The 112,579-nt window shown below is 68.0% G+C and carries 114 protein-coding genes (2 of these 114 cut by a window edge); 41 read left to right on the plus strand and 73 right to left on the minus strand.

Annotation, left to right across the window (positions count from 1 at the left end; translation table 11 throughout):
• A protein-coding gene (locus ACJEIK_RS18355; protein ID WP_133427175.1) for an HNH endonuclease signature motif containing protein crosses the window boundary here: on the minus strand, nt 1-574 show its beginning. It extends 827 nt beyond the left edge of the window; the window shows 574 of its 1,401 coding nt (coding positions 1-574); the start codon lies at nt 572-574; the stop codon falls past the left edge of the window.
• Between the two features lie 283 nt (nt 575-857).
• Between ACJEIK_RS18355 and ACJEIK_RS18360 the strand changes: the two genes are divergently transcribed.
• The 5 genes from ACJEIK_RS18360 (at nt 858) to ACJEIK_RS18380 (ending at nt 7,464) form a co-directional block, all read left to right on the plus strand.
• On the plus strand, nt 858-1,754 hold the full coding sequence (locus tag ACJEIK_RS18360) for a helix-turn-helix domain-containing protein (RefSeq protein WP_061005700.1): 897 nt from the start codon (nt 858-860) through the stop codon (nt 1,752-1,754).
• Between the two features lie 160 nt (nt 1,755-1,914).
• Nucleotides 1,915-4,371, plus strand: coding sequence for an Ig-like domain-containing protein (locus ACJEIK_RS18365; protein WP_135356569.1), 2,457 nt, complete (start codon nt 1,915-1,917; stop codon nt 4,369-4,371).
• Nucleotides 4,368-5,579: a cytochrome P450 gene (locus ACJEIK_RS18370; RefSeq protein WP_061005696.1), complete on the plus strand. Its 1,212-nt coding sequence runs from the start codon at nt 4,368-4,370 to the stop codon at nt 5,577-5,579. Before ACJEIK_RS18365 ends, ACJEIK_RS18370 begins: the two co-directional genes overlap by 4 nt.
• Nucleotides 5,576-5,767: a ferredoxin gene (locus ACJEIK_RS18375; protein WP_061005693.1), complete on the plus strand. Its 192-nt coding sequence runs from the start codon at nt 5,576-5,578 to the stop codon at nt 5,765-5,767. The genes ACJEIK_RS18370 and ACJEIK_RS18375 overlap by 4 nt, the downstream gene beginning before the upstream one ends.
• Before the next feature lie 80 nt (nt 5,768-5,847).
• Nucleotides 5,848-7,464, plus strand: a complete 1,617-nt coding sequence (locus tag ACJEIK_RS18380) for a 4-coumarate--CoA ligase family protein (protein WP_135356570.1) — start codon at nt 5,848-5,850, stop codon at nt 7,462-7,464.
• Here ACJEIK_RS18380 and ACJEIK_RS18385 read toward each other — a convergent pair.
• The 8 genes from ACJEIK_RS18385 to ACJEIK_RS18420 form a co-directional block, all read right to left on the minus strand.
• A complete protein-coding gene (locus tag ACJEIK_RS18385) occupies nt 7,461-8,129 on the minus strand; it encodes a hypothetical protein (RefSeq protein WP_135356571.1) in 669 nt (222 codons plus the stop codon). The genes ACJEIK_RS18380 and ACJEIK_RS18385 overlap by 4 nt on opposite strands.
• 113 nt (nt 8,130-8,242) lie before the next feature.
• Nucleotides 8,243-9,253: a methionine synthase gene (locus ACJEIK_RS18390; protein ID WP_133427172.1), complete on the minus strand. Its 1,011-nt coding sequence runs from the start codon at nt 9,251-9,253 to the stop codon at nt 8,243-8,245.
• A gap of 10 nt (nt 9,254-9,263) precedes the next feature.
• Nucleotides 9,264-9,608, minus strand: coding sequence for an ArsR/SmtB family transcription factor (locus tag ACJEIK_RS18395; protein WP_133427171.1), 345 nt, complete (start codon nt 9,606-9,608; stop codon nt 9,264-9,266).
• The gene (locus tag ACJEIK_RS18400; RefSeq protein ID WP_135356572.1) at nt 9,605-10,093 is read right to left on the minus strand and encodes an SRPBCC family protein; all 489 of its coding nucleotides are present in this window, start codon (nt 10,091-10,093) and stop codon (nt 9,605-9,607) included. Before ACJEIK_RS18400 ends, ACJEIK_RS18395 begins: the two co-directional genes overlap by 4 nt.
• Nucleotides 10,094-10,169: 76 nt before the next feature.
• Nucleotides 10,170-11,237 (minus strand): tRNA 2-thiouridine(34) synthase MnmA, encoded by a 1,068-nt coding sequence (gene mnmA / locus ACJEIK_RS18405; RefSeq protein ID WP_135356573.1) that lies wholly within the window; start codon nt 11,235-11,237, stop codon nt 10,170-10,172.
• Between the two features lie 2 nt (nt 11,238-11,239).
• Nucleotides 11,240-12,427, minus strand: coding sequence for a cysteine desulfurase family protein (locus tag ACJEIK_RS18410; protein WP_061009615.1), 1,188 nt, complete (start codon nt 12,425-12,427; stop codon nt 11,240-11,242).
• Between the two features lie 33 nt (nt 12,428-12,460).
• Nucleotides 12,461-13,327: a 1-acyl-sn-glycerol-3-phosphate acyltransferase gene (locus ACJEIK_RS18415; protein WP_135356574.1), complete on the minus strand. Its 867-nt coding sequence runs from the start codon at nt 13,325-13,327 to the stop codon at nt 12,461-12,463.
• The gene (locus ACJEIK_RS18420) at nt 13,324-14,157 is read right to left on the minus strand and encodes a GNAT family N-acetyltransferase (protein WP_135356575.1); all 834 of its coding nucleotides are present in this window, start codon (nt 14,155-14,157) and stop codon (nt 13,324-13,326) included. Before ACJEIK_RS18420 ends, ACJEIK_RS18415 begins: the two co-directional genes overlap by 4 nt.
• 108 nt (nt 14,158-14,265) lie before the next feature.
• Here ACJEIK_RS18420 and ACJEIK_RS18425 point away from each other — a divergent pair, with 108 nt between their 5' ends.
• Complete coding sequence (locus ACJEIK_RS18425) at nt 14,266-15,411, plus strand: NDMA-dependent alcohol dehydrogenase (protein ID WP_135356576.1); 1,146 nt, start codon at nt 14,266-14,268, stop codon at nt 15,409-15,411.
• Between the two features lie 256 nt (nt 15,412-15,667).
• Here ACJEIK_RS18425 and ACJEIK_RS18430 read toward each other — a convergent pair whose 3' ends face one another.
• From ACJEIK_RS18430 to ACJEIK_RS18440, 3 genes are read right to left on the minus strand one after another with little or no spacing between them, the layout of a single operon-like run.
• Nucleotides 15,668-17,128 carry an aldehyde dehydrogenase gene (locus ACJEIK_RS18430; protein ID WP_409430104.1) on the minus strand — a complete coding sequence of 487 codons (1,461 nt, stop codon included), beginning with the start codon at nt 17,126-17,128 and terminating at the stop codon, nt 15,668-15,670.
• Nucleotides 17,125-18,903, minus strand: coding sequence for a flavin-containing monooxygenase (locus ACJEIK_RS18435; RefSeq protein ID WP_409430105.1), 1,779 nt, complete (start codon nt 18,901-18,903; stop codon nt 17,125-17,127). Before ACJEIK_RS18435 ends, ACJEIK_RS18430 begins: the two co-directional genes overlap by 4 nt.
• 39 nt (nt 18,904-18,942) lie before the next feature.
• Complete coding sequence (locus ACJEIK_RS18440; protein WP_234789656.1) at nt 18,943-19,491, minus strand: sigma-70 family RNA polymerase sigma factor; 549 nt, start codon at nt 19,489-19,491, stop codon at nt 18,943-18,945.
• Between the two features lie 210 nt (nt 19,492-19,701).
• Between ACJEIK_RS18440 and ACJEIK_RS18445 the strand changes: the two genes are divergently transcribed.
• Entirely contained in the window at nt 19,702-20,616 is a 915-nt protein-coding gene (locus tag ACJEIK_RS18445; protein WP_409430106.1) for an MBL fold metallo-hydrolase, read from the plus strand.
• A 65-nt stretch (nt 20,617-20,681) separates the two neighbouring features.
• On the opposite strand, the gene ACJEIK_RS18450 is transcribed toward ACJEIK_RS18445, so the two are convergent.
• The 8 genes from ACJEIK_RS18450 to ACJEIK_RS18485 all read right to left on the minus strand — a co-directional run bounded on the left by ACJEIK_RS18450 (nt 20,682) and on the right by ACJEIK_RS18485 (nt 29,012).
• Nucleotides 20,682-21,401 (minus strand): SDR family NAD(P)-dependent oxidoreductase, encoded by a 720-nt coding sequence (locus ACJEIK_RS18450; RefSeq protein ID WP_409430107.1) that lies wholly within the window; start codon nt 21,399-21,401, stop codon nt 20,682-20,684.
• Nucleotides 21,398-22,141: an SDR family oxidoreductase gene (locus tag ACJEIK_RS18455; RefSeq protein ID WP_061007012.1), complete on the minus strand. Its 744-nt coding sequence runs from the start codon at nt 22,139-22,141 to the stop codon at nt 21,398-21,400. Before ACJEIK_RS18455 ends, ACJEIK_RS18450 begins: the two co-directional genes overlap by 4 nt.
• A 96-nt stretch (nt 22,142-22,237) precedes the next feature.
• A complete protein-coding gene (locus ACJEIK_RS18460) occupies nt 22,238-22,900 on the minus strand; it encodes a nitroreductase (RefSeq protein WP_409430108.1) in 663 nt (220 codons plus the stop codon).
• Complete coding sequence (locus ACJEIK_RS18465; RefSeq protein ID WP_135356581.1) at nt 22,897-23,295, minus strand: cupin domain-containing protein; 399 nt, start codon at nt 23,293-23,295, stop codon at nt 22,897-22,899. The genes ACJEIK_RS18460 and ACJEIK_RS18465 overlap by 4 nt, the downstream gene beginning before the upstream one ends.
• Nucleotides 23,296-23,326: 31 nt before the next feature.
• A complete protein-coding gene (locus tag ACJEIK_RS18470) occupies nt 23,327-24,217 on the minus strand; it encodes a hypothetical protein (protein WP_409430109.1) in 891 nt (296 codons plus the stop codon).
• 98 nt (nt 24,218-24,315) lie between these two features.
• Nucleotides 24,316-27,105, minus strand: a complete 2,790-nt coding sequence (locus ACJEIK_RS18475) for an AAA family ATPase (RefSeq protein WP_409430110.1) — start codon at nt 27,103-27,105, stop codon at nt 24,316-24,318.
• Between the two features lie 103 nt (nt 27,106-27,208).
• Nucleotides 27,209-28,165, minus strand: a complete 957-nt coding sequence (locus ACJEIK_RS18480; protein ID WP_061007015.1) for an electron transfer flavoprotein subunit alpha/FixB family protein — start codon at nt 28,163-28,165, stop codon at nt 27,209-27,211.
• A gap of 46 nt (nt 28,166-28,211) precedes the next feature.
• Complete coding sequence (locus ACJEIK_RS18485) at nt 28,212-29,012, minus strand: electron transfer flavoprotein subunit beta/FixA family protein (protein ID WP_061007016.1); 801 nt, start codon at nt 29,010-29,012, stop codon at nt 28,212-28,214.
• Between the two features lie 330 nt (nt 29,013-29,342).
• On the opposite strand from ACJEIK_RS18485, the gene ACJEIK_RS18490 reads away from it, so the two are divergent.
• The 4 genes from ACJEIK_RS18490 (at nt 29,343) to ACJEIK_RS18505 (ending at nt 34,492) form a co-directional block, all read left to right on the plus strand.
• Nucleotides 29,343-30,089 (plus strand): bifunctional 2-polyprenyl-6-hydroxyphenol methylase/3-demethylubiquinol 3-O-methyltransferase UbiG, encoded by a 747-nt coding sequence (locus tag ACJEIK_RS18490; protein ID WP_061007017.1) that lies wholly within the window; start codon nt 29,343-29,345, stop codon nt 30,087-30,089.
• Nucleotides 30,090-30,115: 26 nt separating this feature from the next.
• Nucleotides 30,116-31,648 (plus strand): 1,4-alpha-glucan branching protein domain-containing protein, encoded by a 1,533-nt coding sequence (locus ACJEIK_RS18495; RefSeq protein ID WP_409431724.1) that lies wholly within the window; start codon nt 30,116-30,118, stop codon nt 31,646-31,648.
• Entirely contained in the window at nt 31,645-32,874 is a 1,230-nt protein-coding gene (locus ACJEIK_RS18500; RefSeq protein ID WP_409430111.1) for a glycosyltransferase family 4 protein, read from the plus strand. Before ACJEIK_RS18495 ends, ACJEIK_RS18500 begins: the two co-directional genes overlap by 4 nt.
• A gap of 118 nt (nt 32,875-32,992) precedes the next feature.
• Nucleotides 32,993-34,492: a multicopper oxidase family protein gene (locus ACJEIK_RS18505; RefSeq protein WP_409430112.1), complete on the plus strand. Its 1,500-nt coding sequence runs from the start codon at nt 32,993-32,995 to the stop codon at nt 34,490-34,492.
• Between the two features lies 1 nt (nt 34,493).
• On the opposite strand, the gene ACJEIK_RS18510 is transcribed toward ACJEIK_RS18505, so the two are convergent.
• Complete coding sequence (locus ACJEIK_RS18510; protein WP_061007020.1) at nt 34,494-35,231, minus strand: acyltransferase; 738 nt, start codon at nt 35,229-35,231, stop codon at nt 34,494-34,496.
• Between the two features lie 64 nt (nt 35,232-35,295).
• Here ACJEIK_RS18510 and ACJEIK_RS18515 point away from each other — a divergent pair, with 64 nt between their 5' ends.
• The gene (locus tag ACJEIK_RS18515) at nt 35,296-36,591 is read left to right on the plus strand and encodes a PQQ-binding-like beta-propeller repeat protein (RefSeq protein ID WP_406801777.1); all 1,296 of its coding nucleotides are present in this window, start codon (nt 35,296-35,298) and stop codon (nt 36,589-36,591) included.
• A 55-nt stretch (nt 36,592-36,646) separates the two neighbouring features.
• On the opposite strand, the gene ACJEIK_RS18520 is transcribed toward ACJEIK_RS18515, so the two are convergent.
• From ACJEIK_RS18520 to ACJEIK_RS18555, 8 genes are all read right to left on the minus strand, one after another.
• The gene (locus tag ACJEIK_RS18520; protein WP_061007022.1) at nt 36,647-37,342 is read right to left on the minus strand and encodes an esterase; all 696 of its coding nucleotides are present in this window, start codon (nt 37,340-37,342) and stop codon (nt 36,647-36,649) included.
• 103 nt (nt 37,343-37,445) lie between these two features.
• The gene (locus tag ACJEIK_RS18525; protein ID WP_267323473.1) at nt 37,446-38,654 is read right to left on the minus strand and encodes a THUMP-like domain-containing protein; all 1,209 of its coding nucleotides are present in this window, start codon (nt 38,652-38,654) and stop codon (nt 37,446-37,448) included.
• 1 nt (nt 38,655) lies between these two features.
• Nucleotides 38,656-39,693: a class I SAM-dependent methyltransferase gene (locus ACJEIK_RS18530; RefSeq protein ID WP_409430113.1), complete on the minus strand. Its 1,038-nt coding sequence runs from the start codon at nt 39,691-39,693 to the stop codon at nt 38,656-38,658.
• A 70-nt stretch (nt 39,694-39,763) separates the two neighbouring features.
• Nucleotides 39,764-40,414, minus strand: coding sequence for an enoyl-CoA hydratase (locus ACJEIK_RS18535; protein ID WP_409430114.1), 651 nt, complete (start codon nt 40,412-40,414; stop codon nt 39,764-39,766).
• Nucleotides 40,414-41,214, minus strand: coding sequence for an NUDIX hydrolase (locus ACJEIK_RS18540; protein WP_135356591.1), 801 nt, complete (start codon nt 41,212-41,214; stop codon nt 40,414-40,416). Before ACJEIK_RS18540 ends, ACJEIK_RS18535 begins: the two co-directional genes overlap by 1 nt.
• Nucleotides 41,211-42,074, minus strand: coding sequence for an ABC transporter ATP-binding protein (locus tag ACJEIK_RS18545; RefSeq protein ID WP_061001297.1), 864 nt, complete (start codon nt 42,072-42,074; stop codon nt 41,211-41,213). Before ACJEIK_RS18545 ends, ACJEIK_RS18540 begins: the two co-directional genes overlap by 4 nt.
• A complete protein-coding gene (locus ACJEIK_RS18550) occupies nt 42,044-42,664 on the minus strand; it encodes a YczE/YyaS/YitT family protein (RefSeq protein ID WP_406801809.1) in 621 nt (206 codons plus the stop codon). Before ACJEIK_RS18550 ends, ACJEIK_RS18545 begins: the two co-directional genes overlap by 31 nt.
• 77 nt (nt 42,665-42,741) lie before the next feature.
• A complete protein-coding gene (locus ACJEIK_RS18555) occupies nt 42,742-42,885 on the minus strand; it encodes a hypothetical protein (protein WP_165605527.1) in 144 nt (47 codons plus the stop codon).
• Between the two features lie 62 nt (nt 42,886-42,947).
• Between ACJEIK_RS18555 and ACJEIK_RS18560 the strand changes: the two genes are divergently transcribed.
• Nucleotides 42,948-44,399: a PLP-dependent aminotransferase family protein gene (locus ACJEIK_RS18560; protein WP_133427156.1), complete on the plus strand. Its 1,452-nt coding sequence runs from the start codon at nt 42,948-42,950 to the stop codon at nt 44,397-44,399.
• A 14-nt stretch (nt 44,400-44,413) separates the two neighbouring features.
• Here ACJEIK_RS18560 and ACJEIK_RS18565 read toward each other — a convergent pair whose 3' ends face one another.
• The 3 genes from ACJEIK_RS18565 to ctaD all read right to left on the minus strand — a co-directional run bounded on the left by ACJEIK_RS18565 (nt 44,414) and on the right by ctaD (nt 47,816).
• Nucleotides 44,414-44,725, minus strand: coding sequence for a hypothetical protein (locus ACJEIK_RS18565; RefSeq protein WP_020103125.1), 312 nt, complete (start codon nt 44,723-44,725; stop codon nt 44,414-44,416).
• Nucleotides 44,726-44,819: 94 nt separating this feature from the next.
• Nucleotides 44,820-46,043, minus strand: coding sequence for a phosphoserine phosphatase SerB (serB, locus tag ACJEIK_RS18570; RefSeq protein WP_110767291.1), 1,224 nt, complete (start codon nt 46,041-46,043; stop codon nt 44,820-44,822).
• A 75-nt stretch (nt 46,044-46,118) separates the two neighbouring features.
• Nucleotides 46,119-47,816, minus strand: coding sequence for a cytochrome c oxidase subunit I (ctaD, locus tag ACJEIK_RS18575; protein ID WP_061004131.1), 1,698 nt, complete (start codon nt 47,814-47,816; stop codon nt 46,119-46,121).
• Nucleotides 47,817-48,027: 211 nt separating this feature from the next.
• Between ctaD and ACJEIK_RS18580 the strand changes: the two genes are divergently transcribed.
• The gene (locus ACJEIK_RS18580) at nt 48,028-49,131 is read left to right on the plus strand and encodes an ABC transporter substrate-binding protein (protein ID WP_409430115.1); all 1,104 of its coding nucleotides are present in this window, start codon (nt 48,028-48,030) and stop codon (nt 49,129-49,131) included.
• On the opposite strand, the gene ACJEIK_RS18585 is transcribed toward ACJEIK_RS18580, so the two are convergent.
• From ACJEIK_RS18585 to ACJEIK_RS18635, 11 genes are read right to left on the minus strand one after another with little or no spacing between them, the layout of a single operon-like run.
• Nucleotides 49,132-50,169 carry an isopenicillin N synthase family dioxygenase gene (locus ACJEIK_RS18585; protein ID WP_133427154.1) on the minus strand — a complete coding sequence of 346 codons (1,038 nt, stop codon included), beginning with the start codon at nt 50,167-50,169 and terminating at the stop codon, nt 49,132-49,134.
• Nucleotides 50,166-50,711, minus strand: a complete 546-nt coding sequence (locus ACJEIK_RS18590; RefSeq protein ID WP_133427153.1) for a hypothetical protein — start codon at nt 50,709-50,711, stop codon at nt 50,166-50,168. Before ACJEIK_RS18590 ends, ACJEIK_RS18585 begins: the two co-directional genes overlap by 4 nt.
• Nucleotides 50,708-51,721 (minus strand): allantoicase, encoded by a 1,014-nt coding sequence (gene alc, locus ACJEIK_RS18595; protein ID WP_409430116.1) that lies wholly within the window; start codon nt 51,719-51,721, stop codon nt 50,708-50,710. The genes ACJEIK_RS18590 and alc overlap by 4 nt, the downstream gene beginning before the upstream one ends.
• Nucleotides 51,718-52,464: an aspartate/glutamate racemase family protein gene (locus tag ACJEIK_RS18600; RefSeq protein ID WP_409430117.1), complete on the minus strand. Its 747-nt coding sequence runs from the start codon at nt 52,462-52,464 to the stop codon at nt 51,718-51,720. The genes alc and ACJEIK_RS18600 overlap by 4 nt, the downstream gene beginning before the upstream one ends.
• Nucleotides 52,461-53,753, minus strand: coding sequence for an allantoinase AllB (gene allB / locus ACJEIK_RS18605; protein WP_406801783.1), 1,293 nt, complete (start codon nt 53,751-53,753; stop codon nt 52,461-52,463). Before allB ends, ACJEIK_RS18600 begins: the two co-directional genes overlap by 4 nt.
• On the minus strand, nt 53,753-54,583 hold the full coding sequence (locus tag ACJEIK_RS18610; RefSeq protein ID WP_406801784.1) for an N-acyl homoserine lactonase family protein: 831 nt from the start codon (nt 54,581-54,583) through the stop codon (nt 53,753-53,755). Before ACJEIK_RS18610 ends, allB begins: the two co-directional genes overlap by 1 nt.
• Nucleotides 54,583-56,187 (minus strand): ABC transporter substrate-binding protein, encoded by a 1,605-nt coding sequence (locus ACJEIK_RS18615; RefSeq protein ID WP_061004109.1) that lies wholly within the window; start codon nt 56,185-56,187, stop codon nt 54,583-54,585. Before ACJEIK_RS18615 ends, ACJEIK_RS18610 begins: the two co-directional genes overlap by 1 nt.
• Nucleotides 56,187-56,843, minus strand: coding sequence for a cysteine hydrolase family protein (locus ACJEIK_RS18620; RefSeq protein WP_406801785.1), 657 nt, complete (start codon nt 56,841-56,843; stop codon nt 56,187-56,189). Before ACJEIK_RS18620 ends, ACJEIK_RS18615 begins: the two co-directional genes overlap by 1 nt.
• A complete protein-coding gene (locus ACJEIK_RS18625; protein ID WP_406801786.1) occupies nt 56,844-57,848 on the minus strand; it encodes an ABC transporter permease in 1,005 nt (334 codons plus the stop codon).
• A 45-nt stretch (nt 57,849-57,893) separates the two neighbouring features.
• Nucleotides 57,894-58,763, minus strand: a complete 870-nt coding sequence (locus ACJEIK_RS18630) for an ABC transporter permease (protein WP_406801787.1) — start codon at nt 58,761-58,763, stop codon at nt 57,894-57,896.
• Nucleotides 58,763-60,745: a dipeptide ABC transporter ATP-binding protein gene (locus ACJEIK_RS18635; RefSeq protein ID WP_406801788.1), complete on the minus strand. Its 1,983-nt coding sequence runs from the start codon at nt 60,743-60,745 to the stop codon at nt 58,763-58,765. Before ACJEIK_RS18635 ends, ACJEIK_RS18630 begins: the two co-directional genes overlap by 1 nt.
• A gap of 223 nt (nt 60,746-60,968) precedes the next feature.
• Between ACJEIK_RS18635 and ACJEIK_RS18640 the strand changes: the two genes are divergently transcribed.
• The 3 genes from ACJEIK_RS18640 (at nt 60,969) to ACJEIK_RS18650 (ending at nt 63,138) form a co-directional block, all read left to right on the plus strand.
• Nucleotides 60,969-61,646, plus strand: coding sequence for a TetR/AcrR family transcriptional regulator (locus ACJEIK_RS18640; RefSeq protein ID WP_064859108.1), 678 nt, complete (start codon nt 60,969-60,971; stop codon nt 61,644-61,646).
• A 9-nt stretch (nt 61,647-61,655) separates the two neighbouring features.
• The gene (locus ACJEIK_RS18645; protein ID WP_064859063.1) at nt 61,656-61,931 is read left to right on the plus strand and encodes a YciI family protein; all 276 of its coding nucleotides are present in this window, start codon (nt 61,656-61,658) and stop codon (nt 61,929-61,931) included.
• Between the two features lie 157 nt (nt 61,932-62,088).
• Nucleotides 62,089-63,138: an NAD(P)-dependent alcohol dehydrogenase gene (locus ACJEIK_RS18650; RefSeq protein WP_064859062.1), complete on the plus strand. Its 1,050-nt coding sequence runs from the start codon at nt 62,089-62,091 to the stop codon at nt 63,136-63,138.
• A gap of 66 nt (nt 63,139-63,204) precedes the next feature.
• On the opposite strand, the gene ACJEIK_RS18655 is transcribed toward ACJEIK_RS18650, so the two are convergent.
• Entirely contained in the window at nt 63,205-63,555 is a 351-nt protein-coding gene (locus ACJEIK_RS18655) for a DUF3349 domain-containing protein (protein WP_064859061.1), read from the minus strand.
• Between the two features lie 98 nt (nt 63,556-63,653).
• Here ACJEIK_RS18655 and ACJEIK_RS18660 point away from each other — a divergent pair, with 98 nt between their 5' ends.
• Both ACJEIK_RS18660 and ACJEIK_RS18665 read left to right on the plus strand, forming a co-directional pair.
• Entirely contained in the window at nt 63,654-63,848 is a 195-nt protein-coding gene (locus ACJEIK_RS18660) for a hypothetical protein (RefSeq protein WP_135356600.1), read from the plus strand.
• Nucleotides 63,849-63,894: 46 nt separating this feature from the next.
• Complete coding sequence (locus ACJEIK_RS18665) at nt 63,895-64,371, plus strand: hypothetical protein (protein WP_135356601.1); 477 nt, start codon at nt 63,895-63,897, stop codon at nt 64,369-64,371.
• A 94-nt stretch (nt 64,372-64,465) separates the two neighbouring features.
• Here ACJEIK_RS18665 and nrdF read toward each other — a convergent pair whose 3' ends face one another.
• The 3 genes from nrdF to ACJEIK_RS18680 form a co-directional block, all read right to left on the minus strand.
• A complete protein-coding gene (nrdF, locus tag ACJEIK_RS18670; RefSeq protein WP_061010686.1) occupies nt 64,466-65,428 on the minus strand; it encodes a class 1b ribonucleoside-diphosphate reductase subunit beta in 963 nt (320 codons plus the stop codon).
• 134 nt (nt 65,429-65,562) lie between these two features.
• Complete coding sequence (locus ACJEIK_RS18675) at nt 65,563-67,074, minus strand: flavin-containing monooxygenase (RefSeq protein ID WP_406784282.1); 1,512 nt, start codon at nt 67,072-67,074, stop codon at nt 65,563-65,565.
• A 93-nt stretch (nt 67,075-67,167) separates the two neighbouring features.
• On the minus strand, nt 67,168-67,923 hold the full coding sequence (locus tag ACJEIK_RS18680; RefSeq protein WP_082762312.1) for a TetR/AcrR family transcriptional regulator: 756 nt from the start codon (nt 67,921-67,923) through the stop codon (nt 67,168-67,170).
• A 232-nt stretch (nt 67,924-68,155) separates the two neighbouring features.
• On the opposite strand from ACJEIK_RS18680, the gene ACJEIK_RS18685 reads away from it, so the two are divergent.
• Nucleotides 68,156-69,334, plus strand: coding sequence for an NAD(P)/FAD-dependent oxidoreductase (locus ACJEIK_RS18685; protein WP_135357173.1), 1,179 nt, complete (start codon nt 68,156-68,158; stop codon nt 69,332-69,334).
• On the opposite strand, the gene ACJEIK_RS18690 is transcribed toward ACJEIK_RS18685, so the two are convergent.
• The 3 genes from ACJEIK_RS18690 to ACJEIK_RS18700 form a co-directional block, all read right to left on the minus strand.
• Nucleotides 69,335-71,092, minus strand: coding sequence for a PE-PPE domain-containing protein (locus ACJEIK_RS18690; protein WP_406784281.1), 1,758 nt, complete (start codon nt 71,090-71,092; stop codon nt 69,335-69,337).
• A gap of 114 nt (nt 71,093-71,206) precedes the next feature.
• Nucleotides 71,207-71,917: a TetR/AcrR family transcriptional regulator gene (locus ACJEIK_RS18695; RefSeq protein WP_135357171.1), complete on the minus strand. Its 711-nt coding sequence runs from the start codon at nt 71,915-71,917 to the stop codon at nt 71,207-71,209.
• Nucleotides 71,918-71,967: 50 nt separating this feature from the next.
• Nucleotides 71,968-72,714, minus strand: coding sequence for a LysR family substrate-binding domain-containing protein (locus tag ACJEIK_RS18700; protein WP_135357170.1), 747 nt, complete (start codon nt 72,712-72,714; stop codon nt 71,968-71,970).
• Nucleotides 72,715-72,768: 54 nt separating this feature from the next.
• Between ACJEIK_RS18700 and ACJEIK_RS18705 the strand changes: the two genes are divergently transcribed.
• Entirely contained in the window at nt 72,769-73,491 is a 723-nt protein-coding gene (locus ACJEIK_RS18705; protein ID WP_406784280.1) for a hypothetical protein, read from the plus strand.
• Here ACJEIK_RS18705 and ACJEIK_RS18710 read toward each other — a convergent pair.
• A complete protein-coding gene (locus ACJEIK_RS18710; protein WP_406784279.1) occupies nt 73,464-74,309 on the minus strand; it encodes a hypothetical protein in 846 nt (281 codons plus the stop codon). The two genes, ACJEIK_RS18705 and ACJEIK_RS18710, sit on opposite strands and share 28 nt — an antisense overlap.
• A 51-nt stretch (nt 74,310-74,360) precedes the next feature.
• Between ACJEIK_RS18710 and ACJEIK_RS18715 the strand changes: the two genes are divergently transcribed.
• Nucleotides 74,361-74,747, plus strand: a complete 387-nt coding sequence (locus ACJEIK_RS18715) for a DUF5997 family protein (RefSeq protein WP_061000379.1) — start codon at nt 74,361-74,363, stop codon at nt 74,745-74,747.
• 51 nt (nt 74,748-74,798) lie between these two features.
• Here ACJEIK_RS18715 and ACJEIK_RS18720 read toward each other — a convergent pair whose 3' ends face one another.
• The 3 genes from ACJEIK_RS18720 to ACJEIK_RS18730 all read right to left on the minus strand — a co-directional run bounded on the left by ACJEIK_RS18720 (nt 74,799) and on the right by ACJEIK_RS18730 (nt 77,839).
• Nucleotides 74,799-75,257 carry a hypothetical protein gene (locus tag ACJEIK_RS18720; RefSeq protein ID WP_135357168.1) on the minus strand — a complete coding sequence of 153 codons (459 nt, stop codon included), beginning with the start codon at nt 75,255-75,257 and terminating at the stop codon, nt 74,799-74,801.
• Nucleotides 75,258-75,462: 205 nt separating this feature from the next.
• Nucleotides 75,463-76,554 carry an IS630 family transposase gene (locus ACJEIK_RS18725; protein WP_036429724.1) on the minus strand — a complete coding sequence of 364 codons (1,092 nt, stop codon included), beginning with the start codon at nt 76,552-76,554 and terminating at the stop codon, nt 75,463-75,465.
• A 43-nt stretch (nt 76,555-76,597) separates the two neighbouring features.
• Nucleotides 76,598-77,839, minus strand: coding sequence for a Fic family protein (locus tag ACJEIK_RS18730; RefSeq protein ID WP_135357878.1), 1,242 nt, complete (start codon nt 77,837-77,839; stop codon nt 76,598-76,600).
• Between the two features lie 184 nt (nt 77,840-78,023).
• Here ACJEIK_RS18730 and ACJEIK_RS18735 point away from each other — a divergent pair, with 184 nt between their 5' ends.
• Entirely contained in the window at nt 78,024-78,905 is an 882-nt protein-coding gene (locus tag ACJEIK_RS18735) for an exodeoxyribonuclease III (protein WP_061000385.1), read from the plus strand.
• A 49-nt stretch (nt 78,906-78,954) separates the two neighbouring features.
• Here ACJEIK_RS18735 and ACJEIK_RS18740 read toward each other — a convergent pair whose 3' ends face one another.
• Nucleotides 78,955-79,119, minus strand: coding sequence for a hypothetical protein (locus tag ACJEIK_RS18740; protein WP_165605526.1), 165 nt, complete (start codon nt 79,117-79,119; stop codon nt 78,955-78,957).
• 99 nt (nt 79,120-79,218) lie between these two features.
• On the opposite strand from ACJEIK_RS18740, the gene ACJEIK_RS18745 reads away from it, so the two are divergent.
• The 6 genes from ACJEIK_RS18745 to ACJEIK_RS18770 all read left to right on the plus strand — a co-directional run bounded on the left by ACJEIK_RS18745 (nt 79,219) and on the right by ACJEIK_RS18770 (nt 83,932).
• Nucleotides 79,219-79,614, plus strand: a complete 396-nt coding sequence (locus ACJEIK_RS18745; RefSeq protein ID WP_061000391.1) for a VOC family protein — start codon at nt 79,219-79,221, stop codon at nt 79,612-79,614.
• A gap of 48 nt (nt 79,615-79,662) precedes the next feature.
• The gene (locus ACJEIK_RS18750) at nt 79,663-80,085 is read left to right on the plus strand and encodes a cupin domain-containing protein (RefSeq protein ID WP_061000393.1); all 423 of its coding nucleotides are present in this window, start codon (nt 79,663-79,665) and stop codon (nt 80,083-80,085) included.
• Between the two features lie 135 nt (nt 80,086-80,220).
• Nucleotides 80,221-81,573: a CitMHS family transporter gene (locus tag ACJEIK_RS18755; RefSeq protein WP_406783713.1), complete on the plus strand. Its 1,353-nt coding sequence runs from the start codon at nt 80,221-80,223 to the stop codon at nt 81,571-81,573.
• 50 nt (nt 81,574-81,623) lie between these two features.
• A complete protein-coding gene (locus tag ACJEIK_RS18760; RefSeq protein ID WP_244602420.1) occupies nt 81,624-83,024 on the plus strand; it encodes a hypothetical protein in 1,401 nt (466 codons plus the stop codon).
• Nucleotides 82,918-83,268 carry a sensor histidine kinase gene (locus tag ACJEIK_RS18765; protein ID WP_234789576.1) on the plus strand — a complete coding sequence of 117 codons (351 nt, stop codon included), beginning with the start codon at nt 82,918-82,920 and terminating at the stop codon, nt 83,266-83,268. The genes ACJEIK_RS18760 and ACJEIK_RS18765 overlap by 107 nt, the downstream gene beginning before the upstream one ends.
• Complete coding sequence (locus ACJEIK_RS18770; protein WP_064858005.1) at nt 83,258-83,932, plus strand: response regulator; 675 nt, start codon at nt 83,258-83,260, stop codon at nt 83,930-83,932. Before ACJEIK_RS18765 ends, ACJEIK_RS18770 begins: the two co-directional genes overlap by 11 nt.
• Here the strand turns inward: ACJEIK_RS18770 and ACJEIK_RS18775 are convergent.
• The 4 genes from ACJEIK_RS18775 to nrdH form a co-directional block, all read right to left on the minus strand.
• Nucleotides 83,871-85,052: a threonine synthase gene (locus ACJEIK_RS18775; RefSeq protein WP_135357879.1), complete on the minus strand. Its 1,182-nt coding sequence runs from the start codon at nt 85,050-85,052 to the stop codon at nt 83,871-83,873. The two genes, ACJEIK_RS18770 and ACJEIK_RS18775, sit on opposite strands and share 62 nt — an antisense overlap.
• A 134-nt stretch (nt 85,053-85,186) precedes the next feature.
• On the minus strand, nt 85,187-87,355 hold the full coding sequence (gene nrdE / locus ACJEIK_RS18780; protein ID WP_082762311.1) for a class 1b ribonucleoside-diphosphate reductase subunit alpha: 2,169 nt from the start codon (nt 87,353-87,355) through the stop codon (nt 85,187-85,189).
• Nucleotides 87,322-87,765: a class Ib ribonucleoside-diphosphate reductase assembly flavoprotein NrdI gene (nrdI, locus tag ACJEIK_RS18785; protein WP_061000407.1), complete on the minus strand. Its 444-nt coding sequence runs from the start codon at nt 87,763-87,765 to the stop codon at nt 87,322-87,324. Before nrdI ends, nrdE begins: the two co-directional genes overlap by 34 nt.
• Before the next feature lie 32 nt (nt 87,766-87,797).
• Nucleotides 87,798-88,037, minus strand: a complete 240-nt coding sequence (nrdH, locus tag ACJEIK_RS18790; RefSeq protein WP_020104016.1) for a glutaredoxin-like protein NrdH — start codon at nt 88,035-88,037, stop codon at nt 87,798-87,800.
• 337 nt (nt 88,038-88,374) lie between these two features.
• Between nrdH and ACJEIK_RS18795 the strand changes: the two genes are divergently transcribed.
• Nucleotides 88,375-88,545, plus strand: a complete 171-nt coding sequence (locus tag ACJEIK_RS18795) for a hypothetical protein (RefSeq protein ID WP_166428077.1) — start codon at nt 88,375-88,377, stop codon at nt 88,543-88,545.
• 21 nt (nt 88,546-88,566) lie between these two features.
• Here ACJEIK_RS18795 and ACJEIK_RS18800 read toward each other — a convergent pair whose 3' ends face one another.
• The 7 genes from ACJEIK_RS18800 to ACJEIK_RS18830 all read right to left on the minus strand — a co-directional run bounded on the left by ACJEIK_RS18800 (nt 88,567) and on the right by ACJEIK_RS18830 (nt 93,740).
• A complete protein-coding gene (locus ACJEIK_RS18800) occupies nt 88,567-88,932 on the minus strand; it encodes a hypothetical protein (protein WP_409430118.1) in 366 nt (121 codons plus the stop codon).
• Entirely contained in the window at nt 88,929-89,861 is a 933-nt protein-coding gene (locus tag ACJEIK_RS18805) for a metallophosphoesterase family protein (protein ID WP_409430119.1), read from the minus strand. Before ACJEIK_RS18805 ends, ACJEIK_RS18800 begins: the two co-directional genes overlap by 4 nt.
• The gene (locus ACJEIK_RS18810; RefSeq protein ID WP_374704303.1) at nt 89,858-90,190 is read right to left on the minus strand and encodes a cupredoxin family copper-binding protein; all 333 of its coding nucleotides are present in this window, start codon (nt 90,188-90,190) and stop codon (nt 89,858-89,860) included. The genes ACJEIK_RS18805 and ACJEIK_RS18810 overlap by 4 nt, the downstream gene beginning before the upstream one ends.
• A 199-nt stretch (nt 90,191-90,389) precedes the next feature.
• A complete protein-coding gene (locus ACJEIK_RS18815; protein ID WP_409430120.1) occupies nt 90,390-91,097 on the minus strand; it encodes a Rieske (2Fe-2S) protein in 708 nt (235 codons plus the stop codon).
• Nucleotides 91,094-91,639 (minus strand): RNA polymerase sigma factor, encoded by a 546-nt coding sequence (locus tag ACJEIK_RS18820; RefSeq protein WP_061001674.1) that lies wholly within the window; start codon nt 91,637-91,639, stop codon nt 91,094-91,096. Before ACJEIK_RS18820 ends, ACJEIK_RS18815 begins: the two co-directional genes overlap by 4 nt.
• Before the next feature lie 98 nt (nt 91,640-91,737).
• On the minus strand, nt 91,738-93,021 hold the full coding sequence (locus ACJEIK_RS18825) for a CdaR family transcriptional regulator (protein ID WP_082934901.1): 1,284 nt from the start codon (nt 93,019-93,021) through the stop codon (nt 91,738-91,740).
• Nucleotides 93,022-93,200: 179 nt separating this feature from the next.
• Nucleotides 93,201-93,740, minus strand: a complete 540-nt coding sequence (locus ACJEIK_RS18830; protein ID WP_064860710.1) for an NADPH-dependent FMN reductase — start codon at nt 93,738-93,740, stop codon at nt 93,201-93,203.
• A gap of 147 nt (nt 93,741-93,887) precedes the next feature.
• Between ACJEIK_RS18830 and ACJEIK_RS18835 the strand changes: the two genes are divergently transcribed.
• Genes ACJEIK_RS18835 through ACJEIK_RS18845 form a run of 3 tightly spaced genes read left to right on the plus strand, consistent with a single transcriptional unit; the run spans nt 93,888 to nt 96,668 of the window.
• Entirely contained in the window at nt 93,888-94,478 is a 591-nt protein-coding gene (locus tag ACJEIK_RS18835) for a TetR/AcrR family transcriptional regulator (protein ID WP_409431725.1), read from the plus strand.
• Nucleotide 94,479: 1 nt separating this feature from the next.
• Nucleotides 94,480-95,508, plus strand: a complete 1,029-nt coding sequence (locus ACJEIK_RS18840; protein WP_409430121.1) for a DNA polymerase IV — start codon at nt 94,480-94,482, stop codon at nt 95,506-95,508.
• Complete coding sequence (locus ACJEIK_RS18845; protein WP_409430122.1) at nt 95,508-96,668, plus strand: AAA family ATPase; 1,161 nt, start codon at nt 95,508-95,510, stop codon at nt 96,666-96,668. The genes ACJEIK_RS18840 and ACJEIK_RS18845 overlap by 1 nt, the downstream gene beginning before the upstream one ends.
• A gap of 19 nt (nt 96,669-96,687) precedes the next feature.
• Here ACJEIK_RS18845 and ACJEIK_RS18850 read toward each other — a convergent pair whose 3' ends face one another.
• Together ACJEIK_RS18850 and ACJEIK_RS18855 are read right to left on the minus strand one after the other, a co-directional pair.
• Nucleotides 96,688-97,545: an SDR family oxidoreductase gene (locus ACJEIK_RS18850; RefSeq protein ID WP_267323507.1), complete on the minus strand. Its 858-nt coding sequence runs from the start codon at nt 97,543-97,545 to the stop codon at nt 96,688-96,690.
• A gap of 27 nt (nt 97,546-97,572) precedes the next feature.
• Nucleotides 97,573-98,205 (minus strand): TetR/AcrR family transcriptional regulator, encoded by a 633-nt coding sequence (locus tag ACJEIK_RS18855; protein WP_267323508.1) that lies wholly within the window; start codon nt 98,203-98,205, stop codon nt 97,573-97,575.
• Between the two features lie 126 nt (nt 98,206-98,331).
• Here ACJEIK_RS18855 and ACJEIK_RS18860 point away from each other — a divergent pair, with 126 nt between their 5' ends.
• On the plus strand, nt 98,332-99,813 hold the full coding sequence (locus ACJEIK_RS18860) for a cytochrome P450 (protein WP_267323509.1): 1,482 nt from the start codon (nt 98,332-98,334) through the stop codon (nt 99,811-99,813).
• 18 nt (nt 99,814-99,831) lie between these two features.
• Here the strand turns inward: ACJEIK_RS18860 and ACJEIK_RS18865 are convergent, their stop codons facing one another.
• From ACJEIK_RS18865 to ACJEIK_RS18875, 3 genes are all read right to left on the minus strand, one after another.
• Entirely contained in the window at nt 99,832-100,311 is a 480-nt protein-coding gene (locus ACJEIK_RS18865) for a hypothetical protein (RefSeq protein WP_061001666.1), read from the minus strand.
• A gap of 154 nt (nt 100,312-100,465) precedes the next feature.
• A complete protein-coding gene (locus tag ACJEIK_RS18870; RefSeq protein WP_234785543.1) occupies nt 100,466-101,251 on the minus strand; it encodes a Fic family protein in 786 nt (261 codons plus the stop codon).
• Between the two features lie 17 nt (nt 101,252-101,268).
• Entirely contained in the window at nt 101,269-102,273 is a 1,005-nt protein-coding gene (locus ACJEIK_RS18875) for a DUF294 nucleotidyltransferase-like domain-containing protein (protein ID WP_409430123.1), read from the minus strand.
• Between the two features lie 106 nt (nt 102,274-102,379).
• On the opposite strand from ACJEIK_RS18875, the gene ACJEIK_RS18880 reads away from it, so the two are divergent.
• Entirely contained in the window at nt 102,380-103,129 is a 750-nt protein-coding gene (locus ACJEIK_RS18880) for a sulfite exporter TauE/SafE family protein (protein ID WP_409430124.1), read from the plus strand.
• Here the strand turns inward: ACJEIK_RS18880 and ACJEIK_RS18885 are convergent.
• Nucleotides 103,101-104,171, minus strand: coding sequence for a phosphotransferase family protein (locus tag ACJEIK_RS18885; RefSeq protein ID WP_409430125.1), 1,071 nt, complete (start codon nt 104,169-104,171; stop codon nt 103,101-103,103). The genes ACJEIK_RS18880 and ACJEIK_RS18885 overlap by 29 nt on opposite strands.
• A 102-nt stretch (nt 104,172-104,273) precedes the next feature.
• Here ACJEIK_RS18885 and ACJEIK_RS18890 point away from each other — a divergent pair, with 102 nt between their 5' ends.
• The 6 genes from ACJEIK_RS18890 to ACJEIK_RS18915 all read left to right on the plus strand — a co-directional run bounded on the left by ACJEIK_RS18890 (nt 104,274) and on the right by ACJEIK_RS18915 (nt 112,083).
• Nucleotides 104,274-105,800: a molybdopterin-dependent oxidoreductase gene (locus tag ACJEIK_RS18890; protein ID WP_409430126.1), complete on the plus strand. Its 1,527-nt coding sequence runs from the start codon at nt 104,274-104,276 to the stop codon at nt 105,798-105,800.
• A gap of 55 nt (nt 105,801-105,855) precedes the next feature.
• Nucleotides 105,856-106,218: a GatB/YqeY domain-containing protein gene (locus ACJEIK_RS18895; RefSeq protein ID WP_064860718.1), complete on the plus strand. Its 363-nt coding sequence runs from the start codon at nt 105,856-105,858 to the stop codon at nt 106,216-106,218.
• A gap of 32 nt (nt 106,219-106,250) precedes the next feature.
• A complete protein-coding gene (locus ACJEIK_RS18900; RefSeq protein ID WP_064860719.1) occupies nt 106,251-107,777 on the plus strand; it encodes an ATP-dependent DNA ligase in 1,527 nt (508 codons plus the stop codon).
• Between the two features lie 44 nt (nt 107,778-107,821).
• Nucleotides 107,822-110,104, plus strand: coding sequence for a carbon starvation CstA family protein (locus ACJEIK_RS18905; RefSeq protein WP_226518832.1), 2,283 nt, complete (start codon nt 107,822-107,824; stop codon nt 110,102-110,104).
• Nucleotides 110,104-110,241 (plus strand): YbdD/YjiX family protein, encoded by a 138-nt coding sequence (locus ACJEIK_RS18910; RefSeq protein ID WP_306308007.1) that lies wholly within the window; start codon nt 110,104-110,106, stop codon nt 110,239-110,241. Before ACJEIK_RS18905 ends, ACJEIK_RS18910 begins: the two co-directional genes overlap by 1 nt.
• A gap of 159 nt (nt 110,242-110,400) precedes the next feature.
• The gene (locus ACJEIK_RS18915) at nt 110,401-112,083 is read left to right on the plus strand and encodes an acyl-CoA synthetase (RefSeq protein WP_407665069.1); all 1,683 of its coding nucleotides are present in this window, start codon (nt 110,401-110,403) and stop codon (nt 112,081-112,083) included.
• 112 nt (nt 112,084-112,195) lie between these two features.
• Here the strand turns inward: ACJEIK_RS18915 and sigI are convergent, their stop codons facing one another.
• Nucleotides 112,196-112,579, minus strand: the 3' portion of a protein-coding gene (gene sigI, locus ACJEIK_RS18920) for an RNA polymerase sigma factor SigI (RefSeq protein WP_064860722.1). It continues 474 nt past the right edge of the window; only the last 384 of its 858 coding nucleotides appear in the window; its start codon lies beyond the right edge, outside the window — the gene reads right to left on this strand; the stop codon is at nt 112,196-112,198.

The following is a 112,579-nucleotide window of genomic DNA, read 5'->3' on the forward strand; positions in this document are numbered from 1 at the left end:
CGTCGTCGTGAGGTTCGGGGCCGTCCTGATCCAGCCGGTACAACAAGTCCGCCGCCGCGCGCCGCAGGTCTTCGGGGGTTTTGACCCTCGCATCGGCCACCAGATCGGTCTCGCACTGCAACAGGGTGATCGGGTCGGCCGCCCACAGCGGCAGCTTGCCGAAGAACCAGGTGATCACCGCGACGTGCTCACTGTTGATCGCGCCCTCCGCGAGGGCGGCGGCGACCAGTTCCCACACCGGACCCAGCGGCTCGCCCGTGATCGCTGAGCGCGGGCCCAAATTATCCGTGTCGCGGACCCGGCGGCGGGCTTCTTCCCGGCTGATCCGCAACCGCACATGCAGCACCTCCGGCCAATCCTTCGCGCCGATGTCCTTGGCGGTGGCTTGGGTTTGGGCGGCGGCCAGGATCTGGTGATCGACGGCCTCGGCGGCGCACCTCAACGTTTCCCGTCGCGACTGCACCTCCAACAATGTCCGCACATCCAGGCCGGTGTAGTCGAGGTTGTCGACCGCCGCGACCGCGTCCTCGAGCGCCGCGTAGGCGGCGAGGACAGCGGCGCGGTCGATGGTCATATTCGAACAATAGTTCGACCTCCCGACAAGAAATGGCCTGGAGTGTGACGCTAGTTACCTACTGTGACCAGCGAAATCAAAGTGACCAAAGTTTTTTCGCGCGCCACCGCGCCGGACAAGACCAACCTGATCGGCGGCCAGCACCCGGTCGGCGAAATGTTCGCAGTCACGACCTCGAGACTGCAGCCATTCACCACACCGACCACCAGGTGGGCCACGGTCCACCAACTGCGACAACTATTCGTCATAAGATGCTGTCGTCCCCAGATCGGCAGGAGCATCGATGTCACGCGGCACTCCGCTGGACGACAGCGCCCGGGCGGGCTCACCACCCACCGACCGCGTCGTCAGCATCATCGAACTCCTGGCGCAACAGTCCGAACCGAGTTCGGTGGCCGCCATCGCGTCGCGCCTGGAACTCAATCGCGCGACCGTCACCTCGATCCTGCTGGCCCTGGAGCGCGCGGGTTGGGTTGTGCGCCTTGCCGATCGGAGTTACACCCTCGGACCGGGCATGCTCGGGGTCGCCGAGGCCGTGCGCAACGCCCTGCCCCTGCCGGACAACCACGCCGAGGTCCTGCACGACCTCGCGCATGCCACCAAGTGCGGGGTGTCGCTGGCCATGGTCGGCACCACCGAGATGACGTTCGTCAGCGTGGTGCGCGGCGTCGGCCACATCCCGGGCGGCGTCGGTGTCGGCGTCCGCCTGCCGCTGACGCCACCCGCTGGCGCGTCGGTGATCGCCCGCCGCGACACTGCCAGCCGGCAACAGTGGCTGGCCGGCGCACCGCACGAGTTGCGCCCCGACCTCAGCAACCTGCTCGATCAGCTCGGCAACGACGGCGTCGCAATATTCGATTTCGGCGACTCCAACCCTGAGGTACTCGGCGTGCTGGGCGACGTCGCCGAGCTGCTCTCGGAACACCCCCGGCGCAGCGCGCTCCGGCAGCGGGTTTTCGAGACACTGGTCAGCCTCGGCGGAAAGCCTTACCGCACGGCACAACTCGAATCGCCCGAGCCGCTGCCCGTGAGCTACCTGAGTACCGCCGTGGACAACTCGGCCGGCTACCCCGCCTACGAGATTCAGCTCGGGCCCCTGGATCCGTCGGTCAGCGCCGCCGACCGTGCACGGTACATCCACGAATTGCGCTCGGCCGCAGCAAAGCTCAGCCAGCACTAGTCATCGCCACTGCGCAACCCGCCGGCTTTCCGGCGGGCACTTCGGCGACCCACTCACCGGGAATCAGTGCTTGCGCCGCCATCGCCGAAGTGCTTACCATCTGCGCGTCGCCAACTATTTGGCATTCATCTGACAATTATTCGTCACATTGGGAGCGTAGATGGACACAGCAACGACGCTGCATCGCATGGGAAGCCCGGCCGGACCAGGCCACGCCCGGTTCATCGGCCGCGTAGGCGCACTGGCCGTTGCCCTCGGCATCGGCATCGCCGTCGCGAACAATCCTGCCATCTGCCTGGCCGACACCGGCGCAGGCACCGGTACGTCGGTGTCGTCGGCCGACAACCCATCGTCAGCCACCAAACCGAAGCCCGAGAAGCCCGCGAAGAAGACGAAAAGCCCCAAGCGGCAGAAGAATCCGCCGGCCACGACGCCGGACAAGCCCGTTGACCACGACGCCCCGAAGCCCGGCGGCACCGACGCCGCCGGCCAACAACCGGCCGCGACAAATCCCGGCGACCCGGCCGCAGCCACGAACCCGACACCCAAGAAGTCCTGGCAGAACCAGCGTCGCAGCCGGACAACGAAACCCGGCGCGTCGGTCACCCCGTCGGCCGCCGAGACGACCAAGACCAGCCCGAAGACGAGCTCGGCACCCATCTCGACCGCGGCCGTGACGGCACCGAAACCGGCTGCACCCCAAGCACCTTCAGTGGCCTCCGCCGCGACCACCGTGTCGTCGGCCCTGTCCGCCGCCGCGACCAGGATCAACACCCTCACCGCCACAACGCAACCCGTCTCCACTGTTGCCACTGGCGGCAACTTCGTCACTCACGTGGTGTCCAGCCTGCTCGGCGCCATCGGCCTGGTCCCGCAGGCCGGCACCAGCCCCGCCGCCCCGCCGCAGGCACCGGTGCTGTGGACCCTGTTCAGCTGGATTCGTCGCGAGATCGGCAACACCTTCTTCAACGCCGCGCCCATCATCAATTACAAGCAGACCGAGACGAGCCAGACATTCGGCGGCGTCATCAAAGGCGATCTGAAGGCCACCGACGCCAACGGCGACAAGCTCACCTACACCGTCGACAGGGGCCCGACCAAGGGCGCCGTGACAGTCCGCCCGGACGGCACCTTCACCTACACCCCAAGCGACGCACTGGCATTCACCGGCGGCACCGACTCGTTCACGGTCACCGTCGACGACCGGCCCGGCAATCCGTTCCACATCAACCTGCTGAAACTGTTCCAGCCGAACGCCGGTGCCACCACCACCGAGACCGTCACCGTCACCGTGAAGCCGACCAGTCCGCTCGGCACAGCCGACCAGATCGCGCTGGAACAGAAGGCCCAGGAAATCGTCAACACCCCGCAGGTGCAGGCGGCCATAGAGGCACTCAAGCAGGCCTGGCTGGCGCACGCGCAGCAGCGATTCGGCCTTGTCGGCGGCGTCGATGCCGAGAATCTGGCGCTGCTGGACCAGGCCGCGCGGGAACAGGCGCTCAACGCCGCGATGACGGTCGTCAACAACGACCCGGACAACCCGCTGGTGATGGCCGTCGATATGCGCGGGCACAGCTGGTACGGCATCGACACCCCCGGCAGCCGGTTCATCTACGACAACCCCGACACCATCTACCGCACCATCCCGGTGCGCAGCGATTCGACGTACGTCATCAGCGGCAAGTATCTGGGCGGCATCCCCGTCGACGGAAACTTCGGTGTCTACGCCGACATCAGCGATGCCAAGCCGATCGGAAATCTGTTGGCGCAGAACCTCGTGGTCAACGCAGACGGCACGTTCACCATTACCGTGGACGGCAACCCCACTCAGCCGGGGCAGACCAACCACATCTACCTGCCGCCGGACGCCCAGCAGATCTTCGTCCGGTACACGATGGCGGACTGGAACACCGAGTCGGCGCCGAGCCTCACCGTCACCCGCACGAGCGGACCGGCCGGTTCTCGCGCCGAGAGCTTCGAAGAGATGGTGGCCCACACCACCGACATCCTCGCGAATTTCGGTACCAGCGAACACAATACGGCGCTGGACATCGTCACCCTCAGCCTGCAGACCGGCCAGCTCAAGCCGCCCAACTCGCTGACGCAGCCGTTCAACTTCCCCGGCACCCTGGTGTCCCAGAAGCAGAGCCTCGGCTACTTCCAGCTGGCCGACAATCAGGCCCTGGTCATCACCATCAATCCCGGCAACGCCGGATATTTCGTGGTACCCGTGACCAACGACTGGGAACTGTCCCCGGGCGACGGCACCGCGCAGACAAGCCTGAACAACGCGCAGTCCATTGCCAATCCGGACGGCACCTACACCCTCGTCATCTCCCCCGACGATCCCGGCGTGGCCAACTGGGTCTCCACGGGCGGCCTCAACCAGGGCACGCTCTACATCCGGTTCCAGGACCTCGACGCCACGTCGTCCGCGGTGCCGATGATCGTCTCGCAGCAGGTCGTCACCCTCGATCAGCTCGGCACCGTGCTGCCGGACGGCACCAAATACGTCACCGACGCCGAACGAGCGGCCCAACTCGCCGCGCGCTTGGACGGCTACAACGACCGTTTCGGCCCCTACCCCCAGATCACCACAGGAGCACAGTCCGTATGACCGCCACCGCCGTCACCTTCACCCCCGGTTCCGCAGCCACCTGGCGCAGCCCCTGGGCCATGTATGCCGCACTGCGCGAACATGATCCGGTTCACCACGTCATCCCCGCGCACGCCCCGGACAACGACTACTGGGTGCTGTCGCGTTATGCCGACATCTCGGCGGCAGCCAAGGACCACGTCACGTTCTCGTCGGCCGAGGGTCTCACCTTCAACTACGACGACATGGAAGCCGTTGGCATCAAGGACAATCCGCCGATGGTGATGCAGGACCCGCCGGTCCACACCACCTTCCGGCGTTTGGTGGCCAAGGGATTCACGCCGCGGCAGGTCACCGCGGTCGAACCCAAGGTGCGCGAATTCGTCGTCGACCGTATCGAGAAGCTACGCACCCAAGGCACCGGCGACATCATCACCGAGTTCCTCAAACCACTGCCCAGCATGGTGGTGGCGCACTATCTCGGTGTCCCGGAGCAGGATTGGGATCGCTTCGACGCGTGGACCGATGCCATCGTCGCCGCCAACTCCACCGGGCACCAGCCCGCGGCCGCCCCCGCCATCGCCGAATTGTTCACCTACTTCAACGAATTGATCGCCTACCGCCAGAAACATCCCGAGGACGACACCGTCTCACACCTGGTGGCGGCCGGCTTCGGCGCCGACGGCGATATGTCCGGCATCCTGTCCATCCTGGGCTTCGCCTTCACGATGATCACCGGCGGCAACGACACCACGACCGGAATGCTCGGTGGCGCAGTGCAATTGCTCACCGCCCGCCACGACCAGCGGCAGCTCCTGATCGACGACCCGGCGCTGATCCCGGACGCCGTCGAGGAACTGCTGCGGCTCACCTCGCCGGTGCAGGGCCTGGCCCGCATGACGACCCGCGACGTCGAGTTCGAGGGCACCACCATCCCGGCCGGTCGCAAGACCTTCCTGCTGTACGGCTCGGGCAACCGCGACCACCGACAATGGGGACCCGACGCCGAGGAGTTGAACGTGCTGCGCCGCCCCGCTCAGATCCTCACGTTCAGCCACGGCAACCACCACTGTCTCGGCGCCGCGGCGGCCCGCATGCAGGCCCGCGTCGCGCTCGAGGAACTGCTGACCCGGTGCCCCGATTTCGACGTCGACGCCGACGCCGTCGAATACGCCGAAGGCAGCTATGTGCGCCGCCCCACGCACCTGCCGTTCACGGCGCAGCCATGAGCCGGGTGGAGGTCGATCGCGAGATCTGCATCGGCATGGGCATGTGCGAGGGAATCAGCGCGGCGTTCCGGGTCGGCGACAGCGGCACGGTCGACATCGGCGACACCGCATCCCTCGACCCGCTGGTGCTGCGACGGGCCGTGGCGGCGTGTCCGACCGGGGCGTTGCGCTTCGCCGACGACGTGTAACGCGGTCTGGCGACGCAGCTCAAGACGGCAACCAACCGGCATGACGCACGTCACCCCGGCATGGTTCGATCTAAGACGCCATGACTATCGCGAGCCCTTTCCCCGAGGTCCAGATCCCGACGACGGCCGTCTACGAGTACATCTTCGGCGATCTTGCGTCGGACGCCGATCGCATCGCGATCACCGAGGTCGCGACGGGTGCCGAGTACACCTACCGCGAGCTGACCAGCCGGATCGAGGCCTTCGCCGGCGCGCTGGCCGCCCGCGGTCTCGGCGTCGGCGACGTGGTCGGCCTACTGGCGCCCAACAGTGCCGCGTTCGCCATCGCCTTCCACGGCATCCTGCGGTCCGGCGCGACAGCCACCACGATCAACGCGCTGTTCACGGCCAAGGACATCGCCAAGCAACTGACCGACTCCGGTGCCGCCATGCTGATCACCGTCACGGCGCTGGCGCCGCAGGCGCTGCAGGCCGCCGCCGAGGTCGGCCTGGCCGCCGACCGTGTCGTCGTGCTCGACGGTCCCGGCACAGCGGCCGACGGTCATCCCAACGCCGCTGAACTGCTCGACGCCGCGCCGCCCGCGCCCGCGGTCACCTTCGACCCGGCCACTCACCTGGCGGCCCTGCCCTACAGCTCGGGCACGACGGGAAATCCCAAGGGCGTCATGCTCACCCACACGAACCTCGCGGCGAACGTCGCGCAGATCCGGCCCATCCAGGGCCTGGTCCCCGAGGATCGCGTGCTCGCGGTGCTGCCGTTCTTCCACATCTACGGCATGACGGTGCTGCTCAACTCCGTCCTGCACGCCCGGGCCCGGCTGGTCATCATGCCCAGCTTCGATCTGGCGCTCTTCCTCAAGACCATCCAGGACCACAAGTGCACGTTCGCGTTCATCGCGCCGCCCGTCGCGGTGGCCCTGGCGAAGCACCCGATGGTCGACTCCTACCGGCTCGATTCCCTGAAGGGCCTGATGTCGGGCGCCGCGCCGCTCGATGACGACCTCGGGATGGCGGTCTCCGACCGGCTCGGCTGCCCCATCGTGCAGGGCTACGGCATGAGCGAGCTGAGCCCGGTGAGCCACTGCATGCCGTTCGACGGCGGCCGCGAACTCGTCGGCGCCGTCGCACCGTTGAGCTCGTGTGGCTGGACGGTGCCGAACGCCGTCAGCAAGATCGTCGACCCCGACACGGGCGCCGAGATCGGCCGGCCCGAACACGGCCTCAGCGAGGTCGGCGAACTGTGCTTCCGGGGCCCCAACGTCATGGCCGGCTACCTCAACAACGACGCCGCCACGAGCGAAACCATCGACGCCGACGGCTTCCTGCATACCGGTGACCTGGCCCGGGTCGACGCCAGCGGCTGCATCTACATCGTCGACCGGCTCAAGGAACTCATCAAGTACAAGGGCTACCAGGTGCCGCCGGCCGAACTCGAGGCCGTGCTGCTGACGCATCCCGGTATCGCCGATACGGCGGTGGTCGGGGTCCGTGATCCGGAATCGGGCGAGGAAGTGCCGAAGGCGTTCGTGGTGCTGCAACCGGAGTCGGCGCTGACGGGCGACGAGATCATGGATTTCGTCGCCGGCCAGGTGGCGCCGTACAAGAAGGTCCGGCAGGTCGCGTTCATCGATGCGATCCCGAAGTCCGCAGCCGGCAAGATTCTGCGCCGCGAACTGCGCGACATCCGCGAGGTCTAGCTCGGCAACGTCTGGCCGATGTCGCGCGCGGCCTTGGCCTGGCGATAGCCGACCGCGAGCCCGATGAGCGGCATCAACACCAAGCCGGCCAGCCCGAACAGGTCGCCCCGCAACCCGACCGGCTCGGCGGCGGCCCACACCGGGATACCGGTGTGGTCGGCGGACAGCAGGTCGGCGTCACCTTCCTCGCTCGGCACCGACAGTTCGTGTACTTCGATGATGGGCTGCGGCGCGCCTGGTGCCCCCCACCAGGTCCCACCTGGCGACGTACCGGTGTGCTGTTCGGCCACGATGACGGGCACCGGCGGATTCGGCGGCTTGAACATGGGCACCGTAGCGGGGTTGTCGGAACCGCTGGCCCCGGGCGCGGTGTTGTTGCTCTTGCCGTTCGCCTTCGACGATTTCCCGGTGTTGGTCTGGCCCGAGACCGACGAATTGGCACCCGAATTGCCGCGCGAGCCACCGTTGCCGGAGTTGCCGTTGCCGGCGTTGCCGCGTGGGGAGCTGCTCTTGCCGGAACCCGTCTTGCCGGAGCTGCTGTTGCCGCCGTTGCCATTGGACCCACCGGGATCGGCGGCGGCGATCGCCATCGAGGGCCCGGCGATCATCAGAAATACCGATACCGAAAGACCGGCAACCGTCAGCAGCACATCGTCACGGCGCATGTCTGCCCCCGATCGGTTCCGCTGAGTGGCAACCCCCTGCGCACTCCGGTCCCTCATCATGGCATGCCATCGTGCCCGGGTTGACGATTTCCGCGGTCGTCGTGGGTCAGGGCTCAGGCCGCGTCCGGGTCCTGTGCGATGCCGTCCGCGGCCTTGCGCAGCAACGTCAACGCGGTGCGCGCCCAAGTCTGCGTCGCGCCCGCGAGCCCGCACGAGGGCGTCAGGCCGACGCGCTCGCGCAGCACCGTCCGGGGAAACCCGAGCCGGTCGGTGATACTCGCGGCGGCCGCGGCCACCGTCTCGACCGGCACGGAACGCTCCGGAGCGACGCCCGGCAGCACGCCGAGCATGATGGTCCGGCCCGCCTCGATCCACTCGCCGATGCCGTCGAGGTCGGCCGCGGTCAGCTTGGTCACGTCGACGGAGATGGCACTGAAAGCGGTGCGCGCCAGGGTTTTCCACGGCACGTCCGCAGCGCACACGTGAATGCTCGCCGGTCCCCCGACGGTCGCGATGCACTCGTCGAGCAGGCTGGCGGCGAGCAGCGCGTCGACCGGGGCCACCGGCGACATCCGGGTTACCCCGGCAAGCCGCCCGGCCAGCGCGGCGGGCAGCGACGGTTCGTCGAACTGCACGACGACGTCGGCGTCGCAGCGCCGCGCGACCTCGGCGCGATGGTGCGCGACGCCCTCGGCGAGGGAGCCGGCCAGGTCCCGCAGCGCGCCCGGATCGGTGATGGCCCGGTGACCGCCGGGCAGTTCGAGTTCGGCGGCCAGCGTCAGTGGACCGGGCGCCTGCACCTTGATGGTCCGTCCGGTCCCGCGCAGCCCGGCTTTCTCCCATGCCTCTTCGAGCGCGTCGACGTCCTCGTCGAGCAGGCCGGTGGCACGGCGCACGACGGCACTGCGGCCGGAGGCGATGCGGTACCCGCGGGGGACGGTGTCGAGGCCGATGTCGACGAGCAGTGCGCCCGCCCGTCCGATGATGTCGGCGCCGATGCCACGCGCCGGCAGCTCCACGAGATGCGGCAGGGCGGGCAGCTCACCGACGACGACTGCCGCCGCTTCCCGGGCGACCGTCCCTGGCCACGAGCCGATACCGGTTGCCTGGGCGAAAACAGTCACCCGGCCAACACTATTCGATGGGGTCCGCGGCCGGATCTTCCACGTAGCTGCGCAGCCGGTCCAGCGCGCGGTCCCAGCGCTTCGACAGCGCGGTCAGGTACTCACTGGCCTCGGCGAGCGGGTCCGGCTGGATGCGCCAGATCCGTTCACGCCCGTGCCGGCTGCTGCTCACCAGCCCCACCGCCTCCAACAGCAGCAGATGTTTGGTGGCCGCCTGCCGCGTCACCGGAATCACCTGTGTCACTTGCAAAGTCGAGCACGGGCCGGCCTCGCAGAGCCGTACGACGATACGCAGCCGATTGGGGTCGCCGAGCGCGTCGAACAGTGGCGCCCGGTCTTCGACCGCAGTACTCACATCGACTCGCCCAGGTACTTGCGTACCAGTTTCGTCTGGGCCTCCCAGCCGCCGCTGTTGGCTTCGAACGCCGCGGCCCGGCGATCGGCCGGGATGTTGTCGAACCCGGATTCGACGATCTGCAACAGCACGCCGTCGCCGGTTTCGGTGAGCGTGAACTCGACGAGGGTGGTCGGCTCGTTGTCATAGTCGGCACCGGGTTCGACGGCGTACGGATGCCAGCGGAACGCCAGACGCCGCGGCGGTTCCACGGCCACGATCTGCCACACCGAGGCTGTCCCGGCGTGCGGTTCCTGCGCGGCGGCGACCTCGTCGTCGACCTCGGTCGGGGTGATCACGCCTCTCACCGATTCGCCCGCGACGAACGGGCTGTCGAAGCGCACGCCGAACCAGCGACCGAACTCGTCGGCGTTGGATATCGCGCGCCACACGCGGTCCAGCGGGGCGCGCAGGGTGACTTCCTTTTCGATGCGATCGGAATTCATAAGCAACCTCCTGGTTGCCTATTACGCTACGACGCACCAGCGCCAAGCGCAACGTTTTGGTTGCTTTTGAAGGGGATCAGCGCGCGATCGTGGCGCTGCCGACGACCTCGTCACCGTCCGGGTCACGGCGATACAGCACCATGGTCTGACCTGGGGCAACACCGCGCAGCGGCGTGCGCAGCTGCACGTCGAGCACGCCGCCGGCGAACTCGGCGACCGCATCCGCCAGGCCCCCGTGCGCTCGCACCTGAATCAGGCATTCAACCGGACCCTCGGGCGCCACACCGGAGGTGAACACCGGACGCTCGCCCGTCAGCGCGTGAATCTCGAGATCCTCCACGCCACCGACATGCACGGTCCCGGTCTCGGCGTCGATACCGGTGACGTAGCGCGGCAGGCCGTCGGGCCCCGGACCCGCGATGCCCAGGCCCTTGCGCTGACCGATGGTGAACCCGTGTACGCCGTCATGCTCGGCGAGCTTCGTGCCGCCGGCATCGACGACCGCGCCCGGCCGGATGCCGATGCGCGCGCCGAGGAAGGCCCGGGTGTCACCCGACGGGATGAAGCAGATGTCGTGACTGTCCGGCTTGTCCGCGACCGCCAGCCCGCGCTCGGCGGCCTCCTGACGAATCTGCGGCTTGGGGGTGTCGCCGATCGGGAACAGCGCGTGGCTGAGCTGCTCGGCGGTCAGCACCCCGAGCACGTACGACTGGTCCTTATCAGCGTCGACCGCGCGACGCAGCCGGCCGTCCTCCAGTCGCGCGTAGTGCCCGGTCGCCACGGCGTCGAATCCCAGCGCCAGCGCCCGGGCCGACAGCGCCGAGAACTTGATCTTCTCGTTGCAGCGCACGCACGGGTTCGGCGTCTCGCCACGGGCATACGACTCGACGAAGTCGTCGATCACGTCTTCCTTGAAGCGGTCCGCGAAATCCCAGACGTAGAACGGGATTTCCAGGATGTCCGCGACGCGGCGGGCGTCGCCGGCGTCCTCCTTCGAGCAGCAACCACGCGACCCGGTGCGCAGGGTGCCGGGCGCGGTGGACAGCGCCAGGTGCACGCCCACCACGTCATGGCCGGCGTCGACCATGCGCGCCGCGGCCACCGAGGAGTCCACTCCCCCGCTCATCGCTACCAGAACCCGCATGACTACCTTCCCAACCCGGCACTGGCCAGTGCGGCCTGACGCGCCCGCTCGACGGCGGCCGGCAACACGGCCAGCACAGCATCGATGTCGGCGTCAGAACTGGTGTGCCCCAATGAAAATCGGAGTGATCCGCGGGCGCTCGCCGGATCGGCGCCCATGGCGATCAAGACATGTGACGGCTGCGCGACACCCGCCGTGCAGGCCGAGCCCGTCGAGCATTCGATGCCCTTGGCATCCAGCAGCATCAGCAGGGCATCGCCCTCGCAGCCGCGAAAAGTGAAGTGCGCGTTGCCCGGAAGCCGGTCCTCGCCGGCGCCGCCGTTGAGCACCACGTCCTCGATGCCGGACAGCACGCCGTCGACCAGGCGGTCGCGCAGGGCGCCGATCCGGGTGCGGTACGCGTCCAGGCCCTCCACCGCCACGCGCGCGGCGGCAGCCATGGCCACCACGCCCGCGACATCCGGTGTGCCCGAACGCACGTCACGTTCCTGGCCGCCGCCATGCAGCAGCGGCACACACGCGACGTCGCGGCGCAGCAGCAGCGCGCCGACGCCGGTGGGACCACCGAACTTGTGTGCCGCGATGCTCATGGCGGACAGCCCGCTCGCGGCGAAGTCGACCGGCACGGCACCGATCGCCTGGATGGCGTCGCTGTGCATCGGGACGCCGAACTCGGCTGCGACAGCGGCCAATTCGGCGATCGGCTGGATGGTGCCGACCTCGTTGTTGGCCCACATCACGCTGACGAGCGCGACATCATCATGAGTTTCGAGAATCTCACGCAGGGCCTGGGCGGACGTGGCGCCGGTGGCGTCCACGGGCAGCCAGGCCACCTCGGCATCCTCGTGTTCGACGAGCCACTCGACGGCATCGAGCACCGCATGATGCTCGACGGGCAACGTCACGATCCGGCGGCGTCCCGGACAGCTGTCCCGGCGGGCCCAGAAGATGCCCTTGACCGCCAGGTTGTCACTCTCGGTACCGCCCGCGGTGAAGATCACCTCAGAGGGCCGGGCCCCCAGCTGCTGGGCCAGGGACTCGCGCGCCTCCTCCATCCGGCGCCGCGCGGCCCGCCCCGACGTGTGCAGCGACGACGCGTTGCCGCCGGCGGCCAGGACCGCCGTCATCGCCTCGATGGCAGCGGGCTGCATCGGGGTCGTGGCGGCGTGGTCCAGATATACGGGGCTCATGGCCTGTCCAGGATACCGGCCAGGCCAAACCGGTCAGGCTGCCTGCCAAACCGCCTTGGTGTGCCCGTGAACAGCGGGGACGGGCAGCGGACCCACCTGGTGTACCGCAGCCTGGCAGCGGCCGGCCAGATCGCGCCGGTCGGTACCGGGCAGTTGCAGCGACTGCACCTGCATGTGGCACACCGTCAGCTTGGCGGTGATGACGCGCTTGATCGACGTCAGCAGCGAATCGTCGCCGATGAACGCCGGGATGGTCGACTGCGCGCCGTTGCGGTGCCGGTAGGTCAGCTGCAGTGGCTGCACGGGACGACCGGTGTCGATCGCGGCCTGGAACATGGCCGGCGCGAAGGTGCCGTGCCCCAGGCCGCACCACGTGGTGCCCTCGGGGAACGCGACGACGGTCTGGCCCGCGGCGAGCCGGTCACCGACAGTGCGCACGACGTCAGGCAGGCCACGCAGGCTGTGCCGATCGATCGGGATGACCTTGAGCAGCCGGGCCACGAAGCCCAGGGCCGGCCACTCGATGAGGTCGGCACGCGCCACGAACGAGCCGGGCATCACGGCGCCGATCGCGAAGATGTCGACCCAGGACACGTGCCCGGCGACCACCAGCACGCCGCTCAGGTTGCGGATGGGACCGCCGGAGACGCTGATCCGCACGCCGAGGCAGCGCAGCATCAGCCGGCAGTACAGCCGCTGGATGCGGGACTTGCCGGGCAGCGGTACCGCCAGCAACGGCAAGGCCGGCAGCAGCAGCATCGTCATGATCAGCCGGACGGTGGTGCGCAGCACCACGACGAACGGGCGGCTGATGTGCACGGAGTCCACCCGGATGCAGCTGGCGTCGCACGACGCCTTGGGCAGCCAGGCGTGCTCCTGCACCGGCACCGGCGTGGTCACTGCGCGGCCTTGTCGGTCGCGGCAGCTGCCGAACGCAGCCGCGTCAGGTACCGGACGTCGGCTTCGCGCTTGTCCAGCAGGGCCGGGAAGTCACCGACGCCGAAATCGGGGTCGTAGGCCGGGTCGCCGCACACCTTGGCGCCCAGGCGCAGGTAGCCGCGCATCAGCGGTGGCACCGTCACGCGAGCCGGCGGCTCGATGTCGTCGAGCAGCTTGCCCTCGATGATCACCGGACGGTACGGACGCACCTTGTACTCCGAGGCGTGCCGCTTGTTGACGAAGTCGCGCACACCGCGAATCTGGCTGGCCGGTGCCTCCTCGGGACTGCCCTGGATGGGCACCGATACGCAGCCGGTTACGTAGTCGTAGCCACTGTGATCCAGGTAGGCCAGGATGCCGCCCCACATGAGCAGCACGACGGCGCCGTTGCGGTGGTCGGCGCGCACCACCGCGCGGCCCATCTCCACCAGCGACGGGCGCAAGGTGTCGAGCGCTCTGACGTCGAATTCCGTTGCGGTGTAGAGGCCACCCGCGGCGATGGCGCCGGGCGGCGGCAGCATGCGGTAGCAGCCCACGTACTCGCCAGTGTTGTCGTCACGGACCAGCAGGTGGTCGCAGAACTGGTCGAATCGGTCGGCGTCCCGGCCGCTTTCGAAGCCGGGGCTGTCGTCGGTGAGGGTGTAGCCCGGCTCCGAGGTGAACACGTGGTGACGAAGCCGTTGCGCGGCTTCGATGTGTTCGGAGTCGGCCGACAGCAGCAGGGTGTAGCGCGGGGCGTCGGTCGATGAACTGGTGTCGTCAGGGGCGATGAGTACAGAACTAGTGCTCATGTTCAGCACGGTGACGGAGCCGTTGGGCGCGGCGGCATCAACCACGTAACGCGTTGATGACCGGTTGCGAAACATCACGGTCCGTTACATTCGGCGCATGATGCCGCGATGAGGAGCCGCGCCGCGATCGTCCGTGACGTCGGCGGGGACTGGTCGGTGGAGGAATTCGAGCTCGACCCGCCGCGTGCCGGTGAGGTTTTGCTGCAGATGGCGGCGGCCGGGCTGTGCCACTCCGACGATCACATCCGGTCCGGCCAACTGGCCGCGCCGAAAGGTGCTGCGGTGCCGGGCATGCCGCCGACCATCGGTGGTCACGAGGGTTCGGCGGTGGTCCTCGAGGTCGGTCCGGGAGTGACGCGGTTCGCCCCCGGCGACCACGTCGTGACGTCGTTCCTCGCGGTGTGCGGGAAATGTCGTTGGTGCACAAGCGGTATGGAGTACCTGTGCGACGTCGGCGCCGGCACGCTGATCCCCGGCATGCCCACCGACGGGACGTTCCGCCACCACAGCCTCGCCGGTGAGGACCTGCGGCACACCTCGAAGATCGGCGCGTTCGCCGAACACACTGTGGTGGCGGCGGATTCGCTCGTGAAGATCGACCCGTCACTGCCGCTCGTGCCCAGCGCACTGCTGTCCTGCGCTGTGCCCACCGGTTACGGGTCGACCGTGCGGCGCGCCGCGGTGCGTGCCGGTGACACCGTGGTGGTCATCGGCGCCGGCGGCATCGGTACCGCGGCGCTGCAGGGAGCCGCACTCGGCGGGGCCGCTTCCGTTGTCGCCGTCGATCCGGTGGCGTTCAAGCGCGATTCCGCGGTCGGGTTCGGTGCGACCCACACGGCGGCGACGGTCGCCGAAGCCGTTGCGCTCGTCCGGGATCTGACGCGTGGCGTGATGGCAGACGCCGTCGTCGTGTCGCCGTCGATGATCAATGACGGTGATGTCGCCGACGCCTTGTCGTTGACCCGCAAGGGCGGCACCTGCGTGCTGACCGGGATGGCGGCGCCTTCGGCCGGGGCCGTGCGACTCGACCTGCAAGACCTGATCCTGATGAACAAGAACCTGTGCGGCACGCTGTTCGGTTCCTGCAACCCGACCACCGAGATCCCGGCACTGGCGCAGCTCTACCAGGAAGGCCGGCTCAAGCTCGACGAGATGATCACGCGGCGCTACCGGCTCGACGACATCAACGAGGCCTTCGACGATCTGCTGGGCGGCCGGGTCATTCGCGCGGTGATCGATTACTCGCTGCGATAACCGCCCGGTCGACGGTCACGGTGCAGCCGCCGGTTTTTGGTGTGGCGGTGCGAGATGCGGTGGAAAGTACGTGAATGCAATCGCGGCGGCGGTCCTCCGGCGGTTATTGCACTCAGGGACGTCCAGCTGCCCGCAAAGGTCCCTACATTCGATCAGGGTGGCTGACAGTGCCCAATGACTGAAACTACGTACTTCTTCAAGCCGGCTGGGCTTGGCCGTCAAGCCGGCGGGGTGCGTCGGCTCCGGATTTTGCAGGTCAGTCAAGTGGCCGCACACCTCTGGCGACCAGTTTGGTCTCCAGGTATTCCTCGAACCCGGCCAGGCCCATCTCCCGGCCGATGCCCGACTGCTTGTAGCCACCGAACGGCGCGTCCGGCGAGTACCAGACCCCGCCGTTGACGTTGATGGTTCCGGTCCGCAGCCGCGACGCCACCCAGTCGACGCGGTCCTGGTCGGTGCCGACGACCGCGCCGGACAGGCCATAGGGCGAATCGTTGGCGATGCGCACAGCGTCGGCGTCGCCGTCGTGGGCGATGACGGTGACCACCGGGCCGAAGATCTCCTCGCGGGCCACCCGGGCGTCGTTGGTGAGCCCGGCGATGACGGTCGGCTCGATGAAGAAGCCTCGGGTCCGGTCCGCGGGGCGTCCACCACCACACGCGAACCGGCCGCCCTCCTCGACCGCCAACCGCAGATAGCCCTCGACGCGGTCGCGCTGACGAGCGGAGATCAGCGGTCCGCACAACGTGGCCGGGTCGGTGGGGTCGCCGAAACCGATGCCGGACATGGCCGTTGCCGCCGCGGCGACGGCCTCGTCATATCGTGCGCGCGGTACCAGCAGACGGGTGGTGAAGGCGCAACCCTGCCCGGCGTGCATCGCGACACCGGCGGCCGCGGCCGCGCAGGCCGCGGGCAGGTCGGCGTCATCGAGCACGATGTAGGCCGACTTGCCGCCCAGTTCCAGGAAAACCTTCTTGATGGTCTGCGACGCGGCCACCATGACGGCCCGGCCCGTTGCCGTCGACCCGGTGAACGACACCAGGTCCACCCGCGGATCCTCGGTCAGCTGGGCCCCGATCCGGTGGTCGTCGGACGTGATGACGTTGACGACACCGGCAGGAAAGTCGGTGCGCTCGTTGATGATCCGGCCCACTTCGGCCGCGCACCACGGAGTGTCCGGCGCGGCCTTGAGCACCACCGTGTTGCCCGCGGCCAGCGCCGGGCCCAGCTTGGCGAAGTTGATCTGGTGCGGGAAGTTCCACGGCGTCACGGCGCCGACGACGCCGCACGGCTCGCGGACGACGGTGCGCCGCGTCGGTTTGCCGAACGGGCTGGCCTCCCCCAGATCGGTTGTCCACGGGTAGTTTTCGGCAAGGTCGGCGACATAGCCCAGACCGTCGACCGGCGCCTGCAGATGCCCACCGTAAGTCAGCGAGACCGGGGCACCCACCTCGGCGACCGTGATGGTGCGCAGGTGCTCGATCTCGTCGTTCAGCGCATCGCGCAACTGCCGCAGGCAGTGCACCCGCAGCGCGGTGTCGCGGGACCAGTCGGTGCCGTCGAATGCGGTACGGGCGGCGGCGATGGCGCGATCCATGTCGTCGGATTCCGCATCGGCCGCGTACCCCAGCGTCTCCTCGGTGGCCGGGTTGATCGTCGCGAACTCGCCACCGCGCCCGGGCACCTGCTGCCCGTCGATCAGCAGGGCGGTGCTCACGTGATGACCAGCCCCTCAAGGATTTCCGCGTCCCGCCAGGCAGCGAGGATGTCGGCGTATTCGGTGGGGCCGCCGAAGAAGAAGCTGTCCTGGTTCAGCCGGTCGCTGGGTTGCCCTTCGCGGTTGTAATAGCCGGGCGTACACGCCTCGCGCCGGCCGGAGATCACCCCGGACCGCGCCACCACGGTGTCGACCCACGCTGCCTCGGCATCGACGGATGCCTCGAGTTCGGTGATGTCGTTCTTGAGCGCCCACGCGACGACCCACGCGGTGTGCCGGGACTGGGTGTCGATGAGGTACGGGAAGTTCACCGTGAATCCCGACTGCGCGATGCTGGCGATGAAGCAGTTCGGAAAACCGTGGACGTGCAGGCCGTGCAGGGTGCGCACGCCGTCGGACCATCTGTCGCTCAACGTCTTTCCGTCGCGGCCGATCACCTCGAAACCCGTCCGTCGGGCGTAGTCGGTGCCGACCTCGAAGCCGGTGGCGAAGATGAGGCAGTCCAGCGGGTATTCGGTGCCGTCGACCACGACCCCGGCAGCGCTGATCTTCTCGACGCCGCGGCCCCGGGTGTCGACCAGGGTGACGTTGTCCCGGTTGAACGTCTGCAGATACTCGTCGTGAAAACAGGGCCGCTTGCAGTAGTAGCCGTACCAGGGCTTGAGGCCCTCCGCGGTGGCCGGGTCGGTCACCAGCGCGTCGATGCGCGCCCGGATCTGCTCCATCTTCGCGAAATCCGCAAGCTCGGCCGCGGACGCACGCGGGTCGGTACCTTCCTTCGCGATCGGCATCGCCTTGGCCAGGCTGGTCCAGGCGTCGGCCACCAGATCCTCGTCGGCCTGGCCGCCCGCGGTGAGAATCTGGAAGTTCTCGATGCGGCGCTGCTGCCAACCAGGCTCCAGCGCCGCCGCCCAGGCCAGATCGGTCGGCGCGTTGGCCCGCACGTCGACCGTCGACGGCGTCCGCTGGAAGACGAACAGCTCCCCCACCGCCGGCGCCAGGCGCGGCACGCACTGGATCGACGTCGCGCCGGTCCCGATGATCCCGACGCGCTTGTCGGCCAGGTGCTCCAGGGCGACGCCGGTGTAGCCGTAGTCCCAGCGGCTGGTGTGGAACGCGTGGCCCGCGAATTCGGTGATGCCCTCGATGCCGGGCAATTTGGGCTTCTGCAGATAGCCGTTGGCCATCGAGACGAACCGGGCGCGGATGGCGTCACCGCGATCGGTGGCGATCACCCACCGCGAATCGGATGGTTCCCAACGGATTTCCCGCACCTCGGTCTGCAGGCAGGCGTTGCGGTACAGGTCGTAGTGCTCGGCGATGGCCCGACAGTGCGCGAAAATCTCGGCACCCTTGGCGTACTTCTCGGTCGGCACGTAGCCCAGCTCTTCCAGCAGCGGCATGTAGACGTACGACTCGACGTCACAGGCGATGCCGGGGTATCGGTTCCAGTACCAGGTGCCGCCGACGTCGGCCGCCTTGTCGATCAGCCGGATGTCGGCCACCCCGAGTTCCCGCAGCCGGGCGCCGGTCAGCAGGCCGCCGAAACCGGCGCCGATGATCGCGACGTCGACCTCGTCGGTCAGCGGCGCCCGGGTGAAACCCGGTTCCGCCCAGGGGTCTTCACCGAACGCCGCGAACCGGCCGGCGATTTCCACGTACTGCCCGATGCCGTCGGTGCGCAACCGGCGCTCGCGTTCCTCTGCGTACCGCTGCCGCAGCGCGTCAGGGTCGAACGTCGTGCCGTCGCTGCCCGAACTCGCGCCATGCGTCATCGATGCATACTGGAACACGTTTCAGTTTCTGGCAAGGGTTCAGGCACTGTCCCGATGTGCCAGCGCAACCCGCAGCTGCCGCCGGCCGCGGGAGACCCGCGACATCACCGTGCCCATGGGCAGTCCCATGAGGCCGGCGGTCTCGGCGTAGGTGTAGCCCTGAACCTCCACATAGAACATGGCGGTCCGCGCACCTTCGGGCAGCTCCCCGAACGCGGCCTCGACATCTCCGTCGGCCATGAGGTCGAGCAGCTCGACCTCTGCCGAACGGCGGGCAGTCGACTTTTCGTGGCCACCCGTCGCGATCACCTCCAGCGGCACCTCCGGTGGGCGCGCTGCCCGGTGGCGATGTCTGCTGACCCACCGGTTGTGCAAGATGCGGAAAAGCCAGGCATTGAGATTGGTGCCCTGCTGAAACGACCCGAATCCCTGATACGCGTGTAACAGGGTGTCCTGCAACAGATCTTCTGCGTCAGCTTCGCAGCGGGTCAGCCGACGGGCGCCGCGGCCGAGGGCGTCGAGCAGCGGCACGGCATCGGCCACAAACCGGGCCGCAAGGTCAGCGTCCGGCACCGGCGCTGCCGTCACGATCGAAACTCCCCTCACCTGTGACAGCACCGGATGCGCCGCCGAACTCAGACTCGCCGGAAAATGCCTGTGGCGAACCATTGGAAGTACGTGGTCGACACCGGAATCCGTGGTGCGCCCGCGATGGATGACTTCGCGCGCCGGCCCGCGTTCAACCCCGCACAGGGTCAAATCCATGACACTGCCGAATGTGTGCCAGAAGGAGACAACGTGAGCTTGGACAACATTTCCCACCTTGGTCAGACGGGGCTCGACGAGTTGGTTCCGTCGCGTTACGCGGTGCCGGTCGGCGATATCGAGGTACTGGTCATCAGTGACGGCGTACTGCCGATCACGGCGTCGACGCTGGGCACCAATGTCCCGCCCGCCGAACTGACAGGCTGGTTGGACGACAACTTCCTGCCGCCCGAGATCGTCGACTGGCCGCTGAACATCGTGGTGGTCCGCAGCGGCGACCAGACGATTCTGGTCGACGCCGGACTTGGGCTGGAGTTCCCGGACTTCCCGCGCGCCGGCCAGACGGTCCAGCGATTGGAGGCGGCCGGTGTCGATCTCGCCTCGGTGACCGACGTCGTGCTGACCCACATGCACATGGACCACGTCGGCGGGCTGATCACCGAGGGCGTCAAGGAGCGGTTCCGGCCGGACCTGCGCGTGCATGCCGCCACTGCCGAGGCCGAGTTCTGGGCGGCCCCGGACTTCTCCCGGACGGTCATGCCGCAGCCCATCCCCGACGTGCTGCGGCGCTCGGCCACCCAGTTCCTGACCGACTACAGCGGCCAATTGCGGACGTTCGAGACGGACTACGAGGTCGCGCCGGGCGTGCTCGTCTCGCGTACGGGCGGTCACACCCCCGGGCACAGCGTGGTTCGGCTGGAATCGCGCGGCGAGAAGCTGACGTTCGCGGGTGATGCCGTGTTCGCCCCGGGATTCGACAACCCCGAGTGGCAGAACGGCTTCGAGCACGATCCCGAGGAGGCGGCGCGTGTTCGCGTCCGCCTGCTGCGGGAGATCGCGGCGACGGGTGAGGCATTGGTCGCGACGCACCTGCCGTTCCCGTCGGTGTGCCATGTGGCGGCCGTCGGCGACGCTTTCCGTTGCGTGCCGGCGACCTGGGACTACTGACCGCTGAACACGAGAACGGCCCCCGGACCTGTTGTCCGGGGGCCGTTTTCAATGCGGCGGGGCAGTCAGGCGGCCGCGCCGCCGCCGTCGGCATGCAGCGTCGACCCGGTGATGAAACTCGACCGCGGCGACGCGAGGAACAGCACGGCCTGCGCGATCTCGGCCGGCTGTGCCGTGCGGCCCAGCGGCAGCGTGCGCCCCAGTTCGTCGTTGGTGTCACCCCATTCGGCAGCCACCCCCGGCGTCGCCGTCGGCCCGGGAGCCACACTGTTGACGCGCACCCCTTGCGGGCCGAATTCCGTTGCCCACGTGCGGGTCAGCGATTCCAGGGCCGCCTTGGACGCGCTGTAACTGGATGCCCCGGGCACACCCTTGAACGCGACCATCGAGGTGACATTGACGATGCTCCCCCGGCTCCGGCGCAACATGCCCGGCACCAGAGCCGCGACCAGGAAGTAGGCACCGCGCACGTTGGTGTCGAAGGTCGACTCGAAGGTCGCCACGTCCTGCTCCACGGTCAGCGCGCCCGGAAAGCTGGCGGCGTTGTTGACCACGATGTCGACATCGCCGCATTGCCGGGCAAGGGATTTCACCGATTCGAGGTCGGCCAGGTCCGCGGCGATGAACCGCACCCCGAGTTCGGCGGCCGCCGCGGCGCCACGCTCGGCCGAGCGTCCGGTGATGATCACCGCCGCGCCTTCGGCCGCCAGCAGGCGCGCCGTCTCGAACCCGATGCCGGCCGTCCCACCCGTCACCAGCGCGGTCAGCCCGGTCAGTTCCGTCACTGGCCGGCCAGCCAGTCCGCCAGGTGCAGGTCCGAGATGATGGCGTCGCCGCTGGTGACCAAGCCGGTGTCGCCGACCTTGGTGCCGAAGTAGGTGGCTGCCGGGTCGACCACGATCGGCAGGCTCTCACCGCGGTGGGCCAGTGCCAGTTTGGCCAGGCCCGCGAACGTCAGTTTGTCCGGGCCACCGATGTTCACGATCCCGTTGACCGGTGCGGCCTGGGCGACGCGAGCCACCTCGGCGGCGACGTCGGCGCCGGCGATCGGCTGGATCAGGCCCTCGGGCACCCGCACCTCGCCGTCGACGATGAGCGACGCGGTGATCGCGTCGGCGAACTCATGGAACTGGGTGGCCCGCACGATGGTGTGGGGCAGCCCCGACTCGGTGATGATGCGCTCCTGGGCGACCTTGGCACGCATGTAGCCGCTGTCCGGCAGTCCGTCGCAACCCACGATGGACAACGCGACATAGTGGCCGACTCCGGCCGTTTTCGCCGCCGCAGTCAGGTTGGTCGCCGACCGGGTGAAGAAGTCCAGCACCGGCCCGTCGGAGAAGTCCGGCGAGTTGACGACGTCGACCAGCACGTCGGACCCCGTCAGCGCTTCCACCAGGCCTGCGCCGGTGAGGACATCGGCGCCCGAGTCCCGCGAAGCCGCCACGGTCTCGTGACCGGCTTCCTTGAGCAGGGCAACGACCTTCGAACCGATCTGGCCGCTGGCACCCATCACAGTGATCTTCATCAGACACACCCTTTCGCTTTGTTTCGGTTGTGCGGCTTCCACACTGGCAGCCGCGGGGAGCCGGCGGACCCCGGAAAGTCCGTAGTCCGCAGGCCGTCAGTCATCGAGGAAAACCACGTTGTCGCCGATCGGGTTACGTGGCGTGTCAAGGTGGTTCGCCGGAAAGGCCGGGTCGGGGTAGCCGATCGAGATCCCGCACAGGATGGTGAGCTCCTCGGGAATGTCGAGCTGCGCGCGCAACACCTCCGGGTAGAAACCGATCGACACCTGTACACAACTCCCGAGCTCGCGTTCGGTCAACGCCAGCATCAGCGTCTGCAGGAACATCCCGACACCCAGCGCGTCGACCGTGCCGAAATCGCGGTGCATGCACACCACCCCGGCGACCGGGGCACGGAAGAACTCCCAGTTGCGCCGCTGCGCCGCCCAGCGGCCTTCCGCATCGCTGCGCTCGATGCCCATCGCGCCGTAAACCAGGGCACCACTCTCGCGGCGCAGATGCGCGAACCGGGGCGGCAGACCCGCCGAGCCCACCTCGGGCGGCGTCGTATCGACGGCGGTGAGCAGCGCGTCCACCAGCCGTGCGCGCCGCGCGCCGGTGACGAAGTAGACGTGCCACGGCTGCGTGTTGGAGTTCGACGGCGCCCGGATCGCGAGCTCCAGCGCCTCGTCGAGCAGGTTCCGCGGAACGGGCGTGTCCGGCAAGAACATCCGTGACGACCGGCGCGACCGGACGATGTCGCCGAACCCGGTGGTCATCGGACTCGCCGGTCCTTGCGCGCTTCGAGTTCCTCGTCGTCGACGACGACGAGCATCGGCACGCCGGGCGTACAGATCATCGTCACCAGAAAGCGCAGGCGGACGTCGGTGCGGTTGTTGGCGTCCGAATAGTGGATGACGTCGCCGCCCGGTTCCCAGAACGCCTCCCCGGCTTTGATCACGCGCGGCGCTTCGCCCTCCAGCTCGAAGAGCATCTCGCCCTCCAAGACGTAACCGAACGACGGCCCGCCGGGATGGCGGTGCGGCGGGGCGCCCGCGCTTCCCGCCGGCCACTCGATGATCGATGTCATCACGTGGGCACCGTCCGGGATGAACGGTGGCGTGACGGTCTGGATGGTCGTGATGGCCTTCATCAGGTCGGCACTATCGAACATTGTTGCTCCTGGAGTTGAACGGCTGCTGCCTTCAGCTTCGTCGCGATGCGGCCGGCACGGACCCTTGAAAGCCCGTAGTCGAAACCGGGTGGAGCCACCGCGCGATGTTGGCGACGTAGCCCTTGAAGACCGCCAAGCGCGCCGGGTCTGCAGCGATCTGAGTGCCGGGAGGATCGGACACGAACGACGGCGCTCCGGCGGTGAGATCCCAGTTGTAGTCGGCAAAGTGGTGGAACGTGGACTCGGCGACCGCGCGGCCCAGCGGCCGTCCGGCCGGGCACCGTTCACCGTCGACCACGACGGCGAGATTGAAGAGCCGGCCGGTCGCGGTACTGCGGCCCTTCGCGATGGCGCGGGCGAGCGGAGGATTCTCGGACACCATGCCCTCATGCGGATGCGCGGGGAACCATTCGATGTGCCCGCTGGCGGTGCGGTCGGTATGCAGCAGTTCGTGCGGCTCGCCGTCGACCAGCACCGGCTGGTAGTCGCCATTGGCGCCGGAATGGTAGTTGGGCCAGGAGATGTCCGGGTTGTCCTGGTCGTCGCACAGGTCGCCGGGATCGAGGCTCGGATCGTGAAATTCGTTGACGACACCCAGGAATCCGAGGCGGTTCAGACAGCACCCCAGGTCTTGGTGATCACGCGCGGTGAGCACACCGCCGCCGCGCTCACGGAACCGCCGGATGCCGTCGGCGTCGGCCGCCGTCAGGCCGTCGCCGACGTCGACCGCCAGCAGCCACAACTGGTCGAAATCCAGCTCGTCCAGCCGACTCAGCACCGGGTCGTCGGTGCGACACGACCGGTTGCGCGCGGTCACATGGTGGCCGCACGCCCTCAGTTCGCCGGCGACCATCGAAAACCGGCGGACGTCCCAATCGTCGGCGCACTCGGTGATCGTCGTCTGCAACAGGATGCGGGACACAGAATTCTTTTCCCTTCAAGGGTTTTCGCGGAACGCGATCAGCATGGCCGATCCCGGACCGCGGTGGACCCTTGACAGTTCGTGGTCCTTGGCGCAATTCAGCCGGCGGGGAATAGCGTGCGCAGCTGCCGCCGCGACGTGATGCCGAGCTTGACGAACACCTTCCGGAGGTGCCATTCGACGGTGTGCGTGCTGATGAACAGCTGCGCACCGATCTCCTGGTTGGTCAGCCCCGCGCCGGCGAGACGGGCGATCTGGGCCTCTTGTGCCGTCAGTTCGTCACCGGTGTTGACGGGCTCCTTGCGGACCTTCTTGCCGGCGGCGATCAGCTCGCGGCGCGCCCGCTCCGCGAACGCCTCCGCGCCCATGCTGCCGAACATTCGGAAGGCTTCGTCGAGGTGCTTGCGGGCATCGGTGCGCCGGTTCATGCGGCGCAGCCATTCGCCGTAACCCAAGTGGGTCCGTGCCAGGAGGAAGACGACCCCGGTGCGCCCGAGCCGTTCGATGGCCTCGGCGTACAGGGCATCTGCGTCCTCGTCATCCGCAACCAGAGCACGCACGTAGGCGAGTGCCCCCAACCCCCAGTCGGTGCCGCTGGTACCCGCACGAGCGGCCAGCCGCTGCGCGGCCCACTCCCCGGTGTCTCTGTCCCCGATGCGTGTTGCGGCTTCGGCGAGCTCAACCAGACCCCAGCTGTAGAAGCCCAGATCGTCGTACTCGCAACAATTCCGGGCCGCGGCGAAGGCTTCGGCGTAGCGCCCGAGTCCGTTGTAGAGCACTGCCGAGAGAAACCCCGTCACGCCGAGCACCCGGCCTTCGCCGCGTGCGGCCGCATCGGACGCTGCCGACTCGATGATGGCCACCGCGTCACCCGCGACCCCACGGAACGCCGCCAACGACAGCGAGTGGTATCGCAAGGGGGCGTAGTCGGTCGCCGCCGAGATCACGGCGGCCTCGGCGATGAGCGCTGCCGCCGTGTCGAATTCGCCTGCGAGCAGATGCACCCCGGCCCCGAAGGCGAGCGCGGACGGCAGCACGGCCAGTGCGCCGGCATCGCGCGCCTGGCGAATCGCGGCGGTGGCCAGCAGCCGGTGGATGCCGTCGTCCCAAATCTCGCCGACGGCAGACTCCTGAACGATGGCCAGCCCCAACGGCATCCACCGCAGGAATTGCCCGTCGGCGTCCTGCGCGTGCCGACAGATGAGCTCCAGCGCGGCGCGCATCTGTTCGGTACCGCCACCGGTGACGATCCGGCTCGCCACGCCGCTCAGCAGCAGGTCCACCGGCCGGTGCAACTCCGCCGCATCGCCGAGGGCCGCGGCCGCGGCGGCGGCCACCTCGGGCAGCGTGTCGGGCCGGCTCAGCCGGCCCGCGTACATGGCGGCGGCGAGCGCCTCCAGATATGTCTCGTGGGCAAGGCCGTCGTCGAGCGTCTCGAGGTCTCTGGCCGCGGCGAGCAGCTTCTGCACGGCATCGCTCAGCGGGGGCACGCCCGGCCCGCCGCCACGACTGCGGGCGAACTGCATCTGGGCCCGCAACCGATCAACTTGTGCCCGTTGCAGTTTCGTCAGTGGCCCCAGTTCGGCGATCGCCAGCAGTTCGTACGCCGCCGCCGGTGCCGCGGCGTCGCGTTTGGCCTGTGCCGCCGCAAGTGCCCGGGCCGCACGCAGGGCCGGGTCCGCGGACAGCACCGTCGCACGTTCCAGGAAGGCCGCTGCCGCGGCGACGCCGCCCTTGCGCTGCGCCCGTCCGGCCGAGCGCTCCAGATCCGCGGCCACCGCGTCGTCGGGCCCCGCTGCCGCATGGGCGAAATGCCAGACGCGCCGGTCGGGGTCGTGTCGTGGATCGGTGGCCTCGGCCAGCGCCCGATGTACCGCGCGGCGCTCGTTCACGTCGGCCGCCCGATAGACAGCCGAACGCATCAACGGGTGGCTGAACCGAACCCGTGCGCCGAACTCGATCAGTCCTGCTGCCTCGGCCGGGGCCAGCGCACCGACGGACAGTCCCAAAGTCGTTGCGGCCCGCTGGAACAGCGCCGCGTCCCCCACCGCGTCGGCGGCGGCGAGGAACAACAGTTGCTGGGTGGCCGGTGGCAGCGCCTCCACGCGACGCCGGTAGCTGTCCTCCACCTGACCCGTCACGCTGCGCCTGCTGCCCATGTTCCAGAAACCGCCGGCGAGCTCGGCGGCGGACACACTGCGGGGAACCTCGAGGAGCGCGAGCGGGATCCCTCGCGTCTCGGCGACGAGACGATCGCGCACCCGTTCGTCGACCCGCCCCAACAGCACCGAGTCCAGAAGATCCCTGGCATCGGCATCCGACAGACCGGTCACCGTCAGTTCCGGCAGGTTCCCCAGCGCCTGCGCTCCGGTGTCGCGGGCTGCGAACAGCAGCACGATGGGCTCGGCGAGGAACCGCCGCGCGACGAAGGCGAGGGTCTGCACCGACACCTGATCGAGCCACTGCGCGTCGTCGACCACACACAACAGCGGCTGATCGTCGGTGGCGGCGGCCAGCAGGCTGAGTACCGCGAGCCCCACCAGGAAGCGGTCCGGCGCGGCTCCGGCACCACGGCCGAAGGCCACGTCCAGCGCTTCGCGCTGCGGCGTCGGCAGTTCGTCGAGGTGATGCATCAGCGGTGCGCACAGCTGCTGCAGGCCCGCGTAGGCCAGCTCCATGTCGGACTCGACGCCCGTCACCTGGACACAGCGGAATCCGTCCGCGGCATTGACCGCATACCTCAGCAGCGCGGTCTTCCCGACCCCCGCCTCACCCCGCAGGACCAGCACCTGACTGCTACCCGACCGCGCGGCCGACAACAGGCCGCGCAGCGTCGTGATCTCGCTGTCGCGGCCACGCAAGACCGGCCCGCGATCCTGGCTCGCCATCGGCACCACCGTTCTGGTTGCTGTCAGCAGTCATGCCCAGACACAAAGGTGCCCCAAAACCGAAGTTTTGGGGCACCTTCGCTTCTGCTCACGCAGAAAAAAATCAGCCCTTACGAGCCTTGATGGCGTCGGTCAGCTGCGGTGCGACCTGGAACAGGTCACCCACGATGCCGAGGTCGGCGATCTCGAAGATCGGGGCCTCTTCGTCCTTGTTGACCGCAACGATGGTCTTGGACGTCTGCATGCCGGCGCGGTGCTGGATGGCGCCCGAGATACCGAGGGCGATGTACAGCTGCGGGGCAACGGTCTTACCGGTCTGGCCGACCTGGAACTGACCGCCGTAGTAGCCCGAGTCGACCGCGGCACGCGAAGCACCGACAGCACCGCCGAGCGAGTCGGCCAGGGCCTCGACGACCGCGAAGTTGTCGGCGCTGCCGACACCACGGCCACCGGCGACCACGACGCTGGCCTCGGTGAGCTCCGGACGGTCACCGGCGACGGCCGGCTCGCGCGAGGTGATCTTGGTGGCGTTCTCGGCCTGGGCCGGAACCTCGACGTTGACGACCTCGCCGGCACCGTCGGCCGGGGCGGCCTCGACGGCACCCGGACGGACCGCGATCACCGGGAGCACGTCGTTGGCCTGCGCCTCGACGGTGTACGCGCCACCGAAGATGCTGTGCACACCGATGCCACCGGCCTTGACGTCGACGACGTCGACCAGCAGGCCGGCACCCAGGCGGGCGGCCAGACGACCGGCGACCTCTTTGCCCTCGGTGCTGGCGACCGTCAGAACGGCGGCCGGGCCGGCGGACTCGACGAGCGCCTCGAGCACATCGACGGTCGGGGTGACCAGGAAGCCGGCCGCCTCATCCGATTCGGCGACGTAGATCTTGGCCGCACCGGCGGCCTTGAGGGCATCGGTCAGCGGGGCGGCGGTGCCGGGGGCACCCACCACAACCGCCGACGGCTCACCGAGCACACGGGCAGCGGTGATCAGTTCGGTGCTCACCTTCTTGAGGGCACCATCGGCGTGCTCGACGAGCACAAGTACTTCAGCCATGCGTATTTGCCTCTGTGTCTTTCTGGAAGTTTCGGTGTGGTGGGGGCTAGATCAGCTTCTGGCCAACGAGGTACTCGGCGATCTTGTTGCCGCCCTCGCCCTCGTCCGTGATCTTCTCGCCCGCGGCCTTGGCCGGCTTCGGCGTCGACGACAGCACCTTGCTGCTGGCGTTGGCGACACCGACCTCGTCGGCCTCGACACCGATCTCGGCCAGCGTCAGCACGGTGACCGGCTTCTTCTTGGCGGCCATGATGCCCTTGAACGACGGGAAGCGGGCCTCGCCGATGCGCTCGTTGACGCTCACGACGGCGGGAAGCGCAGCCTCCAGGCCGAAGACGCCCTCGTCGGTCTCACGCTCACCGGTGACCTTGCCGCCCTCGACGGAGATGCTGCGCAGGGAGGTCAGCTGCGGCAGACCCAGCAGCTCGGCGATGACGGCCGGAACCGCGCCACCGACACCGTCGGTGGACTCGTTGCCACCGATGACCAGCTCGGCGCCCTCGATGGTGCCGAGCGCGCGGGCCAGGGTCCAACCGGTCTGGACGATGTCCGAGCCCTTGAGCTGGTCGTCCTTCACGTGCACCGCGTTGTCGGCGCCCATCGACAGAGCCTTGCGGATGGCCTCGGTGGCCCGCTCCGGTCCGACGGTCAGCACGGTGACGGTGCCGGCGCCGCCGGCGGCCTCTTCCTTCTCCTTGATCTGCAGCGCGGCCTCGACGGCGCGCTCGTTGATCTCGTCGAGCACCGCGTCCGCGGACTCGCGGTCGAGGGTGAAGTCGCCGTCGTTGAGCTTGCGCTCCGACTCATAGTCAGGGACCTGTTTGATCAGGACCACGATGTTCGTCATGGGTGTGGTTCGTCCTCCTCGATGAGGCCGGCGGTCGGCCTGGCATTCACGATTAACGCAACGACCAACATGTTACTACTCGGTAACTTATGTGGCATGGCGCAGGAACACCATAGCTGGTCGAACGCGGCCCGAGGATGCCGCCTTTTGTTTTCTTGACCACACTTGAGGGGGTTCGGCAACATGGCAGAACCAGCAGGTGGAACGGCCCAACCGATCGGGCCTGGGAATTCCTGGACCACTCTGAGCTAGCCTGCCTATCTAATGAGCACTTTTCCCGAAACCCAGCGGGCGGCAGCCGAGCCGCAGGCTGAATCGCTCCTGCCAGTCATGCCACTGACCGGCGAGCGCACCGTCCCGGACCTGGCGGAGGAGAACTACTGGTTCCGCCGGCACGAGGTGGTGTACCGGCGACTGGTCGACCGTTGCCGCGACCGTGACGTCCTGGAGGCCGGTGCCGGCGAGGGCTACGGTGCCGACCTCATCGCCGATGTCGCGCGCCGGGTGATCGGGCTGGACTACGACGAGTCCTCCGTGGCGCACATCCGCACCCGCTACCCGAGGGTCGAGATGCTGCACGGCAACCTGGCCGCGCTGCCGCTGCCCGACGCCTCCGTCGACGTCGTGGTCAACTTCCAGGTCATCGAACACCTTTGGGATCAAGGACAATTCGTCGCCGAGTGCCTGCGGGTGCTGCGCCCCGGCGGCGTGCTGCTGATGTCGACGCCCAACCGCATCACCTTCACCCCCGGCAGCGACACCCCGCTGAACCCGTTCCACACCCGCGAACTGAACGCCGCCGAAATGACCGAACTGCTGACCGAGCAGGGCTTCGTCATGGAGGCCATGCTGGGCGTCTATCACGGCGCCGGGCTGCGTGAGCTCGATGCCAAGCACGGCGGCTCGATCATCCAGGCGCAGATCGACCGCGCCGTGGCCGATGCGCCCTGGCCCGCGGACCTGCTGGCCGACGTGGCCGCGGTGACCATCGACGACTTCGACCTGCTGGACGCCGGCGCCGCCGGTGTCGACATCGACGACAGCCTCGATCTGGTGGCAATCGCGGTGCGGCCGTGAGTGATTCGCCGACGCCGGTACCGGGGATGTTCACCCTGGTGCTGCATACGCACCTGCCGTGGCTGGCGCATCACGGCCGCTGGCCGGTCGGCGAGGAGTGGCTGTACCAGTCGTGGGCGACGGCCTACCTGCCCCTGACGCGCGTCCTGCGCGAGCTGGCCGAGGAAGGTCGCGGCCACCTGCTGACCCTCGGCATGACGCCCGTCGTCACCGCCCAGCTCGACGATCCGTACTGCCTGGCCGGCATGCAGCAGTGGCTGTCCAACTGGCAGCTGAGGGCCCTGGAGGCGACGACCGTCCGTGACGGCGGCGGCGCCCCCGAGACTTTCAACTCACCGGAAGCGTTGCGCGCCTTCGGTATTCACGAACACCAGCAGGCCGGCGCGGCGCTCGCGGAATTCGCCGAGCACTGGCAGCACGGCGGCAGCCCGGTGCTGCGGCAGCTCATCGGCGCGGGCACCATCGAATTGCTCGGCGGCCCGCTGGCGCATCCGTTCCAGCCGCTGCTCAACCCCCGGCTGCGCGAGTTCGCGCTGCGCGAGGGCCTGGCCGACGCCGGCGCCCGGTTCGCGCACACCCCCGGCGGCATCTGGGCACCCGAATGCGCCTACGCCCCCGGCATGGAGACCGGCTACGCGGCCGCCGGCGTCACCCACTTCATGGTCGACGGCCCGTCGCTGCACGGCGACACCGCGCTCGGCCGCCCGGTCGGCGAGTCGGACGTCGTGGCCTTCGGCCGCGACCTGCAGGTCAGTTACCGCGTGTGGTCCCCCAAGTCCGGCTACCCGGGGCACCCGGCCTACCGCGACTTCCACACCTACGACCACCTCACCGGCCTCAAGCCGGCGCGGGTCACCGGCCGCACCGTCCCGTCGGAGTCGAAGGCCCCGTACGAGCCCGAGCGGGCCGCCGCCGCCATCGACGCACACGTCGCGGATTTCGTGCACACGGTTCGGCGCCGGCTGATCTCGGAGGCCGAACGCACCGGGCGCCCGGCCCACGTCGTCGCCGCCTTCGACACCGAGCTGTTCGGGCACTGGTGGCACGAGGGACCGGAGTGGCTGGGGCGCGTCCTGCGCGCGCTGCCGGCCGCCGGCGTCCGGGTCGGCACGCTGTCGGACGCGATCGCGGGCGGCTTCGTCGGCTCCCCCGTCGACCTGCCGCCGAGCTCGTGGGGTTCAGGCAAGGACTGGCAGGTCTGGTCCGGCGAGCAGGTCGCCGACTTCGTGACGCTCAACGCCGAGGTCGTCGATACCGCGCTGACCACGGTGGACAAGGTCCTGGCGCAGGATTCGGCGTACCCGGCACGCGACCGCGTGGCCGACCAGATCCTGCGCGAAGCCCTGCTGACCGTCTCGAGCGACTGGCCCTTCATGGTGAGCAAAGACACCGCGGCGGAATATGCTCGCTATCGCGCGCACCTGCACGCGCACGCCACCCGGGAGATTGCCGGTGCCCTCGCGTCTGGACGGCGCGATCAGGCCCACAAGCTCGCGGAAGGTTGGAACCGCGCCGACGGACTGTTCGGCGCCCTGGACGCCAGGCGGTTACCCCGATGAAAATCCTCATGGTCTCGTGGGAGTACCCACCCGTGGTGATCGGTGGCCTCGGACGCCACGTCCACCATCTGGCCGTCGAACTGGCCGCCCTCGGCCACGAGGTCGTGGTGCTGTGCCGCCGTCCCGCGGACACCGACCCCAGCACGCACCCCACCACCAATGAGGTGCACGAGGGCGTGTGGGTGATCTCCGCCGCTCTCGACCCGAACGAGTTCAAATTCGGCACCGACATGATGGCGTGGACACTGGCCATGGGCCACGCCATGATTCGCGCCGGGCTGAGCCTGCGCGACTGGACCCCGGATGTCGTACACGCGCACGACTGGCTGGTCGCCCACCCCGCGGTGACCCTCGCCGAATTCTTCGACGTGCCACTGGTCTCCACCATCCACGCCACCGAGGCCGGCCGGCATTCCGGCTGGCTCTCCGGCCCGGTGAGCCGCCAGGTGCACTCACTGGAATCGTGGCTCGTGCACGAGTCCGACTCGCTGATCACCTGCTCGGTATCCATGGGCGAGGAGATCACCGACCTGTTCGGACCCGAGCTGCCTGACGTGAGCGTGATCTGCAACGGCATCGACACCGCCGGCTGGCCGTTCGCCATGCGCCGCGAGCATGACGGGCCGGCCGAGCTGCTGTTCGTCGGACGGCTCGAGTACGAGAAGGGCGTGCACGACGTCATCGCGGCGCTGCCCCGGATCCGACGGACCCACCCGGGCACCACCCTGACCGTCGCCGGCGACGGCACCCAGTACGACTGGCTGGTCGAGGAAGCCCGCAAAGCCAAGGTCGCCAAGGCCGTGAATTTCGTTGGCCGCGTTGATCATTCCGGGCTGCTGGAGCTGCTGCACCGGGCCGACGCCGCGGTCCTGCCGAGCCACTACGAGCCGTTCGGCATCGTGGCGCTGGAAGCCGCCGCGGCCGGTACCCCGCTGGTGACGTCGAACGTCGGCGGACTCGGCGAAGCGGTGATCAACGGCAAGACCGGCGTCTCCTGCCCGCCGCGCAACGTGGGCGCGTTGGCGTCCGCGGTCCGCAAGGTGCTCGACGACCCGGCGGGCGCGCAGCAGCGCGCCCTGGCCGCGCGCGACCGGTTGAACCACGACTTCTCGTGGCAGACCGTCGCCGCCGAGACGTCGGACGTGTACCTCGCCGCCAAGCGCGGCGAGCGCCTGCCGCACGCGCGTCGTCCCATCGTCGAACGGCCGCTGCCCGACCGCGGCTGAGGACTCTTCACCGAAAGTCATAGAACTGTCCCTTTTCCCTGGAAGAGGGACAGTTTTCTGCTGGATCGAGGACTCTCGCCCCTTGACGGACATACCCCCCGGGGGTACAAACGGCAGGGTGTTGACTCGCCGCAGTTTCCTGATCGCCTCTGCCGTCACTGGCGCGTCGGCGCTGGCCGGCGCCGCCGCGTGCGGCAAGACGCCGGCCCCCGCCACAGCCGGCGCCGTCGACCCGAAGGCCATTGCCGCGACCGAGGCCGCCCGTCCACACAGCGGGCGCACCGTCTCGGTGGCACTGCGCCCGCAGCCGGCCACCGTCGACCTCGGCGGGGTCACCGTGCAGACGCTCGCGTACGGCGACCAGGTGCCAGGTCCGCTGATCCGCGCTTCGGTGGGCGACGAACTGTCCGTCCGTGTGTCCAACGGGCTCGACCACGACACCTCGGTGCACTGGCACGGCATCGCCCTGCGCAACGACATGGACGGCGCGGCACCCGCGACGCCGAACATCAAGCCCGGCAACGACTTCACCTACGCCTTCTCCGTCCCGCACGCCGGCACCTATTGGGCACACCCGCACACCGGCCTCGACGCGGACTACGGACTGTACCTGCCGGTGATCGTCGACGACCCCGCGGACCGCGGCCGTTACGACGCGGAATGGATTGTGGTCCTTGATGATTGGACCTCAGGCGCCGGCAAGTCACCCCAGCAGATCTACGACGGCCTGCGCGCCATGGCCGGCATGGGACACATGGGCGGCGGCCACGACATGAGCGGCATGGGCGACATGCCCATGGCGACGAGCACGCTGCTCGGCGGTGACGCCGGCGACGTCAAGTACCCCTACTTCCTCGCCAACGGCCGGATTCCGGCCGCACCAACGGTTTTCAATGCCAAGCCCGGCCAGCGCATCCGGCTGCGCATCATCAACGCCGGCGCCGACACCGCGTTCCGGGTGGCCCTCGCCGGGCACCGGATGACCGTCACCCACACCGACGGCTTCCCCGTCGACCCGGTGGATGTGGACGCGCTGCTGCTGGGCATGGGCGAGCGCTACGACGTCATCGTCACGGCAGGCTCCGGTGTCTTCCCGTTGGTGGCGGTGGCCGAGGGCAAGGACAGCGCCGCCCGGGCCCTGCTCTCCACCGGCGCGGGCACAGCGCCGGACGCCGCGTTCCGTCCCGCCGAGCTGACGCGCCGCGTCGGCACCGTCACCGACTTCACGGCCACCTCGGCCGTCGACCTCGGACCCAGCACGCCGGACGTCACGCTGGCCGCCGAACTCACCGGCTCGATGATGAAGTACGACTGGGGCATCAATGGGCGCGGCTTCGACAACCGCCAGGTCCTGACGGTCCGTCAGGGCCAGCGCGCGACCATGACCTTCACCAACTCGACCACCATGTGGCACCCCATGCACCTGCACGGGCACACGTTCCAGGTGCTGCAGCCCGACGGTCGGCGCGGCCCGCGCAAGGACACGCTGATCGTGCTGCCCAGGCAGAAGCTGACCGCCGCATTCGTCGCCGACAACCCCGGCGACTGGATGATGCACTGCCACAACGCCTATCACCAGGAGGCGGGCATGATGACGACGCTCGACTACACGAGCTGAGTTACCGGGAACTCTTCTTCCGCTCGATGTCGGCCAGCGCCCGGGCGAGTTCCTCGCGCTCCGCGGCCGAGGTCTCCCAGTCCAGCTTGCGGTTCTTGACCACCTTGGCCGGAGCGCCGACCGCGATGGAGAAGTCCGGTATCTCGCCCTTGACCACCGCGTGGGCACCGAGCACGCAGCCGCGGCCGATGCTGGTGTTGCGCAGGATCGTCACCTTGGCCGCGACCCAGGTGTCAGGACCGATCCGCACCGGGCCCTTGATGATGCCCTGGTCCTTGATCGGCAGCTCCATGCTGTCCATCTTGTGGTCGAAGTCGCAGACGTAGCACCAGTCGGCCATGAGCGCCGACTCACCGATCTCGATGTCGAGGTAGGTGTTGATGACGTTGTCGCGTCCCAGCACCACCTTGTCACCGAACCGCAGCGAGCCCTCGTGGCAGCGGATGGTGTTCTTGTCACCGATGTGTACCCAGCGGCCGATCTCCATCTGCGCCAGCTCGGGCGTGCACTGGATCTCCACGCCCTTGCCGAGGAACACCATGCCGCGCGTGATGATGTGCGGGTTGGCCAGCTTGAACTTGAGCAGCCGGAAGTACCGCACCAGGTACCAGGGTGTGTAGGCCTTGTTGTCGAGCACCCACTTCAGCGACTCACGGGTGAGGAAGCGCGCCTGCCGCGGATCGCGCAGCCGCGAACCTCGCCATCGCTTGTGAATCGGTGCGCCCCACATCGTCGTCATGGCCGGAAAGCCTACGCGAGGCGAAATCGGACATTCGCCGGTCTCGGGCTAGTCTCGGGACTCGATGCCTGCACACCGAATCCGCCGCCTCGCCGTCATTGCTGTTGCCGCGGTCACCCTGACCGTCGCCGGGTGCGGCAACACCGACTCCTGGGTCAAGGCGCACCCCTCGGACGGCTGGCCGGCGCAGTATGGCGACGCCGCCAACAGCAGCTACACCGCGCTGGCCGGGGCGAGCAGCCTCAAGCAGGACTGGGCCCGCTCGGCCAAGGGCAATATCGGCGCACAGGTGATCCTCGGCTCGGGCAGCTTTCTGGCCATCAACGCGCAGTCGGCCAATGGTTGCTCGCTGATGGTGTGGGAAAGCGACCAGCATGGCCGCCAGCGCTGGTGCACGCGCCTGTGGCAGGGCGGCGGCATGTCGAGTCCCCTGTTCGATGGCTTCGACAACATGTACGTCGGCCAACCGGGCGCGATCATGTCGTTCCCGCCGACGCAGTGGATCCGGTGGCGCCAGCCGGTCATCGGGATGCCGACGACGCCGCGCATCCTGTCCCCCGGTCAGCTCCTGGTGGTGACGCACCTGGGCCAGGTGCTGGTTTTCGACGCGCACCGCGGCCAGACCATCGGCGCCCCGCTGGACCTCGTCAGCGGCGTCGACCCCGCCGACTCGGCGCGCGGCCTGGCCGACTGCCAGCCCGCCAAATCGGCCTGCCCCATCTCTGCGGCGCCCGCCTACTCCCCTGACACCAACATGGTGGTGCTGGGCCTGTGGCAGCCGGGCACCGATGCCCCCGTCCTCGTCGGCATGCGCTACCACGAGGGCCAGACGCCGCTGCTGACGCGCGAATGGACCAGCACCGCGGTCGGGGGCGGTCCCATCGCCAGCCCGGTACTGTCCGCCGACGGCAAGACCGTCTACGTCAACGGCCGCGACCAGCACCTGTGGGCGGTGAACTCCGCCGACGGCAAGGCCAAATGGTCGGTCAACCTGGGCTTCCAGCCGCAGACGCCGCCGTCGGTGACGCCGGATGGTCTGGTGGTCGCCGGCGGCGGGCCGCAGACCAAGCTCACCGCGGTCAAGGACAAGGGCGACAAGGGTGAGGTGGCGTGGACGCGCAGCGACGTCGAGCCGCTGACGACGTCGACGCGCGCCGGCACCGAAGTCGGGTACGTCGTGGTCCGCGACGGTCAGGCCGGCCAGGCATTGGTGGTCTTCTCCCCCGCCGACGGCCACACCGTGAACAGCTATCCGCTGCCGGGCGCCACGGGCTGGCCGGTCGGAGTATCCGTCGGGCACGACAAACGCGTCGTCACCGCGACGAGCGACGGCCAGGTCTACGCGTTCGCCCCAGCCTGATCAGGGATTTGTGCACGATTTTCCGCGCGGGCCGCGGAAAATCGTGCACGAATCCCTAGGCCAGCATCGCCTCGATCGGGGCTCGCGGCACCGTGACCTGCACCGCGCCGGCGGATTCCGGTAGCACCTGCCCCTGGCTGAAGAAGAAGATCAGCGAGTCGTTGGTGATCGCGAAGTTCTGGTAGGTCTCGGGGTCCAGCCCGGCCGCGGGCGGCATCAGCACCGGCTGCGCGGACTGGCGGATCAGTTCACCCTGAACCATCGGCAGGATCACCGGAAAAGGTTGTGCGCCAGGTGCGAACAGGTTCTCGATGGTGATCGGCCTGCGCTGGACCAGGTCCCACGTGAACGTCTTGTAGAAGGTCTGCGGATGCGCCCCACCGACATCCTGGAACGTCTTGAAGACGACCGACTGGGTGTTGCGCGGTGGGATCGCCGCTGTGTACTGCGTCGCGCTGGTGTCCAGCTCGTACGAGGTCTCGTGCGGCCCAGGCATCTTCGCGACGTTGACGTACCCGTCACGGGTCTGCGTGATGTAGTCGACCACCGCCTGCTGATCCGGGTAGTCGATGGGGTAGCTGATGTTGAGCGCGTAGCCGCGGGTGGTGTCGCGAATCTGACACATCCGCGAGCCGTCGACGACGCCGCCCAGCTCCGGGCATTTCGCCGGGGTCGCGGCCGCAAGAGGCATGCCGAGCCATCCGACCGCCCCTGTTGCAGCGATCACTGCGGCGAGTGCGGGAAGGCGCATCTGGTGAATCCTCCAGGGATGAATGAATGGCGGCACATCGCCACCGGTTCTAGCGTACCTGTCGGCCCTGCCGGTCCCGAGCATGAACTGCGACCAGGTGATCTCAGCGCGACGGCCGGCAAATGAAGGCTGTCGGCCGGGCTGCGGCCCCGGCGCCGATGCGCGTGATCACCACGGACAGCTGAGCCCCCGAGCGCTGCAGCTTCAGCTTGGCGCGCAACGCATCCGGGTCGACGTCCACGCCGCGGACCAGGATTTCGACGGCCGCCGCCCCGTGCGCGGACAGCGCCTGCCGGAGCCGCTTCTCGTTGTAGGCGATCTGCTCGACGACCTCGAAACCCCTTGTCCCGCGCGGCAACTCGTCGCCCGACAGATACGCGATCGCCGGGTCCAGCTGCCACAGGCCGTGCCGCGCCGCATAGTGCCGCACCAGGCCGGCCCGCACCACCGCACCGTCGGGGTCGACGATCCACCGCCCCGCAGGCCCCGAGGGACAGTCGTCGGGGTCGGCATCGGTGAATTCCTCCGCCACCTGGCCGGTCTTGTCGAGCACCGTGGCCCGGCGCGTGACGCCGGACGGGGCCAGCCCCGGTGACCACAGGCAGGCCTCCCGGACGCTGCCGGCCAGCGACGTGATCTGCACCTCGCCGCGGAATCCAAGCTCCGACAGCTGGCCGAAATCGACGCCGGGAGCGCATTTCACCACGAGGTCGCGGCCCTGGTAGACCGCGAGCAGCTCGTCCAATGGCGGGGCGTAATCGCGGGGATCGAACTTGCGGCGCCCCGAACTGCGCCGGGCCGGGTCGACGACCACCACCGTGTCCCGTGTGATCGGGCGGAGGGCGTCGGCGCGGCACAGCAGCGCGCGGGCACCCACGTTGTGGCGCGCCATGGCCAGCCGGACGCCGTCGAGGTCGCTGCCGACGAGCAGGGCCGCCGCGCCGGCGCCGCCCGAATTACTCAGGGCGGCAAGCTCTGTCCCGACCGAACACGTCGCATCGTGCACGACGCGGCCGGCCAACCGCCGCGCCCGATGAACGGCGACGGCCCCTGCGGTGGCCTGCTGCAGCGCCTCGTCGGTGAACAGCCAGCCGGTGACATCGCCCAGCTCGGCCAGTTTGGCGACGGCCCGGCGACGCAGCAGCACGGTCTCGACCAGCACCGCCGCGCGGTCACCGAAACGCGAACGCGCCCAGGCGATGTCGGATACCCGGCGGGCATCGGTCAGAGGCCGCGCGGCCACCTCGGCGAGCGCCTCCTGACCGGGTCCGGTCAGGTAGGCAACATCGTCGAGCGTGAAGGCAACAGCCAACTCAGGAGGGCTTGACCCCGGTGATCATCACGTTGTAGAACCAGCCCTTCGGCACCACGCGGCGCCACACGTTGGCGTCCAACCAGCTCAGCGTGGTCCAGCCACCGAAGGCGAACTTGGCCCACTTGAAGCCGAGCTTGCCCGGCGGCACCGTCGACTCGAAGGTCCGCACCGGCCAGCCCAGCATGGCGGCGGTGAATTCCTCACTGGCCGTGGCGACTTCGACGGCACCGGCGTTGGTCGCCATGCGCTCCAGGTCGGCGGGATCGAAGGTGTGCAGGTCGACGATCCACTCGAGCGCCGCGGCGCGGGAGTTCTCGTCGAGCTCTTCCTGCGGCCGGCGCCAGGACTCCAGACCGGGCAGCTTCATGGCCGCGACGGTGGTCTTCCAGGTCAGGTCGGCCAGGCGGCGGGCGTAGAAGTTACCGACCGTGGTGGGCTCGCCGGCGAAGATGAACCGGCCGCCCGGCTTGAGCACACGGACGACCTCGCGCAGCGACAGCTCCACGTCGGGAATGTGGTGCAGCACCGCGTGTCCGACGACGAGGTCGAAGGTGTTGTCCTCGTAAGGGATTCCCTCCGCGTCGGCGACACGGCCGTCGATGTCCAGGCCGAGGGCCTTGCCGTTGCGGGTGGCCACCTTGACCATGCCCGGGGACAGGTCGGTGACGGAGCCACGGCGGGCGACGCCGGCCTGGATCAGGTTCAGCAGGAAGAAGCCGGTGCCACAGCCGAGCTCGAGCGCGCGGTCGTAGGGCAGCTCACGCTGGACCTCGTCGGGGACGATGGCGTCGAAGCGACCGCGGGCGTAGTCGATACACCGCTGGTCGTACGAGATCGACCACTTGTCGTCGTAGCTCTCGGCTTCCCAGTCGTGGTACAGGATCTGCGCCAGCTTGGTGTCGTGGCGGGCCGCCTCGACCTGCTCGGCGGTCGCGTGCGGGTTGGGCGCCTGATCAACAGCCTGCTCAACTACGTCGGATACCTGGGCGGCAGCGTCGGCTGCGGCGACCTCGGACGTCTGGTCGGTACTCGTCATGCAGGTCAGCCTAACTGCCCGGTCACCGGGAGTTCACATCCACACTTCTGTTCACCCGCTGAGCACCGGTTCAGCGAACCGCGAACGCCGCCTTTGCTGTGGCCAGCGCCTCGGGAGACGAGTCCAGGAACCTGCGCGCCAATTTCTGCGCCTCGTCGTAGACGTGGTCGGGCGCCACGAGTTGGTCGATCAGACCGAGGGATACCGCTTCCTCGGCGCCGGCGAACCGGCCACTGAACACGAGGTCCTTGGCGCGGCTGTCGCCGACGGCCGCGGCCAACCGCGCCGCCGCACCCTCGGCCGGCGCCCGCCCCGACAGGATCTCGGTCGACCCGACCTTGACGTTGTCGCCGCTGATCCGCCAGTCGGCGGCCAGCGCCAGCGTCAGGCCGCTACCGAGCGCGTAGCCGGTCACGGCCGCCACGGTGGGCCGCGGAATGGCAGCCACGGCGTCGACGGCGGCGCGGCAGACGGCGCCCGCGACGCGCGCTTCGGCCGCGTCGAGCGTGCTGGTCTCGTGGTCGTCGTCGCCGGTGCAGAACACCTCGTGGCCGCCGTGCACGATGACGGCGGTGACATCGGACCGCTGGCCCAGCTCTTCGGCGGCCGCGGTGATCTCCCGGCACATCTGGCGGGTCAGCGCATTGCGCGGTGGCCTGGCCAGCAGCAGGGTGCCGATGCCGTCGGTGACGTGGATCTGGACGTATTCGCCGATGTCCATCACTGCGCCCTGCCGCCGCGAGCCGCCTTGTACCGCTCGGCGTCGAAGAACTCGATGTCCCAGGTGCCCTCACCCATGGTGAGGACCGGCTCGATGGGCTCGATGGTGCGATCGTCCTTCATCAGTTCGGGGACCGTGCGGCCGTCCAGCGAGCTCAGTTGCGTCCACGTGGGCGGCAGCAGGAACGAATGCCCCTGCGCGAACTCCTCCAGCGCGGCCGTGGGCGTCCGCCAGGCGACGTGGTCGCTCTCGGTGTTGTTGCCGTCGGCCCGTTGGCCGGCCGGCAGCGCGCCGACGAAGAAGAAGGTGTCGTAGCGGCGGGTGCGTTCCTCTTTGGGGGTGATCCAGTTGGCCCACGGCCACAGCAGGTCCGCACGCAACACGAGCTTCTCCCGCGCCAGGAATTCACCGAACGACAGCTCACGGCTCTCCAGCGCGGCCCGGGACTCGTGGTAGACGGTCGCGTCGGAGACGATGCCGTCGGGGTCGTCGGCCGGCCCGGCGAACAGCACACCGGACTCCTCGAAGGTCTCGCGGGCGGCGGCGCACACCAGCGCGCCGGCCAGCACCGGGTCCACGCCGAACTTCTCGGCCCACCAGGTGCGGTCGGGTCCGGTCCAGGCGATGTCGGCATCGCGGTCGCGCTCGTCGACCCCGCCGCCGGGGAACACCGTCATGCCGCCGGCGAAGGCCATCGACATGGTGCGGCGCATCAGGAAGACCTCGATGCCAGGCGCACCGTCGCGCACCAGCATCACCGTCGCGGCCGGCCGGGGATGCAAGGGGTCGAGTTCGGTCATATACGCCTCCTGTGCGCCGCGCGACTGCGGGTACGACGGGCGAAGTACCGCCCGTCGATGTACTCCAGGGCGATCGACTGACCGAAGGCCTGGGAGAGATTCTCGGATGTCAGCACGTCGGGCAGCAGCCCGGCGGCGACCGTCTGCCCCTCGGAGAGCAGCAGGCAGTGCGTGAAGCCCTCCGGGATTTCCTCGACGTGGTGAGTGACCAGCACCGTGGCCGGCGCGTCGGCGTCGGCGGCCAGATCAGCCAGCCGGGCCACCAGTTCTTCGCGACCGCCGAGGTCCAGTCCGGCCGCCGGCTCGTCGAGCAGCAACAGCTCCGGATCGGTCATGAGCGACCGGGCGATCAGGACCCGCTTGCGCTCCCCCTCGGACAGCGTGCCGTAGCGGCGGTCGGCGAGGTGTTCGGCGCCGATGCTCTCCAAGGTGTCCAGCGCACGGTTGTAGTCGACGTCGTCGTACTGTTCGCGCCACCGGCCCAGCACGGCGTATCCGGCCGAGACCACCAGGTCCCGCACGACTTCGTCGTCCGGTATCCGCTGCGACAGCGCCGAACTGCTGAGCCCGATGCGAGACCGCAACTCGGACATGTCGGTGCGGCCCAGCCGCTCGCCGAGGACGAAAGCCGTGCCCGACGACGGATGCTCGACGGCGGCCGCCATGCGCAGCAGCGACGTCTTGCCCGCGCCGTTGGGGCCCAGGACGACCCAGCGTTCGTCGAGTTCCACCGCCCAGTCGATGGGGCCGACCAGGGTGGCCCCGCCGCGGCGCAGCGTGACCCCGGAGAATTCGATCAGCAGGTCAGGATCGGGCTGGGCGTCGGGTTCTACGAGGTGGTCGTTGAGGGCGCCGGGCACTCGCTCATCGTAGTCACGGCCGGTTCAGCCGCCCGGTCCCCCACCACGTGTGCCCAGCCACTGGCCGCGAGCCACCGGGTCGGGGTGCACCGCAGCACCAGTTGCACCAGCGGCCCAATCCCCAAGGCGTACACGACGGTTCCGACGCCGACGGTGCCGCCCAGCAGCCAGCCGGTGGCCAGCACCGTCACCTCGATGCCGGTGCGGACCAGCCGCACCGACCAGCCGGTCCGGGCCACCAGCCCGGTCATCAGTCCGTCGCGTGGCCCCGGCCCCATCCCGGCACCGATGTACATCACCGTGCTGACGGCGTTGAGCACGACGGCGCCGACCATCATCGCGGTGCGCACCGGCAGCGTCGTCGGCTGCGGCAGCACCAGCAGGGCCGCGTCGACCACGACGGAGATGACGATGACGTTCGCGACGGTGCCGACGCCCGGCCGGTTCCGCAGCGGAATCCAACCGAGCAGCACGACGACGCCGACGAGCGCCGTCGCGCCGCCGATGGTCAGTCCCGTGTGCTTGGCCAGGCCCTGGTGGAAGACGTCCCACGGGTCCAGGCCCAGGCCGGCCCGCACGAACAGCGCCATTGACAGTCCGTAACCGCTCAGGCCCGCCAGCAGCAGCGCCGTGCGGACGGCCGTGGTCTTCACGCCGACGTCAGCCCTCACCGGTGGTCCTGGAAGCGAGCGCGGATGGCATCCAGTTCGTGCCGCACCCGCGCCGCATCCAGATCGCGGACATCGGCCCGGTTGTCGCGCCGCGACCGGACGCGCTTCTCAGCCAGTTTTGATAGCCAGTTCGTTCGCATGGCCCCAGTTTTCCCGCCAACTGGCTTGCCATTCAATAGCCAGTTGGCTGATACTGGCTTCAATGTCGATCGAGATGTCAGCCAGATCACTTGACGAAGTCCTTCTGGCACGAGAATTGGGCAACTGGCGCACCTCCAGCCTCAGCGGCCCCGCCTATCTGGGCCTGGCCGATGCCATCCGCCTGCTCATCGTCGACGGCCGGCTTCCCGTCGGCGCCCGGTATCCCAGCGAGCGCGCGCTGGCCGACGCCCTGCGCGTCTCCCGCACCACCGTCACCGCGGCCTATGCCCAGCTGCGCGAGGACGGCTATCTCAACGCCCGCCGCGGCGCCCGCAGCACCACGGCGCTGCCGCCCACCGCACCGACGGCCAGTCCGGCCCCCCTCACCAGGACCGGCACGCTGAGCCTGGCCGACGCCGCCCCCTCGGCGCCGGCGGCCGCCACCATCGAGGCATTCACGCGCGCCGCCCAGCGCCTGGCACCGCACTTGCACGACATCGGCATCGAACTCACCGGCGTCGCCGAACTTCGCCAGGCCATCGCCGAAAGATATTGCGCCAGGGGGCTTCCCACCGAGCCCGACGAGATCATGGTGACCACCGGGGCCCTGCACGCGATCAATCTCATACTGGCCACCTACGCCCGCCCGGGCGACCGCGTGCTCATCGAGCAGCCGACGTACCACGGCGCCATCTCGCTCATCGCCGCGTCCGGAGCCCGCCCGGTGCCCGTCAGCATGGCCGAAGACGGCTGGGAACTGGATGCCGTGCAAGCCGCCATGCGGCAACTGGCACCGAATCTGGCCTACCTGATCGTCGACAACCACAATCCGACCGGGCTGAGCCTGCCGGCCGCGGGACGCGAGCGCCTCGCGCGCATCATCTCCGAGACCCGGACTCGCACCATCATCGACGAGACCATCTGCGACATCTGGCTGGACGAGCCGCTGCCGCCGCCACTGGCCTCCTACCTGGAGAGCCGTCGCGACCTGGTGATCACCGTCGGTTCGATGTCGAAGTCCTTCTGGGGTGGACTGCGGGTCGGCTGGATTCGCGCCGAAAGGTCCACCCTGGCCGCCATCGCCGCGGTGCGGCCGACCATCGACCTGGGCACCGCCATCGTCGAACAACTCGCCTCGGCCGATCTGCTCCGCCAGGCCGACACCGTGCTGCCGGCCCGCCGCGACATGCTGCGGGCCCGGCGGCAGCTGGTGAGTTCGCTTCTGCAGGAACAACTTCCGGACTGGACGGCGAGCCCGTGCCACGGCGGCATGTCGATGTGGATGCGGCTGCCCGCACCCATGAGTTCAGCGCTATCGGCCGCGGCGTCCCGGATGGGGCTCGTCATCCCCGCGGGTCCACGATTCGGCGTCGACGGCACCCTGGAGCGCTTCATCCGGGTGCCCTTCACACAGCCCGAGGAGCGGCTACACGAATCGGTTGCGGTGCTGGCTCAGGCCTGGCGCAGCGTCACCGGCTCCGGTACGCCGGACGCGCACGCCCTCGTCGTCTGAGGGGCCCTGAGAACTTACTGCTGGCTCTGGATCAGGCCGATGCAGGTGCCGATGTGCTCGGGCGTGCAGGGGATGCCGTTGACCGTCTGCAGGCCGCCGACCGACTGGGTGATCTGTGCGCCCGTCCCACTGTTGGACGTCTGCGGCGGCACCGCCTGCGGGCCACTGCCATTCGCCGTGCCCTTGACGCACACGCCTTCGAAATGGCTCGGCACCGTCCCCCAGGGGCACGCGTAGGCCGGCGCGGCCGCCGTCACAGAGACGACCGACAAGGGGCCGGCGACCAACGCGACAGCACTCACACCAACCAGAACCGCACGCTTCATGTCACCATCTCCCACACGCTTACGCAGCAAATCAATATCAATAGTCACCACTGTAACGCGACAGCGGCCCCGGTGTGCCCTCGCCAGGGAATCCCTACGGAATATCGACGCGTCGCACCACACCGTCGACGGCGTCGGCGGCCTCGATCTCGCCACGCGTGATGCCCAGGATGAACAGCACGGTGTCCAGATACGGGTGGTTCAGCGACGCGTCGGCGACGGCCCGCAGCGCGGGCTTGGCGTTGAACGCCACCCCGAGCCCGGCGGCCGACAGCATGTCGATGTCGTTGGCGCCGTCGCCGACCGCGACGGTCTGCTCCATGGGCACACCGGCCTGGTTGGCGAAGTCCCGCAGCGCCTTGGCCTTGCCCGGGCGGTCGACGATCGGGCCGGTCACCCGGCCGGTCAGCTTGCCGTCGACGATCTCGAGGTGGTTGGCCGCGACGAAGTCGAGCATCAGTTCCTCGGCCAGCGGCTCGATCACCTGACGGAACCCGCCCGACACCACACCGCAGTGGTAACCCAGCCGGCGCAGCGTGCGCAGCGTGGTGCGGGCCCCCGGGGTCAGCTCGATCTGGTCGGCGACCTCGTCGACCACCTCGGCCGGCAGCCCGGCGAGCGTGGCCACGCGTTCCCGCAACGACTCCTCGAAGTCCAGCTCGCCACGCATGGCGGCTTCGGTGATCGCCGCGACCTTGGCCTCGGCGCCGGCGCGGGCAGCCAGCATCTCGATGACCTCGCCCTGGATCAGCGTCGAGTCGACGTCGAACACGATGAGCCGCTTGGCCCGGCGGGCCAGGCTGTAGTCCTCGAGCGCGATGTCGACGCCCTCGTCGACGGCGACGCGCGCCAGCGCGGTTTGCAGCTGGGTGTACGCCCCGCCCACCGGCGGCACCGACACCCGCAGCTCCAGCCCCGTCACCGGATAGTCGGAGACGCCGCGGATGAAGTCGATGTTGACCCCCAGCGCCGCGACCTCGCGGGCGACGACGGTGAACGCCTCGGCGGTGATGGGCCGGCCCAGCACGACGATGGTGTGGGTCGACGGTTCCGTCAGGACGGGCTGATCGTCACTGCTGTCGATCGCGACATCGAGTCCCAGCTCGCCGATGGCCTGTTGCACGTCGGCCCGCAGCACCTCGCCGGCCACCTCGGCCGGCACCGCAACCAGCACGCCGAGTGTCAGGCGGCCACGGATGACCACCTGCTCGACGTTCAGCAGCTCGACGTTGTGCCGCGACAGCACGCCGAACAGCGTCGACGTCACGCCCGGCTGGTCGAGACCGGTGACGGTGATGAGCACGGATCCGTTTGGCATTCCTGCCTGCGTCATCTGTCAAGTCCCCTAACGCAGAACCGCCCGCGCCTTAGGCGCGGGCGGGTCGGCTGATTCCTAGTGGTGCGATCGACCGATGTGCGCTTCGGCGCGCATCCGCTCGACCATGTGCGGGTAGTGCAGCTCGAACGCCGGGCGCTCCGAACGGATCCGGGGCAGCTCGGTGAAGTTGTGCCGCGGCGGCGGGCAGCTGGTGGCCCACTCCAGGGAGTTGCCGTAGCCCCACGGGTCGTCCACCACGACGGGCTCGCCGTAACGCCAGCTCTTGAACACGTTCCACACGAACGGCAGCGTGGACAGGCCCAGGATGAAGGCACCGATGGTCGAGATCACGTTCAGCGTGGTGAAGCCGTCGGTGGGCAGGTAGTCGGCGTAACGACGCGGCATGCCCTCGTCACCGACCCAGTGCTGGACCAGGAAGGTGGTGTGGAAGCCGATGAAGGTCAGCCAGAAGTGCAGCTTGCCCAGACGCTCGTCGAGCAGCCGGCCCGTCATCTTCGGGAACCAGAAGTAGATGCCCGCGTAGGTGGCGAACACGATGGTGCCGAAGAGCACGTAGTGGAAGTGCGCGATGACGAAGTAGCTGTCCGTCACGTGGAAGTCCAGCGGCGGGCTGGCCAGCAGCACGCCCGACAGGCCACCGAGCAGGAAGGTGATCAGGAAGCCCACCGAGAACAGCATCGGCGTCTCGAAGGTCAACTGGCCCTTCCACATGGTGCCGATCCAGTTGAAGAACTTGATACCGGTCGGGACCGCGATCAGGAACGTCATGAAGGAGAAGAACGGCAGCAGGACGGCGCCGGTGGCGTACATGTGGTGCGCCCACACGGCGACCGACAGGGCGGCGATACCGAGCGTCGCGTAGATCAGGGTGGTGTAACCGAAGATCGGCTTGCGGCTGAACACCGGGAAGATCTCCGAGACGATGCCGAAGAACGGCAGCGCGATGATGTACACCTCGGGGTGGCCGAAGAACCAGAACAGGTGCTGCCACAGGAGGACGCCGCCGTTGGCGGGGTCGTAGATGTGCGCGCCCAGGTGGCGGTCGGCGGCCAGGCCGAACAGCGCGGCAGTCAGCAGCGGGAAGGCCAGCAGCACGAGGATCGAGGTCACCAGGATGTTCCAGGTGAAGATCGGCATGCGGAACATCGTCATACCCGGGCAGCGCATGCAGACCACGGTGGTGACCATGTTGACGGCACCCAGGATGGTGCCGAGACCACCGACGGCCAGGCCGACGATCCACAGGTCGCCACCGGCACCGGGCGAGTGGATCGCGTCGGTCAGCGGCGAGTAGGCGGTCCAGCCGAAGTCAGCGGCACCACCGGGGGTGATGAAGCCGGCGATGGCGATCATGGCGCCGAACAGGAACAGCCAGAACGAGAAGGCGTTCAGCCGCGGGAACGCCACGTCGGGGGCGCCGATCTGCAGCGGCAGCACCAGGTTGGCGAAGCCGAACACGATCGGGGTCGCGTAGAACAGCAGCATCACCGTGCCGTGCATGGTGAACAGCTGGTTGAACTGCTCGTTGCTCAGGAACTGCAGTCCCGGCATGGCCAGCTCGGTGCGCATGAACAGCGCCATCAGGCCACCGATGAAGAAGAACACGAAGCAGACGACGCAGTACATGATGCCGATCAGCTTGTGATCGGTCGTGGTCACCAGCTTGTAGATCAGGTTGCCCTTGGGGCCCATACGCTCCGGGAACGGGCGACGAGCCTCGAGTTCTCCGATTGGGGGCGCTTCGGCTACCAACAGATCCTCCAAATGTTCCGGGCGAATAGTTCGAGCACACGGGGCATCCCATGTTGTCTGCCGGTGATCTTATCCCCCATCGCACAGCCTTGCGGCGAGGGTCCTACAAACTGTCGTAATTGGCTGGACCGGCCGCCTGGCCCGGCGTGGCGCGGGCCCCCGCGACCGCGCCTCATCTGGGCCCGACCGCGCGGGTGTTACCGTCGGCCACGTGCAGTTTCCGACTTCCCGTACCCGGCTGTCCAGCGCAAGCGCGGCGGTTCTCACCGCGCTGTGTGCGACGGCCGCGGCCGTCCTGACGGGCTGTTCGGGACACACCGCCGAACCTCAGGCAGCGAACTCGGCTCCCATCACCAGCACCACCCGTATCGCCACCGCGGGCGTGCTCGGCAACCAGCGCCGGCCCGACGACTCGTGCGCGCCCAACCCGGCAGCGCTCGATGAAGGGCCGCCCATCCGTCAGGTGCACCACGCCGCGGGAGCCACCGACGTCAACGCCGACCCGCAGCGCATCGTCGTGCTCTCGGGCACAGCACTCGATGCGCTGTGCGCGCTGGGTCTGCAGTCCCGTGTCGTCGCCGCGGCGACCCCGACGGATTCGTCGGGCCAGACGTCGTATCTGGGCACCGTCATCCACAACGTGCCGGCGGCCGGCACGCGCGGCGCACCCGACATGGCGGCGGTCAAGGCCGCCAACCCCGACCTGATCATCGGCTCGCAGGTGTCGTCGACGTCGGACACCTACGGCGCGCTGTCGGCCATCGCACCGACGGTACTCACCCGTCCGTCCGGCGCGGCCTGGGAGGACGATCTACGGATGGTCGGTGCGGCGACCGGACGCGGCGCCGCCGCGGGCGCACTGGTCGACGGATTCAACGCCGACGCCTCCAGGATCGGCGGGCAGAACGACGCCTCGCACTTCCAGGTGTCGGTGGTGCAGCTGACCGAGGGCACCATGCGAATCTTCGGCGCCAACAACTTCCCGGGTAGCGTGCTGGCCCGGATCGGCGCGGATCGCCCTGCGCCGCAACGGTTCACCGACAAGCCGTACCGCGAGATCGACATCTCGAAGCTGACGCCCGGCACCGATTTCTCGACTGCCGACGGTGACATCGTCTACCTGTCGTTCGAGTCACCGGCGGCCAAGGACAAGGCTGCCGCGTTGCTCGACAGCCCGGCCTGGAAGAAGCTCGCCGCCACCCGCGACAACCGGGTGTTCGTGGTGAACAACGAGGTATGGCAGACCGGCCAGGGCATCGTGGCCGCGCGCGGCATGCTCGACGACCTGCACTGGCTCAACGCGCCCATCAATTAGTCATTGCGCGTCCTGCAACGCCTGCTGGCCGAACTGTCCGAGTTCCAGCGAGCCGTCGGGCAGGACCAGCTCGCCCGACTCGATGCGCTGTCTCAGATAGGCGAACGTCTGCGCGGTCTGGGCGAACAGATGCTCGCCCGCGCGCAGCGCGGGGCGTGGCTTGGCGTCTGACGACGCGAACTGCGGCAGCGGTTTCACCTCGGTGTGGTAGTCGACGTTGAAGAACAGCGGAAACGAATACCGCTCCTCGGCGACCTTGCGGACCCGGTGGCTGGTGGCCACGAACGCGCCGTTGGTCCACAGCTCCAGCAGGTCCCCGACGTTGACGACGAACGTGCCGTCCACCGGTGGCACGTCGATCCACTCGCCCGCGCCGTTGAGCACCTCGAGGCCGGGGGCCGTCGGCTTGAGCAGGGTGAAACATTCGTAGTCGGTGTGCGCGCCGATCCCGACGCTGTCGTGGGCGTCCGGGTTGTACGGATAGTGGATGAGCCGCAGCTGGCTCGGCGTCTTGGTGGCGTGCCGGGAGAAGACCTCGGGATCCTCGCCGAGGGCGACGGCGAACGCCCACAGGAGCCGCTGCCCCACGGCCAGCACGGCCTGGTAGTACGCGGTCACCGCCTCGGCGAAACCGGGTAGGTCCGGCCAGGTATTGGGGCCCAGCATGGGGTTGCCGGCCAGATGATCCGGATCGTCGGCGGGCAGATCCAGCGCGGTGTCGAACGCTTCTTTCAGGTCCGGGACGGTGCCCTCCAGGCCCTCCTCGCCGACCGGCACATACCCGCGATGACAGCGGGACAGCCCGATGTAATCACGCATCTTTTCTTCGACCGGCAGCGCGAAGTACTCCTTCACCGCCGCCAGCATCGCGCCGAACAACGACTCGTCGATGCCGGTGCCGCTGATGTAGAAGAAGCCGACGTCGGCCGCCGCCCGGCCGAGCTCGGCGGCCACGCGGTGCTGCTCGGCACGCTCGGGTGACGACAATCCGCTGATATCGATGATCGGCACCGACGTGAATGACGTTACGCCACTCATGAATTCACATTCCCTTCCGAGTTGTCCACCGTCCAGCGCACGCCGTTGGCCTGGATTCCGTCGCCGACAGAAGCCACGTCGGCAAAGTCGATACCGAGGGCTCGCTGCTCGGCACCGCCCACGGCGCCGAGGATCACCCCGGTGCGGTCGGCCCAGCCGAACGTCGCGCCGGCCCGGACCAGTAGCGCCGCGGCCCCGGCGGGCCCGGACAACTGCAGCGCGCCTGTCGGGCCTGCCTCGCCGGGGTCGCGGACCCAGTGCTCGATGTAGTGTTCGTGCACGCCGGTCTCGACGAGAATGTCGCCCTCCCAGTGCATTACGCCGGCATCAGGATGTGGACCCGGTGTCGTGGCGTCGAACTCGCGATGCCACTGGAAGACGTCGGCCTCCTGGTGCAGGACGCCCGCGAAACCGCGGGAGTCCACGTAGGCCGTCGGGCCCTGCAGCCACAGCACACCTGGTGCGGTATCGCGGGTGCCGTCGGTGTCGATCAGCAGGGTGCGGCGCCAGAGGCCGGCGCACTCGGTCAGTAGTGGTGTCATGACGATTCCTCCCATCGCTGCTGCAGCATCTTCAGCCCGTCGGTGGTGGGCACCCCCACGGCCCGCACCCTGGCGAGCCCGCCGTCCGGGTACGCCTGCACGCGCAGTGCCGCCACGTCGGGCACGTCGACCGAGAACACCTGACGCGCATCGGCGAGCAGCCGGGTCCGGGGCAGCACCGGAACGTCGAAAGCGACCATCCCCCAGCCATGTTCACGATCCGGGCGGCAACGGGTGCCCAACACCGACACTTCCAGGCTGGCGTTGAACACGAAATACGAGGTGTCGACCTCGATGCGGCGCAGGTCGGCGGGCACGGCGAACGAGAGGATCACCGCGTCGTGGGTGTCCGGTCCGACGTCACGGCGTCGGCGCGCCTCCCAGCCGTCGCCCATGTTGTGCGGCCGGTTCGGCATGATCAGGGACGAGGCACTGGAATAGAAGCTGTCGCTGCACCATTCGACCCGGCCACCGTTTTCCAGGCCGGACACCTCGACGGTGATGTCCCGCCAGGAAGCGGGGTCCGGCACCACCTCGCCGTACGCCCTCAGTCGGGCGACGCCGCCGTCGGACTGCAGCCGCAGCCGCAGATGTGTCCACCGTCGGCGATCCTCGACGGCCAGCAGGTTGTGTGAATCAGCCTTGAGCACAGTCGATTCCACAATCTCGGTCCAGGCGACAGCGGGGTCCGTCGGGTCGCCGGCGCCCTCCAGGCTGCAGGCGTCCACCGCGCAACCACTCGGATGATTGCCCGAGAAGAACCGGGTGTCCACATCGATCGTGTGCAGCCGGCCGGGTGTCCCCAGCCGGATGATCGCCCAGTCACCGGCGCGGCCGGCGTGGCGGCGGGTTTCCCAGCCGTCCACCACTTCGCCGCGCAGGTCGAATGTTCCGGGCACGAAAGCGGGTTCGGCCGGGTCGACGAGCCGTTCCTTGAATCCGAACGATTCGTCACTGGCCGCCACCACGCTGCCTCCGACGAGTCGCGAGGCGAGATCGACGTCGGTCATGAGCCCAGCGCTTCCGACAACGGCCAGTGGCTGCGTGGATTATCGGGACCCGGCGCGAACACCCCGGTCTTGCTGGTGGACAGACCAAGTCCGACGACAGCCTGTGCGAGAGCCACGGCGGCGGCCACCCCGTCGACTGCCGGCACCCCGAGCTTGGCGGAAATCTCGGCCGTCACCCCGGCCATGCCGGCGCATCCCAGGCAGATCACGTCGGCGCCGTCCTCGTTGATGGCGCGCGCCGCCTCGTCGACGATCGCCTGTACGGCGCCGGCCGGGTCGGCGTCCACGTCGGCCGTGCTCAGGCCGCAGGCGCGCACCGAGGCGCAGTGCGCGTTCAGGCCGGCCAGCAGCAGCCGGTCCTCGATGGGCGGGATCGACCGGGCGAGCGTGGTGATCACCGAGAACCGCCGACCGATCAGGTGCGCGACGTGCGCGGCGCATTCGGCGATGTCGAACACCGGCACCGTCAGCATCTCGGCGAGCGCGTCGCGGCCGTGCTCGCCGAATCCGGCGAGGACGACGGCGTCGAAGTCGAAGTCGCCAGACCGGGTCAGTCTGTCGACCAGGTCCATCACCCCGACCGCGGAAAGGTAGCTCTCGGCGGCCGAGTCGATCGCTGCCGAACCGAAATACGGTGACATACAGACGATCTCAGTGTCAGTGTGCGCGGCGGATCGAGCGGCGGCCGCGATCTCGGCCGTCATCCCCGCCGAGGTGTTCGGGTTGAGCACCAGGATTCTCATGCCGGCTCCCCCACCAACGCCGGCGTGCCGGCCACCCAGGTCTGCAGCACCGAACCCCGCAGTGCGGCCCCGTCATACGGGCTCACCGGATGGCGGTGCCGTAGCGTCGCCGCCCGCACCGTATCCAGGGCGCCGGGGTCGAAGGCGCACAGGTCGGCCCGCAGTCCCACCGCGATCCGGCCCCGATCGGCGTAACCGGCCAGCGCGGCGGGGCGTTCCGACATCCACCGGCTCACGTCCGCCAGCCCGAAGCCACGTGCGGCGGCCTGGGTCCACACCGCGCGGGGGCTCAGCTGCAGTGAGCTGATCCCACCGAATGCCTGCCCGAAATCCCCGGCGCCCTTGAGCTGCGGCGCGCAGGGCGAGTGGTCGGACACCACCAGATCCAGCGTGCCGTCGTGCAGCGCGGACCACAGCAGTTCGCGGTTGGCACCATCCCGGATGGGTGGACAGCAGGCGAATTCGGTGGCACCGTCGTGCACCGCCTCGGCGGCGAATGTCAGGTAATGCGGGCAGGTTTCGGCCGTCACCGAAATGCCGGCCCGCTTGGCCTCGACCAATCGGGCCAGCACCGTGGCGCTGGAGACGTGCACGATGTGCGCCCGGGCCCCGGTCGCCGCCGCGGCGTCGATCACCAATGCCACGGCATCGTCTTCGGCGGCTTCGGGTCGCGACGCGAGGAACGACCGGTATGCCCGGCCCGCCGGCACTGGACCGGCATCGATCACTCCATGACTCTCGGCGTGGACCAGCAGCACCGAGCCCAGTTCGGCGATGCGCCGCATGGCATCCCGGAATTGCGGCGGGCTCAGGTGCGGAAAGTTTGGGTTGCCCGAATCCGCGAGAAAGCACTTGAAACCGCGGACCCCGGCCCGCGCCAGATCGGCCAGACCGTCCAGGTTGTCCGGCACCACCCCGGCCCAGTAGCCGACATCGACGTGGCAATTACCCTCTGCCGTGGCCTTTTTGGTGTCCAGCGCCGCGACGCTCGTGGTCACGGGGTCGCAGTCCAGCGGCATGTCCACCACGGTGGTGATGCCGGCCGCGGCCGCCGCCCCGGTGGCGGTCGCGAACCCCTCCCAGTCGGTACCAGGTTCGTTGATGTGGACGTGCGTATCGACGAAACCCGGCAGCAGCACCACCGATTCGGGCAACCGGAGGTCTTCCACCGCAACGCAATCGGCGTCGACGTCACCGACGAAGACGATGTGACCACTATCGATCCCCACAGCGGCCGGAATCTGGTGACCGTCGACTAGCACCCGATCGGCGCGCAGCACACACTCCATCACAGTCCACCGAACCTGTGCTGGAAATGGTCGGTGAGCTCGGGCCACACGTGTGGATCATGGCCGGGAATCAGCTGAAACCCCCTGTCGGCGGCCAACTTCTTGAGTCGGCGGATCGGCTCGATGGTGTCCTGCGGGTCGACGTCGATGAACCCGCCGATGGCGAGCTCGTGCTCGATGTTCTCGGTGAGGTCGGCGGCGTCGAACGCGAAGACGAAGCCGTCACCGCCGACGGACGGGTCGAGTTCGACGACGAAGCTCTGGTGCCCCGGCGTGTGCCCATAGGTCGGCACCGCGGTGATGCCCGGGGCGATCTCGGCTTCCCCGTCGGCCAGGTGCCACTCGATGTTCGGGTCGTCGAAATCGATGCGGTTGATCGCGTTGCGTTCAGGCTCAGGGTGATTCGACAGCCCGTACTCGAGTTCACGGCGCTGGGCGTGCACCGGGACCTTTCCGGCGAACAGCTTGAGCCCGCCGGCATGGTCGTGATGCAGGTGGCTGACGGCGACGGTGTGGATCTCGTCGAAATCCACCCCGACCTCCGCCAGCCGCTGCTCGATCGGCTCACCGGGTCCGGGCAGCACCGGGCGGTACTCGACGGTCGGGAAGAACCGCCGGTACAGTGCCGGGTCCCGTACGAGCGCGGTGTTGAATCCCGTGTCGAGCAACACCCAGCCGCCGTCGGTCTGCAGCAACACTCCGGGCACCGGCTCCCGCATGCGCTCCTCCGGCGGTGCGCCGTACACCGACACCGATTTCGGCAGTTCCTCCCAGCCCAGGGTCAGCAGGATGATCCGCCTGACCCCGGGCTTGCCGACGAGAGTGGCCATCAGCCGACCGAAAGGGCGTTCAGCCGCAGCGAATTCGGGTTGGTGACCACGTGTGCCTGTTCGACGCCCTTGAGCCACGGCTGGGCCACCATGAAGTCGTTGACGTCAGCGATGTTGAGCCAGCACCCGGTCTTGACGGCTTCCACACCAGCGGTGGAGAAGTCGGCATCGGCGTCGGTCGGCAGGCCCGCGGCGAGTGCGGCGGTAACCGGCGGCGCCGAGCACCCGAAGAAGTTCAAGCCACCGTCGGCGTCCCACGAGATGTGGCCCCACGTGTAGGGCGACGGCGCGTCGGGCCAGCCGAGATAGGTCATGATCTCCGGCGCGGACTGCCCGTCGGTGCCGACCCAGCCGTAGATCTCGGACGTGGGGTACGCCTGCACCTTGGCGGTCAGCCCCGCCGCGGCCAGCTGTGTCTGAATCAGGTTGCTGATCAACTGGTTATCGGGGTTGCTGGAGTCGTAGCCGATGGTGACGGTCTTCTGATCGGCGGGCAGTTTGCCTGCGATGCCGGACAACGCCGACGCGTCATGCGGGACCGATTGCTTGCCGTATTCGGCGGCCATCATGTTCGGCGGATAGATCTGCTCGGCTTTCTTGCCGCGTCCGAAGTACGTCTGCTTTACCAGTTCGTCGACGTCGATCGCCTGCATCACCGCCGCGCGGTTCTTGGCGTCGGTCATCATGCCCTTGCGCGGGTTGATGTACGCGTAGTTCGACATCATGGTCGGCAGCGAGTAGTTGGTGAACGACTTGTTGTTCAGGTACGACTGGACCGCCGAGGACGGCAGGTCGTGCAGGATCGCGGCCACTTGGCCGTTGTTGAACTGCAGCTGCTGCGCCGAGACGTCGGTGATGACCGGAAGCTCGACCTTCTCGAAATACGGTTTGGTGCCCCAGTATTCGGGGAAGGCGGCCAGCGCGTAGTGCGAACCCACCTGGGCGTCGGTCAGCACGAACGGACCCGTGCCGAGGTCGTGGGTGGTCAGATAACCCTGCGCGTTGTCGGTGCCGGCGTTCTTCTTCAGGCCTTCGGGGCTGAGCATCCGGGGGCCGTACGGACATGCGAGGTAGTCGAGGAACGCTGAGTTGGGCGCCTTCAGCGTGATGGTGACGCCGTAATCACCTTGCGTGGTGACCGATTCCACGTCCTTGACCATGTAGGCCGGGCCCTGGTTGACGGCCACCCGGCGGTCGAACGATGCCTTGACCGCCGCTGACGTGAACGGGGTGCCGTCGTGGAACTTGACGTCCTCACGGAGCTTGAACGTGAACACCTTGTTGTCCGGCGACGCCGTCCAGCTGGTGGCCAGGAGCGGTTCCAGGACGGCCTTGTCGACACCGGCCTTGTACTGCAGCAGCCCTTCGTAGGTGTTGGTGGTGAGCAACAGGCCCTGGCCCGCGTAGTAGATGTCAGGGTCCGGCGGCTGCCCCGGGTCCTGCAGGAACGACAGGTGCAGAACCTTGTCGGTCGGCGCGGCGTTGGGCGTGCCGCCGCCGGAATTCGAACCACCGCAACCGCTCAGCGTCAACATCACCGCGGCACCGGCTGCGGCGATCCGCCAGCCTCCGCGCGCACGGCCGGGGACCTTGTGGCTCTTCATCATCGGGCAGCTCCTTCGAGGGCGGGGTTGGACAGTTCGGGCGGACACATTTCGGAAAACGCGGTGATGATCTCCTCGGTGGTGCGCATGGCACCGGCCTGCAGGTACTCCATGGCATCCAGGGCAGCGTCGTGGCGATAGGTCGACGACCCGCCCACGCAGTCGGTCACGACGCGGACGTAGAAGTCCCGCTGGTGCGCGTCGGCGAAGGTGTAGTGCACGCAGACGTCGGTGAGCCCGCCGATGAGAATGAGCGTCGATGCCCGCAGGCCCGACAGCACGATCTCGAAATCCGTTCCGATGAAACCGGAATAGCGGCGTTTGACGATGTGGAACTCATGGTTGGGCCCGTCGAAGTCGGGCAGCAGCGCGGGATGCAGCGGTGTGCCCGGCCGGCCGTCCACGCAATGCTCCCCCTCCGCGCCGTCGAGTTCGCGACCGAAGTCGATTCCGTTGGGGCGGTGGACTTCCTGGAAGAACACGATCGGGATTCGCGCGGCGCGGGCAGCCGCGATGAGGCGCTGTGCCCGGGCGATCCGGTCCCCGTAACCGGCCATGTGCTCGATGCCGACCAACTCGGCCGGCATGTCGCCGGACTCCTGCATGTCGACGACGACGAGGACGGGATTACCTACGATGAGCGGCTGTTTCGGCACCTAACCTCCTGTGACTGCGATACGTGGATCGGCGGCGGCCTGCAGCAGGTCCACCACCGTGTTGATGACGACGTAGAGCGCGCCGAGCATCAGCGTGACCCCGGCGATCGCCGGGAAATCCGCGACGGGAATGCTCTGCGCGACGTACTGCCCGATGCCGGGCCAGCCGAAGACCTGCTCGACCACCAGTACGCCCGAAAACATCAGGCCCACTTGGAGTCCCGTCATCGACAGCGCGGCGCCGACCGAGTTCCGCAGCACATGCCTGGCCAGGATCCGGGTCTCGGACAGCCCCTTGGCGCGCGCCGTCCGCGCATAGTCGCTGTCGATGTCGGCGAGCAGACTGCTGCGCAGCACCCGGCCGATCGCGACGGCCGGGCCGATCGCGATGACGAACGCCGGCAGGATCAGATGGTGTGCGGCGTCGGCGACGACGTCGAGTCGCCCGTGGAGCAGACCGTCGACGGTCAGCATGCCGGTCGGGCCGGTCGGCGGATTCGGCACGGCGAGGCGGCCGTTGGCGGGCACCCAGCCCAGGTCTTGATAGAAGACGATGAGGCCGAGGATGCCGAGCAGGAACATCGGCGCCGACGAACCCGTGAACAGCACTGCCCGAAGCACGTTGGCGCCGCGCCAGTTCAGGGTCGTGCTGAACGCCAGCAGCACCGCGAGGACGACGGCGATCAGCAGGCCGGCGAGTGCCAGTTCCAGGGTTGCCGGGACGAACGAGCCGAGGTCGGACATCACCGCATGCCGGGTCCGGTACGACGTGCCCAAATCACCCGTCGCCGCACCGGACAGATAGTGCCAGAACTGCACCAGCACAGGGTCATTCAGCCCCAGCGCCGCGCGCCGTGTTGCCACCGCATCGGCCGAGGCCTGAGCGCCCAGTTGGGCCTTCACCGGATCCAGTGGCGAGATGTTCTGCAGGACGAACATCACTGCCGTGAGGGCGACCAGGATGGCCACCATCGACCCCAACCGCGAGACCACGAAGGTCTTCATGCTTTCACTCACCTCTCTTCACGCGCTCATCACCGGATCGTCGGCCTACGTCGTCTTCATGAGATTGCGCAGGCAGTCGCCGGAGATGTTGGCGACCAGGGCCAGCACGAGCACCCCGAGTCCGGGCATGACCGGAATCCACCACTGCTGCAGGAAGTAGCTCAGGTTGCGCGCGGAGTCTGCGCCGAGCTCCGGTGCCGGTGCGGCCTGCCCGAGCCCGAGGAAGGACAGGCCGGCCAGGGTCAGGATCAGCGTGCCGATATCAAGGCTGGCGGCGACCAGCGCGTTGGGCACCGCGCCCGGCAGCAGGTGCCGGCCCGCGAGCCGAAATCGACTGACACCGGCCAGCTTCGCGGCCTCGACGTGCGGGCGTGCGGCCAGCCGCGCCACCTCACCGCGCACCAGCCGGGCGTAGAACGGCCACCACACGATGGACACCGCGATCAGGGTGTGCAGGAAGCTCGGTCCCAGCGCCGCGACCACGGCGATCGCCAGCACCGGGGCGGGCAGCGACAGAAAGCCGTCGGTGATGCGCATCAGCGTCGAATCGATCCAGCCGCCGGCCGCCCCGGCGATCAGGCCCACGAGCCCGCCGATCAGCAGGCCCAGTGCCACCACGGCCAGCGCGGCCAGCCAACTCGACCGCGCCCCGTAGAGCACCCGGGACAGGATGTCCCGTCCCACACTGTCGGTGCCGAGCAGGAACCCGTGCTCGCCCGGCGCCTGCAGCGGCATCCCTACCGGGATCAGCGGGTCGTGCGGAGCCAGCAGCGGCACCGCGACGACGGCCATCGTCAGCAGGATCACGAGGGCGAACCCCACGCGGTTGATGAGCAGCGACCGAGATTCCGGCAACGCCAGGCGCAGCCGGCCACGACCGCGGGTCAGACTCGGGGCGGGGATCGCGATGGCCATCAGCGCACCTTCTCTTCGATACAGGCGACCTGGTGTGTACCACCGGATTTGCCCACGAGCCGGACATCGAGTTCGTCGCCACTGCAGGCGTCGACGGCCACCGGGCACCTCGGATGGAACGCGCACCCCGTCGGCGGGGACAGCGGGCTCGCCGGTTCGCCTGGCAGGACCCGTGATTCGCGGCCGAGGTCGGGGATCGCGTCGACCAGCGCGCGGGTGTACGGGTGCGTCGGGTTTCCGATGACCTCTTCGGCCGGCCCGATCTCCACGATGCGGCCCAGGTACATCACGGCGATGCGATCGGCGACCACGCGGGCCACCGACAGGTCGTGCGTCACGAACACCACGGACATGTCCAGACCGCGGCGCAGGTCACCGATCAGGTTGAGCACCGAGGCGGCCAGGGACACGTCCAGGGCGCTCGTCGGTTCGTCGCACAACAACACAGCGGGCGGGACGACGGTGGCGCGGGCCAGCGAAACCCGTTGGCGCTGACCGCCCGACAGCTGGCCGGCGCGTGACTTCGCCACCTCCGCGGGCAACCCCACCCGGTCGAGCACCTCGATGACGGCGTCGCGCCGCGCGGCCCGCGACAGTTTCCGGCCGCGCAATCGCTCGGCGATCAACTCACCGACCGACAACCACGGCGTGAGCGAGGCGCCCGCGTCCTGGAACACCATCTGTGGGCGCTGCTCCCCGGCCACCTCGACCGTGCCGGTCGTCGCCTTCTCCAGACCGGCGATCACCCGCAGCAGCGTGGACTTTCCCGAACCGCTCTCCCCTACCAGTGCCACCGACTCGCCATGTCCCACCCGCAGCGTCACGCCGCGCAGCGCCTGGAGCTTGCCGTGCGGCGCCACGGTGAAGGTCTTGGTCACGTCGGTCACCGTGACGGCCGCGGGTTGGTCTGTGGCGGCCGGGCCGACCGGCTGTGCGGCAACAGGTTCCGGCCCGGCGACGGGTTCTGCCGCCGGATCGCGCACCAACTGCTCCGGGGTGAGCAGACAGGCGCTGACCCGTCCGGGGCCGACGGACGTCGGCTCGGGAGAGGATGTCTCGCAGTCGTCGGTGGCTTGGTCACAGCGCGGGCTGAAGGCGCATCCGGGGAGCGGTGACAGCGGGCTCGGCACCGACCCCGGCAGCGCCGCCAGCCGACGGCCACGCACGGTGTCCAGCGTCAGCCGTGACCGCAGCAGCCCGCGGGTGTACGGGTGCGCGGGTGAGCCGAGAACCTCACCGGCCGGGCCGACTTCGGCGATGCGGCCGGCGTAGAGCACGGCGATGCGGTCGGAGATCTGCGCTGCCACCCCGAGGTCGTGGGTGATGAAGACGATGCTGCAACCGATTTCGTCGCGGAGCCGTTGCAGCAGCTTGAGCACCTGCGCCTGCACGGTGACATCCAGCGCCGTGGTCGGCTCGTCGGCGATGATGAGTTCCGGTGAGCCGGCGATCGCGATGGCGATCATCACGCGCTGCCGCAGGCCGCCGGAGAGTTCGTGCGGGTAGGCGCGCATCCGCCGCGCTGGATCGGGTATGCCGACCGCGGTCAGCAGTCGCAGCGCTTCGTCGTCGCTGCCGGCCGCCTCGGCGACCTGCTTGCCGATGCGCATGGTCGGGTTCAGCGAGGTCATCGGATCTTGGAACACCGCACCCAGATCGAGGCGGCGAACCGTGCGCAGCGCCTTCGGGTCACCGTGCACCATGTCCGAGCCGGCCACCGAGATGCTGCCCTCGATCCGGGCCGACGACGGCAGCAGCCCCAGCATGCCGAAGCCCAATACGCTTTTCCCCGAACCTGATTCACCTACCAGCCCCAGGATTTCGCCACGCTGAACGGTCAGCGAGACGCCGCGCAGCGCGTGCACCTCGCGGCCGTTGCGCGGGAACGTGACATGCAGACCCGCCACAGTCGCCACCGCGTCCGGGTTCGACGACACAGTGGCGACCTGCGTGGCGTCCACCACCGATACAGCAGTGCCCATGTGTGCTCTCCTGCGTTCTGATCGCCATGCCGTGGGACGTCCGTGACCGCTGGCCTGTCAGTTGACAGTTTTCTCCCCGGACCATCGCGCATGGTGTCGCCGAAGTAAGCACGATGTAAGCAACCGGGGCCCTCAGGTAATCGGCCGATATCGTAGGTTTCTGTCGCGTGACAGATACTGGCCGCCGGTATCGATGCCCGCCGGCGTGGACCACGATGAATGGATGTCGACCACCCACACAGGACGGCCTCGACTGCGGCCCCAGCGGCGCCCGGGCGTCACCGGCCGAGACGAAATCCTCGATGCCGCAAGCGAATTGTTCACCACCCTGGGCTACGCGGGTACGTCGACGCGCACCATCGCCGATTCGGTCGGCATCAGGCAGGCGTCGTTGTACCACTACTTCAAGACCAAAGACGACATCCTGTGCGCCGTGCTGAGCCAGACCGTCACCCCGACACTGGCGTTCATCCCGAGCCTGCAGAGCGCCACGCCGGCATTGTCGGCAACCGAGCACCTGCACGCCCTGGCCGCGTTCGACGGTGGCCAATTGCTCGGTGGCACTTGGAATCTGGGCGCGCTCTACCTGCTTCCCGAACTGCGCGCCGATCGCCTGGAGCCATTCTGGTCCGACCGCGAGCGCCTGCGACAGTACTATCTGACTCTGAGCCGGACAGTCCTGCAGGACACCGGCGTCCATCCGGCGGCGGCCGACCTACCGTTCCGGCTGGTCGAATCGCTCGTCAACATGTGGTCGGTGCCGCACGGCCCCGAACGATGCGATCTGCCCATGCAGGTCGCCGATGCCGGCGTGCGCGTGCTGGGCGTCCTCGACGCCGAAACACCCGCCCTACGCGAGCGCACCAGGCAGGTCATCGAACAACACACCGGCCCCGGATAACCTCTTAGCGTGTTTCACGTACTGAACATCACCTACACGCAGCCCTTGGACGTCGTCGACCAGGCGCGACCCGCGCATCTGGAGTGGCTCGGCAAGCTGGTCGAGGAGCGCCGCATCCTTCTTGCCGGCCGGCTCGAGTCGCAGGGCGGCGCCGTACTCATCGCCTCGGACATGACGGCCGAGGAAGCCGACGCCCTCACCGCCAGCGACCCGTACGTGCACGCCGGGGTCGCCACCTACGAGCGCGTGAGCTTCAACGCCGGTTTCCGCGCCGCCGGGCTCTGACCGGAAATTCACAGCCGGATCCGGGATTAGTTCGGCGCCGGGCGCCGTTGAGTGTGGTGAGGGCCTGACGCACTGCCCCACATTTCGTTACCTTCGCTAATCTTTTGTAGTAGGTAACCGCCGCTAGGCAAGCCGAGAATGAAGAGGACTGATACGCATGACCACGACCGTTTCCGCCTACGCCGCGACCTCAGCGACCAGCCCGCTGACCAAGACCACCATCGAGCGCCGTGACATCGGCCCGCACGACGTGGCATTCGACATCAAGTTCGCGGGCATCTGTCACTCGGACATCCACACCGTCAAGTCCGAATGGGGCCCCGCCAACTACCCCGTCGTACCCGGCCATGAGATCGCCGGTGTCGTTACCGCCGTCGGCTCCGAGGTGACCAAGTACAAGGTCGGCGACCACGTCGGCGTCGGCTGCTTCGTCGACTCGTGCCGCGAGTGCGAGAATTGCCTGGCCGGCCTGCAGCAGTACTGCACCGGCAAGGGCGGCAACATCGGCACCTACAACGCCACCGGCCGCGACGGCACCCCCACCTACGGCGGCTACAGCACCGCCATCGTCGTCGACGAGAACTACGTGCTGCGCATCCCGGACAGCATCCCGCTGGACAAGGCCGCTCCGCTGCTGTGCGCCGGCATCACCCTGTACTCGCCGCTGCGGCACTGGAACGCCGGACCGGGCAAGAAGGTCGCCATCGTCGGTCTCGGCGGTCTCGGTCACGTCGGCGTGAAGCTCGCCGTCGCGATGGGCGCCGAGGTCACCGTGCTGAGCCAGTCGCTCAAGAAGATGGAAGACGGCCTTCGTCTGGGCGCGCACCACTACTACGCCACCAATGACCCGGACACCTTCAAGAAGCTGGCCGGCAGCTTCGACCTGATCATCAACACGGTGTCGGCCAACCTCAACATGGGCCTGTACCTGAACCTGCTGAAGTCCGACGGCACGCTCGTCGAGCTCGGCGCCCCGGAGAAGCCGCTCGAGGTGCCGGTGTTCCCGCTGATCGGCATGCGCCGCACGCTCGCCGGTTCGTTGATCGGCGGCATCCCGGAGACCCAGGAGATGCTGGACTTCTGCGCCGAGCACGACGTCACCCCGGAGATCGAGGTCATCGAGGCGTCGTACGTCAACGAGGCCTACGAGCGCGTCATCGCCAGTGACGTGCGGTACCGCTTCGTGATCGACACCGCGACCATCTAGCCGCGGGTTTCTCGTCAACGCCGAGGATTGCAGTCAAATAGTGACTGCAATCCTCGGCGTAACGCGTTATCGGCCGTCTGTGCCGGGGCCGGCGTCAGGCAACAGGTCCATACCCGCCAACGGCCAGCCGGCCGCGGCCAGTTTGGCAGCCACCCGCGCGACGTTCTCCGGGCCGGCGTCATGGTGGGTGACGTCGGCGATGAACTCGGCGATGTCGTCGCGCTCGATGGGATTGTCGACGTCGGCGGGCGCTGAGGCCTCGGCGATATTGCGCACCACTTCGGCCACCTGCTCCTCGGTCAGCGGCGTGGCCCGCAACAATGCCAGCAGAGGCACCCGGTCGGGGCCTGGGACCCCCTCCGGGTAACCGGCACGCAGCCAGTTCAGCACCGAAAGCAGCAGCGACTTCGTCGACACCCGGTAAGTCTCGCCGCTCCCCGGTCAACCCACCACTGGACGCGCCGACATCGGGGGTTTTCACGTCTGCTCTCGGGGTTCCGGCCACAATCTCCCTTGTGCCCGACGATCCGGTAGACATCCTGCAGCGCTGGGAGCTGGCAGGCGGTGTCTGGCGGATCATCGGCCGCCGTGCGCACGAACTGACCATCGGGCTGTTCCAGTGCGACGGCGGTGAGCGCGTCGACGTGATCCGCTCCGGCGACGCCGCACTGCTGGCCTTCGTCGGCGACCGGCAGTCCAACGCCGACTGACTCGTCCGGTTGACGGAATTTACTGTCACGCATTAATACTTGGATCATGACGTCCGCTCGCCGCCGCGCTCCGCTGTCCCAGCTGGCCCTCGCCGGCGTGGCCATCACCTTGCTGCCGATGAGCGTCGCGCATGCCGATCCGGAGCCGCCGGCTCCGGCCCCCGTGTCGCCCGGCGTCACCGGCGTGCTCAACGACTGGCAGAAATCCGTCTGTGCGCCAGGCAGTTTCAACCAGGACGATCCCGCCATCGCCGCCCGCGACTGGCCCGGCGCGGTCCGGGCGGGCACCTGCGCGAGCGCGGTCAACCCGGGCCTGACCAACGGCCTGTGGATCACGCAATGGACCGCCAACAGCGACATGACCTCGGCGCTGCAGCGCAATTTCATGGCGCTGTTCGCATCGGCCGTCAGCGATCAGACCGCGATCATCACCTTCGCGGTGGCCAGCCCCGAGGCGCGCAAATCCCTTGAGCCGCTGACAAAGTTCGGGTTCACCATCAACCCGGTACCACCGCTGGCCTGACGGGCGCCCCACAGAACCCAGAATCCCGATCCAATGAGATGCGGGGCGCATCGGTTACCCGATACGCCCCGCAATCACAGCACTGAACTGCGCTTTAGAAGTCCCAGTCCGCGTCTTCGGTGTTGACGGCCTTGCCGATCACGTACGAGCTACCCGAACCCGAGAAGAAGTCGTGGTTCTCGTCGGCGTTGGGCGACAGCGCCGACAGGATCGCGGGGTTCACGTCGGTCTCATCGCGCGGGAACAGCGCTTCGTAGCCGAGGTTCATCAGCGCCTTGTTGGCGTTGTAGCGCAGGAACTTCTTGACGTCCTCGGTGAGGCCGACGCCGTCGTACAGGTCCTGGGTGTACTCGACCTCATTGTCGTACAGCTCGAAGAGCAGCTCGTACGTGTAGTCCTTGAGCTCGGTCCGCTTGGCCTCGTCGACCATGGCCAGGCCGCGCTGGTACTTGTAGCCGATGTAGTAGCCGTGCACCGCTTCGTCACGGATGATCAGCCGGATCATGTCGGCGGTGTTGGTGAGCTTGGCGCGCGAGGACCAGTACATCGGCAGGTAGAAGCCGGAGTAGAACAGGAAGCTCTCGAGCAGCGTCGAGGCCACCTTGCGCTTGAGCGGCTCGTCACCCTTGTAGTACTTCATGACGATCTCGGCCTTGCGCTGCAGGTTCGGGTTCTCCTCCGACCAGCGGAACGCCTCGTCGATCTCGACGGTGGAGCACAGCGTCGAGAAGATGTTGCTGTAGCTCTTGGCGTGCACCGACTCCATGAAGGCGATGTTGGTGTAGACGGCCTGCTCGTGCGGGGTCAGCGCATCGGGAATCAGGCTGACGGCGCCGACGGTGCCCTGGATGGTGTCCAGCAGCGTCAGGCCCGTGAAAACCCGCATGGTGAGCTGCTTTTCGCTGTCGGTCAGGGTGCCCCAGGACGGGATGTCGTTGGACACCGGCACCTTCTCCGGCAACCAGAAGTTGCCCGTGAGACGGTCCCAGACCTCCGCGTCCTTGTCGTCCTGCACGCGGTTCCAGTTGATCGCGGAGGCCCGGTCGATCAGCTTCATACCTTCAGACACCGTGACCCCATTTCGCCTGGAACTGTGTTTGCCGGATCGGCACCACAGACACTACCCCTGGTGTCTGCCGTCGCCGAACACCGCTAAAAGTTGTGTTGGCGTGTCGCGCCGCGGAGGCCGCTTCAGCGGATGAACTCGTACTCCGTCGACTGGAATTTCCGGGTCTCGAGCCAGTATTGCCAGGTCATGCCGCTCCACAGGGTGCGGTTCACGCCGTGCTCGTCCATGTACCAGCTGTGGCAACCACCGGTGCTCCACACCGTGCCGGCCAGATTCTGCTGCAACTCGGCGTTGTACTCGTCCTGGGCGCGGCGGCTCGGCATCAGCGCGGCGGCGCCCGCCTTGTCGGCGGCGGCAATGGCCTGCGCGGCGTAGCGGATCTGCGACTCGATCATGAACACCACCGAGTTGTGGCCCAGTGCGGTGTTCGGGCCCAGCAGGAAGAACAGGTTCGGCATGTTCGCCACCGTGATGCCGCGGTGGGCTGCCATCCCCTCGCGATTCCACCGGTCGACCAGGTCCTCTCCCCCGAGACCCTTGATGTCGACGTAGGTGTAGGAGTCGGTGACGTGGAAACCGGTGCACCACACCACCACGTCGACGGGGTGCTCGACGCCGTCGCGGGTGACGATGCCATTGGCCGTCATCCGCTCGATACCCTCGGTGAAGACCTGCGTCTTCGGGTTGGCGATGCCGCGATAGTAGGTGTCGGAGTTCAGGATTCGCTTGCAGCCCGCGACGTAGTTCGGGGTCAGCTTGCGGCGCAGCTCGGGGTCCTTGATGCTGCGGTTGATGTTCCACTTGCCCAGCAGCTCACCGATTTTGAGCAGTCGCGGCTGCTTGGTCATCGCGAAGCCGACACCTTCGTGAATCCAGTAGATGGCGTCCCGCATGAGGGCCCGAGTACCCGGTACCCGGCGGAAGGTGTTCTTCATCCATTCCGGAAAGGCGTTGTTGGGCCGCGGCATGACCCACGCCGGGGTGCGCTGGTACAGGTGCAACTCGGACACCTGGTCGACGATCGCGGGCACGATCTGGATGGCGCTGGCGCCGGTCCCGATCACCGCGACGCGCTTGCCGGTGATGTCGACGCTGTGGTCCCACTGTGCGGAATGGAAAGCGGCACCGGCAAATTCGTCGCTGCCTTCGATTTCGGGAACCGCCGGGATGTGCAGGCCGCCCGCACCGGAGATGAGGAACTGCGCGATGTACTCCTGGCCGTCGGTGTCGTAGATGTGCCAGCGCCGCTCGTCTTCGTCCCAGTGCGCGCGGTCGACGTGGGTGTTGAACCGGATGTTGCGGCGGAGGTTGTGCTTGTCGGTGACGCCCTTGAGGTAGTCGAGGATCTCGGGCTGGAACGACCACATGTGCGTCCAGTCGGCCTTCGGCTCGAAGGAGAACGAATACATGTGTGACGGGATGTCACACGCGCAGCCGGGATAGGTGTTGTCGCGCCAGGTGCCGCCGACCTCGTCGGCCTTCTCCAGGATCAGGAAGTCGCGCGCACCGAAGCCCTGTTTGCGCAGCGCGATGCCCATGCCCAGCCCGGAGAAACCGGACCCGATGATCACCGCCCGCGTCACGATCGGCTCGGCGGCGACCTCGACGTCGGCGGACTGTTCGGAAACCGTCATGAACCTGCTCTTTCCTGGGAACGGCGGTACCGGATACTTCACAGTGTCCGGTCAGACCATCGAGGTGTCAACGCACCAGTTAGAGCGAGGTGGTCAGCCCACGTTTTCTTCGCGGCGGACCGCGTCATGCACCGGCAGATCCAGGTCGAACCGGACCCCCAGCAGCCTGGCGGTGCCGTTGATGGCGCCGATCATGATGGTTGTCATGTGCGCGACGAACTGGTCGCGGGGCAGCCGGCGCGGTGTGTCATCGCTCCCCCCGAGCCACCAGTCGGTCGCCGACGCGGCGGCACCGAACAAGGTGAACGCCGCCAGCTCGAAGACGGCGGAATCCAGGTCCATGTCCTTGAGCTCGCCGCTGATCATGGCGGCGATGGCCAGGGTGATGTCCCGGCCGCGGTTGACGGTCGTCATCGCGGCGGCGGACTGGTCGGCGAACCGGCCCTGCAGCAGGAAGCGCACCACGTTGGGGTGCTGGTCCACCAGGTCCACATAGTGGCCGACAGCAGCGCCGATGAGGTCGCCGGTCGAATCATTCTCGATGTCGATGGACGGAATGATGGCCGCCCACAACATGTCGCGCATGCGCTCGCCGATCTGCGAGAACATGTCGGATTTGTCGGCGAAGTGCCGGTAAATCTTGGGCTTGGCGGTGCCGGCCTCTTCGGCGATCTCCCGCACGCTGACGTTCGGGCCCAGCCTGTCGATCGCGCGGAACGCCGCGTCGACGATCTCCTCGCGGACCTTGAGCCGATGTTCGCGCCAGCGCTCGCTGCGGGCGTCCACCTTCTCGGGGGCGCCTTTGGGCGGAGTGACCTTCACCTGCACGCTGACGGAAGGAACATTCACGCCCGGCACACCAGGAACTTTCACCCCGGCCTGGATGCCGGTGCGTGGAAGAGATGGCCTGCGCACCCCGCCACTGTACCGGGCGGGCCAAATCTGACCTGCTCAGACCGCCCGGCGCGGCGCATGTCACATCTGCGGGCGCGTGGTCACGCCAGCCGGCCGGCAGGCTTCGCGCGTACCATCGCCCTCAGGCACCGCCTGAAAGTACCGGCCTCACAGGGGACTTGATCACATGCCGCAGCGGTACGACATCATCGTCGCCGGCGGAGGTCCGGCCGGATCGGCTGCTGCGTGGCAGGCCGCACAGGCCGGCGCCGGCGTGCTCGTCCTCGACAAGGCCACCTTCCCCCGCGACAAGCCGTGCGGCGACGGGCTGACGGCCCGCGGGGTCAGCTACCTGCAGAAGATGGGCCTCGCACAACAGGTCGCCGAGTTCCACCGGATCAATCGGGTCACGGTGTTCAGCCCGCACCAATGGGAGCTGGCGTTCCCGCGCCGACCCGGCATGCCCGACCACGGCTGCACCGTCAGCCGCACCCACCTGGATGCGCTGTTGCTCGGCCATGCCGAGGCCGCGGGCGCCGAAGTGCGGCAGGGTTGCGAGGTGACGGGCGTCGAGCGCAGCGACGACGGCAGGATCACCGGCGTGGTCCTCAGGGACGGCGAGGCGGTGCACGCCGACGCCGTGATCGCCGCCGACGGCGCCTACTCCCCGCTCAGGCGCGCGCTGCACCTCGACTCGGACTTGCACGGCTATTCGGCCATCGCCATTCGCGCCGAGATGCCGGCCGACCGCGCCGACTCCGATGCCCTGGAGATCTATCTCAAGCTGCTGTTCGACGGTCACCAGTTGCCCGGCTACGGCTGGGTGTTCCCCATGGGCAACGGCAACTTCAACATCGGGCTGGGTTACGTCAACAGCTACCGAAACTGGCAGGCCATCAACGCAACCCAGTTTCTCGGCGACTTCCTGAACACGCTGCCGCGCGACTGGGCGCTCCCGTCGATCGACGAGCTGAAACGAAACAAGAGCGTCCGGGCCTGGCGGCTGCCCATGGGGTTCACCGCATGGCCGCCGTGGCGGCCCGGCATCTTGTTCGCCGGCGACGCGCTGGGCGCCGGCAAGCCCGCTTCCGGCGCCGGCATCTCCAAGGCACTCGAATCCGGTTTGGCCGCAGGCGAATGCGCCGTCGCCGCCCTGGCGAATGGCGGTCCCGGCGACTTCACCAATTACGAGCAGCGGATCGAGGCCGCATGGGGCCGCGAGTACCGGCGTGGACGGTTCTTCCACCGGCTGGCCGGTGTCCCGTGGGTGGCCGACGCCGGCCGCCGCGCAGTCGACAGCCGCGTCTTTCGTGATGTGCTGCTGAAGTCGCTGTACAAGAAAGCCGAGGGGCCGGCACACACCTGACTACGCCGCCGGCCGGGCGCTCTTTGCCGACTGCGCGTGATCGGCCTTCGCGCCGGCGGGCGCGTCGTATTTGGTTGTGCTCCTGGTGGATTCGCTTTTCCGGTCGCCGGCTTTGGCGGTCGGCGCCGGGGCTTTGATGCTTGGCGCTGACGTGTCGGCGTCAGATACCGCACGGCCGGGGCCGGCGGATTGCTCCCGCTGGTCGCGGGGCGCCCGGTCGGACTCGACGGAATCTGCCCTTGATCGGCGCAGCTTTCCGGACTTTGCCGGTTTCGCTTGCCCGGCAGATGACGAAGGTGGCGCAGCCGGCGTCGTCGCCCGCTCCGATACAGCGGCCGTCGGCTTCGTCTGCAGCGTGGTCGCTTTCGTCTGCGGCGCCGTGGTTACCGTTACCGGAAGCCGGGTTCCGCCGCTGGGTAGCGCCTGCGGGGTCGTGGTCGACGAGGCGGCGACGGCTGCGGCGGCGCTCGGCGCTTGCGCCGACGTCGGCTTCTGGCCGCCGACCACCTGCAACAGCTTGGCCACCGGACGGGTGATATTCGTCAGCGCCGCAGTCAGATTCACCACCGATTGCCGGATCGCCTTGGCCAGCGGTGAGTTGTCCACCTGCTTCGCCGGGTGATCGGTCGTGGGCGTCACCGGTTCGGTGGCATCCACCGTGGGTTGCGGCAAGGTGGGCGTGTACTTACCGGTGCGGAGAATCTGCATCGACTGCGCGAGCGCCCCGGGCAATTCTTTGAGGGCGGCAGAGATCTTGGCCTGTGGCGTTATCCAGCTGAATTGCTTGACCTGACTGGGATCCGCCGTGCGGTCATAAGCGCTTTCGATGATGACGCGCAGGACCGGGTCCATGGCGTCGACGAGGCGCTGCGCCCCGATCAGGGACGCGGCAAGGCGCAGCGGCGCCAGCAGCGGCAGGCGCTGCGGGAAAGTCACGTACGTGGTGTTGCCCACGGTGGTGCTGACGGTGTTGGAACTGGTCTTGGGCTCCAGCGCATAGCCGGGAAGGACATGTTCGAACATGATGCCCAGCAAGGCGTTGACGACGGCCAGCGGGTTGAAATACGCCGGGAAATCAGCGAATCCGTCGTACTGGTTCTGGTAGACGGTGGTTTGGAATGGGCTGTCGGACGGCCCCGGTCGTCCGAGCGGAAACAGATCACCGAGGATCGGCACACGACTCCACGAGGTGAAGCGTGACAGGATGCCGCCGTTCGGTTGGTACGGATCGCCGATGAGGGTGAAGCTGTAGTCGCCGGCGTGGGCAACATAGGTCGGGTCCTTGGCCATGTCGGCGCGCGCGATCTCGGCGACCTGCGCGCCTTGTGACATGCCGAGGATGGTGATCTTCTCGCCAGATGCCTGTTTGGCGATGTCCTGCTCGAGATAGCCGGCTCCGATGCGTTCGGACTGTTTCAGCGAGTGCGGCCAGTAGGGGACGCCGGACAAGCCCGGCAGCGCGGAGATGATCGGCCATTCGACGTTGATCTGCCCCGGGTATGGCACAACGTGGAATGAATCTCCTTGGGGGACAGCCGTTCCGTAGAAGAACATCGGGATGCTCAGCCCGAGGGGGTCGAACGATCCCCCGATGCCGATCGTGGTGTCGACGAGCCGTACGGCGGCCTGCGACACGATCGGCGCGGCCGGCGTCGATACGCCGACTACAGCCGCTGCGGCGATACCGACCGCGACACCCCTCGCCAGGACCGTGGTCGTCCGTCGCGGTGATTGCAATTGTGTTGAATTGACCCCCATAGCCGCAGGACGTTATAGCAACCACTCATTCAGAACAAGAACTCTTGTCAAAAACAAGAACTCTTGTCAAACCGGTGCGCGATCGGGTGCGCCGGAGTATGGCGCGGCCGGCGATCAGCGCACCGAGGCGGCGATACCCGCCCGGACCACCGCCATGAAGCTCGTCAGATTCCCGATGAGAGTGTCGATGCTCGGCCGTGATTCGGTGTCGGGCTCGTAATCGTGCAGCCAGTCGGCAACCGCCTCGAACAGACCGCCGACCGTCAAGACCGCCAGCGCATGAAAGTCGATCGTGGCGAGGTCCGCGATCTCTGGGAACTCGCGACGCCGCCACAGCTCTTCGACAAACGTTGCGGTCCAACGCCGGTTCTCCCGGCGCTGGCGCTCGACGCGCGGCGAGATACCCGCGCATTCGCCGAATGCCACCACCGCAATCCGGGGGTCATCGACCAGGGCGTGGGCGAACGCCGACAGCAGCAGCCGGACCGTCTCGTCGTCGTCATCGGGGGCGCTGTCGAGGATCTCGACAACCTGACGTTCGATGCGCTCGGCGATCTGCCGGAGCAACTCGATGTAGCAGTCTTCCTTGCTCTCGAAGGTCTCGTAGAACGCCTTGTTCCCCACCATTGCGCTCTGGCAGATCTGCTCGATCGAAGTGTTCGCGTAACCGTCCCGGGCGATCAACTCGAACGCGGATGCCAGCAGCTGTTCCCGGCGGTGAACCCGACGCTGTTCGGCGTCGAGACCACGGATGGTGCGTGGACCTCGTGCTGTCGCGGATCGTGACGCGGCGGTTTTGCCTGTGCCCGCCGACGGTCTGCCCATGGCCTGGGAGTGTAGTAGCGCCGAGCAAACGCAACGGGGTTACGACGCCCTCAGCGCCGACCACGCTTGGCCTGGCCAGGTTTTCGGGCCGACTTGCCCACGACTCCCTTGCCCGCCGCGGCCCGCGCAGCCTGCTTGGCGAGGGTCTTCTCCCGCGCGCTGCGTTTCGGCGCCGGCTCGGCCTGCCCCCGCGACGAACTGGCCTTGCGGCCACGCACGATGCCGATGAACTCCTCGACCAGGTCCGGCTGCTCACCTTCCGGAAACGCCAGCGCGACCGGGCAGGTGGGCGCGTCGGTGATCGGCCGGTACGTGAGGTCCTTGCGGTGATGCAGCCGCGCGAGCGACTGCGGGACGATCAGCGCGCCCATCCCGGCGGCGACGAGTTCGATTGCGTCCTCGGTGGTTTCGGGCCGATGGTCAACCGGTGTGCCCGGGGCGTCCGCCCACGCGACCACGTGGTCGCGCGGTACCAGGATCGGCTCGCCGTCGAGGTCGGCAGCGGTGATCGTGTCGACGGCGGTGAGCAGATGATCGGTCGGCACCACAGCCACCGTCGTCTCCTCGTACAGCGAGATGACGGCCAGCCCAGTCGTGTCCGCCGGCAGCCGGAGCAACGCCACGTCGACGGTGCCGGCCCGCAGCGCGTCGGCCGCATCCGCCGCGGTCACCGGATGCAGTACCAGCGCAGCGTCGGGACGGCGCTCGGCCCAGATCCGCGCCCACTTGGCGGGCGTCCCACCGGGTACGTACCCGAGGGTCAATGAGGCCAGCGAGGAGGACGGTGCCACGGCCATCACGCTACCCAAACGTGCGTCGGGCGCGTCATCGTCAGCACCGACAATTGAGGCATGACCGGGCTCGGCGTCTTCACGTTCCATCTCGTCGAGCTGCCGATCACGGCGACGGTGCCGCTGCTGCGGCGACCGCCCCGGCCCGACCGGGTGGCGGGGCTGCGCTACGCCGAATGCCTGTCGCTGATGCGGCTCGGCGCGCCGACCATCTCCCCCGACCGGCTGCAGGCGCGGCGGCTGGCGATGTTCGCCCGATGGGAGGACGAGGCCGCGATCGACGCATTCCTGGCCGGGCCGGGCGCGCTCCTGGACGCCGGCTGGCATGTCCGGATGACGTTTCTGCGGCGCTGGTCCACGCTCGTGGCGCTCCCCGATCTACCGCAGGAGGCCGAGGCCTCCGACGATGACGAGCCCGTCGTGGCCGTCACCCTGGCCCGCATGCGATTGCCCGAAGTGCCGCGCTTTCTGACGTGGGGCAAGCCCGTCGAGCGGTTGGTCCGCGACCACCCGGACGCCACCCTGGCGCTGGCCGCGATGCGTCCGCCCCGCTCGATCTCCACTTTCTCGATCTGGAACTCGGTGCGGGCGATGACCGACATGGTGCACGGCCGGGGTGGAGCGGCAGAGCTCGCCGACCCGGCTCGCCATGCCGATGCGATGGCAGAACGCCGCCGCCGGGACTTCCACCGTGAGTTCGCGACGTACCGATTCCGGCCGCTGTCCGAACACGGCCACTGGGACGGACGTACCGGTTACGTGCCGCGGCGTTCGAGCTTGTAGTGCAGGCGGACGGCCGGCATATTCCACATCCGCAGCACATGGTCGGTACGGAGCACCTGCTCGCCGTCGACGTATAGGTCGAACGTCTCGTGCACGGGCACCCGCCGCGCGAAGTAGCGCCCGCGGTCACGCACCAGGACGTACGCCCCGTCAGCGCCCCACCGGCCGGTCGGCGAAGACAACCGCAGGCCGCCGCCCGGCAGGTTTTGCGGCCGCAGGAAGACCTGGACGTTGCCCTCTTCCAACGGGAACGTCACGTGCACGCTCGCCCGGTCGGCGCCGGGAAGCGTTCTGCGCGAATAACATCCGCTGAACACGGTGTCGCCGTTGCCGCGCAAGGTCCGGATCCAGCCGGCCGCGACCTGTGCGCCGGTGCCGTCGGTGATCACCGACACCCGACCATCGATGCCCCGTGCAACGTCGAGAGGACGCATCGGTAACGCCAGTTGCTGCACGCGCTTACCGAACATGCGCGATATCAGCTCGCCGCCCGCCCAGAACAACGGTGACCAGCTGCTCCACACCTCCATGCGCCAGCGCGCAGTCTGGGTGTAGAAGTCGTGAATCATCGGGTGGACGGCCGCGGCATCGAATCCGGGACCGGACAATCCCTCGAGATCGGGCTGCAAACCGGCGTCGGGATCGTCGTCGCGCAGTGCGCCACCGCGCCGGGCCGCTTCGGCACGCAGCCAGCTGTTCCCGCCGCCCCGAGACCCCAGTGGCGCCCGCAGCCAGGCGTCGCCGCCGTCGAGGTCGACGGCTCTGCCGGTGGCCCGCCAGAACTTGCGGGTCGCGAGATCCAGAGTCGAAAACTCCACGTCGCGGATCGTACGGGGTCATCGCGTCGACCTACCGATGGGCTGATGCCCATGAGCAGGCCCAACGCGCAGTCCATGAAACCCGCCACCGCGGCGAAGAAGCTGGACGTCTACCTGCCCGCGACGCCTGCCGAGTTCCAGGAGAACGCGATCACCCGCGCCGAGCTGGCAGCGTTGCAGGCCGACCCGCCGCAGTGGCTCAAGGACCTCCGCAAGAACGGGCCGCACCCCAAGAACCTGGTGGCCGCCAAACTCGGCATCTCGATCGCCGGCCTCGCGCGCGGTGGCGTCGAGAAGGCCCTGACCACCGAGGAGATCGACGCGCTGCTCGAGGAGAAGCCCGACTGGCTGATCATCGAACGCGAGAGCTACCAGCAGGTGCTGCGCGAGCAGCGCCGCATCAAGGCGCTGCACGCCGATCAGGCGCGCGAAGCGTGACGGACCGGTAGCCACCGGTCCGTCACTTCCGATCCGTCAAAACTCCAGCACTCACCAGAGGTCGAAGCCGACATTGGTGTTCGGGTAGTGGCTGCCGAAGTTGTGATTGATCCAGTAATTCCTGGCGAGAAATCCGGTGACGCCGGTGCCCGCGACATTCGTGTTGGTCTTCGAGTTGCTGACCTCGTAGGTGGCGGTCGGGCCGCCGACGCCCACCCGGTAGGCGACGTGCATGTCGAGTGAGTCACCTTGTGGTGCAACGGCTGTCACCGTTTCTGTGGCGCCGGGGGCCAGTATCCGCTGGGGGCCGTCGACCCATGTGCCGTTAGGGCTCGTCCCGTCGTTGAGCAGGAACTGAACCTTGTCGGTGTGGTTGGTGATCGTCATCGCGATGGTCGGCTCACCGGGATGAGTGACCGGCATGGTTCCCGCGTGGGCGACCGCGGCGAAGGAGAGCGCGGCGGCGATCCCCGTTCCGGCAGCGGCGATACGAGCCGTCGTAATGTTCATGGGGCCTCCTGTACGTGAATGTTGTTGATCGAGAGGGGGTTTGGGCCGTTCCTCTGACACCGACAACTATTCCGCGGACGGCGGCTTTCCGGATTCCCCCGAACAGCGGATTCGCCGGTGGAACCGTTCTCCACCGATCAGGGGACACGCAGACGCGCCAGATGGCCACTTATCGCACGCGTTTTTCGTGATCTGTATTCCTTAACTAGTGTCCTGCGCCGGGAATTCGTTGAAGATATGAACCGAGTCGTTCGAAGATCTCGTCGGCGGTCTTGGTCCAGTTGAACGGGCGGGGGTTGTCGTTCCAGTCTGCGATCCACTCGCGAATGTCCTTCTCGAGGGCCTGAATTGAGCGGTGAACGCCGCGGCGCAGTTTCTGGTCGGTGAGTAACCCGAACCACCGCTCGACCTGGTTGAGCCACGACGAGTAGGTCGGGGTGAAGTGCATGTGGAATCGGGGATGGGCGGCAAGCCATTTGGTTACTGTCGGCGATTTGTGCGTCGAGTAGTTGTCGCAGATCAGATGGACGTCCAGGTCAGCGGGCACGGTGTTGTCCAACTTGGTCAAGAACTTCTTGAACTCGATCGCGCGGTGCCGGCGGTGAATCGAGCCGTAGACCTCGCCGGTGGCCACATCCAGGGCGGCGAACAAGGTGGTGATTCCGTGCCGCACGTAGTCATGGGTGCGGCGCTCGGGCATGCCGGGCATCATCGGCAGCACCGGCGCGCTGCGATCCAAGGCCTGGATCTGCGATTTTTCATCGACGCAGAGCACCAGTGCCTTCTCCGGCGGGTCCAGATACAACCCCACGACGTCACGGACCTTGTCGACGAACTGCGGGTCGTTGCTGATCTTGAAGGTGTCCACCTGATGCGGCTTGAGGCCGAACGACTTCCAGATCCGTCCGACCGTTGACTTCGACAACCCGGTCTCAGCCGCCATCGAAGACCGCGACCAGTGCGTGGCGCCTTTGGGTTGACGCTCCAACGTGGCCACGATCAGCTGCTCGACCGCCTCGTCGGTGATCTTGCGCGGCGCACCAGGACGCGGCTCATCGGCCAGACCCTCCAGTCGCGCCTCCAGGAACCGTCCACGCCATTTGCCGACCGTTTGCGGCCACACACCTTCATCAGCGGCGACTTCCTTGTTGGATTTCCCTGCCGCGCAACCCAACACGATCCGACAACGTTGGGCCAACGCCTGCGAGGACTTCGATCGACGGGCCCACCGCTGCAACGTCTCACGTTCGTCGTCGGTCAACACCAACTCGACTACCGGCCTACCCCTGGTTCCCACCCGCCAATTCTACAATTAATCAACTAATTTACGGCGCAGGACACTAGGCGGTCGGCGTGGGGACCGCGACGCCGCAGAGAGCACGCCCCGCGGAACTGAGCCGAAATCGAAGAGGCTTTCTGGATGTCACATCGACGAGCCCGGCGTCGACGAAACTTTGCACCCTGGACCGGACGAACTGTTTAGACCGCTTCCCTGAATCGGTGAGCTCATCGAGCGTCAGCACACCGCGAGGACCAAAAAGAACTGCCTGCCCGAGCGGAAAAAGGATCGCGCGGCCGTCGTCGTCGATGTCAACGGGGGCGTCGACGTGGCGCCCGACGTCGTGGATGCACTGGCGCAGCACAGAGAGCGCTTCCCGACGCTCATCGAGATCAGTAGCAAGGCGGTGCTGCGCCTCGCTGAAGATCCCGAGCATCACCTCGACGAACGGCGTCGCATCCCCACGGTTCAGCGGGTGCTCGACCTCCGTAAACGCACGATAGTAGGCATCTTTGTTGTCGAAGATCGTCGCCGACAACGAGAACCAAGAGATCGGTGACAGCAGTTCGCCGATGTCGAGGGCCATGAAATAACGCCCGGTCCGGCCGTTGCCGTCGTAGAACGGGTGGGCAACTTCGAAAATCAGATGTGCAACGGCGGCCCGGATCAGCCTGGGAACATCCTCATCACGGCGTTGAGCGAGCATCACCGTCAGCGCGTCATTGATTGCACTCTCCGGCGTCAGCCCGACATGAACGATCTTCTGACCCGAGGTGATCGACACCGGGCCGGCGCGAAACCGGGTGCCGTCCGGAGCATCGTCGGGCACCACTTCGCCAGCGGTCACCGCGTCATACAGCGCCCGGATGTCGTCGAGAGTCTTCGGCGGGTTCACGGTGCGATCGCCAAGGGCTTCGTACAAGCGGACCATCTCACGGAACCGACGCTTCTGTGTCGAGCCGTCCTGCCATGATGTCAAGGCATCGGCGATCTCTCGCCTCGTAGATCTGACGTTCTCGATGTCGTTGGTAGCCTGAATCTCTTCGACGATCATCGAGTGCAGGTAGTGAGACTGTGCGATCGGCGGCAGCGATGCCCAGGTGCTCTGCGCACGCGCGTCGAGCATCATCGCCCGCTCAGTCAGCACAGACATCTGCGGTGTCGCAACGCAGAACATTTGGTGCCCTCCGAGATTAAAGTCCCAGGTCATAGCCGACGGCGACCCTCGACGCACGCGCTCCTCCGCATCGGCACCCGCGGCGTCACGCTGATGGAATATCGACTTCAGCGTGCGATACGACATCCTGCGCACCCTCCCCAACTGATCTGGAACCACGAAACGCGTTCCTGTCGCGACCACTAATCATCGCTATTTTATACGGAACGCCATCTATATAAAATAGATAGCGATTCGACATCGCTTATCGACGGTCTCCACTACTCGGGGCGCGACAACGTCTCCCTGCCTATCTGCTTGGGTAGACCCGATGGCTGACACACCGAACCCGCCGCTGGGCATCGCCACGTTCAACGTCAACGGAATCCGGGCGGCACGCCGCCGTGGCTTCGACGCCTGGCTCGCCGGGCGGGGACTCGACGTGGTGGCCCTGCAAGAGCTGCGCTGCCCGCCCGCGGAGGTCGGTGCGTTCGACGGCTATCACGCGGCGATCGACAGTGGCTCCGTCCCGGGCCGCAACGGCGTCGCGATCCTGACGCGGGAGGCGCCTTCCGACGTGCGGACCTGGGTCTCGCATCCGCCGCGCAGCCGGGGACTTGCGGCGCAAGCGCTCGAGGGCCGGTATCTCGAGGTCGACCTCGCGGACGCTCCCCTCACGGTGGCGTGCCTCTACCTGCCGAAGGGCGGCCTGCCCGCACACCTGCAGCGGCCCGGCAACATCCGCGACATTCCGGACGGCGGCGCCAAGTACGACCGGAAGATGCGCTTCCTCGCGGCGTTCGCGCGCGAACTGAACCGCAGCCGTCGGATGGCGCTCGCGACGGGCCGCGAGTTCCTGCTGCTCGGCGACCTGAACCTGGCGCACCTTCCGCACGACGTCACCAATTGGCGGCCGGCACAGAAGATGGAGGGTTTCCTCCCCGAGGAACGCGCCTGGCTGGACGCGCAGATCGGCCCGCGCACGCTCGTCGACGTGGTCCGGACGCTGCACGGCGAGCGGCCCGGGCCGCTGTCCTGGTGGAGTTGGGCGGGCGAATCGTTCGTCAGGGACGTGGGCTGGCGGATCGATCACCACCTGGCCACGCCGAGGCTCGCGCGGACCGCCGTATCGGTGACGGTCGACAAGGAAGCGACACCTGACGCGCGGCTGTCCGACCACGCACCCGTGGTCGTGCAGTACGCCTTCCCCTGATAGCCAAATAACTTGGAGTACAACGGGTATCGGCGCCGTGACGGTGTCGCTAACGGTCGAACATGTCACTCAGGCGATCGAAGAATCGGTCCGCCTTCTGCTCCAGGCGCGTGCCCTTGCCCCATTTCTCCCACGCGTAGACCGCGCCGAAGATCGCGATCACAATCCCGAAGACGAGAGCGGTGACCAGGATGACTTGAACGGTCGTCGACATCGGATCATCTTCACGCACGCGATGAGTTGTGGGCGGGCCGGCTGTCTACCTCTGTGACGGCACCCGCTTCCGGGCGCCGCGGACCACAGGAGCAGCCCGATGCACGCCATGATCTTCGTCCATCTGCCAGTCGCCGACGTCGCGCGCTCGCGGAAGTTCTTCGCCGGTCTCGGCTATTCGTTCAACGAGACCTTCAGCAGCGACAACGCGGTGACGTTGGTGCTGGGCGAGAACCAGTACGCGATGCTGACGCAGCGCGACGTCTTCGACTCCCTGCACCCGGCCGAGACCGCCGACGCCTCGAAGACCAAGGAGTGCGTCATCTGCCTGGCGGTCGACAGCCGCGAATGCGTGGACAGGCTGGTGGACGGCGCCCTGGCCGCAGGCGCGACGGTGGGCGACACCGATGACGAAGACTTCATGTACGGCCGCAGCTACCACGACCTCGACGGCCACTCGTGGCAGATCTTCACGATGGTGTCCGCTGCCGCATAGTCCGAGAACCGGCCTCGGCGAGCCTTGCCCACCACTACGATTCCCAGCATGCAGTCAGCATTCGCACAGGATGACGACCTGATGGACAGCCCGATCGATCCGTCCTGGGTCATCGAGGGCCAACCCCGGGCCCGGTCGCGGCGCTGGCACACCAGTGGCGACTCGGCGGTCGAGTTCTATATCTGGGACTGTTCGGCCGGAACGTTCGACTGGACGTTCTCCTCCGAGGAGGCGGTGCATATCGTCGCCGGCGAGGTCCGGATTGGTGATCCGCAGACCGGAATCTGGCTGAGGCCAGGCGATTCCGCGGTATTCGCGGCGGGCACCACCCACCGGTGGCACGTCCCGGATTACGTCCGGAAGCACGCCACCCTGCGTAGCCCGCTCCCGCGGATGCTGATCCGGGCCGGCCGTTTCGCGACGCGGGTGGGCCGTCGCCTCGCCGCCGGCAGCGGGCGCATGACGCACTAGTCACCGTCAGCGTGGGGCAACGCACCACCGAGCAAAACACGCAAAAGCCCGACTAATACGTACAAGCTCGCGTTGTGATGCCGGTTACAGCGACCCTTCTGAGATTGCTCCAGTCACCCCCTCAGGAGATAGCTGATGTTGGTAGCCCTCGGCCTCACCATGGTCGCCGCATTCATGGTCGTCATCATGACCAAGCGCGCCACGCCCATCGTGGCGTTGATCGCCGTCCCCGTGGTCTTCGGCCTGCTGGCCGGGGCGGGCAGCGGTATCGGAAAGATGATCACCGACGGCATCAAGGACCTGGCGCCCACCGCCGCGATGCTGTTCTTCGCGATCGTGTTCTTCGGAATCATGATCGATGTCGGGCTTTTCGATCCGGTCATCCGCACCGTGATCCGCATGGTGGATCACGATCCGGCGCGGCTGGTGGTCGGCACCGCGGTGCTCGCGGCGGTTGTCTCCCTCGACGGTGACGGTTCGACGACGTTCATCGTCACCGTCTCGGCGCTGCTACCCCTGTATCTGAAGCTGGGTGTCAGCCCGGTGGTGCTCACCGTGGTCGCCGGGTTGGCGAACGGCACCATGAACATCCTGCCGTGGGGCGGCCCGACGGCGCGCGCGGCGGCCGCACTGAAGATCTCGCCGTCCGAGGTGTTCGTCCCGATGATCCCGTCGCTGATCGCCGGAATGTTCATCGTGCTGGCGTTCGCGTGGCACCTGGGAGTGCTGGAGCGCAAACGGATCGGCTCGATCGTGGTTCGCGAGCGGGTCCTGGCCGGTGTCGGAGGCGGGCCGGAACCGTCGGGCCTCGGCGGCGGTGACGCATTCGAAGGTGCCGCCGACAACTCGGGCGCGATCTCCGGTGAGGTCGCCCGACCAAAACTGCTGTGGTTCAACGCATTTGTCACCATCACGCTGCTGGCGGTGCTCACCATGGACATCCTGCCCATCCCGGTGCTCTTCATGATCGCCGCTGCAGTAGCCCTCATGGTGAACTTCCCCCAGGTGGCCGAGCAGCAAGCCGCGATTACTCGGCACTCGTCATCGATCGTGTCGGTGGTGGGCATGGTGCTCGCTGCCGCGGTGCTGACCGGAGTGTTCAAGGGCACCGGCATGGTGGAGGCGGTGGCCACCTGGGTCACCGGCATCATCCCCGAGTCGATGGGCCCGCACCTCGGCGTGATCACCGGCATTCTGTCCATCCCGTTCACGTTCCTGATGTCCAACGACGCCTTCTACTTCGGCGTCCTGCCGGTGCTCTCGGAGACCGCGGGCCACTACGGGATCAGCGCGGCCGAGATGGCGCGGGCCTCGATCACCGGACAGCCGTTCCACATGCAGAGCCCGCTGGTCCCGGCGATCCTGCTGCTGGTCGCGCTGGCCGGCGTCGGCCTCGCCGATCATCACAAGAAGGTGTTGTGGCGCGCGGCGGTGGTCTCGCTGACCATACTGGTGGTGGGCGTCGTCCTCGGCCAGATACCGCTCTGACGCGCCGATCCGCGGCCGATCCGTCGTCGACGGCGATAGCCTCGACCATCATGCCGAGGATCCGATTACGCACGCAGATCCTGATCCTGCAGATGGTGATCGTGACCGCCAGCCTGGCCGCCGGTTTCGGCATCATCATCCACCGCACCGACACCCAGACCCGAACCGAATTCGCGCGCCGCGCCCAGGCCATCGCAGAGACGGTGGCCTCGGATCAGGAGGTCCAGGCCGGCGCGGCCGCCCAATCGGCGGCGCGCCGGGCCGGCCACCCGGCCTCCGCCGCGGAGCTGGCCGCCGCCCCGCTGCAGCGGCAGGCCGCGGCCATCACCGCCCGCACCGGGGTGTTGTTCGTCGTGATCGCCGACAACGCCGGCTATCGCATCGCACATCCCGACGCGACGCAGCTGGACCGGCCGCTGAGCACCGATCCGTCCGCCGTCCGCGGTGGCAAGTCCGAACTGACGGTGCAGCAGGGCACCCTCGGCGATTCGGTCCGCGCGAAGGCACCGATCCGCGGTCCGGACGGCACCGTCGTCGGCCTGGTCAGCGTCGGCGTGGCGATGGACACCGTCAATCAGGCCACCCACCGCACCCTGGTCCTCATGGTGACGTTGGTGGCGATTGCACTGACGGTGGGCGGCATTGGCTCGGCGCTGCTGACCCGGCGGTGGCGCCGCCTCACCCTGAGCCTGGAGCCCGAGGAGATGGCCGAGCTGATCCGCGAGCAGGACGCGGTATTGCATTCGGGCGCCGAGGGCGTCATCGCGATCGATGCGGACGGCATCGCCCGGGTGATCAACGAGCGGGCGCGGGAGTTGCTCGGCATCACCGCCGAACCAGGGACACCGCTCGGCGATCTGGGCCTGACTCCCCGCGTGGCCGCGGTCGCGGCGGAGCCGACGACGGTGCCGGTGGCCGCGGCCGTCAACGAACGCGTGGTGTTGGTGTCGTCCCGGCGGGTACACCGCGACGGCACCGATCTGGGCACGGTGCTGACGGCCGTGGACCGCACCGACATCGAGGCACTCACCCCGGGAACTGGACTCGGTGCAGGCAATGAGCTCGGCGTTGCGGGCACAGCGCCACGAGTCGGCGAACCGTCTGCACGTGGTGGCCGGCCTGCTCCGCGACGACCGGACCGCCGAGGCGCTGAGCTACCTGGACGAGATCACCGGGCGAGCCGGCGTCGCCCCCGTGCCGGGTCTGGAACGCCTCGACGAGCCGCATCTACGGGCATTCGTCGGGGCGAAGGCGGCCCGTGCACACGAGCGCGGCGTCGTGCTGCGAGTGGGCGACGAGACGGCGCTGGTCGGTACGCTCGCGCACCCGGTGGACACCACGACGGTGGTCGGGAATCTCCTCGACAACGCGATCGACGCGGCGGCCGAGAACTCAGCGCCGGACGCGCACGTCCCGGCAGTCGAGCTGGATCTGCTGCGCGACGGACATGATCTGGTGATCGTGGTGACCGATACCGGGCCGGGGTTCGCCGTCGACGACCCCTTCTTGGAGGGCGTGACCACGCGATCTGATCCGACGGTGCCGGGCGGGCGCGGTATGGGCCTGGCCATCGCACGGCAGGTGGCACGCGGACATGGTGGGGACGTCACCATCGCCGCACGCGGCGGCACGGACGGCGAGCCGACGACGGTGCTGGCGACGATTCCGGGAGGTGTTCTGGACGATGACGCGTGAGCTGCGAATCCTGGTGGTGGACGACGACTTTCGGGTCGCCGCGCTGCACGCCTCGGTGGTGGACTCGATGCTCGGATTGGTCACGGTCGGCTCGGCGCGAACCATCACGGAAGCCAGGACGATGTTGGCCGATGCCGACGCCGCGCAGGCACCGGTGGATCTGGCGCTGGTCGACGTCTACCTGCCGGACGGCTCCGGCATCGACCTGGTGCGCAACCTGCGCTGCGACGCATTCATTCTCGGTGCCGCCGACGATGCGGCGAGCATCCGGGCCGGGTTGGCCGCAGGCGCCCTGCACTACCTCATCAAGCCGTTCCCGAACACCGAGTTGGCGCGGCGCCTGGCTGCCTACACGGCGTATCGGCGGATTCTCGACGGCCCACACCTGACGCAGGAACAGGTGGACTCGGCGGTCTCGGCGCTGCGGTCCGAGCGGCCGGCAGCCAAGAAGGACGACGGCGCCCCGCTGACCGAGCGCCTGATCGTGGACGCGCTGCGCGAGGCAGGGGAACCGTTGTTGGCAGACGAGATAGCGCAACTGGTGGGCATCGCCCCGGCTACCGCGCGGCGCTACCTCGCGGATCTGGTGCGGGCCGGCACCCTCACGATGGGCCTGCAGTATGGCTCTGCAGGCCGCCCTCGCCAGCGTTATGCCCTGGCGTGAGAAGGTGATTGGCCTTCAGCCCGGATCCGGTGAGGACGGCGACGACGGTGTCCGCGGCACTGATCTCGCCAGCCGCATGCAGCCGGCGCAACGCGGGCACGACCTGGGCGCTGGTGGGTTCGACGAACAGCCCGGTCCTGGCAAGCTCGCCCACGGCGGGAACCAACTCGTCCTCCGGGACCGCGACGGCTGTCCCACCGGTGTCCCGGATCGCTTGCAGCACTTCGCGATCCCGCACGGGTTTGGCGATGGCCGTCCCCTCGGCGACGGTCGTCGACCACTCGTGTTCGGCGACCTCGTCCCACCCCTGTTCGATGGCCGTGACGAGCGGACAGCAATTCTGCGGCTGGCTGACGAGGATTCGCGGCATCAGCTCTATCGCGCCGGCTCGATGCAGTTCGCCGAATCCGATGGCGCAGCCGAGGACCAGACTGCCGGCACCGGCGGGCACAAGAACCGCTGTGGGGGCACGGAATCCGAGGTCTTCCCAAATCTCGTAGGCGATCAGTTTGATGCCTTGCAGGAAGTACGGATGCCAGTTGTGGCTGGCGTAGAACGTTGTGTCGGCTCGGCGCACCGCCTCGTCGGCCACGTCCTGTCGGGCGCCGGAGACCAATTCGATGTCGGCACCGTGCAGCCGGCTCTGCACGATCTTGTTCGGCGACGTAGCCGCCGGCACCAGGATGTGGGCTTCGATACCCGCTGCCGCGCAGTACGCCGCGACCGAGGATCCGCCGTTGCCGCTGGAGTCCTCGAGAACTCGGTCGATCCCCTGGTGGCGCAAGGCAGTCACCATCACCGCGACGCCACGATCCTTGAAACTGCCGGTGGGGTTCATCGACTCGACCTTCAGGCCGACGTCGACGCCGTCGAAGGTCCGGGTGATCAACGGCGTCCGCCCCTCGCCGAGGGTCACCGGATCGATGTGCGCCAAGGGATCATTTGGCAATGCCGAGCGGTAACGCCACTGGGAGTTGATCGCAGTGGCGATCTGCTCGCGGCCGATGCCCGGTAGCGGTTCGAAGGCCAGTGGGCTGCCGTCGTCACCGCGCCAGCGGGGTTGGTCAGCGGGATATCGCCGCCCGCTTCGGTCGACAAGGCTTGCTTCCTGCGCAGTCATCGACACTCCCCTCCCACATGAAGCATGCCGGGCCTTCCGCGGACCGCGGGCCGCAGACACGCCAAGCTTCCAAGGTGGTCGCCGCAAAAATGCGGGCCAGGGGATTCCCTAGCCCGCATTTTAGTTAGCTACGCTTACAACATGCAGCTGACGCAATTCTCCACCTCGGTGCCCTCCAGAGCCATCTGGCGCAGCCGGATGTAGTACAGCGTCTTGATGCCCTTGCGCCAGGCGTAGATCTGCGCCTTATTGACGTCACGCGTCGTGGCGGTGTCCTTGAAGAACAGCGTCAGCGAAAGCCCTTGGTCCACATGCTGAGTCGCGGCGGCGTAGGTGTCGATGATCTTCTCGTAGCCGATCTCGTACGCGTCCTGGTAGTACTCCAGGTTGTCGTTGGTGAGGTACGGCGCCGGGTAGTAAACGCGGCCGATCTTGCCTTCCTTGCGGATCTCGATCTTCGAGGCGACCGGGTGGATCGAGCTGGTCGAATGGTTGATATACGAGATCGAGCCCGTCGGCGGAACGGCCTGCAGGTTCTGGTTGTAGATGCCGTGCGCCTGCACCGATTCCTTCAGCGAACGCCAATCATCCTGCGTCGGAATGTGAATGCCGGCATCGGCGAAGATCTGGCGCACCTTGTCGGTCTTCGGCGCCCACTCCTGGTCGGTGTACTTGTCGAAGAACTCACCCGAGGCATACTTCGACTTCTCGAACCCGCCGAACTTCGTACCGCGTTCGATCGCAATGCGATTCGAGGCGCGCAGCGCGTGGAACAGCACCGTGTAGAAGTAGATGTTGGTGAAGTCGATGCCCTCTTCGGAGCCGTAGTGAATCTGCTCGCGGGCCAGGTAGCCGTGCAGGTTCATCTGCCCCAGGCCGATGGCGTGAGAATCGTTGTTGCCCTGCTCGATCGACGGGACCGACCAGATGTGCGTCTGGTCCGACACCGCGGTCAGGGCCCGGATCGACACCTCGATGGTCTGGGCGAAGTCCGGCGAGTCCATGGCCTTGGCGATGTTCAGTGAGCCCAGGTTGCACGAGATGTCCTTGCCGACCTTGGCGTAGGACAGGTCCTCGTTGAACAGCGACGGCGTCGACACCTGCAGGATCTCCGAGCACAGGTTCGAGTGCGTGATCTTGCCGTCGATCGGGTTGGCCCGGTTCACCGTGTCCTCGAACATGATGTACGGGTAGCCCGACTCGAACTGCAGCTCGGCCAGGGTCTGGAAGAACTCGCGCGCCTTGATCTTCGTCTTGCGGATGGCGCCGTTGTCGACCATCTCGTAGTACTTCTCGGTGACGTTGACGTCGGCGAACGGCAGGCCGTAGACCTTCTCGACGTCGTACGGCGAGAAGAGGTACATGTCCTCGTTCTTCTTCGCCAGCTCGAACGTGATGTCCGGGATGACGACGCCCAGCGAGAGGGTCTTGATCCGGATCTTCTCGTCGGCGTTCTCACGCTTGGTGTCGAGGAAGCGGTAGATGTCGGGGTGGTGCGCGTGCAGGTAGACCGCACCCGCGCCCTGGCGGGCACCGAGCTGGTTGGCGTAGGAGAACGAGTCCTCCAGCAGCTTCATGATCGGGATGACGCCCGAGGACTGGTTCTCGATGTTCTTGATCGGCGCGCCGTGCTCACGAATGTTGCTGAGCAGCAACGCAACTCCGCCGCCGCGCTTGGACAGCTGCAGCGCCGAGTTGATGGAGCGGCCGATGGACTCCATGTTGTCCTCGATGCGGAGCAGGAAGCACGACACGGGCTCGCCGCGCTGCTTCTTGCCCGAGTTGAGGAACGTCGGGGTGGCCGGCTGGAACCGGCCGTCGATGATCTCGTCGACCAGCTTCTCGGCCAGCTCGGTGTCACCGGCGGCCAGAGTGAGGGCGACCATCACGACGCGGTCCTCGAAGCGCTCGAGGTAGCGCTTGCCGTCGAACGTCTTCAGCGTGTAGCTGGTGTAGTACTTGAACGCGCCCAAGAACGTCGGGAAGCGGAACTTCTTGGCGAAGGCCCGGTCGAGCAGCTGCTTGACGAAGTTGCGGCTGTACTGGTCGAGCACCTCGCGCTCGTAGTACTCCTTCTCGATCAGGTAATCGAGCTTCTCGTCCTGCGAGTGGAAGAACACCGTGTTCTGGTTCACGTGCTGCAGGAAGTACTCCCGCGCCGCGAGCACATCCTTGTCGAACTGGATCTTGCCGTCCGCGTCGTACAGGTTGAGCATCGCGTTGAGAGCGTGGTAGTCGCTCTCACCGGGCAGCGCGTGCGTGGTGGCGGCTACCGGTTCTGCAGCTGTGACGGTTGGTGGCACGAGAGTTCCTTCCAGAAATCTTCCAGACCCTCACGAACGGCGATGACGTCGTCCGGGGTTCCCATGAGTTCGAGGCGGTAAAGGTACGGAACACCACACTTACGAGAGACCACATTGCCCGCGTACGCGAATTCAGCACCAAAGTTGTTGTTGCCCGCGGCAATAACGCCGCGGATCAACGACCGGTTGTGTTCGTTGTTGAGAAAGGCGATGACCTGCTTCGGCACGTAGCCACCGTCGTTGATGTCCGGGGTGGCACGTCCGCCGCCATAGGTCGGGAGCACCAACACATAGGGCTCGTCGACCTCGATGCGGCCGTGCAGGGGGATGCGAGTGGCCGGGATACCCAGCTTCTGGACGAAGCGGTGGGTGTTCTCCGACACGCTGGAGAAGTAGACGAGATTGCTCACTGTTTCCTTCTCCTCCCCCGGTTGGTTGTCTTCTAGGCGGTGACCGCCACGGTGCTGAGCGCCTTGATCCGGTCGGGACGGAAGCCTGACCAGTGCTCGCTGTCGGTCACGACGACCGGGGCCTGCAGGTAACCGAGCGCCAGCACGTACTCGCGAGCTTCGTCATCGATGCTGATGTCGACCTTCTCGTAAGCGATGCCCGCCTTGTCCAGCGCCTTGTAGGTGGCGTTGCACTGCACACATGCCGGCTTGGTGTACACGGTGACGGTCATCTCGGTACGACTCCTCTTCGAAAGGCCTGGAAGCTGAACTGAACATGGCTGGCAACTGACGGGGTAGCGCTTTCCGCTGATATCCCCATCCGGATCAGCGGCCCGGCAACCCCTGAAATTCCCGCATCTCCGGTCGTCCCGAGCCACTGCTGTCAGCACGTCCGGGAATCCCCGTCCGACCGACTTTGCGGCCCCGGCCGACCCTCAAATTGTGGGGGCCTGTCGGTCCGTCAAACACTACACCTAGTGGGCGACAAACCGAACAGATACAAGATGTTCTGAACAACATTCGTGAAATTCCCAGGTCGTAAGGCCGAATCCGAGACACTCTCTCGGCGTGTCGCACATCACACCCGGGGGCGTGTCGCGCTCCGACTACCGGTTTATCACCAGCCACCGACAAGTTGCGGCGACGCGCCGCTCGCGACGCGCCGGGCTCGGCCTGGCGGAAGTGGCCAGCTACGCCGATTTCCACGCGACGGGCATCACTGCTGTGGTACACGCGTGACGGACGTGACAGATGCGACCATCACCCCCGCGTGGCGCGTACCGCCCACACCCCCGCCGCCAGTACGGCCACCGCTTCGGCGACCACACTGAGGACTGCATACGGTACCGGCTCGGCGCCCGTCTCCACGAATCCGAACAGGCCGACGGTTCGCGACAGCGCGAACGCCGCCAATGCCCCCGCCGACAGCACTCCCGAGGCCCATCCGAACCACCGCGGCGCACCCACCGCCAGCAGCGCGCCGACGGCACAGAACACCGCTGCCTGCACCAGGAAGCCGGTGCCGATCGTCGGGATGTGTCGGTACCCGTGCACATAGAGGTAGGCGTGCACACCGCCGCTGACAACCATGGCCGCCGCGAGCACCAGACGGTAGACAAGAGTCACAGCAGGGTCCGTTCCTTGAGCGCGAGCGTGTGCTGACCGGTCTGGTAGCTGACCTCACGGATACCGAGCGCGTCGTGCAGCTTGCCGGCCGGCAACGTCAGCGGTTTCGGTGCCGGACCATCGCCGGGATGCGGCAGCGGGTAGGCGGTCGTGGTGCCGCTGTGGAACGTGATGTTGCCCTCGGTCTTCGAAAATACCTGGTGCACATGGCCGTTGAGGCAGGTGACCGAGGCGAACCGCTTCAGGTAACTCAAGGCCTGCGCGGAGTCGTCGGTCCCCCAGCCCCAGTCGGGATACATCGCGAACAACGGGATGTGGCTGAACACGACGATCGGGGTATCGCTCGACAGCGCGGCGACGTCCTTCTCCACGAACTCGAGTTGATCGACGCCGAGGTGGCCGAGTTTCTTCAGGTTCAGTGTGTTCACCAATGCGATGACATGTACGCCGGCGATATCGAAGCTGTACCAGCCGTCGCCGCGGGTGCCCGCGCCGAAAGCCTGGCGGTACTTGGCGCCGGCGTCGTCGGCCGAATCATGTTCTCCCGGAACGGTGAACACGTGCGGGGTGCGCAGTCCGGTCATCATCTGCCGGACCTGGTCGAATTGTTCCGGCGTGGCCAGATGCGTCAGATCGCCCGTGTGGATGACGAAATCCGGCGTGTAGCCGAGGTTGTTGACGGTGTCGATGGCATGGGTGAACGAGCCGGCCACATCGGTGTTGGCGGCACCGGTGAAGCCGATGTGACTGTCACTGACCTGGGCGAAGCGCAGCGTGGGCTGCGCGGCCGGCCCGGAAGAGCTACCTGCGACGTGCGACAGCACTTCCCCGCCGACCACCGACAGCCCCACGGCCGCGCCGAACCACGCCGTGTGCCGGAGCAGTTGGCGGCGGTTCATCTGCTGCGGGTCGCCTTGCGAGTCACTCATTTGACGACCACCGTCCCGTGCATGAAGGGGTGAATGCCGCAGACGTACGTGTAGGTGCCGGGCGCTGCGAACACGTAGCTGAAGGTGGCGCCGGAACCCATTGTCGGAGAGCGGAACTGACCGCCTTCGGCGACGACGTTGTGTGGGTCTTCGTCGTGGTTGGTCCACGTCACGGTCGTTCCGGCCGGCACCGTCAGCGTGTCGGGCGCGAACGCGAAGTTGTCGATGTTGACGGCGTTCGGGCCGGCCGGCATCGGCGCCTGGTGGCCCGGTTCGGGCGGGGCCATCGTCATCGAACCCATCGCGGGTCCGGACCCGGAACCCGACATGCCAGGCGTGACGCCGGAACTGAAAACCGCGGTTGCAGTTGAACTTTGTGGAACGGTCGAGGTGCATGCGGACAGGAGCAGGACTGCGCCGGAGAGCGCCACCAGGGATCGTCGCGACACGACGGGAACCTCCGTAGTCGTCGGGTTCGGGCGCGCCTGCGCACCCTCACCAACAGATACGGCGGCGGGTTACACCGCGTCAGGCCGGCTGGCTCGGCGGCGTCGGCGCCAACACCTCGATCACGCCACCCACCTCCCGAACCTCGAACTTCGGCAAGGGTTTTGGCGCAATCGGCAACTGATGGGTCAGGACGTGCCCGTCGGTGGCGAACGACGTGGAATGGCACGGGCACCGCAGCCTGTCGTCCGGCCCGTCGAACCAGAGCCGGCAGCCCTGATGCGTGCAGACACCCGAGATGCCCTCCACGTTCCCGTCGACCCTGCGCACGAACCCCACGACCGAGCCCAGGTCGAACGGATGCACCGCCCCCTCAGACACCTCGGTGCTGTCGGCAACCTTCTGCCACGTCCCCGCCGACGGAACCAACTCCTGGCTCGCGGTGTCCTGCTTGCCAGACCCAGTGCGGCCCACCAACGCCCGGTCGACGGCGACCGCGGCCACCGCGGCACTGGCGGCCGCCGATGTCCCGACGATCACCTGCCGTCGGTTGGCGCGCAGCCAACCCGGCTTCGGCGCCGCCGCGTCGTCGCCGTCGAACTGTGCGGCGAGTCTGGCGTGCAGATCGGCGAGGAACTCCGGACGCGGCTCGTCGGCGCCGGGCCGGGCCGCCTGTAGGTCGATCGCCGTCCGCATCTGCGCCGCGTCGAAGTCGTCGGGCGTGAACCGCGACGGCTTGCGGCCACGCAGCAGATCGTCGAGGTACCGGCGCAACCCCCGCGCGTTCATGGCTCGCCCTTCTCGTTGATCTGTGCCGCCAGCCGTAATGCCCGGTGTTGCAACACCTTTGCGTTGGCGACGCTGACGCCGAGCTCCGCTGCGGACTCCTTGATCGACTTGGTCTGGAGAAATCGCAGCTCCAGTATGCGTCGATAGTTGTCCGGCAGGGCGTCCAACACCGCGGCGACACGGTCCGGCGCGGTACTGATGGACTCCTCGGCTTCCGGCGGCGCCTCGATGTCCAGGTCGATCACCGTGATCTCCCGCCCCATCGTCTCGCGCCAGTGCGCGGCGAGCACCGTGCGCGCGGTACTGCGCAGATACGACCGCACCTCGGCAGCACTTGCCGTCAGCCGCAACGGCCGCAGCGCGGCGAGAAACACCTCGGCGGTGAGGTCCTCGGCGTCGGCCTGATTGCCGACCCGCGCGTAGATCGTGCGGTAGACCCACGTCGCGTTGTCCTGGTAGACGGATTCCCAGTCGGGATACCGGGAATCCGACGACACCACGCGGAGCGGGGGTCGGTGCACAGGATCACGCTGTGCAGACACATTGGCCCCGTCTCATCGGTGCGGCCCGGCACACCCCGGGACCACTTCGACAAGTAGATAGCCGCCGGGGTTACATCGGGCTGCCGCGGGCAACACCGTCACCCGCCGTCGTCCACCGGGTCCAGCAGCCGGTCACCGAACAGACTGCACAGCAGCAGCGCCACCTCGACGTCGAGCCGGTCGTCCTCGATGGGCCGGCCCCGGCGTTCGATCGCCCGCTGCACCCGGTATTTCACCGAGTTCGTGTGCAGGTGCAGTTCCTCGGCCGCGGCCTTGTTGCTGCCACCCGCCTTGAGGAAGGCCTGCAGCGTCTCCCGGAGGCGCTGGTCGCCGTCGGTCGAACAGGCCAGCGGGCCAAGCACTTCCGTGGCCCACGCCGACAGCGCATCGACATTCGACCCCAGCAGCGCCGCGAGCGCGATGCCACGGTGGCCGAACGCGGTGAACCGGCGCCGCTGCGGACCCGACGCCACCGCGACGGCGCGGGCGTCTTCGGCCTGCCGGTGCGACAGCCGGAAGCCGGCGACGCCGGACTGCGGAGTGCCGGCGGCGACGTACGGCCCGTCGGCCGGCACCAGGCTCCCCAGCCACGTCACCGCCTCCGCGATCACTGCCGCGGGCACTGCGACCCAGGCCCATGCCGTGGCGCGGTCGACCGAGACGAAAAGCGGCGAATCTGCCGCGCCGATCGACGCGGCGAACTGCTGGATCAACCGTTCCATCTCGGCCAACCGGTCCTCGGAGTCGTCGCACCACAGCACCACCGCGAGATGGGTGCGCTGCAGTGGATAACGGATCGCCACCGTCGCGGCGTCGATGTCGACGTCGCCGCCGGCCAGCAGTTCACGAATCTCCGTGATGCGCACGCTGTTCCGGTTCTCCAGCCAACTCTCGCGAGCCTGTTGGTACACCTCGACGACCTCTTGGGAGATCCTGTCGATGTAGTTGAACGAGATCGTCGACATCACGTCGAAGACGTCCAACGCCAGCTGCGGGTCGAAGTCCGCGGTCCGGACCTCCTCCAGGACCTCTTTCAGTACCGCCTGATGGCCGAGCCGGTACGACCGGACGAGCACATTGGCGGAGATGTCGCGCTGCGCCAGCCGCCGCGCGTGTTCGATCGCGGCCGCGGGGGCATGCAGGAGGTCGATCGAGATACCGTGTCGCGCCGCGGCGAAGAACGCATCGATGTTCGCGGCGACCGAGTCTGCCAGGATCTGCTGAAGTTGCTCTTCGTCGCGCAGCTCGGCGATGTCGGACACCAGCAGCTCGGAGATGGAGCGCGTGATGTCGGTGAGCCGAGCGTCCAGTCGCGTGCCGATTCCGGCCACCGCCTGCGTCAACGCGTCACCCGCGCCGGTGCGGTCTGCGCCACCGGCCACGTTAACTGCCTGTTTTCCCGGCCACCCCCAAACCGTAGTTCGTCGTCAGTCCGTTTGTCCCCGAAGAACGGCACCTACCGGAATTTTCGTCGCGGTGTTCGCTCAGCGGCCACACAGCAACGGGGCCGCCGATATCCGTTCGCGGATACCGGCGGCCCTGATGTTCACCCGAGGTGTGTTCAGCCGACCTCGGCGGCCAGCTTGGCGACCACGCCACGCACGCCCTCGACGACCTCGGCCGCCTCGCGGGGATGCTTGCCGTCGAACGCCGAAGCCGGCAGGGACAGCTTGACGTCGACGACATCCGCACCGGCGATGCCGAACGACTTGCGGCTCTCGTCATGTGCCCACACCCCGCCGTACTGGCCGAGCGCGGTCCCGATGACCGCCAGCGGCTTGCCGGCGACGGCGCCGGAGCCGTACGGGCGCGACAGCCAGTCGATCGCGTTCTTCAAGACGGCGGGAATGGTGCCGTTGTACTCCGGGGTCACAGCCAGGATCGCGTCCGCGTCGCCCGCGATCTGGCGCAGCGCGACGACCGCCTCGGCAACCGAGTCGTTGTCGATGTCTTCGTTGTAGAACGGCAGGTCGGCCAGCCCGTCCGCGACACGTACCGTCACGCCATCAGGCGCAGATTCGACCGCCACCTCGGCGAGCTGGCGATTGAGCGAGGCCGCGCGGAGGCTGCCGACCAGGACCAGGACCTTGGTATCTGCCATTTTCTTTCCCCTAGCTTGTCTCTGTGGACCGTTCCGGCGAACCGATCCTCGCATGAGTCAATCGGACTGCGGTCCGATTCATTCCGCCTGAGTTAAAGTTTTTTCATGAGCGACGGGGTGGCGCAACTGCGGCCCACGAACCTGCCCATGGCGGGTCTGCCGATGAGTCCGGCTGCGCCGGTCGAGCGCGGCGATGCTGCGCGCAACCGGCTCCTGCTTCTCGACGCGGCCCGCCGGCTCATCGCCGCGCGCGGCTCCGACGCCGTCACCATGGACGACATCGCGGCCGAGGCCGGCGTCGGCAAGGGCACCCTGTTCCGCCGGTTCGGCAGCCGCGCCGGCCTCATGCTCGTACTCCTCGACGAGGACGAGCAGGTCGAGCAGAACGCCATGATGTTCGGCCCACCTCCGCTGGGTCCCGGCGCACCGCCGCTGGAACGACTGCTCGCCTACGGCCGCGACCGGCTTCAGTTCGCCTGGCAGCACCGCGCCCTGCTGTCCGACGCCGGGCGTGATCCGCAGAGCCGCTTCGGGGCTGCGGCCGCCGTCCACCGCACCCATGTCCGGATGCTGCTGCACACCGCCGGCACCGCGGGAGACCTCGATGCCCAGACCGATGCCCTGCTGGCCCTTCTCGACGCCGACTACATCAGCCACCAGCTCGACGATCTGGGTCACAGCCTGCAGGCGCAGGGCGATGCGTGGGAAAGCGTGGCGCGCAAGCTTTGCGGGACCTGAGATGACGTGGGTACTGCACGTCGACCTCGATCAGTTCCTGGCGTCCGTCGAATTGCGCCGGCACCCTGAGCTGGTCGGTCTGCCCGTCATCGTCGGCGGCAGCGGTGACCCCACCGAGCCCCGCAAGGTGGTCACGTGCGCTTCCTATGAGGCAAGGGAATTCGGCGTCCACGCCGGGATGCCGCTGCGCACCGCCGCCCGCAAATGCCCGGAGGCCGTCTTCCTGCCCTCGGACGCACCCGCTTATGACGAAGCCTCCGAACAGGTGATGGGCCTGCTGCGCGACCTCGGCCATCCGGTCGAGGTGTGGGGCTGGGACGAGGCGTATGTCGGTGCGGCCGTGGATGATCCGTTCGAGCTGGCCGAGAAGATTCGCGCCGTGATCGCCGCCGAGACCGGCCTGTCGTGCAGCGTCGGCATCAGCGACAACAAGCAGCGTGCCAAGGTCGCCACCGGATTCGGCAAGCCGGCCGGGGTCTTCGCACTCACCGCCGCGAACTGGATGACGGTCATGGGCGACCGGCCCGTCGACGCGCTCTGGGGCGTGGGTCCCAAGACCGCGAAGAAGCTCGCCGAGCTGGACATCACCACCGTCGCGGAGTTGGCCCGCACCGACGCCGAGCTGCTCACGTCGACGTTCGGCCCGACCACCGGGTTGTGGATCCTGTTGCTCGCCAAGGGCGGCGGCGACAGCAACGTGACGGCCGAACCGTGGGTGCCGCGCTCGCGCAGCCACGTGGTGACGTTCCCGGCGGACCTCACCGACATCGCCGAGATGGACTCCGCGGTCAGCGATCTGGCCCGGCGGACCCTCGATGAGATCGTCGAGCAGGGCCGTGTCGTGACCCGGGTAGCCGTGACCGTGCGCACCAAAACGTTCTTCACCCGCACCAAGATTCGCAAGTTGCCGGCGGCCGGTACGGATCTGGAGACCATCACCCGAACCGCCATCGACCTGCTGCACGACTTCGAACTGGACCGGCCGGTGCGGCTGCTCGGGGTGCGGCTGGAACTGGAGATGCCGCAGTAGTGCTCACCACCATCGCCATCCGGGGCTACCGGTCGCTGCGCGAGATCGTCCTGCCACTGTCGGAGCTGACCGTCGTGACCGGAGCCAACGGCACCGGCAAGTCCTCGGTGTACCGGGCACTGGGGCTGCTGGCCGACTGCGGACGCGGCGAGGTCATCGGGTCCCTGGCCCGCGAGGGCGGGTTGCAGTCGGTGCTGTGGGCCGGGCCGGAGAACACCAGCGGCGCGCGCCGGACGGGTACCACCGAGGGCACCAGCCGGACCCGGCCCGTATCGCTCGAACTCGGCTTCGCGGCAACCGATTTCGGCTATTTCATCGACCTCGGCCTGCCGCAGGACCCCGGACACAACTCGATGTTCGGCCAGGACCCCGAGATCAAACGCGAGACCGTGTTCGCCGGGCCTACTCCCCGGCCCAGCAGCGCCCTGGTCCGTCGCACCCGGACCTACGCCGAGGTGGCATCCGACTCGGGCCGCGGTTTCGACGAACTGACCCGCGCCCTGCCCAGCTACCGCAGCGTCCTCGCGGAGTACGCGAACCCCGAAGCGCTGCCCGAACTGGCCGCGGTCCGGGACCGATTGCGCGACTGGCGTTTCTACGACGGCTTCCGCGTCGACCGGGACGCCCCGGCCCGCCGCCGCCAGGTGGGCACCCGCACCCCGGTGCTGAGCAACGACGGCAACGACCTGGCCGCCGCCGTGCAGACCATCCTCGAAGCCGGGTTCGACGATCTGCCGCGCGCGGTCGCCGATGCATTCGACGGCGCCGAGATATCGGTGAGCGCCGACGGCGGGTTGTTCGAACTGCAGCTGCACCAACGCGGCATGCTCCGGCCGCTACGCTCGGCCGAATTGTCCGACGGCACACTGCGATTCCTGCTCTGGGGCGCCGCCCTGCTGACGCCGCAACCGCCCGCGCTCATGGTGCTCAACGAGCCGGAGACGTCCCTGCATCCCGACCTGGTGGGCCCGCTCGCGGACATGATCGCCGCTGCCGCACGCAAGACGCAGGTCGTCGTCGTCACGCACTCGGCACGGCTGCGCGAGCGGCTGGCCGCGTGCGACGCGAGCGAAGTCGAACTGGTCAAGCAGTGGGGCGAAACCCAGATCGACGGCCAGACCATGCTCACCGCGCCGCCGTGGGACTGGGGAAAGCGCTGAAGCTCAGCAGTTTTGGGGTTCAGCCTCGCTTCGGCCGCAAGGCGCGCGTGAACAACACGTTCACCTGACGCATCGACACGCTGTAGGGCCACCACGCCAGCCGCTTGAACAGGTACAGGGCCCGGATGTCGGGTGACGTGTAGATCATGAACCGGTTCTTGGCCACCCCGGACAGCAGCTTGTCCGCAGCCTGTTCGGGCGACACCGCGTGTCCGGCGAACCTGGCCACCCAGCGCTGCACCTGCGGATCGTCGCGATCCACGCCCGCGATCTGAACCGTCTGCACCAGAGGCGTTTTCACCGCGCCCGGCACCACGACCGACACCCCGATGCGATGCCGTGCCAGGTCGAAGCGCAGCACCTCGCTGACCCCGCGCAGGCCGTACTTGCTGGCACTGTAGGCGGCATGCCACGGCAGCGCGACGATGCCCGCGGCCGACGAGACATTGGCCAGCCGACCACCGCGGCCGGCGGCCACCATGGGCGGGACCATGGTCTCGATGACGTGGATGGGCCCCATCAGGTTGACGTCGACCATCGAGCGCCAGTGCTGATGGGTCAGGGTGCTGACGGTGCCCCAGGCCGAGATCCCGGCGATGTTGAGCACCACATCCATGGCCTCGTGCCGGCTGTGGATGTCGGTGGCGAAAGCCGCGACGGCGTCGTAGTCGGAGATGTCCAGCGCGCGGTGTTCGGCCACCTCCCCGCCGAGTGCCCTGGCGTCGGCGACGGTCTGTTCCAGCCCGGCGGCGTCACGATCGGTCAGATAGAGGACCGCGCCCTGCTGGGCCAGCTTGAGCGCGGTCGCCCGGCCGATGCCGCTGGCCGCCCCCGTCACGAAACACCGCTTGCCTGCGTAGCCGCTCCACCGCGTCATGGCCCGACCCTACACAGGCCCCGTCTTTCAGACAGAGACCTGGCCGCCACCCCACAAGGCGCTGAGCCACAGTCGTTCCACGATGTCGACGGCGCGCTGCGGGTCGCCGCCCCGTCCGATGAACGCGCTGTCTCGCGACAGCGTGTAGGCCGTGGTCGAGACCAAGGTGCGAACCAACGCCGGCAAGTCGTCGGAAATCGGGCGCCGACCGGCGTCCTGCTCGATGAGTCCGACGATCTTGTCGATGACGCCGTCCTCGAAGTCGGCCATCAGGTCGCGGATTTCGGCGTCGGTGTTCTGGGCTGCGGTGCACGCCGCCATGATCGGGTCGTTGATGGCGTAGACCGCCGCCGCGCTACCGACCATGCGCTTGGCGAAGGATGCCGGCGTCTCGTCCGGTTCGCGCGGCGCGAAGTTGTGGGTGAGCTCGTCCAGTTCCTCCATCGCCTCGGACACGATCCGGGCCAGCACGGAGTACTTCGAGTCGAAGTAGAAGTAGAAGCCGGACCGCGCCACACCGGCGCGGGCACTGATGGTGCTGACCGACAGATCGGCGAACGGCCGCTCCTCCAGCAGTTCGCGAACCGCCTCGATGATGGCGTCGCGTTGCTTGTCGCCGCGACTACGGCCCTTGTCGGCCGTCTCGACTTCAGCACTCATGGCGCTCACGATGTCATCGCCGACACGCCAATTCAAACTTGACACGCGTCAAGTATGGCAGCCAAGATGACAACAGGTGGTGACTTTCACCACAAAAGAGCATCAAGAGCAGACAGGAATCCCTGGATGGCGACCATCAGCACCCCGAACTACCTCCTCGATCAGGCCATGCGGCGCCTCAAGCCGACACCCGTCACGGTGCCGGGCATGGGCGTCATCGAGAAGCGGCTGCTGGCCACCGACTGGGATCAGTTCAAGCTCGCCGAGCCGCCCGCAGGCAGCGGCCTGAAGCCGATCATGGGCGACTCCGGGCTGCCGGTCATCGGACACCTGATCGAGGTGTTCCGGGGCGGGCCCGACTACGTCCTGGACATCTACCGCAAGCACGGGCCGCTGTACTACGCGCAGACGCCGGCGCTGCCGGCCGTCATGGCGCTGGGGCCGGACGCGACGCAGGCCGTGTTCTCCAACCGCAACAAGGACTTCTCGCAGCGCGCGTGGGATCCGGTGATCGGTCCGTTCTTCGAGGGCGGCCTCATGCTGCTCGACTTCGACGAGCACATGTTCCACCGCCGGATCATGCAGGAGGCGTTCACCCGCTCACGGCTGACGGGCTACGTCTCGCACATCGATTCCGTGGCGACCAAAGTGCTGGCCAACGACTGGGTGGCCAACGATCCCCGATTCCTGTTCCACCCGGCGGTCAAGGAGCTGACGCTCGACATCGCGTCCGAGGTGTTCATGGGACACCCCGCGGGGACCGACCACAAGCTCGTCACCACCATCAACCAGGCCTTCACCACCACGACCCGCGCCGGCAACGCCATCATCCGGAAGCCGGTGCGCCCCTTCGCCTGGTGGCGCGGCGTGCAGGCCCGCAAGACGCTCGAGGACTACTTCTCGAGCTCCATCGCCGAGAAGCGCCGCTCCGAGGGCACCGACATGTTCAGCGTGCTGTGTCATGCGCAGGACGAAGACGGTCAGACCTTCACCGACGACCAGATCGTCGCGCACATGATCTTCCTGATGATGGCCGCGCACGACACCACGACCTCGACGCTGACGACCATGGCCTACCACCTGGCGGCCAACCCGCAGTGGCAGGACAAACTCCGCGAGGAATCCGAGCGCATCGGTGACGCGCCGCTCGACATCGAGTCACTGGAGAAGCTGGAAACCTACGACCTGGTGATCAACGAGTCGCTGCGGTTGCAGACGCCGCTGGGCTTCAACTTCCGCCGTGCCGTCCGGGACACCGAACTGCTCGGCTACTACATCCCGGCGGGAACCGACGTCGTCACGTGGCCCGGCATGAACCACCGCCTGTCCGAGCTGTGGACCGACCCCATGCGGTTCGACCCCGAACGGTTCGCCGAGCCGCGCAGCGAGCACAAGGCGCATCGCTACGCCTTCGCCCCGTTCGGCGGTGGCGCACACAAGTGCATCGGCATGGTCTTCGGGCAGCTGGAGATCAAGACCGTGATGCACCGGCTGCTGCGCCAGTACCGCCTGGAGCTGACCCACCCCGGCTACGAGCCGTGGTACGACTACGGCGGCATGGCCGTGCCGGTGGACGGCATGCCGATCGTGTTGCGGCCGTTGCGCTGATACTTCTGCCGAACGGGACTAGGCGTGCAGCCGGTTCGCGCACGCGATCATCGCCCGCAGCGCCGACTGGACCGGGTCGCGCGCCCAGCCCATGGCCCACTCCGAGCGCACGCCGTCGCTGCCGTGGATGAAGGTCGCGATGCCGCCGCCGACGGCGGGCAGTTGATGGAACTTGATCATCTCGACGGCCATGCCGCGCTCGTGCAGCATCGCGGTCAGGGCTGCGACGGGGCCGGTCGCGGCGGCCGTAGAGGTCGCGATGCGGTCGCCGACGGCGATGCTGGCGCGGTACCGGCGCGGAGCGGTGATGCCGCGACGAAGGTCGTCGTCGCCCGCGGCGCCCCAACTGCCCAGACGGATCGGACCACCCTGGTGGCCGTAGTGGTCGACGAACGTGTCGTGACACATCGCTTCTGCGTGTTCGCGCAGGTCACGAGGCACGGGACGGTCGAACAGATCCGCGAAACGAGTGGTGGAAATGGCGGTGGAGGTGAACATGCGTCGGTCTTTTCTGCTCGAAAGGAGTGACCGACAGGTAGTAGCGTCCGACCCACAGCGAGGGGTCGGTCAGGATCAGACCCCGCTGTGGGTACTGGCTACTACGAGCATGTGAAGCATGGTCGCCGAGGTTAGTCCGCGACCGTGCCCCGGGTCAAGGCGATTTCACCGCCGGATTGAGCAGCCACAGGAACGGCCGGTGGCTGAGGCGCCCGTCCCGGTGCAGCGGCATGCTGTCTCGCGACGCGGAATACCAGGCGGCCCGGCTGACGCCGGTGAAGTCGAGTTGCCGCCCGCACCGGCCCGCGAGCGCGTGCAGCAGCAGCATCCCGGTGCGTCCGTTGCCTTCACGGAACGGGTGAATCTGGTTGTAGCGGGCGTACAGGCGGGCCAGTTCCCAGGCCAGCCGCGGGTTGTCGAGCTCAGCCCCGACTTCCACCAATGCCGTTGCGGCGAGCTGGATTTCCGCCAGCCCGGCGGCGACGTCGACCTGCCAGGTGAACGCCGAGTCACCGCGGCGGATGTCGACGGTACGCAACTCCCCCGCCCACTCGTAGACGTCACCGAACAGCTCCCGGTGCAGGGTGCGGATGTCGATCTCGGCCTCCGCCGCGGATTGCCGGCAGTGCCACCGCACCATTCGCCCCGCCGTCACCTGGAATTCCACGGCCGCCAGGTCGGGTCCGTGCTGAATACCGAAGTTGTTGCGCAGCACCGATGTTCCCGGAATGAGGTACGGCGCCCGCCGCCGCAGCAACCGGCGCCGCACCGGCGCCGGTGGATACTGCGCACGGCACCGTGCGAGGTAGTCGCCGAAATCCAGTGCGCCGGAGGCCAGTGCACCCAGCTCGACGATGTGAGCGGGCTGCGGCTCCCAACCTTCGATGCGCTGCGCGGCCAGGGTTTGGTGCACCGCATGCTGTGCCGCGCGAGCGGTCACGGTGGACTCTGTCGCCATCAGCGGAACGCCGACGTCGACGCGAGATAGGCCAGCTTGCGGCTGACGCCCGCCACCTCGCGGGCCACACTGCGCAGCATGGCCCGCTCCTGTGGCGGCAGTTCCGACAGCACCACTTGATCGCCGGCCGCGCGCGACGTCCACCGGAATTTCACCAAGGCTGCAAAACAGTCCCGTAACGTCGAAACATCATCGGCGTCAAGCACCTTCGCCGCACCGGCGGCGTCGAGCCGACTCGGCGTCGACAGCGCCGTGGCACCCGCCGACACTCCCGCCCACCGGGCGATCTTCACCAGCGGATCGATCGCCGCCGGTTTGAGGTCGACGGCGTCGGACTGGTTGGCCAGCATGCGCAGCCGGGAGGGAAACGTCGCACGCAACGTGGTGGCGTCCTGCAGCAGATACTGCCGGGCCGGGTAGTTGGCGACAGCCGCACGCACCACCTGCGCCCGTAGGAGGTCCTCGGCCACCTCGTCGTCAGCCAGGTGGACGGCTCGGGAATCGGCCAGCACACCGGTCATCACGACGCCGCGGTCCACGCGCGGATCGGACGTCCAGTGCGCGATGCCGTCGGACCACGCGCTCGCCGATCGGCAAAACCGTGGCCGGCTGGCCAGCACCCCGTTGGCGTCGGCCCGCACGCCACACCGCTCCAACACGGCGTGTACCTCGGCCGCGGCCGCCAGCGCCTCGTCCCGGGCCGCGTCGTCGTCGAGTACGACCAGGGTCTCGACATCGGATCCGGCCACCGCCTCGCCCCGCGCGACGCTGCCGGACACGAACCACGACCAGGACGGGCCCGGCGTCAGCCGCACGGCCGCGGCGACACCGGAGCGGAGCGCCTGCGACCACGCCGCCGCGACCTCACCGGCCGGGGCCGACGCCCGCGCCGCCGCCCGCACCGCCTGCAGGGCCTGCTCGATTCCCGACCGCAGCGCGCCCTCGCCGTCCGCCGCGCGGATCGCGGCGAGGGCGGCGTCGACACCCAGATCAGCGGAGGACATGCAGATGTTTCTATCGGACGACAGTTACCTCCGCGTTTCGTGCACGGTTTTCCGCGGTCAGCGCGGATTTTCGTGCACAAATCGCGAGGTTGTAGGGTTTGCCGCGATGAGCTGGCAGCATGCGTTACTTCTGCTCGCCGCCGGTGTCGCGGGCGGCCTGACCGGGAGTATCGCCGGACTGGCGTCCGTCGCGACGTACCCGGCCCTGCTGATGGCGGGACTGCCGCCGGTGGCGGCCAACGTGACCAACACCGTCGCGCTGACGTTCAACACCATCGGATCGGTGTGGGGTTCGCTCCCCGAGCTCGAGGGCATGGGCCAATGGCTGCGGCGGGTCATGCCGATGGCCGTCCTCGGCGGCGCGGCCGGCGCCGCACTGCTGCTGTCGCTGCCCGCAGAAGGTTTCGAGCAGGTGGTGCCGATCCTGCTGGCGCTGTCGAGCCTCACCATCGCGATACCGCAGCGACGCGGCGCGGACGACGAGCCCGGCCGCTGGCGTTCGGTGCTCATCTCCGTCGCGATCTTCGCAATCTGTTTGTACGGCGGATATTTCGGCGCCGCGGCGGGCGTGATGCTGCTGGCGCTGTTCCTGCACGGCGGCAGTGAATCGCTCGCGCATGCCAACGCCGCCAAGAACGTCGTCCTCGGGGCGGCCAATGGAGTTGCCGGCATTGCCTTCATCGCGCTGGCGCCGGTGCACTGGATTGCCGTGTGGCCGCTCGGCCTGGGTTGTCTGATCGGTGCCCGGCTCGGCCCGATCGTGGTCCGCCACGCTCCCGCGACACCACTGCGACTGGCCATCGCGGTCGCCGGCCTGGCGCTGGCAGTCAAGCTGGGCTACGACGCCTACCGGTAGGGAACGGGTTGTCGCCCTTGGCCACCCGCACACCCAGGTGGATCAGCTCGGTGGCCGAGGCGTGCAGCTTCTCCCCCGCCTCACGGTCGGCCAGGCCCGCCAGGAACCGTGACCAGGTGCCCTCGATCACGATGCCCAGCTTGAAGCAGGCCATCGCGATGTACCAGTCGAGGTGTTCGGTGCGGCGGCCACCCGCGGCGAGGTAGGCGTCCAGCAGTTCGTCCCGGCCGGCCAGACCGCCGGCCTCTGCCAGCGCGGCGCCGACCACGATGGCGTTGGGCGCGGTCGGCCAACAGACGAGCATCCAGCCCAGGTCCAGCAGCGGGTCGCCGACGGTGCACATCTCCCAGTCCACGAACGCGGCCAGCTCCGGCCGGTCGTGGCGCAGCATGACGTTGTTGAGGTGACAGTCGCCGTGCATGATGCCGGGCTCGCCGTCGGGTGGCCGGTTGTCGGTCAGCCAGGTCGCCAGCTGCTCGACCCCGTCGAGCGATTCGGGATCGTAGTGGTCGTGCCGGTAACTCTGCAGCAGCCCGATGAACTGCGGAACCTGTCGTGCCACAAACGATCCCGGCTTGCGGATCGCCGCCAACGGGCTGCCCTCCCAGGCGACGTTGCCCAGCTGCGCCAGGCTTCCCGCGTACGACAGCCCGACGTCGTGCCGCAGACTGGGGTCGGCGGCATAGGCCGGCGAGAGTTCCTCGCCGGGGTTGAAGCCGTCGACCTCGGCCATCAGGTAGAAGACGACGCCGAGCACCGACGGGTCCTCGCAGCCGGCGATGAAGGCGGGATGCGGCACCGCGGTCCCGGCCAGGGTCCGCAGTACCGCGATCTCGCGCAGCATGGTCTTGTCACTGGTCGGGCGGGGATGCAGGGGCGGGCGGCGCAACACCACCGGGCGGCCGTCGATGTGCAGTCGCACCACGATGTTCTGGGTGCCGCCGGTCAGCGGTTCGACGGCGGTGACGTGCTTACCCAGCCCCTCGGCGCGAATCCAGTTCTGGACGATCTCTCGGTCACGGTCGGTCAGAGTCGGCTGCATGATGTAAGTGATTCTGGCCCGGCATCACCCGGACGGGCAGCCAATTCTTACGATCCGTTTTCATTCGGGGCTCGCCACCGGGGCGCGCCGTACTGTGACGGTGTGGCACATCGACTGGATCCGCACCGCTCGCTGGCCGGCCTCGCAGCCGCAGCCGTTGCGCTCGGGGTGGCGGCGCTGCTGGCGATTCCGCTTGGGCCACACGCCGATTCCCGCACCGCGGTCGGATCGGTCGTCATCGACCTGACGCCCGGGCCGGTCAAGGAGTGGGCGATCCAGACCTTCGGCACCAACGACAAGCTGTTCCTGACCGTGGCGGTGCTCGTGGTCATCGCGGTGATCGCCATGGTGGCAGCACAATTCGAGGACCGGAAGCTCGGCAGTATCGCCTTGGGGCTGGCCGGGGTGCTGGGCGGCGCCGCGGTGCTGTCGCGCACCGGCGCCCGCCCGGTCGACGTCATCCCGTCGCTCGTGGGCGCTGCGGCGGGCATCGCGGTCCTGCGGCTGCTGGTCGCCGATCGCGTCAGGCCCCCGGCGCCGGAACCGGGAGCAGATACCGATCCCGGCCGGCGTCGATCGCTGGCGGCGCTGGGTTTCCTCGCCGCCGGCACCCTCGCCGGGGTCATCGGGACGGTGCTGGGCCGCGCCGCGTCGTCGGCCGCGGGTGACCGCAGCGCCTACACCCCGCCGGCGCCCAAGATGCCGGGACCACCGATCCCCCCAGATGTGCAGCCGGCCGGGGTGGACCTGCCGCCGTTCATCACGCCGAATGCCGATTTCTACCGCATCGACACCGCGCTGTCCGTCCCGCAGGTGCAGCGCCAGGACTGGCGGCTGCGGATCCACGGTATGGTCGATCGTGAGGCCACCTTTCGTTTCGATGAGCTGGCGCAGTTCGAGGCGATCGACAAGGTGGTCACGCTCACCTGTGTGTCGAATCCGGTGGGCGGCAACCTGATATCGAACGCCACGTGGACGGGCTACCGCGTGCGCGACCTGCTGGCCCGGGCCGGTGTTCACGCGGACGCCGACATGGTGCTGTCCAAGTCCATCGACGGGTTCACCGCGGGCACGCCCGTCGAGGCACTGACCGACAACCGCGACGCGTTGCTCGCCGTCGCCATGAATGGCGAACCGCTGCCGACCGAACACGGCTACCCGGCGCGGCTGGTGGTCCCGGGTCTGTACGGCTACGTCTCCGCGACCAAGTGGCTCGTCGACCTCGAACTCACCAGATTCGATCGGGCCGAGGCCTATTGGACGAAGTTGGGCTGGTCCGCGCACGGGCCCATCAAGACCGAGTCGCGCATCGACGTACCCCGCGCCGGGTCCGGCGTCCCGATGGGTACGGCGACCTTCGGCGGCGTCGCGTGGGCGCAGAACCGCGGGGTCCGCGCAGTGGAGGTCCGGATCGATGACGGCCCATGGCGGCCGGCGACGCTGGGCGCCGCGTACTCGAACGACACCTGGCGGTTGTGGAGCTACACCTGGCAGGCAGACCAGCCCGGGCGGCACACCATCACCGTCCGCGCCACCGACAACACCGGCGCGGTACAGACCGCCGACGTCGCCGGCGCCGTGCCCGACGGCGCGACGGGCTGGCACTCGGTGCCCTTCACCGTCGCCTGATCGGCGCCCGAGATATTCAGTTGGCGAACGGGATCCGCACCACTACGGTGACCGGATGACCGAACCCGCCCAGCAGTGGCGCACCGGCCTCCGGTCCCGGCTGATCGCGGCGCGCAAGGCAAAGGACGACGTCGCGATTGCGGCGCTCCGCAGCGCGCTCAGTGCCATCGACAACGCCGAGACCCCCGACGTACCTCTGCCGCGGGCCGGTGCCATCGCCGACAGCGCCCACGGTCTCGGCGCCGCCGAGGTCACCCGCCGGCGCCTCACCGAGGCTCAGATCCGGGAGCTGATCGACACCGAGGTAGACGAGCGTCGAGCCGCGGCCGGACAACTACGGTCGGCCGGGCGCGACGACCGCGCCGCGCAGGTCGAGGCGGAGGCCGCCGTACTGCGTGCGCTATCAGCCGGCGGCTGAGCCTTGTCGGTGCCCCGTGCCAAGCTGGGGTCATGCTCCTGTCCGACGTCGCCACGGCCTCGGCCGAAGTGGGTGCGGTGTCTGCCCGGTCCGCGAAGATCGCCCGTATCGCGGCTCTCCTCGGGAGCGCGGCCGGTGATCCGCCGACCGTCGCCATTGTCGTGCACTGGCTGTCCGGTGAGCTGCCGCAGCGGCAGATCGGGGTCGGGTGGGCGGCGCTGCGCGCGCTGCCGCCGCCGGCCGCCGGCGACCCGACGCTGACGGTCATCGAGGTCGACGCCGCGCTGACGGCCATCAAGGCGGTGGCCGGCAAGGGTTCGGGGGCCGCGCGCTCCGCGCTGCTCCACGGTTTGTTCGGGGCGGCCACCGAGGTCGAGCAGACCTTTCTGCGTGGGCTGCTCAGCGGCGGGCTGCGCCAGGGCGCGCTGGCAGGCGTGATGGCCGACGCGGTCGCGAAGGCCGCCGGCATCGCCGCCGCCGACGTGCGCCGTGCCGCGATGCTCAGCGGCGACCTGGCCACGGTCGCGGCCGCCGTGATGTCCGACGGCGCCGCGGGCCTGCAGCGCTTCAGCCTCACCGTGGGCCGCCCGGTGAGTCCGATGTTGGCCCAGACCGCGACGGGTGTCGGCGACGCGCTCGAAAAGCTCGGTGGCACGGCGATATTCGAGACGAAGCTCGACGGCGTGCGGCTACAGATACATCGGTCCGGCACCGACGTGTCGGTCTACACCCGCAGCCTCGACGACATCACCGCGCGGGTGCCGGACGTCGTGAACGCGGTGCTGGCGCTGCCCGTGACGGACCTGATCGCCGATGCCGAGGCCCTGGCCATGCGCCCCGACGGCCGCCCGCACCGGTTCCAGGTCACGTCCTCTCGCATCGGCAAACGCGCCGATGATGGGGCGCAACCACTTTCGGTGTACTTCTTCGACATCCTGCACCGCGACGGCACCGACCTGCTGGACCAGCCGGCCGAGCGCCGCCGCCACGCGCTCGACGACGTCGTTCCCGAACCGCTGCGGGTCCGGCGCTGCGTCACCTCCGATTCGGTTGTCGCCCAGCAGTTCCTCGACGAGACATTGGCCGCCGGCCACGAAGGCGTGATGGCCAAACACCCGGAGTCGCCCTACGAGGCGGGCCGCCGCGGGGCCGGCTGGCTGAAGGTCAAGCCGGTACACACGCTGGATCTGGTGGTGCTCGCCGTCGAGTGGGGTTCGGGCCGGCGCACGGGCAAGCTGTCGAACATCCATCTGGGAGCGCGTGATCCCGCCACCGGTGGCTATGTCATGTTGGGCAAGACCTTCAAAGGAATGACCGACGCGATGCTGGACTGGCAGACCGCGCGGTTCACCGAACTGGCCGACGGCCCGATGGACGGTTACGTCGTGCGACTGCGGCCCGAGCAGGTCGTCGAGATCGCGTTCGACGGTGTGCAGGGGTCGAGCCGCTACCCCGGAAAGATGGCGTTGCGGTTCGCCCGGGTGCTGCGCTACCGCGACGACAAGCGGCCCGAGGAAGCCGACACCATCGACACCGTCCGGTCGCTGTACGAACGCTGAGTGTTACCCCGCGATTCGGGGCCACCGATGACAGGATGTGGGGCATGTCGCAAGCCACCGCGCACCCCGACGAATCCGTCGGGGACGTCACCTATGTGCGTACCGACCCGGACCTGCCACCGGTCGCGATCATCGACCGCTCGCCCATCACCACCCGACATCGGGTGATCTTCGGCGTCATCGCCGTGCTCGCCGCCGTGGCGTGGGCCGTCATCGCCTTCGCCCGTGGCGAGACGGTCAACGCGGTGTGGTTCGTCATCGCCGCGATCTGTACGTATGTCATCGGATACCGGTTCTACGCGCGGCTGATCGAGATGAAGATCGTCAAACCCCGCGACGATCACGCCACCCCGGCCGAACTCCTCGAGAACGACACCGACTACATGCCGACCGACCGCCGGGTGCTGTTCGGTCACCATTTCGCGGCCATCGCCGGCGCCGGCCCCCTGGTCGGCCCGGTGCTGGCCATGCAGATGGGCTACCTGCCGGGCACCATCTGGATCATCATCGGCGCGGTCGTCGCCGGTTGCGTGCAGGACTACCTGGTGCTGGTCATCTCGACGCGGCGGCGCGGCCGCTCGCTCGGCCAGATGGCGCGCGACGAGCTCGGGCCCATCGGCGGCATCGCGGCGATCGTCGCGGTGCTGGTGATCATGGTGATCCTGCTGGCCGTGCTGGCTCTCGTCGTCGTCAACGCGCTCGCCGAGAGCCCGTGGGGCGTGTTCTCCATCGCGATGACCATTCCGATCGCGATCTTCATGGGGCTGTACCTGCGCTACCTACGGCCCGGCCGGGTGTCCGAAGTGACGCTCATCGGCGTCGCGCTGCTGCTGCTCGCGGTGGTCTCGGGCGGCTGGGTCGCTGAAACATCGTGGGGTGCAGACTGGTTCACGCTGTCCAAGGTGACGTTGTCATGGTGCATCATCGTGTACGGCCTGGCCGCGTCGGTGCTGCCGGTGTGGCTACTACTCGCGCCGCGCGACTACCTGTCGACGTTCATGAAGGTCGGCACCATCTCGCTGCTGGCCATCGGCATCCTGATCGCCCACCCGGTCATGTCGGCCCCCGCGGTGTCGCAGTTCGCCACGCGGGCCGACGGTCCGGTGTTCGCCGGCGCGCTGTTCCCGTTCCTGTTCATCACCATCGCGTGTGGCGCGCTGTCCGGCTTCCACTCCCTGATCTCCTCCGGCACGACGCCGAAGCTCCTGGAGAAGGAAGGGCAGACACGGCTCATCGGGTACGGCGGAATGCTGACCGAGTCGTTCGTCGCGATCATGGCGCTGATCACCGCGGCGATCATCAACCAGCACCTGTACTTCGTGATCAACTCCCCCGGCGCGGCGACCGGCCCCACCGCGGCAACCGCGGCGACCTACGCCAACGGGTTGGGCCTCTCAGGAGCCCCGATCACCGCACAAGAGATCACCACCGCCGCCACCGATGTCGGTGAGCACTCGATCATTTCGCGTACCGGCGGTGCACCGACGCTGGCGCTGGGCATGTCGGAAGTACTGCACCAGGTGTTCGGCGGGTCGAGCATGAAGGCCTTCTGGTACCACTTCGCGATCATGTTCGAGGCCCTGTTCATCCTCACCACCGTCGATGCGGGCACCCGCGTCGCGCGCTTCATGCTGTCCGATGCCCTGGGCAATCTCGGGGGGCCGCTGCGGAAACTGCGCGATCCCAGCTGGCGGATCGGTGCGTGGAGCTGCAGCCTCCTGGTCGTCGCGGGCTGGGGCAGCATCCTGCTCATGGGCGTCACCGATCCCCTCGGCGGCATCAACACGCTGTTCCCGTTGTTCGGTATCGCCAACCAGCTGCTCGCGGCCATCGCGCTGACGGTCGTCACCGTCGTGGTGATCAAGAAGGGTCTGCTGAAGTGGGCCTGGATTCCCGGGCTGCCATTGTTCTGGGACGCCCTGGTCACCCTCACCGCGTCGTGGCAGAAGATTTTCTCCCACGACCCCAAAATCGGTTACTGGCAACAGCATTCGCAGTATGTGGCGGCCCAGGCGGCCGGCAAGACGAGCTTCGGCTCCGCGAAGAACCCCGACCAGATCGACGCCGTCATCCGGAACACCTTCATCCAGGGCACGCTGTCAATCGTGTTCGCACTGCTGGTCGTGATCGTCGTGGTCGTCGGCATCATCGTCGCGATCCAGGCCGTCCGCGGCGGCGGCCGGCCACTCACCGACGACGAGGCGGTGCCGTCGCGGCGGTTCGCGCCGCGCGGCCTGTTCGCCACCGACATCGAGAAGGAGGTGCAGAAGCAATGGGACGCGCTGCCCGATTCGCACGCCAGATCAGTTGGTACTGGTCATCACTGATGGGCGACAACCACTACGCCCGGTATCTGGATCACCACCGTCGCAGCCATGCCGGCGAGGCGGCGCTGACCGAGCGCGAGTACTGGGCGGCGCGGTACCGCGCCGCGGACCGCAACCCGCAGGGCCGCTGCTGCTGAGCGGGCACGCCGGGTGAACAGCTGATCGTCGGGCCCGCGGGCAACGACCGTCTCTACACAACCGCCCGCACAGTGGACGCACACCGCTGTCGGCACCTCACAGGGTGGTACCAAAAGAGACGCCCCTCACTCCGTGGTACTAAATTCCTGTATGGACAGATGTCCAGTTGTTGCCCGACCAGCTTTAGGAGAAACGTGCTGTTCACGGTTTCCGACGTCACCGACGCCGTCGCTGCAGCCATCCCGGACCGGACCCTGATCATTCAGGGCGATCGCCGCTTCACCTACGCCGAGGTCGTCACCCGCGCCAACCGGCTCGCCGCCTACCTGCACGCACAGGGCCTGGGCGTGCACACCGAGCGCGATCAGCTGGCCGGCCACGAAGTCGGGCAGGACCTGGTCGGCATCTACGCCTACAACGGCCCCGAGTTCGTCGAATCGCTGCTCGGCGCCTTCCGGGCCCGGGTGGCACCGTTCAACGTCAACTACCGCTACGTCAAGGCCGAGCTGCAGTACCTGCTGAACGACGCGGGTGCCTCCGCCCTGATCTACCACGCCGCGTTCGCTCCGACGCTGGCCGAGGTGCTGCCAGAGCTGCCGAACCTCAAGGTACTGATCCAGATCGCCGACAGCTCGGGCAACGAGCTGCTGCCGGGTGCCGTCGACTACGAGACCATCGTGACCACCGATGTCCCGCCGCCGCCGGTGACGCCGTCGCCCGACGACCTCTACGTGCTGTACACCGGGGGCACCACCGGTATGCCCAAGGGCGTGCTGTGGCGCCAGCACGACATCTTCATGGCCTCGTTCGGCGGCCGCAACGCGATGACGGGCGAGCCGGCGCAGTCGGCCCAGGAGATCGTCGACCGGGCCTCGGCCGCCGGCGAGATGCGGATGATGATCCTGCCGCCGCTGATGCACGGCGCCGCGCAGTGGGGCGTGATGACCGGCATCAACAACGGCCAGACCATCGTGTTCGCCAAGGATGTCGAGGGCTTCAACGCCAAGGAGATCGTCGAGACCATCGCGCGCGAGAAGATCGCCATCGCGACGGTCGTCGGTGACGCCATGGCCCGGCCGCTGGTCACCGCGATCGAAGAGGCGATCGCCGACGGCAGCCACGACCCGACCTCGCTGGTCATCGTCGCCAACGGTGGCGCGCTGTTCACCCCGGCCGTGAAGGGCCGGCTCGTCGCCGCTCTGCCCAACGCGATGGTGATCGACGGCGTGGGTTCGTCGGAGACCGGCGCGCAGATGTCGCACGTGTCGACCAAGGCCAACGTGTCCAGCGGCACATTCACCGCCGGCCCGGCCACCCGGATCGTCTCGGAGGACTTCTCCGCGCTGCTGGCTCCGGGCCACGAGGGCAACGGCTGGCTGGCCCAGGAGGGTTACGTGCCGCTCGGATACAAGGGCGACGCGGCCAAGACGGCCAAGACGTTCCCGGTGATCGACGGCATCCGCTACGCGGTGCCGGGCGACCGGGCCCGGCTGCTGGAGGGTGGCACCGTCGAGCTGCTCGGCCGCGACTCGGTGACCATCAACTCCGGCGGCGAGAAGATCTTCGCCGAAGAGGTCGAATCCGCCATCGCCTCGCACCCTTCCGTGGTCGACGTCGTCGTCGCCGGACGCCCGAGCGAGCGCTGGGGCAACGAGGTCGTCGCCGTCGTGGCGCTGGCCGACGGCGCCGAGGCCGACGCCGCCGAACTCATCAAGCACGCCTCGGAGTCCATCGCCCGCTACAAGCTGCCCAAGGCGGTCGTCTTCCGGCCGACCATCGTCCGCAGCCCCGCGGGCAAGGCCGACTACCGCTGGGCCAAGGAGCAGGCGCTCCAGGACTAGCCCGCAGCCCACCTCCCCTCGCGGGCTGGGGGCACCGCCCGCTTGCGGGGGAACGCAAAACTGTCGATTTCGCAACGAAAACGACAGTTTTACGTCTGCTCGCGGGGAGAATTCACGCCCCGAACCGTGCCAATGGATCGGCGGTCGCCTCGATCTTGGCGACGAGTCCGTCGCGGATCGTCAGCACCACCACCGCGAAGAGCTGCCGGTGCGCGAACGCCAACAGGACGGGTTGACCGAGCGGACCGGCGACGACGGTGGTGCCCGGCCCGAGGTAGAGCATGAGGTTCTCGGCGACGCGCTGCGGGCCGTGGTTGACGATGGGCGGGATCGGCGGATCGGTGAGCACCGTGCCGACGCCCCAGACCGTCGGATCCAGTACGGCGGCCAGTGCCTGCACGTCGCCGCCGGCGCAGGCGGTGATGAACTTCTCGGTGACCAGTTGATGGTCGGGCGCCTCGATGTCGTCGGCGCGCACGTCGGTACCCGCCACCTT

The sequence above is a fragment of the Mycobacterium sp. SMC-16 genome (genome assembly GCF_046250085.1).
GTDB classification, from domain to species: domain Bacteria; phylum Actinomycetota; class Actinomycetes; order Mycobacteriales; family Mycobacteriaceae; genus Mycobacterium; species Mycobacterium phocaicum.

Coding starts and splice junctions, on each gene's coding strand:
- ACJEIK_RS18850 (WP_267323507.1), bottom strand. CDS start 97,545: ATGACGCGGTGGAGCGGCTACGCAGGCAAGCGGTGTTTCGTGACGGGG.
- ACJEIK_RS18720 (WP_135357168.1), bottom strand. CDS start 75,257: ATGAACATTACGACGGCTCGTATCGCCGCTGCCGGAACGGGGATCGCC.
- ACJEIK_RS18460 (WP_409430108.1), bottom strand. CDS start 22,900: ATGACCACCGGGTTCGGCGACATCGTCCGGTCGCGCCGGTCGTCACGG.
- ACJEIK_RS18690 (WP_406784281.1), bottom strand. CDS start 71,092: ATGGGGGTCAATTCAACACAATTGCAATCACCGCGACGGACGACCACG.
- ACJEIK_RS18715 (WP_061000379.1), top strand. CDS start 74,361: ATGAGCAGGCCCAACGCGCAGTCCATGAAACCCGCCACCGCGGCGAAG.
- ACJEIK_RS18490 (WP_061007017.1), top strand. CDS start 29,343: ATGCCACTGACCGGCGAGCGCACCGTCCCGGACCTGGCGGAGGAGAAC.
- ACJEIK_RS18520 (WP_061007022.1), bottom strand. CDS start 37,342: ATGCGCCTTCCCGCACTCGCCGCAGTGATCGCTGCAACAGGGGCGGTC.
- ACJEIK_RS18705 (WP_406784280.1), top strand. CDS start 72,769: ATGACCGGGCTCGGCGTCTTCACGTTCCATCTCGTCGAGCTGCCGATC.
- ACJEIK_RS18805 (WP_409430119.1), bottom strand. CDS start 89,861: ATGAGTGACTCGCAAGGCGACCCGCAGCAGATGAACCGCCGCCAACTG.
- ACJEIK_RS18375 (WP_061005693.1), top strand. CDS start 5,576: ATGAGCCGGGTGGAGGTCGATCGCGAGATCTGCATCGGCATGGGCATG.
- ACJEIK_RS18735 (WP_061000385.1), top strand. CDS start 78,024: ATGGCTGACACACCGAACCCGCCGCTGGGCATCGCCACGTTCAACGTC.
- ACJEIK_RS18380 (WP_135356570.1), top strand. CDS start 5,848: ATGACTATCGCGAGCCCTTTCCCCGAGGTCCAGATCCCGACGACGGCC.
- ACJEIK_RS18895 (WP_064860718.1), top strand. CDS start 105,856: ATGACCGAACCCGCCCAGCAGTGGCGCACCGGCCTCCGGTCCCGGCTG.
- ACJEIK_RS18900 (WP_064860719.1), top strand. CDS start 106,251: ATGCTCCTGTCCGACGTCGCCACGGCCTCGGCCGAAGTGGGTGCGGTG.
- ACJEIK_RS18560 (WP_133427156.1), top strand. CDS start 42,948: ATGTCGATCGAGATGTCAGCCAGATCACTTGACGAAGTCCTTCTGGCA.
- ACJEIK_RS18495 (WP_409431724.1), top strand. CDS start 30,116: ATGTTCACCCTGGTGCTGCATACGCACCTGCCGTGGCTGGCGCATCAC.
- ACJEIK_RS18760 (WP_244602420.1), top strand. CDS start 81,624: ATGCCGAGGATCCGATTACGCACGCAGATCCTGATCCTGCAGATGGTG.
- ACJEIK_RS18555 (WP_165605527.1), bottom strand. CDS start 42,885: ATGCGAACGAACTGGCTATCAAAACTGGCTGAGAAGCGCGTCCGGTCG.
- ACJEIK_RS18475 (WP_409430110.1), bottom strand. CDS start 27,105: ATGGCGAGCCAGGATCGCGGGCCGGTCTTGCGTGGCCGCGACAGCGAG.
- ACJEIK_RS18650 (WP_064859062.1), top strand. CDS start 62,089: ATGACCACGACCGTTTCCGCCTACGCCGCGACCTCAGCGACCAGCCCG.
- ACJEIK_RS18770 (WP_064858005.1), top strand. CDS start 83,258: ATGACGCGTGAGCTGCGAATCCTGGTGGTGGACGACGACTTTCGGGTC.
- ACJEIK_RS18625 (WP_406801786.1), bottom strand. CDS start 57,848: ATGAAGACCTTCGTGGTCTCGCGGTTGGGGTCGATGGTGGCCATCCTG.
- ACJEIK_RS18515 (WP_406801777.1), top strand. CDS start 35,296: ATGCCTGCACACCGAATCCGCCGCCTCGCCGTCATTGCTGTTGCCGCG.
- ACJEIK_RS18745 (WP_061000391.1), top strand. CDS start 79,219: ATGCACGCCATGATCTTCGTCCATCTGCCAGTCGCCGACGTCGCGCGC.
- ACJEIK_RS18635 (WP_406801788.1), bottom strand. CDS start 60,745: ATGGGCACTGCTGTATCGGTGGTGGACGCCACGCAGGTCGCCACTGTG.
- ACJEIK_RS18685 (WP_135357173.1), top strand. CDS start 68,156: ATGCCGCAGCGGTACGACATCATCGTCGCCGGCGGAGGTCCGGCCGGA.
- ACJEIK_RS18455 (WP_061007012.1), bottom strand. CDS start 22,141: ATGAAGATCACTGTGATGGGTGCCAGCGGCCAGATCGGTTCGAAGGTC.
- ACJEIK_RS18815 (WP_409430120.1), bottom strand. CDS start 91,097: ATGAACGCGCGGGGGTTGCGCCGGTACCTCGACGATCTGCTGCGTGGC.
- ACJEIK_RS18510 (WP_061007020.1), bottom strand. CDS start 35,231: ATGACGACGATGTGGGGCGCACCGATTCACAAGCGATGGCGAGGTTCG.
- ACJEIK_RS18860 (WP_267323509.1), top strand. CDS start 98,332: ATGGCGACCATCAGCACCCCGAACTACCTCCTCGATCAGGCCATGCGG.
- ACJEIK_RS18435 (WP_409430105.1), bottom strand. CDS start 18,903: ATGACGCATGGCGCGAGTTCGGGCAGCGACGGCACGACGTTCGACCCT.
- ACJEIK_RS18915 (WP_407665069.1), top strand. CDS start 110,401: ATGTCCAGTTGTTGCCCGACCAGCTTTAGGAGAAACGTGCTGTTCACG.
- ACJEIK_RS18700 (WP_135357170.1), bottom strand. CDS start 72,714: ATGGCCGTGGCACCGTCCTCCTCGCTGGCCTCATTGACCCTCGGGTAC.
- ACJEIK_RS18910 (WP_306308007.1), top strand. CDS start 110,104: ATGGGCGACAACCACTACGCCCGGTATCTGGATCACCACCGTCGCAGC.
- ACJEIK_RS18465 (WP_135356581.1), bottom strand. CDS start 23,295: ATGTTCGATAGTGCCGACCTGATGAAGGCCATCACGACCATCCAGACC.
- nrdF (WP_061010686.1), bottom strand. CDS start 65,428: ATGAAGCTGATCGACCGGGCCTCCGCGATCAACTGGAACCGCGTGCAG.
- ACJEIK_RS18400 (WP_135356572.1), bottom strand. CDS start 10,093: ATGAATTCCGATCGCATCGAAAAGGAAGTCACCCTGCGCGCCCCGCTG.
- ACJEIK_RS18630 (WP_406801787.1), bottom strand. CDS start 58,763: ATGGCCATCGCGATCCCCGCCCCGAGTCTGACCCGCGGTCGTGGCCGG.
- ACJEIK_RS18535 (WP_409430114.1), bottom strand. CDS start 40,414: ATGGACATCGGCGAATACGTCCAGATCCACGTCACCGACGGCATCGGC.
- ACJEIK_RS18840 (WP_409430121.1), top strand. CDS start 94,480: ATGACGTGGGTACTGCACGTCGACCTCGATCAGTTCCTGGCGTCCGTC.
- ACJEIK_RS18425 (WP_135356576.1), top strand. CDS start 14,266: ATGAGGAGCCGCGCCGCGATCGTCCGTGACGTCGGCGGGGACTGGTCG.
- ACJEIK_RS18410 (WP_061009615.1), bottom strand. CDS start 12,427: ATGAGCCCCGTATATCTGGACCACGCCGCCACGACCCCGATGCAGCCC.
- ACJEIK_RS18865 (WP_061001666.1), bottom strand. CDS start 100,311: ATGTTCACCTCCACCGCCATTTCCACCACTCGTTTCGCGGATCTGTTC.
- ACJEIK_RS18875 (WP_409430123.1), bottom strand. CDS start 102,273: ATGTCCTCCGCTGATCTGGGTGTCGACGCCGCCCTCGCCGCGATCCGC.
- ACJEIK_RS18775 (WP_135357879.1), bottom strand. CDS start 85,052: ATGACTGCGCAGGAAGCAAGCCTTGTCGACCGAAGCGGGCGGCGATAT.
- ACJEIK_RS18565 (WP_020103125.1), bottom strand. CDS start 44,725: ATGAAGCGTGCGGTTCTGGTTGGTGTGAGTGCTGTCGCGTTGGTCGCC.
- ACJEIK_RS18640 (WP_064859108.1), top strand. CDS start 60,969: ATGTCGACCACCCACACAGGACGGCCTCGACTGCGGCCCCAGCGGCGC.
- ACJEIK_RS18755 (WP_406783713.1), top strand. CDS start 80,221: ATGTTGGTAGCCCTCGGCCTCACCATGGTCGCCGCATTCATGGTCGTC.
- ACJEIK_RS18485 (WP_061007016.1), bottom strand. CDS start 29,012: ATGACGAACATCGTGGTCCTGATCAAACAGGTCCCTGACTATGAGTCG.
- ACJEIK_RS18730 (WP_135357878.1), bottom strand. CDS start 77,839: ATGTCGTATCGCACGCTGAAGTCGATATTCCATCAGCGTGACGCCGCG.
- ACJEIK_RS18880 (WP_409430124.1), top strand. CDS start 102,380: ATGAGCTGGCAGCATGCGTTACTTCTGCTCGCCGCCGGTGTCGCGGGC.
- ACJEIK_RS18480 (WP_061007015.1), bottom strand. CDS start 28,165: ATGGCTGAAGTACTTGTGCTCGTCGAGCACGCCGATGGTGCCCTCAAG.
- ACJEIK_RS18370 (WP_061005696.1), top strand. CDS start 4,368: ATGACCGCCACCGCCGTCACCTTCACCCCCGGTTCCGCAGCCACCTGG.
- ACJEIK_RS18830 (WP_064860710.1), bottom strand. CDS start 93,740: ATGGCAGATACCAAGGTCCTGGTCCTGGTCGGCAGCCTCCGCGCGGCC.
- ACJEIK_RS18365 (WP_135356569.1), top strand. CDS start 1,915: ATGGACACAGCAACGACGCTGCATCGCATGGGAAGCCCGGCCGGACCA.
- ACJEIK_RS18530 (WP_409430113.1), bottom strand. CDS start 39,693: ATGACGAGTACCGACCAGACGTCCGAGGTCGCCGCAGCCGACGCTGCC.
- ACJEIK_RS18675 (WP_406784282.1), bottom strand. CDS start 67,074: ATGACGGTTTCCGAACAGTCCGCCGACGTCGAGGTCGCCGCCGAGCCG.
- ACJEIK_RS18385 (WP_135356571.1), bottom strand. CDS start 8,129: ATGCGCCGTGACGATGTGCTGCTGACGGTTGCCGGTCTTTCGGTATCG.
- ACJEIK_RS18665 (WP_135356601.1), top strand. CDS start 63,895: ATGACGTCCGCTCGCCGCCGCGCTCCGCTGTCCCAGCTGGCCCTCGCC.
- alc (WP_409430116.1), bottom strand. CDS start 51,721: ATGACCGACGTCGATCTCGCCTCGCGACTCGTCGGAGGCAGCGTGGTG.
- ACJEIK_RS18590 (WP_133427153.1), bottom strand. CDS start 50,711: ATGACACCACTACTGACCGAGTGCGCCGGCCTCTGGCGCCGCACCCTG.
- ACJEIK_RS18750 (WP_061000393.1), top strand. CDS start 79,663: ATGCAGTCAGCATTCGCACAGGATGACGACCTGATGGACAGCCCGATC.
- ACJEIK_RS18740 (WP_165605526.1), bottom strand. CDS start 79,119: ATGTCGACGACCGTTCAAGTCATCCTGGTCACCGCTCTCGTCTTCGGG.
- ACJEIK_RS18420 (WP_135356575.1), bottom strand. CDS start 14,157: ATGAGCACTAGTTCTGTACTCATCGCCCCTGACGACACCAGTTCATCG.
- mnmA (WP_135356573.1), bottom strand. CDS start 11,237: ATGCGGGTTCTGGTAGCGATGAGCGGGGGAGTGGACTCCTCGGTGGCC.
- serB (WP_110767291.1), bottom strand. CDS start 46,043: ATGCCAAACGGATCCGTGCTCATCACCGTCACCGGTCTCGACCAGCCG.
- ACJEIK_RS18835 (WP_409431725.1), top strand. CDS start 93,888: ATGGCGGGTCTGCCGATGAGTCCGGCTGCGCCGGTCGAGCGCGGCGAT.
- allB (WP_406801783.1), bottom strand. CDS start 53,753: ATGGAGTGTGTGCTGCGCGCCGATCGGGTGCTAGTCGACGGTCACCAG.
- ACJEIK_RS18500 (WP_409430111.1), top strand. CDS start 31,645: ATGAAAATCCTCATGGTCTCGTGGGAGTACCCACCCGTGGTGATCGGT.
- ACJEIK_RS18585 (WP_133427154.1), bottom strand. CDS start 50,169: ATGAGTGGCGTAACGTCATTCACGTCGGTGCCGATCATCGATATCAGC.
- ACJEIK_RS18615 (WP_061004109.1), bottom strand. CDS start 56,187: ATGAAGAGCCACAAGGTCCCCGGCCGTGCGCGCGGAGGCTGGCGGATC.
- ACJEIK_RS18600 (WP_409430117.1), bottom strand. CDS start 52,464: ATGAGAATCCTGGTGCTCAACCCGAACACCTCGGCGGGGATGACGGCC.
- ACJEIK_RS18540 (WP_135356591.1), bottom strand. CDS start 41,214: ATGACCGAACTCGACCCCTTGCATCCCCGGCCGGCCGCGACGGTGATG.
- ACJEIK_RS18610 (WP_406801784.1), bottom strand. CDS start 54,583: ATGGCCACTCTCGTCGGCAAGCCCGGGGTCAGGCGGATCATCCTGCTG.
- ACJEIK_RS18885 (WP_409430125.1), bottom strand. CDS start 104,171: ATGCAGCCGACTCTGACCGACCGTGACCGAGAGATCGTCCAGAACTGG.
- ACJEIK_RS18810 (WP_374704303.1), bottom strand. CDS start 90,190: ATGTCGGGTTCCGGGTCCGGACCCGCGATGGGTTCGATGACGATGGCC.
- ACJEIK_RS18905 (WP_226518832.1), top strand. CDS start 107,822: ATGTCGCAAGCCACCGCGCACCCCGACGAATCCGTCGGGGACGTCACC.
- ACJEIK_RS18360 (WP_061005700.1), top strand. CDS start 858: ATGTCACGCGGCACTCCGCTGGACGACAGCGCCCGGGCGGGCTCACCA.
- ACJEIK_RS18550 (WP_406801809.1), bottom strand. CDS start 42,664: ATGGCGCTGTTCGTGCGGGCCGGCCTGGGCCTGGACCCGTGGGACGTC.
- nrdH (WP_020104016.1), bottom strand. CDS start 88,037: ATGACCGTCACCGTGTACACCAAGCCGGCATGTGTGCAGTGCAACGCC.
- ACJEIK_RS18855 (WP_267323508.1), bottom strand. CDS start 98,205: ATGAGTGCTGAAGTCGAGACGGCCGACAAGGGCCGTAGTCGCGGCGAC.
- ACJEIK_RS18695 (WP_135357171.1), bottom strand. CDS start 71,917: ATGGGCAGACCGTCGGCGGGCACAGGCAAAACCGCCGCGTCACGATCC.